Source organism: Clostridium acidisoli DSM 12555, from assembly GCF_900176305.1.
In the GTDB taxonomy this organism is placed as follows: domain Bacteria; phylum Bacillota; class Clostridia; order Clostridiales; family Clostridiaceae; genus Clostridium_I; species Clostridium_I acidisoli.
The window spans coordinates 57,672-173,014 of record NZ_FWXH01000003.1 but is presented as its reverse complement, the minus strand read 5'-3'; the positions used below and the strand labels follow the sequence as shown (position 1 = coordinate 173,014).

The 115,343-nt window shown below is 29.8% G+C and carries 106 protein-coding genes, 5 tRNA genes, 2 pseudogenes, 1 riboswitch and 3 other annotated features (2 of these 117 cut by a window edge); of the genes and pseudogenes, 13 read left to right on the top strand and 100 right to left on the bottom strand.

Going from position 1 to position 115,343, the window contains the following annotated elements; all coding sequences use genetic code 11:
- From B8978_RS05955 to B8978_RS05860, 20 genes are all read right to left on the bottom strand, one after another.
- Positions 1-504, bottom strand: the 5' portion of a protein-coding gene (locus B8978_RS05955) for an MBL fold metallo-hydrolase (RefSeq protein ID WP_084114721.1). It extends 99 nt beyond the left edge of the window; the window shows 504 of its 603 coding nt (coding positions 1-504); it begins with the start codon at positions 502-504; the stop codon falls past the left edge of the window.
- A 142-nt stretch (positions 505-646) separates the two neighbouring features.
- A complete protein-coding gene (dtd, locus tag B8978_RS05950) occupies positions 647-1,096 on the bottom strand; it encodes a D-aminoacyl-tRNA deacylase (RefSeq protein ID WP_084114719.1) in 450 nt (149 codons plus the stop codon).
- An 18-nt stretch (positions 1,097-1,114) separates the two neighbouring features.
- The gene (locus B8978_RS05945) at positions 1,115-3,337 is read right to left on the bottom strand and encodes a RelA/SpoT family protein (RefSeq protein WP_084114717.1); all 2,223 of its coding nucleotides are present in this window, start codon (positions 3,335-3,337) and stop codon (positions 1,115-1,117) included.
- A 127-nt stretch (positions 3,338-3,464) separates the two neighbouring features.
- Positions 3,465-3,983: an adenine phosphoribosyltransferase gene (locus B8978_RS05940; RefSeq protein ID WP_084114715.1), complete on the bottom strand. Its 519-nt coding sequence runs from the start codon at positions 3,981-3,983 to the stop codon at positions 3,465-3,467.
- Positions 3,984-4,120: 137 nt separating this feature from the next.
- Positions 4,121-4,975, bottom strand: a complete 855-nt coding sequence (locus B8978_RS05935; RefSeq protein WP_084114713.1) for a DHH family phosphoesterase — start codon at positions 4,973-4,975, stop codon at positions 4,121-4,123.
- A 157-nt stretch (positions 4,976-5,132) separates the two neighbouring features.
- A complete protein-coding gene (gene secF / locus B8978_RS05930) occupies positions 5,133-6,026 on the bottom strand; it encodes a protein translocase subunit SecF (RefSeq protein WP_084114711.1) in 894 nt (297 codons plus the stop codon).
- The gene (secD, locus tag B8978_RS05925; RefSeq protein ID WP_084114709.1) at positions 6,020-7,267 is read right to left on the bottom strand and encodes a protein translocase subunit SecD; all 1,248 of its coding nucleotides are present in this window, start codon (positions 7,265-7,267) and stop codon (positions 6,020-6,022) included. The genes secF and secD overlap by 7 nt, the downstream gene beginning before the upstream one ends.
- A gap of 116 nt (positions 7,268-7,383) precedes the next feature.
- On the bottom strand, positions 7,384-8,745 hold the full coding sequence (gene scfB / locus B8978_RS05920) for a thioether cross-link-forming SCIFF peptide maturase (RefSeq protein WP_084114707.1): 1,362 nt from the start codon (positions 8,743-8,745) through the stop codon (positions 7,384-7,386).
- Between the two features lie 61 nt (positions 8,746-8,806).
- On the bottom strand, positions 8,807-8,944 hold the full coding sequence (gene scfA, locus B8978_RS05915; protein WP_034869559.1) for a six-cysteine ranthipeptide SCIFF: 138 nt from the start codon (positions 8,942-8,944) through the stop codon (positions 8,807-8,809).
- Between the two features lie 105 nt (positions 8,945-9,049).
- Entirely contained in the window at positions 9,050-9,436 is a 387-nt protein-coding gene (locus B8978_RS05910; protein ID WP_084114705.1) for a TIGR04086 family membrane protein, read from the bottom strand.
- 54 nt (positions 9,437-9,490) lie between these two features.
- Complete coding sequence (gene yajC / locus B8978_RS05905; protein ID WP_084114703.1) at positions 9,491-9,766, bottom strand: preprotein translocase subunit YajC; 276 nt, start codon at positions 9,764-9,766, stop codon at positions 9,491-9,493.
- Between the two features lie 15 nt (positions 9,767-9,781).
- On the bottom strand, positions 9,782-10,912 hold the full coding sequence (gene tgt, locus B8978_RS05900; RefSeq protein ID WP_084114701.1) for a tRNA guanosine(34) transglycosylase Tgt: 1,131 nt from the start codon (positions 10,910-10,912) through the stop codon (positions 9,782-9,784).
- Positions 10,913-10,965: 53 nt separating this feature from the next.
- Positions 10,966-11,991: a tRNA preQ1(34) S-adenosylmethionine ribosyltransferase-isomerase QueA gene (queA, locus tag B8978_RS05895; protein WP_084114699.1), complete on the bottom strand. Its 1,026-nt coding sequence runs from the start codon at positions 11,989-11,991 to the stop codon at positions 10,966-10,968.
- Positions 11,992-12,078: 87 nt separating this feature from the next.
- On the bottom strand, positions 12,079-13,035 hold the full coding sequence (locus B8978_RS05890) for a glycosyltransferase family 2 protein (RefSeq protein WP_084114697.1): 957 nt from the start codon (positions 13,033-13,035) through the stop codon (positions 12,079-12,081).
- Positions 13,036-13,059: 24 nt separating this feature from the next.
- Entirely contained in the window at positions 13,060-14,100 is a 1,041-nt protein-coding gene (gene ruvB / locus B8978_RS05885; RefSeq protein ID WP_084114695.1) for a Holliday junction branch migration DNA helicase RuvB, read from the bottom strand.
- Between the two features lie 40 nt (positions 14,101-14,140).
- The gene (ruvA, locus tag B8978_RS05880; protein ID WP_084114693.1) at positions 14,141-14,746 is read right to left on the bottom strand and encodes a Holliday junction branch migration protein RuvA; all 606 of its coding nucleotides are present in this window, start codon (positions 14,744-14,746) and stop codon (positions 14,141-14,143) included.
- Between the two features lie 167 nt (positions 14,747-14,913).
- Positions 14,914-15,546, bottom strand: coding sequence for a hypothetical protein (locus tag B8978_RS05875; RefSeq protein ID WP_084114691.1), 633 nt, complete (start codon positions 15,544-15,546; stop codon positions 14,914-14,916).
- A 214-nt stretch (positions 15,547-15,760) separates the two neighbouring features.
- On the bottom strand, positions 15,761-16,210 hold the full coding sequence (locus B8978_RS05870) for a hypothetical protein (protein WP_084114689.1): 450 nt from the start codon (positions 16,208-16,210) through the stop codon (positions 15,761-15,763).
- Between the two features lie 315 nt (positions 16,211-16,525).
- Positions 16,526-16,954, bottom strand: coding sequence for a dUTP diphosphatase (gene dut, locus B8978_RS05865; protein WP_084114686.1), 429 nt, complete (start codon positions 16,952-16,954; stop codon positions 16,526-16,528).
- Between the two features lie 112 nt (positions 16,955-17,066).
- Positions 17,067-18,527 carry an MFS transporter gene (locus B8978_RS05860; protein WP_084114684.1) on the bottom strand — a complete coding sequence of 487 codons (1,461 nt, stop codon included), beginning with the start codon at positions 18,525-18,527 and terminating at the stop codon, positions 17,067-17,069.
- A gap of 293 nt (positions 18,528-18,820) precedes the next feature.
- Between B8978_RS05860 and B8978_RS05855 the strand changes: the two genes are divergently transcribed.
- The gene (locus tag B8978_RS05855) at positions 18,821-19,714 is read left to right on the top strand and encodes a LysR family transcriptional regulator (protein WP_084114682.1); all 894 of its coding nucleotides are present in this window, start codon (positions 18,821-18,823) and stop codon (positions 19,712-19,714) included.
- A gap of 104 nt (positions 19,715-19,818) precedes the next feature.
- Here the strand turns inward: B8978_RS05855 and B8978_RS05850 are convergent, their stop codons facing one another.
- Positions 19,819-20,172 carry a hypothetical protein gene (locus B8978_RS05850; protein ID WP_084114680.1) on the bottom strand — a complete coding sequence of 118 codons (354 nt, stop codon included), beginning with the start codon at positions 20,170-20,172 and terminating at the stop codon, positions 19,819-19,821.
- A 202-nt stretch (positions 20,173-20,374) separates the two neighbouring features.
- Here B8978_RS05850 and B8978_RS05845 point away from each other — a divergent pair, with 202 nt between their 5' ends.
- On the top strand, positions 20,375-20,839 hold the full coding sequence (locus B8978_RS05845; RefSeq protein WP_084114678.1) for a GtrA family protein: 465 nt from the start codon (positions 20,375-20,377) through the stop codon (positions 20,837-20,839).
- Here the strand turns inward: B8978_RS05845 and B8978_RS05840 are convergent.
- The 9 genes from B8978_RS05840 to hflX form a co-directional block, all read right to left on the bottom strand.
- A complete protein-coding gene (locus tag B8978_RS05840; protein ID WP_084114676.1) occupies positions 20,836-21,387 on the bottom strand; it encodes a GNAT family N-acetyltransferase in 552 nt (183 codons plus the stop codon). The two genes, B8978_RS05845 and B8978_RS05840, sit on opposite strands and share 4 nt — an antisense overlap.
- Before the next feature lie 224 nt (positions 21,388-21,611).
- Positions 21,612-22,070 (bottom strand): hypothetical protein, encoded by a 459-nt coding sequence (locus tag B8978_RS05835; RefSeq protein ID WP_084114674.1) that lies wholly within the window; start codon positions 22,068-22,070, stop codon positions 21,612-21,614.
- A gap of 71 nt (positions 22,071-22,141) precedes the next feature.
- The gene (locus B8978_RS05830; protein ID WP_084114672.1) at positions 22,142-22,606 is read right to left on the bottom strand and encodes an RrF2 family transcriptional regulator; all 465 of its coding nucleotides are present in this window, start codon (positions 22,604-22,606) and stop codon (positions 22,142-22,144) included.
- A gap of 241 nt (positions 22,607-22,847) precedes the next feature.
- The gene (locus tag B8978_RS05825; RefSeq protein WP_084114670.1) at positions 22,848-23,585 is read right to left on the bottom strand and encodes a YebC/PmpR family DNA-binding transcriptional regulator; all 738 of its coding nucleotides are present in this window, start codon (positions 23,583-23,585) and stop codon (positions 22,848-22,850) included.
- A 155-nt stretch (positions 23,586-23,740) separates the two neighbouring features.
- On the bottom strand, positions 23,741-24,379 hold the full coding sequence (locus tag B8978_RS05820; protein WP_084114668.1) for a YigZ family protein: 639 nt from the start codon (positions 24,377-24,379) through the stop codon (positions 23,741-23,743).
- Complete coding sequence (locus B8978_RS05815; protein WP_084114666.1) at positions 24,376-25,044, bottom strand: HEAT repeat domain-containing protein; 669 nt, start codon at positions 25,042-25,044, stop codon at positions 24,376-24,378. Before B8978_RS05815 ends, B8978_RS05820 begins: the two co-directional genes overlap by 4 nt.
- 11 nt (positions 25,045-25,055) lie before the next feature.
- Positions 25,056-26,459, bottom strand: coding sequence for a MocR-like pyridoxine biosynthesis transcription factor PdxR (gene pdxR, locus B8978_RS05810; RefSeq protein WP_084114664.1), 1,404 nt, complete (start codon positions 26,457-26,459; stop codon positions 25,056-25,058).
- A 16-nt stretch (positions 26,460-26,475) separates the two neighbouring features.
- Positions 26,476-27,369: a nucleotidyltransferase domain-containing protein gene (locus tag B8978_RS05805; protein WP_084114662.1), complete on the bottom strand. Its 894-nt coding sequence runs from the start codon at positions 27,367-27,369 to the stop codon at positions 26,476-26,478.
- Between the two features lie 73 nt (positions 27,370-27,442).
- On the bottom strand, positions 27,443-29,227 hold the full coding sequence (gene hflX, locus B8978_RS05800; RefSeq protein ID WP_084114660.1) for a GTPase HflX: 1,785 nt from the start codon (positions 29,225-29,227) through the stop codon (positions 27,443-27,445).
- A 265-nt stretch (positions 29,228-29,492) separates the two neighbouring features.
- Here hflX and hpt point away from each other — a divergent pair, with 265 nt between their 5' ends.
- Entirely contained in the window at positions 29,493-30,014 is a 522-nt protein-coding gene (gene hpt, locus B8978_RS05795; RefSeq protein WP_084114658.1) for a hypoxanthine phosphoribosyltransferase, read from the top strand.
- Between the two features lie 31 nt (positions 30,015-30,045).
- Here the strand turns inward: hpt and yunB are convergent, their stop codons facing one another.
- Positions 30,046-30,705, bottom strand: a complete 660-nt coding sequence (gene yunB / locus B8978_RS05790) for a sporulation protein YunB (RefSeq protein WP_084114656.1) — start codon at positions 30,703-30,705, stop codon at positions 30,046-30,048.
- 191 nt (positions 30,706-30,896) lie between these two features.
- Here yunB and B8978_RS05785 point away from each other — a divergent pair, with 191 nt between their 5' ends.
- Complete coding sequence (locus tag B8978_RS05785) at positions 30,897-33,308, top strand: transglycosylase domain-containing protein (protein WP_084114654.1); 2,412 nt, start codon at positions 30,897-30,899, stop codon at positions 33,306-33,308.
- A gap of 74 nt (positions 33,309-33,382) precedes the next feature.
- Here the strand turns inward: B8978_RS05785 and spoVAE are convergent, their stop codons facing one another.
- The 6 genes from spoVAE to spoIIAA all read right to left on the bottom strand — a co-directional run bounded on the left by spoVAE (position 33,383) and on the right by spoIIAA (position 36,892).
- A complete protein-coding gene (gene spoVAE, locus B8978_RS05780) occupies positions 33,383-33,739 on the bottom strand; it encodes a stage V sporulation protein AE (protein WP_084114652.1) in 357 nt (118 codons plus the stop codon).
- Between the two features lie 4 nt (positions 33,740-33,743).
- Entirely contained in the window at positions 33,744-34,754 is a 1,011-nt protein-coding gene (spoVAD, locus tag B8978_RS05775; RefSeq protein WP_084114650.1) for a stage V sporulation protein AD, read from the bottom strand.
- A 5-nt stretch (positions 34,755-34,759) separates the two neighbouring features.
- Positions 34,760-35,212: a stage V sporulation protein AC gene (spoVAC, locus tag B8978_RS05770; RefSeq protein ID WP_084114648.1), complete on the bottom strand. Its 453-nt coding sequence runs from the start codon at positions 35,210-35,212 to the stop codon at positions 34,760-34,762.
- 85 nt (positions 35,213-35,297) lie between these two features.
- The gene (gene sigF, locus B8978_RS05765) at positions 35,298-36,053 is read right to left on the bottom strand and encodes an RNA polymerase sporulation sigma factor SigF (protein WP_084114646.1); all 756 of its coding nucleotides are present in this window, start codon (positions 36,051-36,053) and stop codon (positions 35,298-35,300) included.
- 51 nt (positions 36,054-36,104) lie between these two features.
- Positions 36,105-36,533 (bottom strand): anti-sigma F factor, encoded by a 429-nt coding sequence (gene spoIIAB, locus B8978_RS05760; protein ID WP_084114644.1) that lies wholly within the window; start codon positions 36,531-36,533, stop codon positions 36,105-36,107.
- A 23-nt stretch (positions 36,534-36,556) separates the two neighbouring features.
- A complete protein-coding gene (spoIIAA, locus tag B8978_RS05755) occupies positions 36,557-36,892 on the bottom strand; it encodes an anti-sigma F factor antagonist (protein ID WP_084114642.1) in 336 nt (111 codons plus the stop codon).
- A 236-nt stretch (positions 36,893-37,128) separates the two neighbouring features.
- On the opposite strand from spoIIAA, the gene speE reads away from it, so the two are divergent.
- Positions 37,129-37,959: a polyamine aminopropyltransferase gene (speE, locus tag B8978_RS05750; RefSeq protein WP_084114640.1), complete on the top strand. Its 831-nt coding sequence runs from the start codon at positions 37,129-37,131 to the stop codon at positions 37,957-37,959.
- Positions 37,960-38,502: 543 nt separating this feature from the next.
- Here speE and B8978_RS05745 read toward each other — a convergent pair.
- Positions 38,503-40,263, bottom strand: coding sequence for an Eco57I restriction-modification methylase domain-containing protein (locus B8978_RS05745; protein ID WP_084114638.1), 1,761 nt, complete (start codon positions 40,261-40,263; stop codon positions 38,503-38,505).
- A gap of 111 nt (positions 40,264-40,374) precedes the next feature.
- Here B8978_RS05745 and pdaA point away from each other — a divergent pair, with 111 nt between their 5' ends.
- Both pdaA and B8978_RS05735 read left to right on the top strand, forming a co-directional pair.
- Entirely contained in the window at positions 40,375-41,196 is an 822-nt protein-coding gene (pdaA, locus tag B8978_RS05740; RefSeq protein WP_084114636.1) for a delta-lactam-biosynthetic de-N-acetylase, read from the top strand.
- 89 nt (positions 41,197-41,285) lie between these two features.
- Positions 41,286-41,798, top strand: coding sequence for a GNAT family N-acetyltransferase (locus B8978_RS05735; RefSeq protein ID WP_084114634.1), 513 nt, complete (start codon positions 41,286-41,288; stop codon positions 41,796-41,798).
- Between the two features lie 18 nt (positions 41,799-41,816).
- On the opposite strand, the gene B8978_RS05730 is transcribed toward B8978_RS05735, so the two are convergent.
- From B8978_RS05730 to B8978_RS05580, 31 genes are all read right to left on the bottom strand, one after another.
- Positions 41,817-42,443, bottom strand: coding sequence for a cyclodeaminase/cyclohydrolase family protein (locus tag B8978_RS05730; RefSeq protein ID WP_242950496.1), 627 nt, complete (start codon positions 42,441-42,443; stop codon positions 41,817-41,819).
- 60 nt (positions 42,444-42,503) lie between these two features.
- Positions 42,504-42,899 carry a bacteriohemerythrin gene (locus B8978_RS05725; RefSeq protein ID WP_084114630.1) on the bottom strand — a complete coding sequence of 132 codons (396 nt, stop codon included), beginning with the start codon at positions 42,897-42,899 and terminating at the stop codon, positions 42,504-42,506.
- 149 nt (positions 42,900-43,048) lie between these two features.
- Positions 43,049-43,612, bottom strand: a complete 564-nt coding sequence (locus B8978_RS05720) for a nitroreductase family protein (RefSeq protein WP_084114628.1) — start codon at positions 43,610-43,612, stop codon at positions 43,049-43,051.
- Positions 43,613-43,674: 62 nt separating this feature from the next.
- Positions 43,675-44,583, bottom strand: a complete 909-nt coding sequence (locus tag B8978_RS05715; protein WP_084114626.1) for a glycosyltransferase family 2 protein — start codon at positions 44,581-44,583, stop codon at positions 43,675-43,677.
- Positions 44,584-45,708, bottom strand: coding sequence for a glycosyltransferase family 4 protein (locus B8978_RS05710; RefSeq protein ID WP_084114624.1), 1,125 nt, complete (start codon positions 45,706-45,708; stop codon positions 44,584-44,586).
- A 5-nt stretch (positions 45,709-45,713) separates the two neighbouring features.
- Complete coding sequence (locus tag B8978_RS05705; RefSeq protein ID WP_084114622.1) at positions 45,714-47,135, bottom strand: flippase; 1,422 nt, start codon at positions 47,133-47,135, stop codon at positions 45,714-45,716.
- 73 nt (positions 47,136-47,208) lie between these two features.
- Complete coding sequence (rfbD, locus tag B8978_RS05700) at positions 47,209-48,051, bottom strand: dTDP-4-dehydrorhamnose reductase (RefSeq protein ID WP_084114620.1); 843 nt, start codon at positions 48,049-48,051, stop codon at positions 47,209-47,211.
- A gap of 25 nt (positions 48,052-48,076) precedes the next feature.
- The gene (locus B8978_RS05695; protein ID WP_084114618.1) at positions 48,077-48,796 is read right to left on the bottom strand and encodes a WecB/TagA/CpsF family glycosyltransferase; all 720 of its coding nucleotides are present in this window, start codon (positions 48,794-48,796) and stop codon (positions 48,077-48,079) included.
- A gap of 8 nt (positions 48,797-48,804) precedes the next feature.
- Positions 48,805-50,058, bottom strand: a complete 1,254-nt coding sequence (locus tag B8978_RS05690; RefSeq protein WP_084114616.1) for an O-antigen ligase family protein — start codon at positions 50,056-50,058, stop codon at positions 48,805-48,807.
- A gap of 25 nt (positions 50,059-50,083) precedes the next feature.
- Positions 50,084-51,076: a glycosyltransferase family 2 protein gene (locus B8978_RS05685; RefSeq protein WP_084114614.1), complete on the bottom strand. Its 993-nt coding sequence runs from the start codon at positions 51,074-51,076 to the stop codon at positions 50,084-50,086.
- Between the two features lie 61 nt (positions 51,077-51,137).
- Positions 51,138-52,040: a glycosyltransferase family 2 protein gene (locus B8978_RS05680; protein ID WP_084114612.1), complete on the bottom strand. Its 903-nt coding sequence runs from the start codon at positions 52,038-52,040 to the stop codon at positions 51,138-51,140.
- Positions 52,041-52,198: 158 nt separating this feature from the next.
- The gene (locus B8978_RS05675) at positions 52,199-52,537 is read right to left on the bottom strand and encodes an EamA family transporter (RefSeq protein ID WP_084114610.1); all 339 of its coding nucleotides are present in this window, start codon (positions 52,535-52,537) and stop codon (positions 52,199-52,201) included.
- Entirely contained in the window at positions 52,530-52,877 is a 348-nt protein-coding gene (locus tag B8978_RS05670; RefSeq protein ID WP_084114608.1) for an EamA family transporter, read from the bottom strand. The genes B8978_RS05675 and B8978_RS05670 overlap by 8 nt, the downstream gene beginning before the upstream one ends.
- Positions 52,878-52,885: 8 nt before the next feature.
- Positions 52,886-53,815, bottom strand: coding sequence for a glycosyltransferase family 2 protein (locus tag B8978_RS05665; protein ID WP_084114606.1), 930 nt, complete (start codon positions 53,813-53,815; stop codon positions 52,886-52,888).
- A 65-nt stretch (positions 53,816-53,880) separates the two neighbouring features.
- Positions 53,881-55,200 (bottom strand): glycosyltransferase family 4 protein, encoded by a 1,320-nt coding sequence (locus B8978_RS05660; RefSeq protein ID WP_084114605.1) that lies wholly within the window; start codon positions 55,198-55,200, stop codon positions 53,881-53,883.
- Positions 55,197-58,268: a glycosyltransferase gene (locus B8978_RS05655; RefSeq protein WP_084114604.1), complete on the bottom strand. Its 3,072-nt coding sequence runs from the start codon at positions 58,266-58,268 to the stop codon at positions 55,197-55,199. The genes B8978_RS05660 and B8978_RS05655 overlap by 4 nt, the downstream gene beginning before the upstream one ends.
- Before the next feature lie 248 nt (positions 58,269-58,516).
- The gene (locus tag B8978_RS05650; RefSeq protein ID WP_084114603.1) at positions 58,517-59,800 is read right to left on the bottom strand and encodes an ABC transporter ATP-binding protein; all 1,284 of its coding nucleotides are present in this window, start codon (positions 59,798-59,800) and stop codon (positions 58,517-58,519) included.
- 24 nt (positions 59,801-59,824) lie between these two features.
- Positions 59,825-60,634 (bottom strand): ABC transporter permease, encoded by an 810-nt coding sequence (locus B8978_RS05645; RefSeq protein ID WP_084114602.1) that lies wholly within the window; start codon positions 60,632-60,634, stop codon positions 59,825-59,827.
- Positions 60,635-60,706: 72 nt separating this feature from the next.
- The gene (locus B8978_RS05640) at positions 60,707-62,101 is read right to left on the bottom strand and encodes a sugar transferase (protein ID WP_084114601.1); all 1,395 of its coding nucleotides are present in this window, start codon (positions 62,099-62,101) and stop codon (positions 60,707-60,709) included.
- An 88-nt stretch (positions 62,102-62,189) separates the two neighbouring features.
- A complete protein-coding gene (gene rfbC / locus B8978_RS05635; RefSeq protein WP_084114600.1) occupies positions 62,190-62,747 on the bottom strand; it encodes a dTDP-4-dehydrorhamnose 3,5-epimerase in 558 nt (185 codons plus the stop codon).
- 12 nt (positions 62,748-62,759) lie between these two features.
- Complete coding sequence (gene rfbB, locus B8978_RS05630) at positions 62,760-63,815, bottom strand: dTDP-glucose 4,6-dehydratase (RefSeq protein ID WP_084114599.1); 1,056 nt, start codon at positions 63,813-63,815, stop codon at positions 62,760-62,762.
- Positions 63,816-63,834: 19 nt separating this feature from the next.
- A complete protein-coding gene (gene rfbA, locus B8978_RS05625; protein ID WP_084114598.1) occupies positions 63,835-64,704 on the bottom strand; it encodes a glucose-1-phosphate thymidylyltransferase RfbA in 870 nt (289 codons plus the stop codon).
- A gap of 205 nt (positions 64,705-64,909) precedes the next feature.
- A complete protein-coding gene (locus B8978_RS05620; RefSeq protein WP_084114597.1) occupies positions 64,910-66,802 on the bottom strand; it encodes a DUF2142 domain-containing protein in 1,893 nt (630 codons plus the stop codon).
- Positions 66,803-66,820: 18 nt separating this feature from the next.
- The gene (locus B8978_RS05615; RefSeq protein ID WP_084114596.1) at positions 66,821-68,707 is read right to left on the bottom strand and encodes a DUF2142 domain-containing protein; all 1,887 of its coding nucleotides are present in this window, start codon (positions 68,705-68,707) and stop codon (positions 66,821-66,823) included.
- A gap of 282 nt (positions 68,708-68,989) precedes the next feature.
- A complete protein-coding gene (locus B8978_RS19755; RefSeq protein WP_176212622.1) occupies positions 68,990-71,518 on the bottom strand; it encodes an Ig-like domain-containing protein in 2,529 nt (842 codons plus the stop codon).
- A gap of 93 nt (positions 71,519-71,611) precedes the next feature.
- Entirely contained in the window at positions 71,612-72,517 is a 906-nt protein-coding gene (gene galU / locus B8978_RS05605; RefSeq protein ID WP_084114595.1) for a UTP--glucose-1-phosphate uridylyltransferase GalU, read from the bottom strand.
- 82 nt (positions 72,518-72,599) lie between these two features.
- A complete protein-coding gene (locus B8978_RS05600; RefSeq protein WP_084114594.1) occupies positions 72,600-73,670 on the bottom strand; it encodes a tetratricopeptide repeat protein in 1,071 nt (356 codons plus the stop codon).
- Positions 73,671-73,774: 104 nt separating this feature from the next.
- Positions 73,775-75,505: a phospho-sugar mutase gene (locus B8978_RS05595; protein ID WP_084114593.1), complete on the bottom strand. Its 1,731-nt coding sequence runs from the start codon at positions 75,503-75,505 to the stop codon at positions 73,775-73,777.
- 110 nt (positions 75,506-75,615) lie between these two features.
- Positions 75,616-76,194, bottom strand: a complete 579-nt coding sequence (locus B8978_RS05590) for a 50S ribosomal protein L25 (protein ID WP_084114592.1) — start codon at positions 76,192-76,194, stop codon at positions 75,616-75,618.
- Positions 76,195-76,459: 265 nt separating this feature from the next.
- Complete coding sequence (locus tag B8978_RS05585; protein ID WP_242950495.1) at positions 76,460-77,875, bottom strand: DUF6056 family protein; 1,416 nt, start codon at positions 77,873-77,875, stop codon at positions 76,460-76,462.
- A gap of 24 nt (positions 77,876-77,899) precedes the next feature.
- Positions 77,900-78,451, bottom strand: coding sequence for a hypothetical protein (locus B8978_RS05580; RefSeq protein WP_084114590.1), 552 nt, complete (start codon positions 78,449-78,451; stop codon positions 77,900-77,902).
- 316 nt (positions 78,452-78,767) lie between these two features.
- Here B8978_RS05580 and B8978_RS05575 point away from each other — a divergent pair, with 316 nt between their 5' ends.
- The gene (locus tag B8978_RS05575) at positions 78,768-80,228 is read left to right on the top strand and encodes an aminotransferase class I/II-fold pyridoxal phosphate-dependent enzyme (RefSeq protein WP_084114589.1); all 1,461 of its coding nucleotides are present in this window, start codon (positions 78,768-78,770) and stop codon (positions 80,226-80,228) included.
- A 122-nt stretch (positions 80,229-80,350) separates the two neighbouring features.
- On the opposite strand, the gene B8978_RS05570 is transcribed toward B8978_RS05575, so the two are convergent.
- The 15 genes and pseudogenes from B8978_RS05570 to ytxC all read right to left on the bottom strand — a co-directional run bounded on the left by B8978_RS05570 (position 80,351) and on the right by ytxC (position 103,737).
- On the bottom strand, positions 80,351-82,954 hold the full coding sequence (locus B8978_RS05570; protein WP_084114587.1) for an Ig-like domain-containing protein: 2,604 nt from the start codon (positions 82,952-82,954) through the stop codon (positions 80,351-80,353).
- A gap of 164 nt (positions 82,955-83,118) precedes the next feature.
- Positions 83,119-87,426 carry a S8 family serine peptidase gene (locus B8978_RS05565; protein ID WP_084114585.1) on the bottom strand — a complete coding sequence of 1,436 codons (4,308 nt, stop codon included), beginning with the start codon at positions 87,424-87,426 and terminating at the stop codon, positions 83,119-83,121.
- Between the two features lie 150 nt (positions 87,427-87,576).
- A complete protein-coding gene (locus B8978_RS05560; RefSeq protein WP_084114583.1) occupies positions 87,577-89,940 on the bottom strand; it encodes an endonuclease MutS2 in 2,364 nt (787 codons plus the stop codon).
- A 2-nt stretch (positions 89,941-89,942) separates the two neighbouring features.
- Positions 89,943-92,279, bottom strand: coding sequence for a U32 family peptidase (locus tag B8978_RS05555; protein ID WP_084114581.1), 2,337 nt, complete (start codon positions 92,277-92,279; stop codon positions 89,943-89,945).
- A gap of 563 nt (positions 92,280-92,842) precedes the next feature.
- Positions 92,843-93,091 carry a putative Se/S carrier protein gene (locus B8978_RS05550; RefSeq protein ID WP_084114579.1) on the bottom strand — a complete coding sequence of 83 codons (249 nt, stop codon included), beginning with the start codon at positions 93,089-93,091 and terminating at the stop codon, positions 92,843-92,845.
- A 19-nt stretch (positions 93,092-93,110) separates the two neighbouring features.
- Positions 93,111-94,247 carry an aminotransferase class V-fold PLP-dependent enzyme gene (locus tag B8978_RS05545; protein ID WP_084114577.1) on the bottom strand — a complete coding sequence of 379 codons (1,137 nt, stop codon included), beginning with the start codon at positions 94,245-94,247 and terminating at the stop codon, positions 93,111-93,113.
- 93 nt (positions 94,248-94,340) lie between these two features.
- The gene (locus tag B8978_RS05540) at positions 94,341-94,904 is read right to left on the bottom strand and encodes a cell division protein ZapA (protein ID WP_084114575.1); all 564 of its coding nucleotides are present in this window, start codon (positions 94,902-94,904) and stop codon (positions 94,341-94,343) included.
- Between the two features lie 119 nt (positions 94,905-95,023).
- Positions 95,024-97,402 (bottom strand): phenylalanine--tRNA ligase subunit beta, encoded by a 2,379-nt coding sequence (pheT, locus tag B8978_RS05535; RefSeq protein ID WP_084114573.1) that lies wholly within the window; start codon positions 97,400-97,402, stop codon positions 95,024-95,026.
- A gap of 22 nt (positions 97,403-97,424) precedes the next feature.
- A complete protein-coding gene (pheS, locus tag B8978_RS05530; protein WP_084114571.1) occupies positions 97,425-98,444 on the bottom strand; it encodes a phenylalanine--tRNA ligase subunit alpha in 1,020 nt (339 codons plus the stop codon).
- Positions 98,445-98,501: 57 nt separating this feature from the next.
- Positions 98,502-98,706: a binding site (T-box leader), on the bottom strand.
- A gap of 41 nt (positions 98,707-98,747) precedes the next feature.
- Positions 98,748-99,542: a TrmH family RNA methyltransferase gene (locus B8978_RS05525; RefSeq protein ID WP_242950494.1), complete on the bottom strand. Its 795-nt coding sequence runs from the start codon at positions 99,540-99,542 to the stop codon at positions 98,748-98,750.
- A 36-nt stretch (positions 99,543-99,578) separates the two neighbouring features.
- Positions 99,579-99,938, bottom strand: coding sequence for a 50S ribosomal protein L20 (gene rplT / locus B8978_RS05520; protein WP_084114567.1), 360 nt, complete (start codon positions 99,936-99,938; stop codon positions 99,579-99,581).
- Positions 99,939-99,963: 25 nt separating this feature from the next.
- Entirely contained in the window at positions 99,964-100,161 is a 198-nt protein-coding gene (gene rpmI / locus B8978_RS05515; protein ID WP_084114565.1) for a 50S ribosomal protein L35, read from the bottom strand.
- A gap of 20 nt (positions 100,162-100,181) precedes the next feature.
- Positions 100,182-100,433, bottom strand: a pseudogene (infC, locus tag B8978_RS20495) (translation initiation factor IF-3); the annotation flags it as partial.
- 5 nt (positions 100,434-100,438) lie between these two features.
- Positions 100,439-100,548, bottom strand: a sequence feature (ribosomal protein L20 leader region).
- Positions 100,549-100,585: 37 nt separating this feature from the next.
- Positions 100,586-102,499, bottom strand: a complete 1,914-nt coding sequence (gene thrS, locus B8978_RS05505) for a threonine--tRNA ligase (protein WP_084114563.1) — start codon at positions 102,497-102,499, stop codon at positions 100,586-100,588.
- 44 nt (positions 102,500-102,543) lie between these two features.
- Positions 102,544-102,763: a binding site (T-box leader), on the bottom strand.
- A 53-nt stretch (positions 102,764-102,816) separates the two neighbouring features.
- Positions 102,817-103,737 carry a putative sporulation protein YtxC gene (gene ytxC / locus B8978_RS05500; protein ID WP_084114561.1) on the bottom strand — a complete coding sequence of 307 codons (921 nt, stop codon included), beginning with the start codon at positions 103,735-103,737 and terminating at the stop codon, positions 102,817-102,819.
- A 118-nt stretch (positions 103,738-103,855) separates the two neighbouring features.
- Here ytxC and B8978_RS05495 point away from each other — a divergent pair, with 118 nt between their 5' ends.
- Entirely contained in the window at positions 103,856-104,554 is a 699-nt protein-coding gene (locus B8978_RS05495) for a DUF6873 family GME fold protein (protein WP_084114559.1), read from the top strand.
- Positions 104,555-104,934: 380 nt separating this feature from the next.
- Here B8978_RS05495 and B8978_RS05490 read toward each other — a convergent pair whose 3' ends face one another.
- Positions 104,935-105,444, bottom strand: coding sequence for a folate family ECF transporter S component (locus tag B8978_RS05490; RefSeq protein ID WP_084114557.1), 510 nt, complete (start codon positions 105,442-105,444; stop codon positions 104,935-104,937).
- Positions 105,445-105,513: 69 nt separating this feature from the next.
- Positions 105,514-105,663, bottom strand: a riboswitch (THF riboswitch).
- Between the two features lie 141 nt (positions 105,664-105,804).
- On the opposite strand from B8978_RS05490, the gene B8978_RS05485 reads away from it, so the two are divergent.
- On the top strand, positions 105,805-106,692 hold the full coding sequence (locus B8978_RS05485) for a glycerophosphodiester phosphodiesterase family protein (RefSeq protein ID WP_084114555.1): 888 nt from the start codon (positions 105,805-105,807) through the stop codon (positions 106,690-106,692).
- A 148-nt stretch (positions 106,693-106,840) separates the two neighbouring features.
- The gene (locus B8978_RS05480) at positions 106,841-107,554 is read left to right on the top strand and encodes a polysaccharide deacetylase family protein (protein ID WP_084114554.1); all 714 of its coding nucleotides are present in this window, start codon (positions 106,841-106,843) and stop codon (positions 107,552-107,554) included.
- Between the two features lie 257 nt (positions 107,555-107,811).
- On the opposite strand, the gene B8978_RS05475 is transcribed toward B8978_RS05480, so the two are convergent.
- From B8978_RS05475 to B8978_RS20370, 6 genes are all read right to left on the bottom strand, one after another.
- Positions 107,812-108,600: a zinc ribbon domain-containing protein gene (locus B8978_RS05475; RefSeq protein WP_084114552.1), complete on the bottom strand. Its 789-nt coding sequence runs from the start codon at positions 108,598-108,600 to the stop codon at positions 107,812-107,814.
- A gap of 559 nt (positions 108,601-109,159) precedes the next feature.
- Complete coding sequence (locus B8978_RS05470; RefSeq protein WP_139795987.1) at positions 109,160-109,552, bottom strand: hypothetical protein; 393 nt, start codon at positions 109,550-109,552, stop codon at positions 109,160-109,162.
- 156 nt (positions 109,553-109,708) lie between these two features.
- Positions 109,709-109,936, bottom strand: coding sequence for a P-loop NTPase fold protein (locus tag B8978_RS05465; RefSeq protein ID WP_341435448.1), 228 nt, complete (start codon positions 109,934-109,936; stop codon positions 109,709-109,711).
- 32 nt (positions 109,937-109,968) lie between these two features.
- Entirely contained in the window at positions 109,969-110,139 is a 171-nt protein-coding gene (locus B8978_RS19750) for a hypothetical protein (RefSeq protein ID WP_176212620.1), read from the bottom strand.
- 13 nt (positions 110,140-110,152) lie between these two features.
- On the bottom strand, positions 110,153-110,596 hold the full coding sequence (locus tag B8978_RS05460; protein WP_084114546.1) for a P-loop NTPase fold protein: 444 nt from the start codon (positions 110,594-110,596) through the stop codon (positions 110,153-110,155).
- Complete coding sequence (locus tag B8978_RS20370; protein ID WP_278326780.1) at positions 110,593-110,718, bottom strand: hypothetical protein; 126 nt, start codon at positions 110,716-110,718, stop codon at positions 110,593-110,595. The genes B8978_RS05460 and B8978_RS20370 overlap by 4 nt, the downstream gene beginning before the upstream one ends.
- Positions 110,719-110,927: 209 nt before the next feature.
- Between B8978_RS20370 and B8978_RS05455 the strand changes: the two genes are divergently transcribed.
- Positions 110,928-111,275, top strand: a complete 348-nt coding sequence (locus tag B8978_RS05455) for a four-helix bundle copper-binding protein (protein WP_084114545.1) — start codon at positions 110,928-110,930, stop codon at positions 111,273-111,275.
- 162 nt (positions 111,276-111,437) lie between these two features.
- A pseudogene (locus tag B8978_RS05450) lies at positions 111,438-112,274 on the top strand (IS256 family transposase); the annotation flags it as partial.
- Between the two features lie 293 nt (positions 112,275-112,567).
- Here the strand turns inward: B8978_RS05450 and B8978_RS05445 are convergent.
- From B8978_RS05445 to B8978_RS05405, 9 genes are all read right to left on the bottom strand, one after another.
- Positions 112,568-112,641, bottom strand: a tRNA-Cys gene (locus B8978_RS05445).
- 7 nt (positions 112,642-112,648) lie between these two features.
- A tRNA-Gly gene (locus B8978_RS05440) sits at positions 112,649-112,723 on the bottom strand.
- 8 nt (positions 112,724-112,731) lie between these two features.
- Positions 112,732-112,807: transfer RNA gene (locus B8978_RS05435), tRNA-Phe, on the bottom strand.
- 20 nt (positions 112,808-112,827) lie between these two features.
- A tRNA-Asp gene (locus B8978_RS05430) sits at positions 112,828-112,904 on the bottom strand.
- 5 nt (positions 112,905-112,909) lie between these two features.
- Positions 112,910-112,985, bottom strand: a tRNA-Val gene (locus tag B8978_RS05425).
- Positions 112,986-113,069: 84 nt separating this feature from the next.
- Positions 113,070-113,954: an Hsp33 family molecular chaperone HslO gene (gene hslO / locus B8978_RS05420; RefSeq protein WP_084114544.1), complete on the bottom strand. Its 885-nt coding sequence runs from the start codon at positions 113,952-113,954 to the stop codon at positions 113,070-113,072.
- Between the two features lie 17 nt (positions 113,955-113,971).
- On the bottom strand, positions 113,972-114,709 hold the full coding sequence (locus tag B8978_RS05415) for a class I SAM-dependent DNA methyltransferase (protein WP_084114542.1): 738 nt from the start codon (positions 114,707-114,709) through the stop codon (positions 113,972-113,974).
- 127 nt (positions 114,710-114,836) lie between these two features.
- Positions 114,837-115,103, bottom strand: a complete 267-nt coding sequence (locus B8978_RS05410; protein WP_084114540.1) for an alpha/beta-type small acid-soluble spore protein — start codon at positions 115,101-115,103, stop codon at positions 114,837-114,839.
- Positions 115,104-115,297: 194 nt separating this feature from the next.
- Positions 115,298-115,343, bottom strand: the 3' portion of a protein-coding gene (locus tag B8978_RS05405; RefSeq protein WP_084114538.1) for an ABC transporter ATP-binding protein. The gene runs 923 nt beyond the window's last position; only the last 46 of its 969 coding nucleotides appear in the window; its start codon lies off the right edge, out of view — the gene reads right to left on this strand; its stop codon occupies positions 115,298-115,300.

Below are 115,343 nucleotides of genomic sequence, written 5' to 3'. Positions count from 1 at the left end.
TGTATTTATACTATTAATTAGTGTATCATAATCTCCACCCTCAAAATCAGTTCTTCCTACCGATCTATAAAATAGTGTATCACCTGTAAAAACAGCCTTATCTGTTAGAAAACACATTCCACCTGGAGTATGGCCTGGGGTTTCTAGACATTTTATTGTTATTTCTCCGAATTTTAAAATATCTCCATCTGATATATATTTATCTCCATTTTCATTTTCTTTTCCATAAATAGGAATGTTCTTATTTATCATCTCAGAGTCTTTTTCATTTATATATACACTGCATTTAAATTTATCTCTAAGTTCTACAACCCCACCTGTATGATCAGCATGTCCGTGAGTAAGCAAAATCATCTTTACATTTGCATCTAAAAGTTTTATTTCATCTAATATTAAATCAGTGTCACCACCTGGATCAATTACTGCGGCCTCCTTTGTTTTCTCATCAAATAAAATGTAACAATTAGCATCATAAATACCAGCTGGTATTATTTTTACTTCCATTATATTCCCTCCAATTAATTAAGCATAAAATGCATATATAATTGCATCTTATTTTGCTTTTGTAAAATTATTAATTCATACTAATGTTATCTTACTTAAGCAATATTTATTTTATAAATAACTTTTGTTATTTAAAACTGATTTAAAATGTTTTTTTACTATCTATTAATAAAGTTACTGGTCCATCATTTTCTATCTGTACATTCATATATGCACCAAATTCACCAGCTTCAACTACAGCAACTTCATCTCTACACATGGCTAAGAATTTGTCATATAAATTCTTAGCCTCATTACTAGAAAGTGCCTTCATAAAATTTGGTCTTCTACCTTTTCTACAATCACCATAAAGAGTAAATTGAGAAATAATTAATAATTGTCCATTTACGTCCAAAAGAGACTTGTTCATCTTTAAGTCTTCATCTTCAAATATTCTAAGGTTTATTATTTTATCTTTTATATATCTTAAATCTTCCTCTGTGTCTTCCTGTGTTATTCCTAAAAGTACATTAAGCCCAGCATCAATTTTACCAATTATATTGCCACTAACCTCAACAGAAGAACTTTTTACTCTTTGTATTACAGCTCTCAATTTAATCACCCACTATAACTAACTCTTTGTTCTAAATACTTCTTGTACGCCTTTTAATTTCTTTATATTTTTCATCAATGTATCTAAATGTCCAATATCAATAATCTTTATCTGAAAGGTTAGATAAGTTATATCTCCCTTTACAGTTTTTGCACTCATGGACTCCACATCTGTGTCAGTTAAATTTATAATTTCCATTATATCAGTGAGAAGCATCTTTCTATCATCTGCTTTTATTTTAATTTCAGCAATATAAGCTTCATTTTTAGCATCTCCCCAAGAAACCTCTACAATTCTACTTGCATCCTCTTCTTTTGAAAGATTGTTTACATTTTCACAGTCCATTCTATGCACTGAAACTCCTCTACCTTTTGTTACATATCCAATTATCTTATCTCCAGGTACAGGATTACAACATTTAGCAAATCTAACCAAAATATCTTTTTCACCTTTAACTGTAACTCCAGGCGTAACTTTTTTATTTTTCTTTTCTTTTCTTGCCTCTTTACTAATATGCTCTCTAATTTCTTTTAATGCATTTTCATCACTGTCAATTAGTCCTTTTCCCTTTTCAAAACTTTCTTTTAATTTTGAAACCACTATTGAAGCGGAATTAGTTCCGATAGCAACTGCAACATACAAATCTTCTATTGAATTCATATTATATTTTTTTAGTAATTGCTCAAAAGCCGGTCCTTTAGAAATCTCTCCAAAATTATATCCTTGCTTTTTAGCTTCTTTTTCCACTACATCTTTGCCTTTATTTATATTCTCTTCTCTTTTTACTTTTTTAAACCAAGATCTTATCTTACTTTTTGCTTGGTTGCTCTTAACTGTATTTAACCAATCAATATTAGGTCCCTTTGCAACTCCTGATGTAAGAATCTCAACTATTTCCCCAGTTTTAAGTTTATAATCTAAAGGCACTATTCTTCCATTAACCTTAGCTCCTATACATCTATTGCCGATATCTGTATGAATTTTATATGCAAAATCCACTGGTGTTGATGCATTTGGTAAATTTATAACTGTCCCCTTTGGGGTAAAAACAAATACCTCATCTGCAAATAGGTCTATTTTAAAATTTTCCATAAATTCTTCTGGATTATTTGTTTCTTTCTGCCAATCTAACATTTCTCTTACCCACGTAAGTTTCGTATCAAAATTAACATCTTTTGTTAGTCCTTCATCGTGATTCTGATCTTCCCCTGTAATTCCTTCTTTATATTTCCAATGTGCAGCAATTCCGTATTCTGCTGTTCTATGCATTTCAAAGGTTCTTATCTGTATCTCAAAAGATTTTCCTTGTGGTCCTATAACCGTTGAATGTAATGATTGATACATATTTGGTTTAGGCATTGCAATGTAATCTTTAAATCGTCCTGGAATTGGTTTATACATAGTATGAACAATTCCAAGTACTGTATAACACTCTCTAATATCATTTACCAAAATTCTTATAGCTGTTAAATCAAATATCTGATCTAAAGTCTTATTTTTGTTAACCATTTTTCTATATATACTGTAAAAATGTTTTGGCCTTCCATCTATATCGGCTAAAACACCAGATTCTTTTAAATTTTTATGGAGTTCATCAACTATATTTTTAATATATTCTTCACGTTCTACCCTTTTCTCAGCAATTTCGTCAACAAGTTTGTAATATTCATTTGAATTTAAATATCTAAATGCTAAATCCTCAAGTTCCCATTTAATCTTGGACATTCCGAGTCTATGGGCAAGTGGTGCAAATATATCTAATGTTTCCTTTGCTTTTTCCTTCTGCTTTTGAATTGTCATATATCTGAGAGTTCTCATATTATGCAATCTATCTGCTAATTTTATAAGAATAACTCTTATATCTTTCGCCATAGCAAGTAACATTTTTCTAACATTGTCTGCTTGTTGTTCTTCTTTAGTTAAAAAATTAATTTTACCAAGCTTTGTCACACCTTCAACTAAATTTGCAACTTCTGGGCTAAACATTTCTGCCACTTGTTCATGACTATATTCCGTATCCTCAATTACATCATGTAACAATCCAGCCACAATAGTTGCTGTATCCATACCCATTTCAGCAAGTATACAAGCGACTTCTACAGGATGAATTATATATGGTTCCCCTGATTCCCTTTTCTGAACTTTATGTGCTTCAGAAGCTAATTTATATGCCTTTACAATTAAATCTTTATCAACATTATTACAGTGTTCATCTATGTTATTCATCAATTTGCCAAGCATTAAGTTTTCTCTCCCTAAAATCAAAGGCTGGTTTAACAACCAGCCAACTTATTTTTACTATAATTATATATTATTCGATCCTGTTTTGCAATTTAATTTTATACATAGTAAAATTAATTCATAAAAATTAGAATTCATATTTTACAAGGGAGTTAATTTGATATTTTTTTAACTTTTCTCTTCCATTTAAGCCTGTAAGTTCAACAATAAATTCCATTGATACTACTTCGCCACCTAGTGATTCTACAAGTTTAGCAACGCTTTCAATAGTACCTCCAGTTGCAAGCAAATCATCTACTATTACAACTCTTTGTCCCTTTTTTATTGAATCTTTATGTATTTCCAAAATATCTGTTCCATATTCAAGCTGATATTCAAGGCTTACGGTTTCTGCAGGTAATTTACCTTTTTTTCTAACTGGTACAAATCCAGCTCCAAGTGCATAAGCAAGTGGCGTTCCAAAAATAAATCCCCTAGCTTCTGGTCCAACTACAACATCTATATTTTTATCTTCCAAAGCTTTTTTTAAAGTATCTATTGTATATTTAAAAGCCTCTTTATTTTGAATAAGTGTTGTAATATCCTTAAAACTTATTCCTTTTTTCGGAAAATCCTCAATAACTCTAATTTCATTTTTTATATCCATCTTTATTCCTCCTAGTAAGCACAAAAGCGAACATTTTTAATTCATATTTAAATTTTGTACACATTAATTATATATAATACATATCTTATTATCAATGCTCTTAAAATATTAATGAAAATAATTTAATACTGATTTTTTTATTTTAGACATTCTTTTTTTAAATATTTTGCTATTTGGATTGCTCTATAACTATCACGTGTAGTAAATAATTCAACAGCAATTCTAGCATTATCCTTATTTCGTGGAGAGTCCTTTAATGGGATTATTAAGTTCACAAGACTTATGGCAGTTTCCATATCCATGATAGAAATTTTATTTATTTTAAGTAATGCATTAATCCCATAATTATTAGTATTCATTATATCTTCTATTCCAATATCTATTAAAGCTTTATTTTCATTTTTAATAGGTTCCTTTGAAGCTATAGTTCCTATCATAACTAAATCTATATATTTATAGACTCTTTTCATTTTATAATACATCGAAATTGCTTCACATAACTTAAATACAGTTCCAGCAGAAGACAAATGTTTAAATGGATAATTACAAGCTTTATTTTTTGAATTGATAACTATAGCATCGATTTCTGAATTAACTTCTTCATGGTTATCAGTAACTATAACACTAATGCCCATTTGTTTTGCAAGTATTATCTCTTCTTTGGAATTGCCTCCACACCCTACAGTTATTAACAAATCCGCTCCTAAGTATTTAATATAATTATTAAGTGCCATTTTGCTTATGCCTATCTCATTATCATTATCATCTGGTATAAAATACTCCACATCCGCATTTAAATATTTTAAAAGCAGCAAAAGAATAGAAATGCCACATATACTATCAACATCTCCACATCCATAAACTACTATTTTTTCTCTATTGTTAACTGCATTAATTATTTTAAAGATTGCATCTTTCATACCATTCATTAAAAATGGATTATTCAATTTGTATTCTTTAAAATATTCTAAACTTCCTTGAATTATTTCCATATACGGTTCCTCCAAATTTGTAGAAAACACAATTTATTATATAGCATTATATTGAATAATTCAAATATTTTTTTACAGCATACTTAATTATTAGATATAATTCGCAATAATGAACGAAAAAAATACCGGAGGTTTAAAACCCCGGCATTTAATTTATCTAATTTGCTAAGGAAGCTCTTTTTTTATTACTTCTTTTCTTAAGTATTACCCATATAGGACTAGCAATAAAGATTGAAGAATAACATCCTGAAGCCACACCTACTAAAATTGGCAAAGTGAAATCCCTTATACTTGGTAAAGGTACAAATATATGTACACAAGCTATTGTAACTATTGTTGTAGTAACTGTACAAATAGACCTGCCTACTGTTTGAGATACACTTGTATCTGTCATATCAACTAATGTTTTATCACGCATTTTCTTTTGATTTTCTCTTATTCTATCAAATATAACTATTGTATCAGAAATAGAATATCCTATTATGGTTAAAATTGCTGCTATAAAGGAACTGTTAACTGGTAAATTTAATATTGAATACACACTTAAAGTTACAAGCACATCATGAATCAATGCTATAACTGCTGCTATACCAAATTTAAATTCAAATCTCCATGCTATAAATAAAAGCATTAATATAATGGATACAGTTAGTGACAATATAGCTTTTTGCAAGAGTTCACTTCCTATAGACGCACCAATTCTGTCTCTGCTTAAAAGATCTTTATCTTTTAGATTGTATTTTTTCTTTATGTCATTAAATAATTTTGTTGAATTTGCATCAGTAATTTTATCACTATCTACACTTATATCCAATTCCTTGGAACCAACTTTCGTAGTATCATAAGTGTTTACTTTAACATATTTTTGAATTGTTGAGTCTAAATCATTTTTATTGAAATTCTTTTGCATATCAATTTTTATAATTGTTCCACCTTTAAAATCCATGCCAAAATTAAGACCTTTGTGGTAAATCATAAAACTTATACCTGTGATTATGATAATTGCTGAAATGATGAACCAAATTCTAGTTTTTTCAACTACTCTTAGCATTTGTCTACCCCCTTCACACCAAAATGTTCAGGTTTATTTATAAGGCCCATGTTTATTGCCCAATTTAAAAGGTGTTTTGTTACAAATAAAGCTGTAAATAAACTTACAAGTACACCTATTACTAGCGTCAATGCAAAACCCTTAACTTCACCTGATCCTAAAAAGTAAAGTACCACACCTGCTATAATAGTGTTTATATTTGAATCTACAATTGAAGATAACGCATTTTTAAATCCCGAATTTGTTGCTGTCTTTATAGATTTTCCAGCTTTTAGTTCTTCTTTTATTCTTGCAAAAGCAAGCACATTAGCATCTACTGCCATACCAACAGTAAGTAAAAATCCTGCTATACTTGCAAGTGAAAGAGCAACTCCCAAACCTGAAAATACCATTAAAACTAATACTATGTATAATACAAGTGCAATATCCGCCATAAGTCCTGGTCTTCTAAACCAAATCAACATTAAAACTAATACTATAGATATACCTATAAGTCCTGCCTTAACTGATAATGGAAGTGCATCAGCTCCAAGTGTAGCACTTATCTGCTGAACTTCTACTGGTTTAAGGGTTACAGGCAGTGCCCCAGCATTGATAATATCTGCTTTTTGTTTTGCATCATCTATTGTTGTTTCACCAGATATTTGAGCATTACCGTCTGCTATAATAGTATCAACAGTAGGGTCTGTAATTGTTTCTCCATCCATGGCTATTGTTATTTTCTGTCCCATAAACTTTGCAGTTGCATCTGAAAATTTCTTTGTACCAGAAGCTGTTAATGCAAGATTTATAACGGGTTTATTTGTCTGATCATAACCTGGAGATGCACTTTTAACATCGTCACCTGTTAAGATAACTTTATTGTCAGGTCCAACAAAAGTTAATTTGCCAGTTTTACCAATAGTGCTTAAAACTTGATCTTCACTATAATTTCCTGGTACCTCAACTCTTATTTTATCCTTTCCATATTTAACTACATTTGTCTCACTTACACCCATTTTGTTAACTCTTAAATTCAACAGTTCAACAGTTCGGTTCATGGTTTCATTTGACACATTTTTATCTGTTACCTGTTCAACAACAGAAACACCGCCTTGAAGATCCAGTCCTTTGTTTATACTTTCCCCAAGTGATTTAATCTTGTAGTCAGTTCCAAGATTTAAACCAAAAGCTCCAATATAGGCTAGTGCCGCTATTACTATGACACTTAGTACAAAAAATGCTGTACTCTTTTTCTTCATTTTTATCCCCCTTTGTAGAAAATCCTTTTAGTCATATGGTGCAAAATAAACCAGCATACAACTTATATTATAATTTTGTTTTTATAATTAGTCAATATTAGGTAATTTCATTAATATTATTCCATAGTTTTAGCTTTTAATGCAATTGCACATTCAATTCTTTTTTTCTGCATCTTACATCCAAGCTCATAAGGGGTATTAAAATCCTTGTTAAAATTATAATTGTTAGCTTGACATCCTCCACTACAATAAAATCTAGCCCAACAATCCTTGCACTTTGGTTTATTATATATGTGTGCTTCTCTAAATCCTTTAGAAATGCTACTATCTAATTCACCACTAAATATATTACCCATTTTGAAATCTTTATTTCCTACAAATTGATGACATGGATACACATCTCCATCTGGAGTTATGGCTACATATTCATGTCCTGCTCCACAACCTGAAATTCTCTTATAGACACATGGTCCTCCTTGAAGATTTATATTAAAGTGATAAAAAGTGAACTCATTGCCTTCATTGTGTCTTTTTATCATCTCTTCGTACAATTTATCATATTGTTTAAATATTGTAGGTAAATCTTCTTCTCTTAAAGATAGTGGATCACTTTCCGGTAAAACAACAGGTTCTATTGATATTTCTTTAAACCCTTCGTTTGCCATATGCATTACATCTTCAAAAAAGTCTGTATTCTGTCTTGTGAAAGTTCCTCTAGCATAATATTGTTTTGATTTATCTCTCATGTCTACCATGTTTTTTATTTTAGGTAAAATGCTATCATAACATCCACTTCCGTCTGCCCTTACCCTTACCTTATCATTTACTTCTTTTCTACCATCTATACTTAAAATTATGTTTCCCATGTTTTCATCTATATACTTCATAATCTCATCATTTAGTAATGTTGCATTAGTAGTCATTGTAAATCTTATGTTTTTATTGTGAATTTTCTCTTGTTCTTTTCCATATTCAACTATTTCCTTAACGGTATCAAAAGCCAATAGAGGTTCTCCACCAAAAAGATCAACTTCAATGTTTTTTCTTGGTCCAGAGTGTTTTATGACAAAATCTATAGATTTTTTACCAACTTCAGCCGTCATAAGCATTCTTTTCCCTTTGTATTCTCCTTCTTCTGCAAAACAATATTTACATTTTAAATTACAGTCATGAGCTATGTTTAAACAAAGAGCTTTTATATATGATTCTCCTTTTGTTGAATTCATTGCTATTTCTTCATACAAGTCCTTTGAATATAATATACCCTCATCTATAAGTTCTTTAAGTTCATCATAAGCTTCTGATATATCATCTTTTGAATATTTTTCACTAAACTTATCTACTAATTTTTCTTTTGAATCTAATCCTTCTTCACCTAAAAGATCGTATACAAGTTCATCTATAGCATGTACATTTCCTGAATTTACATCTATAACATAATAATCATCAATTTGTTTAAATTTATGTATTAATGACAATTTTTTTTCCTCCCTAAATAAATTTAAAGCAGTAACATCTGTTACTGCCTAAATAAATTAATTAATTTTCACAAGCTAAATTAGCAACTGTGCATGAAGTTTTACATGCTGATTGGCATGAATTTGCACATTCTTTACATCCAGGCTTTTTTAAACTATCTTTTATATTTGATTTATTTATTGTTTTTATATGTTTCATGAAAATTCCTCCATTCAATATCCGTTTATGTTTAATTATAGCATAAAAAACTGTATTTACGCAAGAAGCTAAACCTTACTAAAAAATGATTAAAATTGAAATATGCTATTTATCTTTTAAGTTAATGCCAAGCATTCCTGCAAGCATTCCAACAAATACACAAATAAGTAATCTAGAAAAATCTTTTAAAGTCAAAGCAGCATCTCTGCTTTGGGCAACAAGCGCAACAATATATAATATTAGGAAATATATAATTGCAACTATAAGTCCATTAAGCCAACCTTTTCTTCCAGATTTCTGAGAAGCATAAATAGACCCATATACTACACTTAAAAGTGTTGCAATAATTATAAGAAGTGAAGTTATGCTCTCATCAATTTGCACAAAATGTGCAACTACCGCATATACTAATAATATAGCTAAGGTCATAAAAAATCCTCTAAGTACTCCTTCAATTATGCCAACATATAAATTTCTACCATTATTCTCCATAAAAAACACCTCCATCTACTACTATTTATGTATATGGAAGGTCTTTTATTACAATTATTCAGCTTTATTATTAGATATACTGTTTATTGCTTTTTTTAACACTTTAATTCTTGCTTTATCTGGACCTGATTGAATTATAACAAAATTATCTTGAATGTTTATAACTTTACCCATAATTCCCCCAGATGTAATAACATCATCATTAACTTTTAGTGTAGTCATCATTTCTGAAAATTTCTTTTTCCTTTTTCTTTCAGGAAAAATTATCATTATAAAAGTAAATCCGAAAATTATAGCTAAATATATGATCATAACAATTGTCTGATTCATTAAAATTCCTCCTTTCTATGCTCTCCCTGCCCAATCATTTAGTTTTTCACTTTTAAACTCTTCAAAATAGTCTCCATCGATAGCATCTCTAATATCCTTCATAAGTTTATTATAGAAATACAAATTGTGAAGTACACAAAGTCTCAAAGCTAAAAGTTCTTTTGCCTTAAATAAGTGTCTTATATAAGCCCTAGTATAGTTCTTGCATGCAGGGCACTTACAACCTTCATCTATAGGGGAAGCATCTAATTCATATTTTGCATTTAGCAAGTTTATTTTACCATGCTTTGTGAACACATGTCCATGCCTTCCATTTCTAGCCGGCAAAACACAATCAAAAAAATCTACACCCCTAGACACAGCTTCCAAAATATTGCTTGGAAGACCCACACCCATGAGATAAATTGGTTTATCTTGCGGTAAATGTGGCACTACGGCATCAATAACTCTATACATCTCTTCATGTGTTTCTCCAACCGCAAGCCCACCTATTGCATACCCATCTAAATTTAACTTTGATATTGTTTTAGCATGTTCTATTCTTATATCTTCATAAGTTCCACCTTGATTAATACCAAAAAGCATTTGATTCTTATTTACAGTATTGTCAAGTGAATTAAGTCTATCCATTTCATTTTTACATCTCTCTAGCCATCTTGTAGTCCTCGCAACAGAATCTTCAACATATTCCCTTGTTGCTGGATTTTCAACACATTCATCAAAAGCCATAGCAATAGTAGATCCTAAATTACTTTGAATTTGCATACTTTCTTCTGGTCCCATAAAGATTTTCCTGCCATCTATATGAGAGCTAAAGTATACACCTTCTTCTTTTATTTTTCTCATTTTAGCTAATGAAAAAACTTGAAACCCACCAGAATCGGTCAAAATAGGTCTATCCCAATTCATAAATTTATGTAATCCACCTAACTCTCTTACTATCTTATCACCAGGTCTTAAGCTTAAGTGATATGTATTTGAAAGTTCAACTTGACAACCTATTTCCTTTAAGTCCATAGATGACACTGCACCTTTTATTGCTGCAAGTGTTCCTACATTCATAAAAACCGGTGTCTGCACTACCCCATGAGGTGTTGTGAATTCTCCACGTCTTACCTTACCCGATTTTTTAAGAAGTTTATACATTAAAACTCACCCTTCTATATATGTTTTCTATTTTCAAGAACTTTTTTCTTGTATTATCTTATAAACATTGCATCACCAAAGCTAAAAAATCTATATCTTTCGTTAACTGCTACTTCATAAGCATTCATAATCTTTTCTCTATCAGATAATGCACTAACAAGCATTATAAGCGTTGATTCTGGAAGATGAAAATTTGTTATAAGTCCATCTACTACTTTGTATTTGTATCCAGGATATATAAATATATCTGTCCATCCTGAGGATTCCTTCACTAATCCATTTTCATCAGCTATTGTCTCAAGGGTTCTTGTAGATGTAGTTCCAACAGAAAATACTTTACCACCCTTTGCTTTTGTTTCATTTATTATATCTGCCGTATCTTTAGACATTATGTAAAATTCAGAATGCATATGATGTTCTTCTATTTTTTCTACCTTTACTGGTCTAAATGTACCAAGACCAACATGCAAAGTTAGAAATACAGTTTTTATTCCCTTTGCTCGAATCTTATCAAGAAGTTCATTTGTAAAATGTAATCCTGCTGTTGGTGCTGCAGCTGAACCTTCATTTTTAGAATACACTGTCTGATATTGCTCTTTATCTTCCAATTTTTCTGTAATGTATGGTGGAAGTGGCATTTCACCAAGTCTATCTAATATTTCCTCAAATATACCTTCATATTCAAATCTTACAATTCTATTTCCTTCTTCTTTAATTTCCGTAACTTCTGCCTTTAAATGTCCTTCACCAAATTCAAATCTAGCACCAATCTTTGCTTTTTTCCCAGGTTTAACAAGTGTTTCCCAATGGTCTTTATCAATTCTCTTTAAGAGAAGAAATTCCATCTTTCCTCCACTACCTTCTTTTGTTCCAATTAACCTAGCTGGTATTACTCTAGTGTCATTCATAACTAGGCAATCTCCTGGATTTAAATAGTTTATTACATCTTTAAAAACCTTATGTTCAATACTTCCACTTTCTTTATCTAAAATCATTAGCCTGCATTCATCTCTTTTTGCTGCAGGATGTTGTGCTATTAGTTCTTCAGGTAAATCAAAATCAAAATCCTTAAGCTGCAAAACTTCACCCTCTTTAGTTTTCTTTCAAATAATAAATATAATTCATATTATCTATATTGTCAATTGCTATTAATACAATTTTTAACCTTATTTTCTATCCTCATCCTCTAAGTTCTTTGTACTTTTTATTATGTATAATGGTCTATTTTTAGATTCTTCATAAATCCTTGCCACATATTCTCCTACAATACCTAGTGAAATTAATTGTAGTCCTCCAAAAAATGCAATTATGTCTACAATGGATGCCCACCCAGCAATTGTTTGATGTATAAATATTTTGGATATTATACTGTATAAAAATATAACTATTGAAAGAACTATACTCAATAAACCTAAAAAACTTACAATTTTAAGTGGTTTCGTTGAAAAGGATACGATACCATCAGTAGCAAATTTTATCATTTTCTTAAGTGGATATTTAGTTTCTCCTGCAAATCTTTCATCTCTTTCATATTCGATAAAAGTTTGGTTAAATCCAATCCAACTCATCATTCCTCTTACAAATCTATTTTTTTCAGGCATATTTTTAAATACCTGCGCTACTTTTTTATCAATTAACCTAAAGTCTCCAGTATCTTTTGGTATATCTATATCCGACATATAGTTTAGAAATTTATAAAAATATTTTGCTGTTAAAAGTTTAAAAAATGTCTCGCCATTTCTCTTTTTTCTTTTTCCATATACAACGTCATAACCCTTTTTCCACAAATTTATCATGTCTAATATAAGCTTAGGTGGATCTTGCAAATCTGCATCTATAATTACAACTGCATCTCCTTTAGCGTTAAATATGCCTGCTGTCACTGCTGTCTGATGTCCAAAGTTTCTAGAAAAATTTATAACTCTAACCCTTTTATCATATTTTGCAAGACCTAATAATATATCTTCTGTTTTATCCTTACTGCCATCATTTACAAAAATGAGTTCATAATCAAACTCTTTTCCTTCCAAAGTATCTGTTAGCTGCTTGTAACATTCCTTTGCTACCATTTCCTCATAATACATTGGAACCACAACGGAAATTATAATATCATTACCCTCCATACCATTTACTCCTTTTAACTAAACTTAATCCTTATCCTTAAGCATTGAAACTTGAAAATATGGACTACTTTTATCAATGTTTCTTTTAAGATGTTTATATGCCTTTTCTGTGGCAACTCTTCCTCTAGGTGTTCTAATTATAAACCCTTTTTGAAGTAGGTATGGTTCATACACATCATCTAATGTATCTAGTTCTTCACCTATAAAATAAGCAAGTGTTTCCAGTCCAACTGGACCACCTTTAAAATTGTCTACTATTGCCTCTAGAATTTTATTATCAATTCTGTCAAATCCTTCTTTATCAACCTCTAGAAGCTCAAGTGCATTTTGAGATGAATCTAGTTCAATTCTGCCATTTCCTCTTACCTCTGAGTAGTCTCTTACTCTTTTTAACAACCTATTTGCAATTCTAGGCGTACCCCTCGACCTTCTTGCTATTTCAAAAGCTGCTTTCTCATCAATCTCTATTTTTAAAATTGATGCTGATCTTATTAATATCTCTTTAAGCTCGGAATCATTATAAAATTCCATAGGGCACATAACCCCAAATCTATCCCTAAGTGGAGAAGTCAAAAGTCCAACTCTAGTTGTTGCTCCAATAAGCGTAAATTTAGGTAAATCTAATCTTATAGATTTTGCAGAAGCCCCTTTACCAATAATTATGTCAAGCGCATAGTCTTCCATTGCAGGATAAAGTATTTCTTCAACACTTCTATTAAGCCTGTGAATCTCATCAATAAAAAGCACGTCAAATTCTGATAATCCAGTAAGAATAGCAGCTAAATCACCTGCTCTTTCTATTGCTGGACCAGAAGTTATCTTAAGACTACCTCCCATTTCTTTAGCTATGATGTTAGCTAAGGTAGTTTTTCCAAGGCCCGGTGGTCCATAAAATAACACATGATCTAAAGCTTCTTTTCTGTTTTTTGCAGCCTCCACAAAAATAGCTAACTTTTCTTTAACATTTGTCTGTCCAATGTATTCACTCAATCTTTGTGGTCTTAAACTATACTCATTTTCTGAATCTTCATTTATACTTGTAGCACCTAATAACCTTTCTTCCATAATCATACCCCCTATCAATGTACATTAGAGTATCCATTTATTAATTCATTAAAAACTTCAAACAATCTTTAATTATGCTTTCTAAATTCTCTGATTTGTCAGTAGCCTTTATTGCTCTTTCTGCTTCTTTTTCAGAATATCCAAGTGAAATTAATGCTCCCATCACCTCTGCCACCTTTTTATCAGTGTCATGAATAATTCTTGCTTCTTCACTATCATCCGTTATATCTGATATAAACTGCTCTGCCTCAAATTTATCTTTTAATTCTAATATTATTCTCTGTGCTATCTTCTTACCAATTCCAGGTGCCTTAACTATTGTTTTCTCATCTCCAGTTAAAATTGCATACTTCAAGTTATTAATACTACAAATAGAAAGCAACGATAAGGAAGCTTTTGCACCAACTCCATTAATGGTTAACAACTTATTAAACATATTACGTTCTTCTTCAGTAAAAAAGCCATATAAGCCAATAAAATCCTCTCTTATAATCTGTACTAAATATAACATCACTTCTTCTCCAGTTTTAGGCATTACAGCCATAGTGCTTCCTGATGCATATATTTTATATCCCATGCCATTATTTTCTATAATAACATGATCGTTATTTATACCAATAAAAATACCCTTTATATATGTAAACAATTTTATTCTCCCCTTAACTAAAAACTAATATATACTTTACCATTTAAAATTAATTTATTCAAGTTTACAAATGTTAATAAGAATTTAATTTATATACATAACGGGTAACGTTTTAACCTATTTCATCATAGTTCCTTTAATTTTTTAAAAGAAAAAGAGCCTCAGACTTAAGATGTAAAGTCTGCAAGGCTCTCTCTTGCTTCTTCAACTGTATCGTATTCCTCAGTGTTTTGATTAAATAAAACTTCATCTTCACCTTTGTGATTTATATTTCCCCCAGTTTCAAATAACTTTAGTTCTCCATTACTTTCAGAATGAAATATTTCATATTTTTCTCCCTTAAGTTTTGCTACATATTTTCCCGGAGTATATTTTTTCACACATATTATTTGATTGTTTTTTATTTCTAAATTATATTTTTTTATCTTAAGCTCTTCATACAAATTTTTAATTTCTTTGTTTTTAAATCCTTCTATCTCACTAGTTGAATGTTTTACAATGTCATCCACAATTTTTTCTTTTCCATTTTGCATGTAATGTTTCCTGTCCACAAATAGTACCGGCATATCACTTTTAATTATAGTATTATCTTTAGAAACATCTTGCTGAACCTTTATTTTATTTGCATTTACTGCCTTTTCATTAGGAATCTCTTCATATTTGTTTGTAACTTTTAAATAATTTTTGTATATTGCAAACACATCTTTTTTTAAAACGCTTCTATATCCATAACAAAATGATACCGTAAAAATGAAAACTATGGCTAATATTCCCATTAAAATCTTTTTATACTTAAACATACACAATCCCTCCTATTGGGGAATTATTTACAAAAATCTATATTTTATTCACTATTTCAATAAATATTAAATAAAAAAAGAAAATGTATAAAAATGTTAGAAACATTTTATTACATTTTCTTTTTAAAGTTATTAAAAGGAAGTTAATTAGATAAATTAGAAGTAGGACTTTATCTAATATATTTATATCAACAAGTAGCGTTTTGATGATACCTTAATTGTTAAAAACATATTCAGACAATATAAGCTTTATTTTTTCAACTTTATCTCTTTGTTTGTTATAACACTCAAAAACTATTTCTGGTTCAGTGAACTCAAATAACTCCTTACCATTAGACGTAATTACAAATTCTCTTTTCCCTAAAACTTTTCTATATCTAACACCTATTTCTTCAATATCGAAACTATATACTAAATTGCTGCAATTTGGTGAAATACATTTTGAACTTATAAACATTATTCTTTTATCAGTTACAGCAAGGGTAGCATCTATAGCTTGATTGTACGTAGCATCAACGAAGAAATCTAAGCTTTCCATTGGCATATAATTAAACAGTATTTCTTTTCCAAATGAAAGTCTCAAAAGACCCCTTACACCATATATAAAATTTTCATCTTCTCTTTTGTATTGAAGTAGATTATTTTTTGTAATCATTTCTGCCATAGTATCATCTCCCCATTAGCAATTCTATAATTTTATTATACAACTCAATAAAAACGTTTTCAATAGTTTTTATAATTTATTTATATATAATATAGTTTCTTTATATAATGAAATTGGAAAGAAAGAGTTAAAGATTTTTATCATAGCCGAAGCTGTATAAAAAGATTAAATAAAGTCTTCGGCTAGATGAAAGATTTGACGATGCTAAAGCCGTCAAAAGTGAGAGAAGTTACTGGCGTAACAGGTAAATGAAACTTAAGTTAGTAGAGTAATAATCTTTAATTATTTTATAGTAAGCTAACTCTATTTCCTATCCTAAACCCCAGTTGACCCAAATCCGCCTTCTCCTCTATCTGTATTACTAAGTTCCTTAACCTCTTCAATCTCCACACTAATAGTTGGTTTTATTACCATCTGTGCTATCTTCATTTTTTCTTCAACTAAAAATGGCTTTTTACCATGATTTATTAATATTATCCCAATTTCACCTCTATAAGGTTCGTCTATAGTTCCAGGAGTATTTAAAACTGTAATTCCATTTTTTAATGCAAGTCCACTTCTCGGCCTTATTTGTGCTTCAGTATTCAATGGTAATTGTAGCTTTATCCCTGTATGAATTAATTTAATTTCACCTGGAGAAATTAAAACTTCCTCTATTGAAAACAAATCCATACCAGCATCACCTTTGTGTGCATAAAAAGGTATTATAGCTTTTTCATCTATTTTTTCGATCAATAATTTCATTTTCCACCTCATGTTCTTTCAAATTATTCAGACTATAATTTATCATAAAATCGATAAAAAAACAAATTAAAATGGTGCTACCAAACAAAATCTTCAGTAACACCATAATCTATTATATTGCTGCTTTTTTTTCTTTCACAATTTTATCTTCAGACCAATCAGGTTGTGATCCTCTCATATACGACATAACCGCAGCTGCTAAACTACAAATTAGAGAAATAGTAAATGCTATTCTTAGTCCATGTATAAACTGATTTATTGCAATACCTTGCGATCCAACTTGAGTTCCTACAAATAAAGCCTGCATAGCCTTAGGCGATATACTAGATGCAATTATTGCCATTGAAATTGCAATACTTAATACATTACCGCCATTATTCATCATGGTCCTAACACCAGCTGCAATACCTCTTTTATCTGCTGGTACATTGTTCATAACTGAACTTGTATTGGGAGTAAAGAAAAGTCCGGATCCAGCACCCATTATAAGCATTAACACTACAAGTTCAAAAATTGATGTATTTGATGATATAGTCATCATGCCAAGCAATCCAACAGATGATATAACAAGTCCTAATGTACTTAAAACTCTAGCACCATGTTTATCTGATAAATATCCACTTATTGGTGACATTATCATCATAGACACAGCAAAAGGGGCCAATAAAAATCCTGCCCTAAGAGGATCTATTCCTTTAATTCCTTGGAAAAAGAATGTAAGTAGTAGTGTTACAGCTCCTCTAGCTATACCATTAAGTAAAGTACTAGCATATGCAAATGCGATTATTTTCACTTTAAACAATCTTAAATCCATCATTGGCTGCTCAGTCTTATTTTCAATGTATACAAATAATGTTATTAATATTACTGCAACAACGAAAAGAACTATTACCATTGGATCCGTCCAACTTTTAAATGCTCCTATAGTAAGTCCAACAAGAAGTGACAACATTCCAATTGAAAATACTATTGTTCCAATAAAGTCAAACCTCTGTTTTTCCGTTATTTTCATTGTTTCTTTAAGTTGTGTTGCTGCCCATATAGTTCCTATAACCCCTATAGGTATATTTATATAAAAAATGCTTCTCCAACCACCAAAAGTAACTAGAAATCCACCAAGTATAGGTCCTATAACAGCAGCAACACTTATTACCATTCCATTTATTCCAAGTGCCTTTCCAAGTTCTCTTTTATGGAAAGCATCTGTTACAATTGCGGTACTGTTTGCTACTAAAAGAGATCCTCCAATGGATTGTAAAATTCTAAATATTAAAAGTTGCACTCCATTTTGAGAAATCGAACACAATATAGATGCTAATGTAAATATAGCAAATCCACTTACATATAATTTTTTTCGTCCAAACATGTCAGCAACCCTTCCTATTGAGGGTACTAGAATTGTCATAGCTAGCATATATCCCATCAATACCCATGTTATTATACTAAGACTAGCATTAAGTCCTTTCATAACATCTGGAAGAGCAATAGTTAACGATGTTCCGTTTAATACAGCCATTAATGCACCAAGAGAAGTGCAAGAAAGAGCCATCCACTTATAATTGTCACTTTTCAATATAATACTTCCTTTCTTTACTTAACAATTTTTATTTAGATAACATTTTGTAAAAATCAATAATTAAAAGCAATAAAAAAACACCCCTTAAAATAATTGAATAAATAATTGCAACACTTTTATTAAAGGAATATTTTCTCATAGCTCTTTATGAAATAATACGGACTTAATTATTGCTAATTGATTATCTATTTATAATATGTTAGTATATCAAAAGATGACTTATAAGAGAAATACTTATAATGTATACTATCTATATAAAATTTATATAAATAAAAGAAAGGATGATTTTGTTGGACTTAAGACAACTTAAATACTTTTTAGCTATAGGAAAAGAAGGCAATTTAACCAAAGCTTCAAAAAAGCTTCACATAGCACAACCCCCACTTAGCTATCAATTAAAACTTTTAGAAGAAGAACTTGGTGTTAAACTAGTTGAAAGAACTACAAGAAAAGTTAAGTTAACTGATGCTGGCAACTTTTTATTTAACAGGGGTGAGCAGATAATTGAATTCGTTGAAACAACAGAAAAAGAACTAAAAGATTTTAATGAAGGCATTGAGGGTACTTTATCTATAGGTACTACTGCTTCTGCGTCCTCTATATTATATGAAAAAACCACTAATTTTCACAAAATCTATCCTAAAATAAATTTTCAAATAAGAGAAAGAAATAATTCTGCAATACTTGAGCTTCTTAGTAATGGCATTATCCAAATTGGAATAATAAATGCATACTATGATTCAAATAACCTTCTTCATAAATTCTTTGATTTAAAAAACTTTGAGTTTAAGCACTTATATGATGAGCCTATGGTAGCAGCTTATGCTGATAATTTTACTTCTTCCTTCTTAGAAGAAACAATTCCTCTAAGTAGCCTTAATAATTTACCATTAGTACTTCATCTAAAATTAAAAAATATAATAACCGATGCCTGTAGTGCACTTGATTTTACTCCTACGGTATTTTGTGAAAGTGATGATGTGCGTTCAATGCTTACCTGGGCCGATACTGGAATGGGAGTAGCTATTGTTCCAAAATCAGCTATTATTCTTGCATCCAATAAAAACTTGCTGTATAAGGAAATCACAAATCCAAATCTGATTACAAAAACTTTTATTGTTTGGATGAATAATCATTATATAACCAGTGCTGTGAAACACTTTTTAGAAATGTTTGAAGAATAAATTCATATCTTAAGTAAAAGAGAGCATCTCAAAAGCATAACTTTTGAAATCTTTCTTTTGGCTTAAATATATATGATAATTAATTCACTTCACTGTGCAGCTTATTAAAACTTGCATAACTTGTCATTCCATTCGGATATAGATACATAATCAATTGGATTATAATAAAAGAACCACTTGAAAGTTCCACCCTTTGAACCAACAGTTTTATTATATCCTTCTAGCATATTATTAAATTTGTCATCCGCACGTAGATACGGATCATTTTTATCAAGCCTTACAACATATCTGTACTTGAAAAAATTTCCGCCATTGTCATTATCAAAAAACATGCTAGGATTAGTAGTCAAAAGTGTTATTTTTTTACCTTTGTTTTCACCTTCACCTTCATGTCTTTTGGAGGATATTTTTGGAATTAGCTTACTACATTTTTCATCTGAGAAATGATAAAATATCATTTTTTACACCTCGTTTCACTTATAATCTTATCACTAATTAGCATAAAAGTATAATTTAGCTCAAGTTCAATAAAAAATCGCTACCATTTTATATCTTAAAATTAAATAAAATCACATGAATTTAACATAATTATTCCACATTTTATTGTTATTATTTGAATATAGAATGGATAAATAAATTATAATCAGAGGTGGGTAATATATGCTTACAATTAAAAATATTTATAATGGTTTTATCGATAATGAAAAATTCAAACATATTATAAGATTTGGATGCGTAGGATGTTTAAACACTATGTTTGACTTTGGTGTATTTTCATTACTAAACAGTTTATTTGGTATTAACTATGTTATAAGTCAAATAGTATCCTATTCTAGTGGTACTTTAAATAGTTATCTTTGTAACAGATTTTGGACTTTTAATGACACTAGGACTAATAAGAAAACAACAAATGAGCTTTTTCAATTTGTTGCCGTTAATGCAGCTTCTCTTGGAGTAAGCTTAATAGGCTTAAGTATTTTAATGAAAGATAATTCTATGAATTCTTTTCTTGCTAAAATAATTTCAATGGTACTTGCTCAAATTGTTAATTTTTTAGGATATAGATTCTGGGTTTTTGGTAAAATAAAAAATTCAAACCATATCAATAATAAGGACATAGCTTAGATTTTAATTATTTCTCCATATTCACTTCGCAAAATACCCATATTTATCGTATCGGTATACTTCCCATTTATATAAAAATTTTGCCTTAATCTCCCCTCTTCTTTAAATCCACATTTCACATAACAATTATACGCCCTTACATTATAATCATGTAAATCTAATTCAAGTTTATTTAAATTCAAAGTATTAAATACAAAGTCTTGTAACATCTTTATAGCCCTAAATCCATACCCTTTTCCTTGCTTTTCTTCTCTAATTACTATTCCCATCCTTGCTACTCGGTTTTTCCAATCTATTTTAATTAAATCTACTTGCCCAATATATTCTTCTGTATTAATATCAGCGATCACAAAGCCTTTATAATTTTCTTTTTCCCCATCTAACATTAAATTTAAGAATTTTTCTGTTTGTATTAATGAGTGCGTAAATAAAAAAATATCCGACAAGTTTCTAGTAACATTAGGATTATTGCACCATTCCCTTATTGCATCCAAATCTTCTCTTTTATATTCCCTTAACATAATTTCTTCACCATATAATCTAGCCATTTTTTCATCTCCTATATAGAATTTTTTATTTTTAATATAAAAAAACAACACCTCCATATAAAGATTTTTACATCTATATGCGAGAGTGTTATATTTAATAGCAAACCGCGGTTAAGACATGGATATTGTCCCCAAATTAACTATGAAAAATAATTTAACTATATTTATATATGTAATCATAACATTTTTCATAATTAAAATACAAAATAATTATCAGACTTTAATTATTTTATATTTTCTCTATTTATTATAAGGTTGCTTAATACTTCTGGATATCTTAATACCATGGTAATACTTCTCGTTGTATAATATACTAAAAAATATGCCCATGAAATCCAATTGAAATTTTCAATACTTGATTTAAAAACAAATTTCGATACCAAAATTCTTATTAGTATTATCACTATCCAACTAACTATATATTTGTAAGTATGTCTTATGTAATATTTACCTTTATCAACTTCTATCAACTTCATATTTCCTAGTATTATTCCAGCTATTACTGCTATTACTGCAAGAACAATTAATTCAGAAATTTCGGTTGCTTGAATTGTACCAACTTTAAAATTATCATAGAATTCATAAAGCATAATTATAGGTAAGGCTATAAATGTTTTTATACCAACTTCCTTTGATTTTAAACCTTTAAACATTATTAATAAAATTATTAATATTTCCCACACATGGATTTCCTCCAATACAATTATCTAAAATTTCTAATTGCTAAAATACTTTAATTCACAGTTTTTATATATTATATCATTAGGTTCCAATCAATAGATGGTAGATTTTCAAGCTCATAGGCAAGTAAATCAGCAATTGTAAATGTACTTAGCACTTTTTTATATTGATTTTCTGCTTCCTTAAAAACACAAACTACTTTATCTGAATCATTGTTAAAATATTCCAAGTTCTTTATTATTACTTTATCTCCAAGACTATTGAGTTTTAAAAAGGATGAATTTCCTCCAATAGCTTCAAAAATATCCAAGAATGTAATTTCATTTATACTCATATTTAAGGATATTCCACCTGTTTTGCTTGCACTAGATTTTAAAATTTTTGCAATGACCAATTTTCGAATGATTTTTCTTAAATATGAATCAGAGACATCTAAAATTTTACTTAACACATGACTTTTCAATGGCTCATTATCAGTTTGTCTAGCTAATACAGCAATCACATATATTGCTTGTTCTACACCATTTGTAACCTGCATTTTTATTTCTCCTTTCTATTGTATATCTCTTGACATTATATATCTATGGATAATAAATAGCAATAGATACATTCTTTTATTGCATCATTTAATTGCAAAACAAAACACCGCACCTTTGTAAAGATTAATAATATACCTTACAAAAATGAGGTGTTTAGTATTCCTTAATAATTGACTATGATTTTTATTGAGTTTTCTATAGTCTTTGGTATTTCAACTATTCAAAAGTGCCTCAAACACCCTAGCCTTCCCATTCTTCTGGGAATTCAGCATTGTGGTAAACGTCTTGAACATCTTCATCGTCTTCAAGTTTGTCTATAAGTTTTTGAACTTTTTCAGCATCTTCCATGTTTAAAGTAGTTAATGTGTCTGGAATCATTGTAAGTTCTGCAGATATAAATTCATAACCAGACTTTTCAAGAGCTTCTCTTACAGTTCCAAACTCTTCAACTGATGTTATTATTTCAAATACTTCTTCTTCAGCATTAAAGTCTTCTGCACCAGCATCTAATGCTGCCATCATAACTTCGTCTTCATCAATGCCATCTTTTTTCTCAATTACAATTTGGCCTTTTCTTTGGAACATAAAAGAAACACATCCATTTGCTCCTAGGTTTCCACCATTTCTATCAAATATGTACCTAACATTTGCTGCACTTCTGTTCTTATTGTCTGTTAATGTATTTACTATCACAGCCACCCCTGCTGGGCCATAACCTTCATAAACTAGTTCTTCAAAGTTTACTCCCTCAAGCTCTCCTGCACCTTTTTTTATTGCTCTTGTTATTGTATCTTGAGGCATATTACTTGCTTTAGCTTTCGCAATTACATCCCTAAGTTTAGCATTAGATTCTGGACTTGATCCATTTTTTGCTGCAACAGCTATTTCTTTACCTATTTTAGTAAATATCTTTCCTCTTTTTGCATCTGCTTTACCTTTTTTTGCTTGAATATTATGCCATTTTGAATGTCCTGACATAAAAACTCCTCCTAACATTATGTTTTATATAAATAAAAACTCAATTTTTTTATTTAAAATTTCTTTATAAAGTGCCTAAAACATTATATCACATATAATATTTTACATTCAAATTTTTTTGTTATCTTTATTACCCTTATATTAATGTATATGCATTAGAACAGCTTATTTTCCATCTTAAAATAATATCTTTCATCTTCTTCTGAAAAAGAACAATTTCCTGAAGTTAATTCCATTATATCGTTTTTAACTTCTTCAAGATTTTCGGTTTCAAATTTTGCAATAATAATAACCTTATCCGTGTATTCTATATTATCAATATACAACTTTTTTTGCTCAAAAGCATATTGAAGTTTTCCTAAAAAATCATAACTAATATTTATAGAAAGCTGCTTACCGAGTACCTTGAGTACAATATTGCCTTTGTTTATAACCTCAGATGCCGCTTTTGAATATGCTCTTGCAAGTCCACCTGTTCCTAATAATATGCCCCCAAAATATCTTGTAACTACTACTGCAACGTCTGTTATCTTTTTATTTTTAATAACATCTAAAGTTGGAATACCTGCTGTTCCTTGAGGTTCACCATCATCACTATATCTTTGAATATTCATATTTTTTCCTATAACATATGCAAAAACATTGTGTCGAGCATCCTTATACTTATTTTTAATTTTAGAAACAAACTCTTTTGCTTCTTCTTCGCTAGTAACTCTTTTTACATTGCTTATAAAAATAGATTTTTTTTCTTCAAATTCAAAACTAACCTCATCTTTTACTGTATAATAACTCATATTTTTTCTCCGGTTTCAGCCATATTTAAATATTCTTCACATAGTTTTTTTATATACTCTTTATTAGAAATAGCTAATAACTTTTTAACCTTATCCCTTGCAACTGAATTCTCCATTTTTATTAGTGACTTTAAAGCATATGCTATAACCTGCGGATTTTCATCCTCTAAAGCTCTCTTAAGTGCATTTTCAAAAATTTTGTCATTTATTTTACCCATGGCAGACACTGCCATTCTTCTAACATTGACAAGTTTATGCACGGAAGCTCTTATTAATATGTCTTTGCAAGTAATGTCCTTAAGTTCCCCTACTAGCCAAATAGCAGTTTCCTTATCTTTTGCATGCATCTCTACATAATTATTTTTTATATATTGAATTAAGGCTTCCAGGTTTTTTTCATCTAAATTGTTCAATAAAAGTTGCTTATCACTTTTTCCTGCTTTTGATATGCTTATTAAAAGTTCTTCAGAATTTTTACTCTTAGCTAGAAATCTGTATTTTATCTTTCCATCAATAATATGTTTTTGAACTGCTTCTCTTGAAATGTTTCTAATTTTACTTATTACATCTATGGATTTACCCTCTAAAAATAGAAAATACGATATTTGACTATCATCATAATTCTCTATGTCATCCCAATTATAATCCACTAATCCGTTTATCATTTACACCACTTCTACTCCAAAATTTTATTTATTTTTTCAATTCCATTTTTTATCTTAAAGTCATCAGTCTGTGAATATCCTATTCTAAAATATCTTAAGCCATCATCATTGTTTCTATAAAATAACACCCCTGGTGAAATTAATATTTTTTCATTTTTGCATTTATAAAACAATTCATCAGAGTTTATCTTCACATAGTCTGAAATTTTCAAATAAAAGTTAAACCCACCACCAGGGCTCTTAAAGCTCACTTTGTCTTTTAATATGTCTTTTATATAATTTTCCATAATCATGTATCTATCCTTATATATGGATTTTAATTTTTTAATATATTCTCTAAAATATCCTTTAATTATATATAGATCTAAAGCTCTTTGCATAAGACTTGAAGTTGATATATCTGTATTAACTTTAGAACTTTCAATGGATTCTTTCAACTTTTTAGGAACTATCATGTAACCAAGCCTTATGCCTGGTAAAAATATTTTTGAAAAACTTTTTATATAAATTACCCTGTCATTTTTGTCCAAACTTTTAAAACTCTCATAGCTCACATTTTCATCAAATATTAATTCTGAAAGATAGTCATCTTCAATTATGTAAAAATCATATTTTTCTGCAAATCTCAATATCTCCAGCTTTTTTTCTCTACTGTAGGACATTCCTGTTGGATTCTGAAAATAACTCATTGTATAAAAACATCTTATATAATTTTTTTTAAGTATTTTCTCAAAAGCTTCTAAGTTTACCCCATCATCTTCTATTGGAACTTCAAATACATTAGCACCTCTCCACTTAAAAACAAAAAGTGCTCCATTATAAGTTGGTTTTTCAACAATTACATTATCATTTACATTAATTATTGCCTTAGATGCTATATCTATACCTTGCTGAGCACCTGTAACAATTAAAATATCTTTTGGTGCTACTTTCCCTTGCCAAAAATATTTACTTATACTTCTTCTAAGTCCTTCAAATCCTAAAGTTTCCTGGTAGACTAAGGCATTAACTCCATCTCTATCAATTACTTCGTTTATAACTTCCTTAAAATTATACATAGGAAAAAATATGTCACATGATGTTTCTCCTGCAAAATCGATGTACTCATTTGAATCTTTGTCCATTATTTTTTTAAAAGTTTCTGTATATTCCCTTTTAATCCTTCTGTTAGCATCTTTCTTTTTTGCATATGTTCCACTTCCTATTTTTTGAACTGCATACCCCTCTTGTTCAAGCTTCTTATATGCACTTACTATTGTATCGTTGTTTACATGAAGAAAATCAGCTAGTTTTCTTATTGGTGGTAGCTTTTCTCCATCCTTAACCTTACCCACATCTATTAACTTTTTCATATGTTTTGCAATCTGAACATATTTTGGAACTTCCTCCAAAAATTCAATAGAATAAGTTTTCACTCAATCACTTCCACTGCTATATATAGTACACATTTTCTCTAATAAGATTTGTGCCATCCTTGGTTTTATAATCTCTTTTTTCCTTTTTGATTAGATTAAGCTTAGTTAGTTTTATTAATATATCTTCAAAATTAATTTTAAAATTTTTAAACATATTGTCATTTTTAATGTCTTCAGCACTTAAGAAGCAATCTTTTTCTCTCATAAATTGTAGCAAAAATGAAGTTAAATTTTTTATATTTCCATCTACATTTCTTTCCATATAATCTATTATGTTTTTTATGGCTTTATCTAAATTTTCCTTTTCAAAAATAATCTTATCAAAATATACTCTAAAATCATCACTCATATTTGTAGCCATACTTATCACGTTATTATTTATCATATATCCTGATGAATTAACGAGAAGTTTTGAATATTCCTCAGCACACTTTAACATAAAACTATATGAAGTATATATAGGATCTTTATTTATATGTTTTTTACATACACTTAATAATTTTATATAGTTGCCAAGATAAACCAAGTTCCACCTATTTCTATCTATGTCAGAATAGTATCTCCCATTATCATATCTTAAAGTTATTTCAGCATCCTTAGAGAAAACTAATCTTGAACCTGCAAAAACCCTATGCAAGAAACCATCTTGGCTATTATGGTTATGAAAAAACAATTTTTCCTTGCTTAATAATTTAATGTGAACAGGGATGCTGTTCTCTGTTACATATATATTTCTTATATCATCTAATTCATCGTTTATGATGACGAATAGATCTATATCTGATTCTTCCCAAAGATCTCCTGAAACCATGCTTCCAAAAACCATGACTGCTAAGACATTTTTATTTGCTTTGAACCTATCTGTAAATTTTTTGTAAATTTTTTGATATTGTAAAATTGTTTTTCCCACAAACTTCTTTTGGTTAAGAAAACTTGGATAAACTCAACCTCTCCCCTCTCCATATTATTTTAATCCTCCAAATTTAAATCATGTATTTTTTATATTGGTTATATATTTTTTCATCAACAAAAGCAGTTATCCTTGTTCCTTCTTCTAGATATTCTTCCGTCTCAATCTTTGAATTTTTGTGCAAATTTGAAACTAAATTTTGCTCTGTATAAGGAATAACATAACTCATTTTTTTTAATTTACTTGGTACTCCTAATGTTATTTCATCTAGTAAATCTTCTAAGTTTATATTTTCTTTAGCAGAGATTTTAATTATTTGTAAGTTCTTATATTTTTCTTCTATATTTCTAATTTGCTCATGTTTTGCTTTATCTATTTTGTTTAAAACAAGAATTATTTTTTTATTATTTACATCTAATTCAGTTAATACACCATTAACTGCTTCTATTTGTTCAAACACAGTTTCACTAGAACTATCCACTACATGTAAAAGCAAATCTGAAAAAACCACTTCTTCAAGAGTTGACTTAAATGCCTCAACCAAATCATGTGGAAGTTTTCTTACAAAACCTACAGTATCAGTAATCGTAGCTACTCTATTGTCCTTTAATATGATAGCTCTTGTAGTTACATCCAATGTAGCAAATAACATGTCTGCTTCAAAAACATTCTCTTTTTTATTAGTATCTCTTGGAGCTGCAATTCTGCAAAGTGCATTTCTAAGTGTTGATTTTCCAGCGTTTGTATATCCAACTAAAGAAATTTTAGGTATGTTTTCATTTGTTCTTTTTTCTCTTTGAACTTCCCTAGTTTTCCTTACTTTTTCAAGTTCTTTTGTAAGGTCATATACTCTTTCCCTAATGTGTCTTTTATCTACTTCTAATTTCTTTTCTCCAGGTCCTCTTGTTCCTATTCCTCCTCCAGTTCTTGATAACATAGTTCCAAGCCCCATGAGCCTTGGAAGTCTATATTTGAGTTGCGCAAGTTCTACTTGGATTCTAGCCTCTTTACTTCTAGCTCTTCTTGCAAAAATTTCAAGTATCAATGTTGTTCTATCAATTACCTTAACTCCAAGAATATCTTCTAAGTTCCTAACCTGAGAACCTGCTAATTCATCGTCAAATATTATTACATTGGCATATAAACTCTGTTTAATCAAATTTATTTCCTCTATTTTACCGATTCCAATATAATGAGCAGTGTCTATTTTGTCTCTTTTTTGAAGTACTGAATGAACACATTTAACGTCACATGCCCTTGCAAGTTCTGCAAGTTCCTCAAGACTTTCCTCACTATCTATACCTACAATAATTGCTCTCTCAGAGTCATCTTCTACCACATCTTCTTTGCTTATTATATCTTGAATATATTTAATTTTATCTGACAAATCAATGTTTAATAATTCCTTCATGCTAATTTTTTCTAAAGTTTCTGGAACCAAAATATTGTTATATATACTGCAAAAACCAACGGATACATCTGTTAATTTTCCATCTAAAACTCCAATGGCTACAATTGAATCTAATTTTAGTTTTATTAGTGCAGAAATATCTACAACTGAAAGTTTTGAATTGCCACTTGGATGAGTGTGAATTATCCTAATGCCTGACAACTTTTTTTCTTTTATATCAATGAGGGGTAGTTCAACTGCTCTGCTGTCTCCAATTGTTACACTTATAATTTTACCTTTTCTGTCTATAGCTACACTTATTTCTCTATTTATTATCCCAGTTACATAACATATAATTTCGCTTAAAGTCTCGTCAGTTATATTGTATTTTGGCACTTTCATTTCATATATTGTTTCTAATTTTTCCAAAACTGATTTTTTGATACCATCTATATTTCCATATATCATAAATTTTTATCCTCTTTTTCTATATTTATTTCTATACACTTTGAATAAGTACAATTTTCCTTATATTATTTGCTATTAGTTAACAATTTATTTATATAATATTATACTATAAAAACATTGGTGTAAATAGTAATAAACGATACTTTAATACATCTTAACTCTATAAAATCGTGTATTTTATTTAAGTAATTATTCTAAAAGAATTGAAAAATAACGAAATACTTGCTAATATTGATATTATAAAAGTTATCATATGGAGGATACAATGGACGATAAAAAGAGAAATATACTAATTACTGAAGATGAAATAAGTAAACGAATTAAAGAATTAGGTGTGGAAATATCAAAAGATTACAGTGGGAAAAAACTTTATGTACTTTCTCTATTAAGAGGAAGTTTTATATTTGCAGCTGATTTAGTAAGAGCTATAGATGCTCCAGCTAAAATAGGTTTTATGACAACCTCAAGTTATGGTGATGCTGAAGAAAGTTCTGGAGTTGTTAAAGTTGTTAATGACATTCCTGACAACATTGAAGGCTACGATGTCCTTATAGTTGATGATATAGTTGATTCTGGCATAACAATGAATTTTGTTGTTAATCATGTTAAAGCCTTAAAAGCTAATAGTGTAAAATGTTGTGTACTTTTAAACAAACCTGAAAGAAGAAAAGTTGACATTAAACCCGACTTTTGTTGTTTTGATATAGATGACATTTTTGTAGTTGGTTACGGTTTAAATTATGGTGACTATTATCGAAATGTACCTTATGTGTTTAATTGGGAATAATATATAGAAATAACCAGCATAAGTTTGCTGGTTATTTTTTGTTTGCCGGAAGTTTAAATCCAGCACCTTTAATCTGTAGATCTAGAGCAGTACTTGGAACCTTTCCAATTATTATTGTCTCCGCAACAGGTATCTGACTATTGACATTTATTGTATCATTGCTTAATGGTAATATTATTCTAACTTCGGTATTAATGTTAATATAAATTTTATGTCGTGTTTGATTTATACCAGCGCTTTCAAATTGTGAAGAGTATTTTGCTTCGATACTACCTATTGGTTCAGCTTTTATTGATACTGATGGCCCTATATTAGAAAAAACATTATTTTTAAAAGCATAAACTAAAGGTATTTCTATATCTATATTGCCTTCTTTTTCCAATTCATTTTGTGCTTGTACGGCCACTTCACAAGCTATTTTATTCATTTCCAAGGTGTTAGCTTTAAGCATTATTATGTTTCCCTCAGAGTCCTTCTCTACCTTTACTACACTATCATAGTTAAATCCATTATTATATTCATTAAGAACTGATTTGTTAATTATGTATACAGTCTTTTTTTTCACTTCCGCTTCTGCTATTGTTATTATTGTTGAGTTTACACTCTTGTCAAATTCGTATAATAAAATATTAAAGATAATTAATATGATACTTAGGACAAGTATTATTCTTACTCTAGTGCTTGTATGCAATTTAACATCTCCATATATTGCTTTATACTATAGGTATGTTTTAAAATCATAATAATTACAAATGATTAATATTATGAAATGGTGTAATTATTAATATTTTATTAATACATTGGGTCTTCTCTTCTAATTTATTAATTTATTATATTATGCTATAATTAATAGGCGTAAGCATAATTAAGGAGGATTATTCTATGGCAAATACTACTAATAGTAGCAAAAATATCAAAAAGAAAGTTCCTAAAAAAAATATAAAAAAGAAGAAAAAAAAGAATCCCGTACTTAGATTCTTTAAAATATTTTTTATAACATTATTATGTTTAATAATAATAGGCTCTGTAGCTACCGTAGGTGTTGTTCTAGCAATGATAAAAACAGCCCCAACTTTAGATATAAATGGAACAATATTAAATCTAGCTCAGACTTCTACATTGTATGATGATAATAATCAAGTAATGGATAATGTACTAACAACTCAAAAAAGAACTGTTGTAAGTATCAATTCTGTTCCTCAAAATTTATCTCATGCCTTTGTAAGCATAGAAGATGAAAGATTTTACAGTCATTCTGGAATTGACCCCAAAAGAATTGCAGGTGCTTTTGTGTATGATATTTTAAATAAAATTCATAGACAAAACAATGTTCAAGGTGCATCTACAATTACACAAGAACTTATTAAACAAAGAATGTTTTTGACCGACTCACTTCAAAACAGACTTTCCATAAGAAGAAAAGTTCAAGAAGCTTATCTTGCAGTACAACTAGAGAAATCTCTTACTAAGAATCAAATACTAGAAGCTTATATGAATACTATATATTTAGGTGGTCAGGCTAACGGAGTAGAAGCAGCTTCTCAGCAGTATTTTAACACGGATGTAAATAATTTAAACCTCATTCAATGTGCTTTTTTAGCTGGACTTGTTCAAAGCCCATCTAAGTATTATCCGCTTTCAGATGCGGCTAAAAAAAATCCATCATTATACATTAATAGAACTAAAACAGTACTTGATAAAATGAAAGAAAATAACTATATAAGTGATACTGATTATAACAATGCAATTAATGATATAAATTCAGGTAAACTTACCTTTGCTCAAAATAGTAATTCTAGTAATACATATTACAGTTATCCATGGTTTTCATCTGCTGCAGTAGCTGCTGTTAAAACAGATTTAAAAACTCAATATAACTACACTGATGAACAGGTAGATAACCTTTTGACAAATGGTGGTTTAAAAATATACACAACCATGAATAGAGGCATGGAGGAATCAGTTCAAAATATTATGAATGATAGTAAATCTTACGGATGGGCAAGTGGTTATTTTTCCTCTAGTAGCAATGGACTTCGTGAACCTCAAGCTTCCGCTACTGTAACTGATTATCGTACTGGGCAAGTAAAAGTTCTTATTGGTGGTACTGGTACTCAGCCCCCAGCATCATACAACAGAGCTACTAATTTTAATTTCCCAGTAGGTTCAAGTATCAAACCTCTTTCCGTATATGCCGCTGCAATTGACACTAAAGAAATAACTGCTGGAACCGTTATTGATGACTCACCACTACCACCTGATATTGCTAGTAAGTATATTGGTGATGATGGTAAGCCATATCAACCAAGTAATGATACAGGCAAAGGCACTTATAGTGGGCCACAAACAGTTTATACAGCAATAAAAGATTCTATAAACGTTATCGCTGTAAAAGTTGAAGATCAGATTGGAGTTACAACTGGAGCTACTTATGCTCAAAAATTTGGGTTAACTTTGGATAGTCAGGATAAAAATCCTACAAGTATCGCTGCCATGGCACTTGGTCAGCTACATCATGGTAGTAATACTTTAACTATGTCTTCCGCTTACGGAACTTTTGGAAACGGCGGTGTTCTTGTAACTCCTAAAGTTTATACAAAAGTAGTTGACAGCAAAGGAACCGTTTTATTAGATAATACTCAGCCTACCTCAAAGCGAGTAATATCTGCTGACACTGCATATATTATGTATAATTTGCTTAAAGGACCAGTTAGTAGCAGTGGTACTGGTTCAAATGCAACAAAATCTAGTATGCCTGTAGCTGGTAAAACAGGTACTACTTCAAATAGTAAAAATCTTTGGTTTTGTGGACTTTCTCCATACTATTCCGCTGCAGTATGGATTGGAAATGACAAACAAACTGTAATGAGCCCAAGTTTTGGTAGTAATATTTCTGCAAATGTTTGGGGTTTAATAATGGCAGATGTTACAAAAAACTTGCCTGTCAAAGATTTAACTGCACCAGATGATTTAACAAACATCAATGGTCAGTATTATATAGAAGGAACTGAACCATCAGTTCAAGCACCGGCTCCAACTACTACTACACCAGCTAATAACACACAAACTAATAATACTCAAACAAACACTGTGGATCCAAACACCCTAAAAACAAACACCGTAGATCCAAACGCAGGTAAAGCAAATACTGTGGATCCAAACGCAGGTAAAGCAGATACTGTGGATCCAAACGCAGGTAAAGCAGATACTGTGGATCCAAACGCAGGCAAAACAAACACTGGAAATACAAATACCAACGTACCAACAAACCCTACTAATCCCGAGAAGAAATAATTATCCAAGTTTATAAAAAATAAAGGAGTATGTTCTAAACAAAAAACATACTCCTTTATTTTTTTACTTCCTATCTATCCTTTTGTTTTTGGATTAAATATAAGTGCCATAATGTATCCAAATAATATAGCTGCTCCAATTCCACCAGCTGTACCTTTAATTCCACCTGTAAAAGCTCCAAGTATGCCACCTGAATTTACTTCTTTCATGGTGGATTTAGCAAGACTATATCCAAAACCCGTTATTGGAACTGTAGCCCCTGCTCCACCAATTTTAACCAAAAAACCATAAATATTAAATGCACCTAAAATAACCCCAATAGTAACAAAAGAAACCACTACTCTAGCTGGAGTAAGCGAAGTTTTATCCATAAGTATTTGACCAATAACACAAATTACACCACCAATGATAAAAGCCATTAAATAGTCCATATAATCACTCTCCAAACTCTATTGAAACTGCATGAGCTATACCTGGAATTGTTTCTCCTTGAAGTGTTGATGTAGTGCTGAGAAGTGCTCCTGTAGAAAGTATTAAAACTTTTTTTAATTTACCACTCATAATATTTTTATATATATATCCACAATCTACTACGGCTGAGCAACCACATCCACTACCACCTGCATTTACTTCTTGGTTTGTTCCATAAATCTCATCCCCACAATCAATGTAAGTTTTCTCTATATCATACCCGTACTCTTTTAGTAATTTTAATGTAATGTCTTTGCCATACTTTCCCAAATCCCCAGTGGCAATAAGATCATAATCTTCTGGAGTTCTACCCGTATCTAGAAAATGCTGTTTTATTGTATCAATAGCTGCTGGTGCCATTGAAGCTCCCATATTATTTGCATCCGTAATTCCGTAATCCTTGACTTTCCCGGTTGTTACATATGTTATGCATGGAAAATTCCCTTCTTTACCTAGAAGCATTGCACCTGCACCTGTTACTGTCCAATGAGCCGTTGGATGTCTTTGGCTGCCATATTCTAGTGGAAATCTAAACTGCCTCTCAGCAGATGAAAAATGTGATGATGTAGCTGCAATAATATAGTTAGCAAAACCACCTTCCATTAAAAGTGCTCCAAGTCCTAGTGATTCTGTCATAGTTGAACATGCACCATATAATCCAATAAAAGGTATATCAAGATCTCTTGCTGCAAAATTGGAAGAGCTAATTTGATTTAATAAATCTCCAGCTAAAAGATAGTTTACATCACTTTCTTTTAGGTTAGCCAATTTTAAACATGAAGTTATTGCATTATATAATATACTACTTTCTGCCTTCTCATAACTTTTTTGACCATTTAAATCATCTTTCAATACTAAATCAAAATATTTGCCTAAAGGCCCATCTCCTTCCTTAGGTCCAACCACCGAATAAGTTGAAATAATTTTAGGTTTACTATCCAATTTTATTGACTGCTTTCCTACTCTCTTACCCAAATTTATCACCTACTTATAAAATAGTATATTACACCAACTATTATTGATGAGCCTATTCCATATACCAATACAGGCCCTGCAATTGTAAACATTTTTGCTCCAACCCCAAGGATATATCCCTCTTTTTTAAATTCTATTGCTGGAGAAACAATAGAATTGGCAAATCCAGTAATTGGCACTACCGTTCCAGCTCCTGCAAAGTTTGCAATTTTATCATATACTCCTATTCCTGTTAAAAGAGCGCCTATAAATATCATAATTATTGTTACCCAAGAACTTGTATTTTCAGGAGACATCCCCCACCCTAATAAATAATTATTAAAAAATTGGCCTACGTCACAGATTATACCACCAACTATAAAAGCACAAATACAATTTTTAAATAGCTTTGATTTAGGAGAACTTTCATCAGTTACCTTATGAAATTTATCTTTAATTTTTTTCTCTCTAGATTCCATATTCATTAACTCCCTTCATAAATATTGTTTGCATTTAATTTAATTTTAAACATTCAAAAAAAAATTAAGTGCATAGAATTTTAATCTATCCACTTAATTTTTCTTTCATAACCTTTAGCACCTTTTTTTCTATTCTAGACACTTGTACTTGACTTATGCCAAGTAATTTTGCAACTTGTATTTGTGTTTTATCTTTAAAATATCTAAGAACTATTACCTGCCTAGATTTTTTATCTAAATCTTTTAATACGTCTTTAAGTGCTATATTATCTAACACTTCATCATCTCCACCAGAAGTTTGGCTAAGTTTATCAATTAACATTACTGGCGAACCATCATCTTGATGTATTACATCGTATAAGTATTGAAGATTATTAGATGATTCGGTTGCTATTAAAATATCTTCTACGTTTATACCAGAATACTCAGACAATTCGTTAAGTGTAGGATTCCTGTTTAATTTCTTTATCAATGCCTCTTTATCATAATGAATTTTTTTAGCAGTATTTTTTATACTTCTACTAACTTTAATTATTCCGTCATCTCTCAAAAATCTCTTTATTTCTCCTATTATCATTGGCACAGCATATGTAGAAAATTTAACTTGATATTTTGTATCAAAATTATTTACTGCTTTAACAAGTCCTAAACAACCTATTTGAAAAATATCATCATACTCATAACCTCTATTCAAAAACTTTCTGCTTATTGAGGATACAAGCGGCAAATTATTTTCTACTAACTCATCTAACGCTTTTTTATTCCCAATTTGTGACATTTGTATTAATTCTAAATTTCTCTCATAATCATGGCCATCTTTTTTAATAGCTTCATTACCCATAGTTTCCAAGTATAAACTCGTATTTCACTCCTTTCACTAGAACATCATATATTAAAGCGAAGAAAATGTTTTTTTCATCTGAATCCTTGTACCAACATTTTGTTCTGACTCTATTTCTACGCTATCCATAAATGTCTCCATTACTGTAAACCCCATACCAGACCTTTCCAAATCAGGTCTTGAAGTATATAGTGGTTCTCTTGCTTTGTTAATATCATCAATTCCGTAACCTTTATCTATAACTGTAATTTTTATTTCATTTTTATTAAGTTCCGCCTCAATTGCTACTATTCCATCTTCCTTTTCTCCATAACCATGTATTATTGCATTTGTAACTGCTTCTGACACAGCAGTTTTTACGTCAGAAATTTCTTCGATTGTTGGATCCAGTTGTGATGCAAAAGCAGCCACTGCAACTCTTGCGAAACTTTCATTTTGAGATTTACTTAAGAACTCAATTTTCATCATATTGTCGTACATTTTTATCCCCCCAAAACCAATGGTTAAATTATATTAATTGCTTCTTCTAAAGTTTTATAAACTTTTATAATTTTGAAAAGTCCAGACAGCTCAAATACTCTTTCAACAGATCCCTTAACCCCTGTTATACATATATTTCCATTCTTTGCCACTATTTTTTTATATCTACCAATTATTACTCCAATTCCAGAGCTATCCATAAAAGTTACATTATTAAAGTCCATAATAACATTGTTTGTACCAATCCTGTTTATTATATCATCAATTTTATTTCTTACCTCCTCTGCACTATGATGATCTAATTCACCATTAAGCACTAATATAAGTTTATCACCACTAGTTTCAAATTCTAAATACAAATTTATCTCCCCCCAGATACAAAAGTTAAACGAATTTCAGTTCATCTTATATATTCTATATTATAACTATTTTTCCTTTATTTAGTTTTATATTTATATAGTTATTTTTATTATTTACCATTAAATCAATTTTTATACTACCTTTAAATAAATTTATTTTTAATAAAACATTCCCTATATTACTCTTATTTGTTATAATGTTATTGCTATTTTATAGTTATAAGGAGGTAATATTTATGGAAATGTGGTTAAAAGAGGCTCAAATTGAAGATGCTGTTATGACATATAAAGTTAAAGAAACTTTGGTTAGAAAAAAAACTGAATATCAAGATTTAGCAATATTAGATACTAATTTTTTTGGAAGAATGTTAGTTCTTGATGGTATAGTTCAAACTACAATAAAAGATGAATTTGTATATCATGAAATGATTACACATATTCCCCTTTTCACTCATCCAAATCCAAAAAAAGTATTAGTTGTAGGTGGCGGAGATGGTGGTGCAATAAGAGAAATTTTAAAGCACCCTTCTGTTGAAAAAGCTGTTTTATGTGAAATCGATGAAGCTGTTGTTATTGAATGTAAAAAATATTTACCTGAAATAAGTTGTGCTCTTGATGATCCAAGATGTGAAGTCTTTATAGGTGATGGAATAAAATATGTCCATGAACATAAAAATGAATTTGATGTTATAATTGTTGACTCTACAGACCCATTTGGTGCAGCTGAAGGTCTATTTGGTGGAAGTTTTTATAAGGAGATATCAGAATGTCTAACTGATGACGGAATTTTTGTTGCTCAAACGGAAACTCCATTTTATCTTCCTGATGTAGTGAAAAAGGTATTTAATGATGCAAAAGAAACTTTTGCCATTACAAAACTTTTTATGGCCGCAATTCCAACTTATCCTGGTGGATATTGGAGTTTTACAATTGGTTCTAAAAAATATGACCCTGAAAATGCAAACTTAGATACTACTGTAGAGTTTGATACAAAATATTACACAAAGAAAATACACAAGTCATCATTTGCTTTACCTAAATATGTTGAAGATTTAATCACTAAATAATATTTTTCATAATATAAAGAGATTGCGAAGCAAAGACTAAAGAATTTTATCATAGCTAAAGCTAGATAAAAAGATTAAAGAAAGCCTTCGGCTAGATGGAAGAATTGACGGGGCTAAAGCCGTCAAAGGTGAGAGAAGTTACTTACGTAACAGACAAAAGATGAATTTCATAGTTTAAAGTAATTGGACTTATATGTTTTAAACCGTAGGTTTTGTTTTTAGGCGTAGCCTTATGGAAACAGCTATCTACTTAAGTTTTTAGTGCTATCAAAGTTTAAGCTCAAGATATACGACCTTCGGTCAAAAAAACGAATGACAATATACTTTAGATTATATATTTTAAGTTTAAAGACTTTTCGAAGCATAGCGGAGAAAAATCATCCTTAACACCTTTTGCTGAAAGCAAATTCTCTCACCATTAACGGTATCATCGTTAATTCTTTAATCTTGCCACCCTGGCAATCTTTAACCTTTTTACTCACGCAGTAGAGGAAAAATCTTTAACCAGCTTGTTTCGCAATTTCTAACTATTAAGATTAAATTTTATTTATCGTTAATATAATTACTTTTAATTATTTCTATCTCATCATCTGTAAATTTAAAAAGTTCGTATAAATAAGTATCGCCTTTAATTTCTCTCATCGTTGGAATGCATAACTTCATCAAATTGTTGGGATAATATTCATAAAGATTCTCGCCCAATTTTTTACCAAAGGTTTTAAAGTAAAATTCATATATATCACTATTAAGTATGTAGAGAAGATATTCATATGTAAAAGGTACATTATCTTTAAGTATAAGTGCATATACATCTGCACTAAAATAGCTGCCTTTGTCTAAAGCAAAACGATTATTTTCTGCTTTGTATGGAAGTACAATTTTAGTTCCTTCAAATATACTTTCATTTCTTCCCCATTGCAATTCATACCATTTTCTTATTCCATTCCTACATTCTCTTCTATTAAGAAGTTTTTCTTTATATTTACTTATATGTTTAAGAGAAACCTGGTAATTTTGTTCTATTTTAATTGAATCTGAATAAATTATGTATTTATCATTTTCTTTTACTTCGCCTTTTTTTATATAGCTACTTTTTATCCACGGTTTTAATATATCGCGTTCTAAGTCCTTACACTTTATTGTATCTTTATCAACTATAAAAGCCTTATCACATCCAGTGATTATTCCTTGAAAGCTATTACATATGTTTCCTAAACTTGTAAAACTGTTTTTTTCAATTTTATTTATTATATTTCTCTCTTTTTCGTTTCTTAATATCCATCCGCTACTGTTAAGTAAATTTTTCTTTATGTAAAATGTATTATAGGTCTCTCCAATTCCACTAAACAAGGATTTGCAAAACTCATTTTTACTCTTTCCTTTAGTTATTTTAGGCTTTATTACCTCTATATATCTGTCAATATTTTGTTCATTTTTCAAAAAAATAATTACAGGATCAATGCCTGCATTTTTAAAAGGTCTTATACCATAAAAATCAACTATTTTTTCAATAGAACATAATTCTTTTAGAACTTTTCTCAGCGTTTCTCCACTTGGAGACTCAAGGAAATATCTGGAAGTTATAAAGGACAGTTTCCCACCTTTTTTTAAATATAAAATGGATTTTTGGAAAAAGCAATATGAAATGTCACCTTTGTCTTTATACATTTCTCTGTATGTATTCTTTAATTTAATGCTATATTCTCTATCCACTGATTTTTGACCTACATACGGTGGATTACTTATAAATACATCAAATTTATTTTCTAGTTTTTCTATTAAAAAATCTTTTTTATTAAAATTCCCTATGTGTACATATCCGCTTATACTATACAAATCAACTTGTAATACCTTTAATGCATGCTGATCTATATCAAACCCAAATAAATTGTATTTTATAATATGAACAGGAATATCTTTTTCTTCCATGTTAATATTATTTTTTTTATTTATTTCCTCTAAATTTTCACAATATAAATTTAACATATATAAAAAACATGGAATGATTATATTACCCGATCCGCAAGCCGGATCAACTATTTTTATAAATGGATTATTTATTATGTCCTCTGCTTTTATAGTGTTTTTTATAATATACTCCGCTATTTCAAAGGAAGTATAAACTACTCCCTTTTCTTTATTTAACTGTATAAATTTATAATACTTAATGGAGAATAATTCTTTCTCTTGTATTCCCATTTCTCTTTTATAATTTTTTATCGCTATGTTTTTGTAAATGTTGTCTATTGGTTCCGATATTATATTGTATACCTCATCAATTTTTTTTATAAAACTGTCTATCATTTCAAAAAACTCCATTGCATATTTATGATAACTATGTACAAACTACTAAAGACATTAAATAATTTTTTTCTACAATTATAAAGTATATCATAACCAAGGAGAATATAAAATATGAAAAAATTATTAATACCTTTAATTATAATTTTTAATGTATCCTTAGGTGGATACGCTAATGCTAAAGTTATGCCGCCTACATGTTTATCTAAAAGTTCTTATTCCTTTTCCAATAAAACTGATATAAGCACGAAAGAGTATAATTGGTACTTTTTGCCTGAAAAGGATGGTAAACCTTCTAGGGCAGAGGGAAGCAGTTTAGAATTACTAAAAAAATATAATGGTTATTACTTAGGTGATACAAAACACAAATATATATATCTTACCTTTGACGAGGGCTATGAAAATGGCTACTCTGAAAAAATACTTGATATATTAAAAGCAAATAATGTAAAAGCAGCTTTTTTTGTTACTGTTCCATATATAAAAGCAAATACAGCTTTAGTTAAACGTATGGCTGATGATGGAAATTTGGTTTGTAATCATTCAAATACCCATCCTTCCATGGCTAAAGTTACAGATGAAAAAAAATTTGCCTTTGAATTAAATTCCACAGAACAGGTTTACAAAGATGCTACTGGATACAAAATGAGTAAGTTTTTTAGACCACCCATGGGCAAATATAGTGAGCTTTCTCTTAACTATACAAAAAAACTTGGTTATAAAACAATATTCTGGAGTCTAGCTTATAGAGACTGGATAAAAGATGATCAACCAAACCCTGAGAGTTCAAAAAAATTGCTAATAAAAAGGACTCATCCAGGAGGTATATATCTTTTACATGCGGTATCTAAAACAAATACAGATATATTAGATTCATTAATTAAGCAGTGGAAATCTATGGGTTATGAATTTAAAACTCTTAATGATTTACCATAATCTCACTTGCCTTAATTCTAAAAAAATTATATAATTTTTTTAGAATTAAGGCATTAAAAAAATATGCCTAATAATAGAAAGGCGAATAAATGATAAGAAATGCTACAAAACAAGACTTAAGTAGAATTCTAGAAATATACAATGACGCAATATTAAATACTACTGCAATATACTCTTACAAGCCACATACCCTTGAAGATAGAATAGCATGGTATGAAGACAAGCTAGCTAGCGGATGCCCTCTGATAGTTTTTGAGGATAACAACGTAGTTGCTGGATTTGCTACCTTTGGCTCATTTAGGCCTTGGCCTGCCTTTAAATACTCAATAGAACATTCTCTATATGTACATAAAGATTATAGAAACAAAGGTATTGCTACCACCCTTATGAAGGAATTAATAGCAATTTCCAATAAAATGGAATATGCCACAATGGTTGCTGGAATTGATTCAGAAAACATTACAAGTATATCACTACATAAAAAATTGGGTTTCACATATTCTGGTACAATAAAAAAAGCTGGATATAAATTTGGTAGATGGCTTGATCTTATGTTTTATCAATTAGATTTAACTGGGCCAAAAAAACCTGTAGAAGAATAACTTCTACAGGTTTTTTCATTAATATATTTGTTTATACACATTTTTTAAAATACTATCTTTCTTTTCTTGGCTATAATTTAACATATCCTGGGAAAGCTTCTTCAAGATACCTTTTAATCCTTCATCTTTAATTCCGGATAAATTTATAGCTATATTTAATACCGCTATTTCTATTACAGAATGATTAAAGATGGCTGCCGCACCTGCATCTGATATTACATTTTTGTTGCCATATTTTATAGCAACATCAATTATTTCATATATACTATTTGATTTTTTCCCAAGCTCCATAGGGACTTCAGCTGCAAATTTATAACCTTCTTGTATTTTTCTACTTCTAATCATTTTTTCTTCATCTGTATTTTTAGGAAGTTTAAACGAATCAATAATTTTTGAGAAGGCTTCTGCATCCTTATCAATAAATGTAAGAAATTCATTTTTTGAATCCTTTATCTCCTGAAGATTTTTCAATACATATTTTTTAGTCTGTTCATCATATTCTTCAAATGCTTTTTTCCCAACTGTAAGGTTAAAAACCATTGCTGTTAACGATGCTGCTAAGGCTGCCCCTAAGGCTGCTGCTCCACCTCCACCAGGTACTGGTGACTCACTTGACAGTTTGTCCGTAAAATCATTTATTTTCATGTCTTGAAACATTTTTTATGCACTCACTTTCGTAAAATATAAAACTCAATTTATTGATAATTATATTCCTTCATTAATTTTAAGATCCTCTTTTAAAATATGTTCTACTAACCATTTTGATATGTAATCTAGCACCTTCATCAATGACTCGTCTTGATTACTATCAATACTTTTAAGATCCATATTATCAAATACTTTGATAAACTCTGCATGTTGGACTTTTTGTGTAAAAAGGCCTGTATAATTTATACTAGCCATATATTCCTCTTCATCTTTAAAATGAAACTCAGTGTAATTTTTAAGTTCTTCTAATATCAACACAATCTTATCGTACTTATCGGTAGTAAATGGATTTTTTAATAATTGATATACTCTTTCTGCTATTTCAAATAACTTTTCATGTTCCTCATCAATAATCTTTATTCCTGTCCTAAATTCATCTTTCATTTCAAACATTTTCTACACCGCCTAAATTATTCTTATATTTTGGGCAACAATTTTATAGTTAGATTTATTTTATCATATTCAAAAAATTTTTCTATACATTTAAGTAAAAAAGATATTATAAAAGCAATTTTTTTGCCTTTATAATATCTTTTTAGCATTTAGCTTAACACTTTTTCTTTTCTTTTACTAAATGGACTATTCCAATCATTTATAAATACATGCTCATTGACGTTTTTCATTGGATTGTGTGGCTTTTCTTCTTCTATCTCTCCTAAAGGCGAAAGTGCTATGACTTTAAAGTTAAATGGTATTGAAAGTTCACGTCTTATTATATCCTCGTCAAAAGAAGCTATCCAGCATGTTCCATAACCCTCATTTGATGCTGCCAATACAAAATGTTCTAGTGCAATAGCGCCATCTACCAAATAAAAAGGTTTCCCATCTATATTTCCAGAATCCTCTGGCTCTCCTACTACAATTGAAACTATAGGTGCATCTTTTATTGCATTTTTTGCCTCATCAGAACTATTTCTTATAGCTTCTGCAATTGCATCTTTTTTATGTTTATCATCAACAATTACAAATTTATAAGATGTTTTGTTTTTCCAAGAAGGTGCACTCATTGCAGCATTAATTATTCTTCCTAGTTTTTCATCACTTATTTCAGTATTTTTAAACTTCTTAATTCCTTTTCTTTTATTTATAACATCATAAAAATCCATATAATCACACTCCAATACAAATATAGTATGTTAGTATTATGTGTAGTTATATTGTCATTATTCTATTTTATAAATGAATTTATAATATTTATATCTATTTTATTTGTATCTGCTTTAAAACCATTGATTATATTTTTTATTAGAGATATTGGCTCACGTCTTAATATTATACGACCAACTGCTTCAACAAAAATATAAATAGAAAATATTAATTTTTGAAAAATATTGGCATTTCTTCTTATAAAAATCACTCTATTCCTATTTAAAAAGTAATAACTTAATCCATTATACTTTGAAATTGTAGAAGACCCTTTATGATAAATTTTACTCTCATATATACACAAAAGCTTAAAACCTTCCCTAGACGCCTTTAAACAAAATTCTGTTTCTTCAAAAAAAAGAAAATAGTTTTCAGGAATTAATCCAATCTTATTAAAAACTTCTTTTCTAGCTATAAAACATGCTCCTCCAAGATAGTCCACAAATATATTTTCTTTTTTTACTTTTTCATATTTTTGCCCTTTAAACTTTCCTTGTGTTAGTCCTGTGTATAAGTTTATATTTGCTCCCATAGCTTGTATAATGTTTTTTTTATCATATTTGCATATGCAAGGTCCTGCAATACCAACATTTTTATCATTTTCCATAACACGGATAACCTTAGTTAAGAAATCTTTTTCTACTGCCACATCATTATTTAAAACACATATGTATTCTGCACCCTTATCAAGGGCATATTTTATTCCTAAATTATTTCCCTCGGCATATCCATTATTTTTTTCTGCCCTTAACATAATATTTTCAGGAAACTCTTCTTTTAGATTAATATAAGACTGATCTTTCGAGCAATTATCTATAACTATAATTTCATAATTATTATAGTCTATATTTTTTAAGCTATTTAAACATTCTTTAGTATCATTAAAAGCATTAAAATTAAGTATTACAATAAAAACTTTTGGACTTTTCATTTAATTATTTCCTCTTAATTTCTTTATTTTATTATTTAAATTTTCTACTATTAAATCTAGATTGTACTCTTCTCTACACAAATTTTCAGTAGCCTTTGAAAACCTTTCAAGTTCTTTGCTAGTCAATAAATTTGTAAGCGCCTTAGTTAGTGCACCTTCATCTCCTATATTTACAGTTGTACCATTTCCCTTCGACACAAGTTCATCCGCTATTCCAACTCTTGTGGACACTATTACATCACCAAAGGCTGCTGCCTCTATAAGTGAAATACCAACACTTTCAAAATTAGAAGTTAAGCAAAAAATTTTAGCCTCTCTATATTCATTATACAACTCAGCTCTATCGTAAATGGGGCCCTTAAACAAGATTACATCTTTAAGTTTTTCATTTTTATTAAAGAAATCCCCTATAACACTCTTAAATTCATTTTCTATAGGTCCTACAAAGATAAGCTTCCAATCCTTCCTTATGTTTTCATCTACTCTAGCAAACGCCCTCATTAACAAATCTGATGCCTTTTCAGGGCTTCCAATCCTACCTACAGTTAAAATTATATTTTCTTTCTCCTGAAAATCAACTCTTTCTTTTAAAACATCAGTTGTAAAATCCATTCCATTTGGTACATTTAAAAGCTTATTTGTATGTTTCTTTAACAATACTTTAAGCTCTTTATATATCTTTTTTTGTTCTACTCCTATAATATTTACTCTATTTAAGAAGAAGTTAAAAAACAATTTTTCAGCAAAACCCATAGCTTTTATTTTAACCAGAAGTTCTTCTGTACAATCTAATTTTAAAAATACAATTCCCTTTTTATTAAACAATTTATATAAAACTGCATATATCACTGATTTTGATGTCATATGAAATATTTGCAAAACATCAATCTTACTTGAATTTTTCTTAAGATATAAAAATATATTAAAAAGATGTCCATGCTTTTTATCGATAAACTCTTGCTTTAAACCTTTTACCTCATTGTTTAAATAGTCATATTCTCCATTATTATAAGAAGCAACAAAAGCCTCATGACCATAAAGAGTATTCATCTTGTAAGCAATCATTCCTACGTCTTTTATAAGATGAACATTTTCTGCTTGTGGATATAATACGCAATATCGCATTTACATCACCCTTTTCTAATTATTGATTTAATTTCAGAAATTGTTATATACTTTGTAATAAATATAAAACTACTATAAGCAGCTGCACTGATGATAATATTTATAACAATATTTACATTAAAATATTTAAGGAATATTGTTACCGCAGCCATCAATAAACTTGGAAATAATACTTTCACAATATTTTTTGTGTTTGATACAATTATTACTTCTTTTGCATAATACTTCATCATTACAAAATTAATGACTTCAGATAGTAATGTTATTATAGCCGCAATATTCATTCCGTATCTCGGTGTTAGAATTAAGTTTAAACCAAGGTTAATAATAGATGAAACTGCAACTGCCTTTACATATTTTTTTTCTAAATTACAAGCATTTAACCCATATCCATATAATTCTCTAAAGAAAAGAATTATAACATAAATTAATAGTATTGAAAAAGACATGTACGCTCCAACATACGGTTTCCCAAATAACAATATTATTATTTCCCTGGAAAGAATTATTCCGCCAAATGCCACTGGTACTACAAATGCTGCTAAAATTTTTGAAGTTTTATTCATAAGTTCACTAAGTTTTTCCTTGGCATTTTCATTAAAATACGTTATTATTACAGGAAAAATAGGAATAAATATCATACCAACTATATTTATAAGAAAACTTATAATAGTATATCCAGCTCCATAAATTCCTGCCTCTGTTCTACCTCTAAAAAATGATATAACCAATCTATCAACATTTCCATTTATCATTGCTAATATTCCAGAAATTAAAAATGGTGATCCAAAACTTATATAACCTAACACTGTTTTTTTATCTAAATTTATGGATATTTTTAGTTTTTCCTTAAAAAAATATCCATAAAATTGATAAACAGAGCCAATTACTAATGCTATAATTGTAAATATTGGGACATAATATAACTGATTCTTTGTTTTTAAAAAAATATATACTAGAATAAATGGTACTCCACTCTTAAATATATTGTATACTGAATTATACTCCATTTTTTGTATTCCACTGTACACCCAATCAATACTTATAGCAGATGGTAACAAAGTTAATCCATATAATATTAGAAGTGTTGCTAACACCTTGTCATGATTAAATTTCCATATACATAAAGCCACTACAACTATTACAACAAAGCTAACAATAAATATAACTATTCTAAAGGCTAGAATTTCTCCAACAACCCTATTTATCCTCTTTTTATCCTTAGCAATTTCACGAGTTCCATAGGTTTGCAATCCAAAACCTACAAGCAAAGTAAAATATGTCATCATAGCCTGAACTGTTGTTAATTCTCCAAATGCAGCCGCATCTAGTCTTTTTCCAACAATACTTGCTATAAAAAATACTAATAACTGGGATAACACACTTGATAAAATTACCACCAAGGCATTTTTAGCTACTTTATTCATTTAGATACCATCCTTAAATCCTTTTTAAAAGACTCGTACTTTTAAAAGTACGAGTCTTAATATATTATAGCAATTATATCTCAAGTTCTGCAAGATACTCTCTTAATGATTCTTTCCAATCTCTTGTAATATCACCAGTAGTTAATTCTAACATGTAATTTCTAAGTACAGAATATTTTGGTCTTTTTGCTGCTGTAGGAAATTCATCAGATGTACATGGATTAACCTTAATATTGATATTTTTAATTTTAAATATCTCTACTGCAAAGTCATACCAAGAGCAAACACCCTTGCACGTGCAATGGAATAACCCATAATTTTTTTCGTCTACAAGCTTAATTATTACATTTGCTAAATCAACAGTACTTGTTGGAGTACCGATTTGATCATTTACAACTTTAAGCTCATCTCTATCTTTACTTAACTTAAGCATTGTTTTGATAAAATTACCACCATCACCATAAAGCCATGCAGTTCTAACTATGTAATGCTTTGGATTTAAAGCTTTAACTAACTTTTCTCCCTCAAGCTTAGTTGCTCCATAAACTGATTGTGGATTTGTAGCATCAAACTCTGTTAGTTCTTTATTGCCTTCTCCATCAAAAACATAATCTGTAGAAACTTGAACTATTTCTGCTCCAATGTTAAAAGCTGCTGCTGCCAAATTTTTAGGACCTACAGTATTTATTTTAGTTGCAAGTTCTATTTGTTCTTCACATTTATCAACTTGAGTATGTGCTGCACAGTTTATTATAACATCTGGTTTGTTTTCATTTACAAATTTATTAACCGCAATTACATCTGTTATATCAAGATCCTTTACATCTGTTAGTATCAGTTCATCATCTCTTTTTCCATATTGCCTTTGAAGTTCTCTTCCAAGCTGTCCATTTGCTCCAGTAATTAAAATTTTCATTTATATCAACTCCTATTAATATTATCTAAGCTTTATAATTTTTATTTAAGGCTACCTTAAGCAAAAACTTTGGTATAACTCCTAGCCTCTTTATTCTAAATGGCTCTTTAGCAACTCTATAAAGCCATTCAAGTCCAAACCTAATCATCCATTTTGGCGCTCTTTTAAGTTTTCCTGAAATAACATCAAAACTCCCACCAAGTCCCATATATATATTTGCGGGCAAACTATTCATATATTTATTTATAAACTTTTCTTGCCTTGGACATCCCATTGCTACAAAAACCACGTGGGGCCCAGTTTTTCTTATATCATCTAATATATCCTCACAGTTTTCAGTATCAAAATAGCCATTGTGGCTTCCAGAAATAATTAGTCCTTTATATTTATTTTTAAGATTTTCAATACATTTATCAAGCATCTCTTGTTTTGCACCTAAAAAATATATCCCTTTTTTATCCTCTACGCAAAATTTTACTATTTCCTCCATAACCTCAATTCCAGCTATCTTCTCCTTTACAGGGGATTTTGCAATTTTAGAGGCTATAACAACCCCAATACCATCCGGTACTATAACAGAGTTTTTTATAGTGCATCCTTCAAAAACAGAATTATCATAAAGACCATTATATAAAACTTCCGGATTTCCTGAAATTATATGAATTTTATCAAATCCTCTTATATAATTAATAAATTCAGTTTTACTCTTATTGTATATATCGTATTTTAATATCTTTGAAAACATATGTCCTCCTAATAAATATAATCACTTTTTCTATGTAGAAGTCCATCAGCTGCAGCTAAAAATAGCCAAAAATACGTAACTACTGCTGGCACTGTAAAAAGACTTTCAAAAAGATTCATAACGAAAAAACCTATCATAGCTGCAAAGAAACCAATATAAAATATTTTTAAATCTTTATCATCTACATTTTTAATAACATTTTTTATTTTTATTATAGCACCTACAATTATGCCAATAAAAGAAATTCCTCCAACTATTCCAAGCTCTGATTCTATCTTTAAATATGCATTATGAGTAGGATAATGTGAATAATTTAAATAACGAAGTTCTTTGTATTTTGCCACATATGTATCATATAGTTCTATAAAATTTCCATTTCCAACTCCAAGTATAGGATGGTTTTCTATCATTTTTAAAGCTGTTTTCCATAAATGTATTCTACCATCATCTATGGATTTTCCTCCAATTTGGAACAATCTTAACCTTACCATTGGAATAATAAACCCAATTCCAACAAGTCCGCCTAGACCTATTAAAAAATACCAACTGTATATTATGGATAATACTACAGCTCCTACCCCTAACGCTAAAAATGAATTTCTAGACCCTGTAAAACTTATATTACATAAAGTCATTAAAAATATTATAGCAAATATTAGTTTTGAAAATATAGTCTTACTTTTAATTATCATCATAAGAATAGGAAAAGCTCCTAAAAGCAAAAATGCAGCAAAAGTATTTGGATTATCAAAAGTAGCATTAGTTCTTAAAATTTTTGTTCCTGGAACAGCATATGCTGTTAAAAGACCATATCCAGTAATTTTTTGAAAAATTCCATAAACATTCATAACTGCAAAGGTAAATATGTAACAATTGATAAGACCTTTAACTTGGCTTTTGTCTATGCTGTATTTCGTAATAAAATACAACAATACATAAGATAAAAATCTAGCACTTTCTGTCATTGCAATTTTTCTATAAGAAGCATATGAAATTGATATTACCATAATTGCTAAAAGTGCAATCATAAAAATACCCATGTAGTCAGTTAAAAAATCTTTAGCATCCTTAATAAAACTATTCCAATTTCTTATTACCTCAATTATAAACACTAATATTAATACAGCTAATAATACATCCCCTATTGCTCCAATCTCATGAATTTTAGGAATTATATTAACTTTTATTGGATTAGGTATAATTGGTATAAGTATAACGTATGCACATAATATGTAATAAATTAATTTATTTCTAGCTTTCATAATAACACCTCTTATTAATACCTTTTTAGTATCTATTCATATTGATAGCACTTTTGTTTACAGCCATTTTTATTGTATCCCCGTAAACTTTTTTATTATTTTTTATTATTTGAGATTTATTAAAAATTTGCAGGATGCTGAGTCCTATTACCCTAAAACTAAGCGCAATTACTAAGTTTATCCTAACCTGTATTTCTTTTAAGTTACCAAAGTTTTTTCTAAAATATAATATCATACTTCTGTATCTCTCATAAAAAGTTATAGCACCTATCTTTTCACTACTCTTACCAATAAGATGAATTATCTTTGCATATGGATAATACACCCTGCTCCAGCCAGCTTTACTAGCTTGAAGGCAAAAATCTATTTCTTCATAATACATAAAATAACGTTCATCTAACATTCCAATGTCATCAATTACTGATCTTCGCACTAAAAGTGCTGCCCCAACCAATACCTGCACTTCTTCAGGTTCCTCTATTCTTTGAAAATTTTTCATGTATTGTTGTACATCTTTTGAGCCCAATTTTCCTCCAAATTTAACGAAGAAACTCTTTACAAAAGGAATCTTGAGTACGTTCTTTAATTTGTACATGTGATAAACTTCTCTTTTAAATGAAGGAAATCCAGAAATTGATGTTTGGTGAGTCAAATCCTTGTTTAAAAGCTTCGGTCCAAGCATTCCAATACTTTTATTTTCATCCATATATTCTACCATCTTTTGAATGGCATCCTTAACTATAACTGTATCACTATTAAGTAAAAAAACATATCTTCCATTACTATTTTTTATACCAATATTATTGGCATAAGCAAATCCTCCATTTACACCACTTTCAATAAGTTTAACTTCCATGAAGTCTGTCTTTAACATAGATATGCTATCATCGCTTGACGCATTATCTACAACAATTATCTCGTAGGAAATTCCACTTACATTTTCATATATTGATTGAATACATGCTTTTATAAGTTCTTTTGTATTATAATTTACAATTATTATTGATACATCAACCATTTTGTCCTCCACTAACTTATAATGTTAGACACATGAAAAAAGCTTGTTCTTTCAGTGTGCTCTATCCTTTTGTTCCAACTCTGCCGTTTGGAACTAACATGTTCTTTATTATGGCTACCGTACCTAAAAGTACTATTCCAATATAAACTACCCAATCAAATAAGAATATGCTTTCTCCCTTATTATATTTGTTATAAAATATAATCATTGCTCTATAGAATTCATATGTTGCTTTTACTCCAAGCTTCTTACTGCTTTCTCCCTTGTAGTGTATTATTGTTCCAACTGGACAATATCTTACAATATATCCTGCCTTCTTAGCTCTCATACACCAATCCATCTCTTCTCCATACATAAAAAACGTCTCATCAAGTAAACCAATCTTATCAATGACTTCCCTTTTTATCATTAGGAAGCAACCTGATACAGAATCCACATCTAAAAATTCATCTTCGGACACGTGTGTTAAATTGTACCTTGTTAAATTTTTATTATTTTTAAATAATTTACTAATTCCAAAGATTTTAAAAAAGGCATCTTTAGGTCTCGGTGCCATCCTTCTACAAGCAAGCTGAAGCGTGCCATCTGTATTTAGCACCTTACAGCCAGCAACCCCTAACTTTTCATCATTAACGAGACATTCATATGTCTTATTAATTGCTTCTTCATTTACTAATGTATCTGGATTAAGAAGTAAAATAGCTCTCCCTTTAGCTACTCTTATAGCCTGATTATTTCCCCAGGCAAAACCTTTGTTGTCTTTATTTTCAATAAGTGAACAATTTTCTCTATGTAAAAAATTCTCCTTAACCATTGCACAGCTTCTATCAGAAGAATTATTGTCGACAATTATGATTTCATAACTTAAATCTTTTGTATTTTTATATATTGAATTTAAGCAATCTTTTAAAAGATCCTTAGCGTTCCAATTTAATATTATTATACTTAAGTTTATTTCTAACATTCCTTACTCCTATTTGATTCATTTTAATTACATTTTTTATATTAACATTTACACTGTCATTAGTCAATTTTATGATTATTTCATAAAATCAACAATATATTAATTTTATAACAAAAAAGTTTCTTTCAAGTATTAGTTACCTGAAAAAAACTTTTACATTAAGATAATCCTATAAATACTACTCCTATGATTATGAAAAACATTCCAAATAACTTGTATTTAGTTATTTTTTCTTTTAACATTACTTTTGAAGATATCATTGACCAAATATAAGTTATAGCCGTCATAGGTAACACAACTGATAGAGGCATATATTTAAGCACTACAATATTTAATAATGCGCTTAAAATATACAATACCCCCCCCATATACAAAAATTTACTTTTTATAATTGCTAATACTCCATCTCCTGCTGTAGATTTTTTAAAAAAGAATCCACCAAAAGACCCTAAAAGCGTCATAATAATTATTATTAAAATTAATATTAGTTTATTCATCTCCAACACCTACACAAGTTATGCCTATCATTATAAATAAAAGCCCTATTATTTTATAAAGATTAATAGATTCACCTAATGTAAAATATGCTAATAGTATTGTAAAAATATAATTTATACTCATCATTGGATGCAATACAGAAAAGCTTCCAAACTTAAATGCTATTATCATACCAACGGCACCTATTCCATAAAACAGGAATCCAATTATTACAAGTTCAATATTGTTTGCATGAGATAATTTCCAAAAGTACTGCCCTAATACTGTAAACAAGGCTGCAATAATTATTAATACAATTCCTTTTTTATTTTTTTCAAATGAAATCATCAAGCTTTCCATTTACAAAATCAATCCTTCTTATTCATTTTATACTGATTTAAAAACAATTCATAGTTTTGTCTATTTTGTTTAACTAATGTATCCAAAATAAGCCCGTTGGTTATTAACAATATAGAAATTAATATAAATCCTAAAGCAAGTATGGCCGAAGGTATCTTATCTATAAAATGTGTGCTAAAAAATTCAACTATAACTGGTATTCCTATTAATAAACCAATGATAAATGATACTATTGAGATTGTCAAAAAGAATGGCAATGGTTTATAGTCCTTAAATAGAGATACTATAGTTTTCAACACCTTTATTCCATCTTTATATGTGTTAAGCTTTGAATTGCTTCCCTCAGGTCTATCTCTATAATCAATAGGTATTTCTCTTAACAAAAATTTTTTATCCAACGCATGTATACTCATTTCCGTTTCAATTTCAAATCCACCACTTAAGACAGGCATTGTCTTAACAAAGTACCTATTAAAAGCTCTATATCCTGTCATAATATCATTAATATCATTTTTAAACAGCTGACCTATAAGACCTTTAACTAGGTTATTCCCAAAATTGTGAAAAGCCCTTTTATTTTCTGACCTATATGTTCCATTTGACAATCTATCACCAATAGTCATATCTGCTGTTCCATTCATCACAGGTTTTAGAAGTTCCTTTGCAAACTCTGCTGGATATGTATCATCACCATCAACCATTATATAATAGTCTGCATCAATATCTCTAAACATACTTCTTACAACGTTACCTTTTCCTTGTCTTGTTTCTCTCACAACTATTGCCCCGTTTTCAGCAGCAATTTTTGAAGTATCATCTTTTGAGTTATTGTCATATACATAAATATCTGCTTCAGGTAAAACCATTTTAAAATCGTCTATTACTTTCTTAACTGTCAGCGCTTCATTGTAGCACGGAACTAAAACTGCTATCTTCATTTAATAGTAATCCTCCTAAAATTTATCTATTTTTTTAGCATCGTATATTCTTTTGGCAAGTCACTTTATTTTTTAAAGATACTAATTACTCTCTTTAAAATTCTTTTAATCTTTGATATTATTCTTATATAATAATACTTTTTTACGCCCTCATTTTTATAAAACACTTTAACTTTTTCTATTTTATCCGATGAAGTATATGGATTTTCACAAAAATCAACTAAAGGCTTAACAACATTTTCCCATCTATATTCTTCTTTTATATTATGAATATTATTCTTAGCTTTTTCATAATCTTCTTTATTTTCAATTAGCTGTATTATTTTTCTTGCCAAATCCTCTGGATTTGATGCAATATGGCAATATCCCAATTCGTTACCTTCTACTAAATCAGCCATGTAATCACCCTTAGTAAGTATCATTGGAAGTTCACACCACAAATAGTCTAATATTCTTGTTCTAAAAGAGTATCTTGTCTCAAGATTATTTAAATATGTACTAATACCTATATCAGCTTCCAACAGGTAGTTTTGTCTTTCATTATAATCAACCCAGTCATTAAAAAAAACATTTTCATCATATAGACCATAATCTTTACTTAGTCTAATGCATTCATCAGCTACATTGGTATCTACATTTAAACTTGGATGTCCAATTCCCATAAAAAACAACTTTATGTCTTTTCTCTTTTCACATACTTGTTTCATTGCTTCAATTAATGTAAGAGGATCAAACCAGTTCCAAATCCCACCACCCCATATTAAAACCTTATCATCTTCTTTAATATTGGTCCATACACCTTTTAATACTTTTTTTGTTTTATTAGGCTCTTCATTGTTAAATCCGAAAGAGACAACATCAATTAACTTTTTCATTTCAACATTTTCATTATATGTAACCGGATTTACTCGATTGACAGCTGATAACATTCCCATCCAATAATCCTTCTGCTTTTCACTTGCGCAAATAAAAAAGTCGCCCAATGAAAGTTGTTCCAATATTAAGTCGATGTCTGTTTCATGATAAATTACTCTGTCCTTCATATTCATAAATTTACGTAGTTCTAAGTTTTCAAGCGTAATTGGATCATAAATATCTACAACAACTGGAGTTTTTATTTTCTTTAAAAAAGGATATAACCTAAAAGCTATGCCTTGTACTACAATAGAGTTAACATTATATACCTCTTGTTCAAGATCTTTTTTATCACCCACAATAACCTTAAATTTTTCGTTAGAGAAATTAAAATCCGTCTGCTTATTAGGAATAAATAATGTAACATCTAAAGTTTTTGACAACTCTCTTGCAAAATTGTAATATCTTATTCCAGGTCCAGACATCTTTTTATTTACATTGTCTGGACTGATTAATAATACTTTCTTCATTCTTTGACTACCTCATTAGATTTATTTTTAAAAGCCCTTTTTATCAATGCTACAAAATTCAGTTTCTTTAGTCTATCAAATCTACTATCAATAACTCTTTGCCATTTGTCAAATTTTCTGAGTTCTTCACTTATTTTAGTAATTGACTTAGTTAATTCTTCTGTTGACTGCTTTTGCATATTATCTTTATTTTCTTGTGTTACTTCAATGTATTTTAGCAGTCTATTCCTATCTAACTCTGTTATGCCATTCATATTATTCAATATAGAACCAATGCATTTTTCATCATACAGCATAATGCCGTCTTTATCATCTAAAGTTTTATTTGTCAACATACATGAAGTTTTAAACGCTAAGTTTCCATCAACTTTTCCTTCATCATAATATAAATTTCCGTATCTATTGTATGCTTTTTTATAAAATAATGCAACTGAATTGCTAATCTGTACATCCTCAAAGGTACTTATTTCAAAATAGAACTCTCTTCCCTCTGAATTTATAATAGGGCTGAATTCTATTAGATGCCATTTACAGTCTTCTAAACTTGCAATACTTACCTTTTGTTCAAAAATCACTACACCCGTTAGCTTATCATGAAGCTGAAACAATAATGTCCCATAATTTATCCTATTATAAGTACCAAATTTAACCTCAACTCTATTCAAATTAGGATATCTACATTTAAATTCTTGCTTAACTGACTTATCAAAGCATATTGGTTCTATTACACCATCGGATTCAAGCTGACATATATCTAAAATAGAGGAATACATTCTTCTGCTTTCTATTGTTTTCTTAATAGGTTCCAAACAAAATGCCTTTAAGTCCTTGGTTACATTTTTCCATTTTAACTGCTCTCGATATAATTTAATGTTATTTTTGCACTCTTCATAGTATTGTTTATCATCACATATCCTTATTAATGCTTGTTCCATTCCATCAACATCTTCATATTTTACTATTAATCCAAGTTTTTTATCAATAACTTCATTGGCAAAATAGTCTCCTTCTGTTGCTATTATTGGCAGTTCAGCCCAAAAATAATCAAGTATTCTAGTTCTAAAAGAAAATCTAGTTTCTAAATTGTCAAAGTGAGAACTAACACCTGCATAAGCTTCCATCAAAAAGTTTTGTCTGTCATTATAGTCAACCCAATCCATATTGAAAAATACATTTTTATCTCTAATTCCTAATTCTTCTGCTAAATTTACAGCTGCATTTAACATTTCCATTTCTGGTACATCTGGATTAGGATGTTTTACTCCCATGAAAAATAACTTTATATCATCTCTATATCTTGATATTTTCCCTATAGCTCTTATTAAAGTTAGAGGATCGAACCAATTCCATACTCCTCCACCCCAAATAAATACTTTATCATTTTCTTTAAAATTACTTATTTTATCTTTCAATACTTCTCTATTATGAACAGGATCCTCATTTGAAATTCCAAATGGCAAAAGTCCTATAAGTTTTTTTAGGGTATTTGACAAGTCATATTCTCTTGGGTTTATCTTATTTGCTGAAACAAGCATTCCACTCCAAAAATCTTTTTGTTTTTCGGAAGCACATACAAAATAATCACCTATCTTTATTTGATCTTTAAGTAAATTAAGTGAACTATTGTGAATAACTTCTCTAGTCTTAATATCTTTTTTCTTATTTATTTCTAAATCTTCTATTACAATTGGATCATATAAATCAACTATAACAATTCTGTCATCACAAAGTGACTTTAAAATAGGTAATAGTTCAAATATTATTCCTTGTACAATTACAATATCACTTGTTAAAAATTCATCTTTGATTTTATCATAATTGCTACCACTATAGTGGAAATATTCGATATTATAATCTTCAAGATTCAAGTTGCAATCATCATTTGGTACAGCTAATGAAACATTGCAAATTTTGCTCAATTCTTTTGATATTTCAAGATAACGTATACCTGGTCCAGCCATTTTCTCACCAATACTACCACTAGATATAACTAAAACTTTACTTTTTTTCTTACCAAATATATTGTCTAGTTCCGTACTACTAATTAATTGCTCTATTATATTGTTGTAAAGGTTATTTTTAAAGTTATATTTTAACATTTGATTATCATATGGCTTTTTAAAAAATTTATCCACTATAACCTTGTCATCAACTTTTCTTTGCTTTTGAACCCAATCTCTTTTTGCCTTCATTTTGTGTAAATTATCAATAAAATCTTTTACAGAATCAAGTTGAACAGTATCATCGTCATTTGTTCTATACATTTTAATACTTAATGCCGAAAATAACACTTTATATATTTTTTCATCATCATAATTTTTGTATATTGTATATAATGAATTTCGACTATTTAACTCATCCTTAATATTTTTATTCATTTTATTTGAAGTTACACTGTGTTTATGATAGCATACAGCTTTTGAGCAAAATCTAACTTTATGTCCTAGTATCCATAATCTCCAACCTAAATCTACATCCTCGTTATATGCAAAGTAATCCTCGTCAAATCCACCAACTTCCAAAAAAGTATTTTTGTCAATTAGCATAGCTCCACCACATGGAAATAATATATCTTGGTCTTTGTTATATTTTTTATTTCCTTCTTCTGCATTCAGACCATAATCAAACTGAAATCCATGTCCATAGAAGCTAATACTTCCACCAACATAATCTAATTTACTTCCATCCCAGTTAAGTATTTTACTTCCAACGCATACATAATTTTCGTCCTCAACTTTTGTAAGTGATTCAATCATATCCATAAGCCAATTTTTTTCAAGTTTCATATCATTATTTATAAGAGCTAAATATTCACCCGAAGCTATTTTAGCACCGTCATTATTAGGTTTTGCAAATCCTTCATTAGAATCATTTTTTATTACTCTAACATTTCTATACTCTTTATTTATAAATTGTATTGAACCATCTACTGAGCCATTATCTACAAGAATGCATTCAATTTTTTCTTGTGGGTAATTTAAGTTCATTATAGAGTCAAAGCAATCCTTTAAGCATACTATTCCATTATAATTTACAATTATAAAACTTACTTTAGGACAATCGTTCAAAACATTCACCACTTTCTATTTCTTAAAATACCAATGAATTTATTTAATATGCTCTTATTAATTTCTTTACCTAATTTTTTATTTCATATTTTTTGTTAAGAAATGATTCTACTTCGTTTTCAAAAAATAATTGTAAAGTCAATTGTTTTATTATATGTAGCTACAAGAATACCTATATGTTTAATTTAAAGGACTATTAATATATGCATTTCCTAAATCCATTTTATTATCCCACCTTTATACTTAAGCTACACCATCCATTCACACTTCAATCTTATTTTTCCTTCTTCTTTTATATCACCTTTTTCTATAACAAAGTAGTAATGTTTATTTCTATAATCATATATTTCAGTTCCATCACTGTTTTTTAATCCTACTGAAAAATAATATTTAGAATGTAAAAAAAGATTATCTTTAATTTCAAAAGTAATAATATTAGTGTTCTTAATATTCGTTAACAATATACCATCTTGCCCACAATCATGATACGAAAGCTTCAAACCTTCTTCGGTAACCAATTCAAAGTATAATATAGCATCTTGTACAAATTCATTTTTTATATATTCAAGATTTACCTTTATATTTTCACCTGTTCTAAATGTATTTCTTGCTAAACCACTCTTTTCTGAAAAATACACTTTAGTAATTTCAAGTTTTCGGTTTCCCTCTCTATTACCATTTGAAAATTCTTTTGCTTCATGCAAATCAAAATTTTCACCTTCACCTAATTTTACTACCTCATCTATTTCATTGTTTTCTATTTTTTTGTTAATTTCTTCTTTTGCTTCTCCTGCTGCAGACAACAGTTTCATATATAATCCTATCATTCTTTCAGGAGTATCTTCAATTACAAATCCGCCTTTTTTTATAAATATAACTCTATCACATATTTTATTTACTATACTCATATCATGAGATACAAATACAATTGTTTTTCCTTGTTCTTTAAACGATTGAATCCTATCAAGACATTTTTTCTGAAAGTTAGCATCTCCAACAGCCAAAACTTCGTCCACCAGTAAAATGTCTGGATCAACACTAACTGCTACAGAAAATGCCAGTCTCATATACATACCAGATGAATAATTTTTTACAGGAGTGTCCATAAAATTTGATAATTCTGCAAATTCAACAATTTCATCATATCTATTATCTATTTCAGACTTACTAAGCCCTAATATTGACCCATACATGTATACATTTTCTCTACCTGACAAGTCTGGTTGAAAGCCTACTCCAATTTCAAGTAGTGATGAAATTTTACCATTTACAATTATTTCTCCAGCATTTGGCTTTAAAATATTTGAAATCAATTTAAGGCTAGTGCTTTTTCCTGTACCATTTTCTCCAATTATACCAACCGTTTCACCTTTTTCAATCTTAAATGATGCATCTTTAAGTACATCTATAATTGTAACCTGCAACTTATCTCTTTTTAAAACTGTAGTTAAAAATTTTTCCTTTAACGAGTAATTTTTATTTTTATATATTTTAAAATGTTTTGTTACATTTTTAAATTCAATAACCGACATATTAATCCAACCCTTCCGATATTGTTATATTTCTTCTGCAAATACCACTTCTATTTTTCTAAATAAGAAAAGCCCACCTACTATTAATATTAAATCAAGAATAGCTATAACCAATAGTTTCTTAGGGTCAGCAAAAGAATTTGAATACAGATTATCTTTTACACAATCTGTGATTAATTTCATAGGATTAAAATTTAAAAGGAATTTATATTTTGCCAGTTTTCCAGTATTCATTGTATTTAAATTATACACTATTGGTGTAAGATAAAACCAAAGCATAAATATTACCTCAACAAAATGTTGGATATCTCTATATAAAACATTTAAACTGGATAATATTAATGAAAGTCCTATAGTTAATAATAAAAGTAATATTAATACTAAAGGTAATTCAATTAAAGGTATGCCTATTGGTGTATGTGTTATAATTACAGCAAAAAAAAGTATAATCAACGTGATTATAAAATTCACAAAATTCGAAAATATCAACGATAACGGCAGTATTTCCCTTGGAAAATAAGCCTTTTTTATCAAATTAGCATTGGAGATTATTGATCCTGTACTAGCTTGCACTGATGTTTGAAAAAATTGCCAAGGTAATAATCCACATAATAGATATACTGTAAAATTATGAATTGAGTTTTTCATAAAATACTTAAATACTAAAGTGTAAACTAGTAGTTGTAGTATCGGATTTAAGAAGGACCAAAAAAACCCTAATACAGAATTTCTATATTTTAATTTCAATTCTTTTGATGTTAAATTAAAAAGTAATTCTTTCGATGCAAGTATTTCCTTGATATATTTAGTTACTTCTTTTATAGTATTTATCATTAAATCACCCTCAAAATTTCTTATACTAATTAGTTTGAAACAAATTAATGTTAACTTATTGAATAAATTAATTCAACTATTTTTATATATCTTAATATTTAAATTTCTTTTTCTAATCAAAGTATCTAATTCATCTACTGATTTTACTCCCTCAGTACTTTCCTTCATAAAAATAATCTTCACAGTTTGCAGTATAAGTTTTATGTCTAAAAGTATAGAATAATTCTTAATGTATATTATATCGTATCTCACTTTATCCTCTGCAGTAGTATTGTATTTACCAAGAACCTGTGCAAGACCTGTAAGTCCTGCTTTTACTGTTGTTCTATATTTATAATCAGGTATTTCTTTTTCAAACTTATCAACATAAAATGGTCTTTCAGGTCTTGGCCCTACTATACTCATATCACCCTTCAATATATTGAGTAGTTGAGGAAGCTCATCTAACCTAGTTGCCCTAATGAGTCTACCTATATTTGTTATTCTAGGGTCTTTATCTGTTGCAAGCACAGGACCCGATAATTTTTCAGCATTCATCTTCATAGATCTAAATTTTATTAAATTAAAGGTTTTTCCTGCTTCTGTAACTCTCTCTTGTGTATAAAAAACATTTCCTCTATCTGATATTTTAATAGCAAAAGCAACTATTATCATAAACGGAGAACTGATAATAACTCCTATAAGTGCCAATATAACATCTAATATTCTTTTTATAGCTTTTTCCTCTGCTGTAAGACATAGTGGTTTCGCCTTAAGAAGTGGCAAATCATCAATGGTATTTAGCTTAGATCCAAAAAGTGCAAGATCACTCATTGTTGGAACAATTAGAACACTTTTTTGTTCAACTAAACACTTATCAAGTATATAATCTTTAAATTCACTGCTAATATCATCACATAATATTACAATTTCAACTTCATTTATTAGTTTAGTTACATTATCATAAGAAGCGTCACAAATATATTTGATTCTATAAAGATCACTTTGCTTCATAATAACCTTTTTAGCAACATGTTCTACATTTGTTCCTCCTATTATAATAACATCTTTTTGTCCATATAAAATCCTTTTAACTTTCCATATGATTGATTTCCATAAACTGAGTAATATTATTTGAATAACGGAACTATAAGCAACTACCCCTCTTGGATATCCAAAACCTCTGAAAAAGAATGTTGCTGCCATTGTAAATATTGAAAGTAAGATTATGGTCAAGAAAACAGAGTAGACAATTTCTCCTACTGATTGTTTAATTAAATCAGATAGTCCATATATATACATAAGTAGCAAATAAATAATTATTATAAATGGAACAGTTATTATAAATGGATTAAAATTATGTTTTGGTGGATATAACCTATGAAATTCTATTATATACGATAAATATATTGATGCTACTATAATTATCACATCTACTAATGTAAGCAGTAATTCATACATAGTATTTAGAGATTGGCTTTTTTTCATTGTACTACCTCTCTTGTAAAAAATAATGTTTACCAATAAAAATTAAAGGCATACCGTAAGTTTAGTTATGGTATAGCCTAAAATTCAACTAGAATTCTATTTTACTTTCTTTCAAACCTTTCCATTTCTTATCTTTCTCTGATAAAATTAATTCATCTATTCCATCTGTTGGCCATTTTATTCCTATTTCAGGATCATTATAAGCAATTCCACCTTCAACTTCAGGATGATATAAATCTGTGCACTTATATACAAATTCTGCTTCATCAGAAAGTACTAAAAATCCGTGTGCAAACCCTTCTGGTATATAAAATTGTTTTTTATTCTCATCGCTTAATTTTACACCTACCCATTTACCATAAGTAGTTGAATTTTTTCTAAGATCAACTGCAACATCAAAAACTTCACCTTTGATTACTCTTACAAGTTTTCCTTGTGAGTGCTCAGACTGAAAATGCAAACCTCTTAGAACACCTTTTTTAGATTTTGATTGATTATCTTGAACAAATTCCTTGTCAATTCCAGCTTCTTTGAATTCATCTAAATTATATGTTTCCATGAAATAGCCTCTATTATCGCCAAAAACCTGTGGTTCAATTATAAAGACACCTTCAATTTCAGTTTTATGAAAAGTAAATTTTCCCACCTAAATCACTCCTTAGTTTCTTCCATACATTTTTTCGTAATAATTTTGATATTGTCCTGAAGTAATGTTATTCATCCATTCCTTATTGTCTAAATACCACTGTATAGTTTTCTTAATGCCAACTTCAAAAGTTGTTTCAGGTTCCCATCCAAGTTCTTCTTTAATTTTTGTAGGATCAATTCCGTATCTTCTGTCATGACCTTTTCTATCTTCTACGTATTTTATTAGGTTTTCTGTAACCGCACTATCTATATTATTTCCAACATATTCAATTATAGTCTTGACTATGTAAATATTTGTTCTTTCATTATGTCCACCTACATTATAAACTTCACCTAGTCTGCCATCATTAATTACCATGTCAATAGCTTTGCAATGATCTTCAACATAAAGCCAATCTCTTATATTAAGTCCATCACCATAAACAGGTAAGTCTTTTTTAGCTAAACAATTATTTATTATAAGTGGAATTAATTTTTCAGGAAATTGATATGGTCCATAGTTATTAGAACATCTTGTTATATTAACTGGCATTTTAAATGTATCAAAATATGCCTTTACCATAAGGTCTGCCCCAGCTTTACTTGAAGAATATGGGCTATGTGAATCCAGTGGGGTTGTTTCCATAAAGTAACCAGTTTCTCCAAGTGAACCATAAACCTCATCTGTTGATACTTGAAGATACTTTTTACCAGCCTTAAATCCATCTTCTGTTTCCCAATATTTTTTTGCTGCATTAAGTAATGTGACTGTACCTAAAACATTTGTTTTTGCAAAAACTTCTGGTTCTCTAATACTTCTATCAACATGTGATTCAGCTGCAAAATTAACAAGATAATCAATTTCATTTTCTTCAAATATTTTCTCGATAGTTTCTTTGTCACATATATCACCTTGTACAAAAGAATAATTTGGATTCTTTTCTATCTCTTTAAGGTTTTCTAAATTTCCTGCATATGTTAATTTATCAATATTTATTATTTTTATATCATTGTATTTTTTTAGCATATAATGTACAAAATTTGAGCCTATGAAGCCAGCTCCACCTGTAACTAAATATGTTTTCATAATATTAATACCTCCAAAATTATTTCTTTTCAGTTAAACTCATTAAGTATTTGCCATATTCTGTCTTCATCAAAGGCTTAGCCAGAGTTTTAACTTGCTCTCCATCAATCCACTTGTTCCTATAAGCAATTTCTTCTATACAAGCTATATATAAACCTTGTCTTGTTTGAATTGCTTCTACAAAATTAGCAGCATCCAAAAGGTTTCTATGAGTTCCTGTATCAAACCAAGCCATACCTCTTCCAAAAAGTTCTACCTTTAAATTTCCACTATTCAAGTATTCATTATTTACCGCTGTTATTTCCACTTCGCCTCTTGCTGATGGTTTAACATTTTTTGCAATTTCTACAACGTCATTATCATAGAAATACAATCCAGGCACAGCATAATTAGATTTTGGATTTTCTGGTTTTTCTTCAATTGAAATTACATTATTATCTTCATCAAATTCAACTACTCCATAAGCTCTAGGATTACTTACATGATATCCAAAAATGGTAGCTCCTTTTTCTCTTAAAGCAGCATTTTTCAATCTTTCTGTAAATCCATAGCCATAGAAAATATTATCTCCTAGAACCAATGCTACTTTATCATTTCCTATAAACTTTTCTCCGATAATAAATGCATCAGCTAGTCCTCTTGGCTCATCTTGGACAGCATAACTTAAGTCTAATCCAAATTGACTTCCATCACCTAGTAGTTCTTTAAATACTTCTAAATCTCTTGGTGTTGATATTATTAAAATTTCTCTTATATCTGCTAACATCAAAACAGATAGTGGATAATATATCATAGGTTTATCATAAATAGGAAGTATTTGTTTCGATACTGCTTTTGTTAATGGATATAATCTAGTACCTGATCCTCCTGCTAAAATAATTCCTTTCATTATGTATTGCCTCCTTAAAATCATATGTAAAATATTAAAAACAAACAAATTAATTATACAATAAACCATTTTATTTGTCTATTTATTCATAGAATGTTTTTTTAGATAACATTTTTCGTCTTAACATAGAAAATATAGATAGAGGCCATACTTTAAATATATTCTACGACATATTTTGAAGTGGCCTCTTAATTTTATAAACTATTTAGTTACTAAATTGAAGATAGATGTATATTGCGGATACACTAAGTATAATTGTCGTCATCACTATAATAGCGTAATTTAGTTTTTCTTTATTAAATTTACTTGATATTTTATTGTTTTTAAATAACAACAACAATGGTAACAATAAAGGTGTTATATACCTACCTTGAACTCCATCAATTGTATTTTTCGCAACAGGTGTAAATGTAAGATAAAGGGCTGTCAATACTAATACCCATGATAATATAATTGAAATCCCCATAATCTTCTTTTCTGCTTTCCCTAAAATCAGTACATCGTCTTCAGCATCTACAATTGCAACAACAAATAACGTAATCAATATTATCATAAACCATACTGAATCAATTCCTCCACAGTACGCTAATGATGAAATTGCACCTTGGAATAATCCAAGCGTTGATGAAGAAATAAATTTGACTATGATATATGCGTATTGTGGTAGGTTCCTAATAATAAAAGAAACTTGTCCTTTAACATTTACACCAGGTACGCCCCATTGGTTAATATTTTTTGACTCTCCATATAAAAATGTTGCTATCGCCACCACTCCAATTATGACAAAAGGAATAAGTTTAACTAAATACTTGTCCATTTTTTTGTTATTACGGAATTTATTGGTTGGGACTGCTAAAATCAGAAGTATCAAGGGTGCATATGGTACCTTACACATAGTTGTTACCGCCACGCAAGCAACAAATTGGGCAATTTGTCTATACCCTATACTATTTTCTTTTTCACACAGCATATTTACAAAGATAGCAACAGCTGCTATTGCAAATATTTGTGACATTGGATCAACTGAATATGCTCCCGCTGTTAAAATTACACATGGAAAAAGCAAAATTATAAATACCAACCGCTTAGCAATTTTAATACGCTTTATTATTACCCCCCCTAATAATGAAAATACTAAAAGAGAAAAAAATCTTCCTAAGTAGAATGTTAATATAAATGGTAACCTCAACGTCTTTCCAACAAATATTCCTATGGACTGTGGTATATATGGCACAAACAGATATGTATCTTCAGGAGAATTAATATGTTTTTCATTCGTATAGTCATTGTTAAAGAATGTTATAACACTGTCTATTCTATCCACATATGAATTATATAAACCACCATGTCCACTATAGCCAGTAAAAGCATCTATGTTTGAAATCCATTTTGATTGTTTTGTTTTTGAAAAATTAAAATCAAAAGAAGCTGTTTCATATGACCTCAAAAAATGTGCACTTTCATCATAAGAATAATATTGAGGAACACAAATTATAAACATTGTACCCAAAGCTAGTGAAATAGCTATAAATGAAACATGTAAATTCTTTTGAAGATATTTTTTAAAAATCACTATTGCCAATAGAATATATATTATCACTATCGTCAATAAAAACCTTATAATATTGAAATAGAATTTGTTATTAATATCAACACTTTGAAGTCCTATGCTTTGTTTACTGCTGTCAGCCTCCACATAAAACTTTATATTTTTTATATTTTCATTTATATCTATGTTTAAAAAACCTTTTATATCAGAATTACTAGTATAGGTCATAGAGATATTTCCATTTATATCTTTAGTATAAACTTTAAAACTTTGACTTCCTTGTTTAAAATTTAATCTAACCTTTGCTGCATATCTATTAACTGGAACTTCAAAATATGCCTCTTTTCCGGTTACATATAACCCATTACTATCCCTTTTTAATCCATTAAGTGAAATATTATCTACACTTACGTTATACAAACCTCTCTCACTTCTAGCAATTTTAAAGTGATTAAAATTAAACACAACTACTTCAAGAAAAATGCCTATAACAAGCACTACTACTGCTAAAATTGCTATGCGCATCCTCCTACTGTCCTTTCTATTCATGAAAACACCCCTTATTTATTAGTTACTATATTGAAAGAAAACTTTTATTATGGAAACAATAAGAACTATTGAACATTCTAGCATTAAAAAACAGTTTAATTTCTCCTTATTCAAGTTGATTTTTATTTTTCCATTTTTCACCAGTAAAAGAAGTGGAACTATCAGAGGTGTAATATATCTTCCTTGAACCCCATCAACTGTGCTTTTACCTACTGGAGTAAATGTAATATAAAGTGCAGTTAGAGCTAATATCCAAGACATTGTTGAGGATAATAATAGCATGATTTTTTCATTTGCTCTAAGCTTCAAAACATCTGACTCATCATCTACTGCAGCAACAATTATCATAGTTACCACTATAATTACAACCCAAATCGTGTTTATTTTTCCACAATATGCGAGTAGCCCAATAGCCCCCTGAAAATACATATCCACTGAAGTTGTAACCGATGTATATATAACATGTGCATACCTTGGAAGATCACTTATAATATATTTTACTTGTGCACTTACGTTTACTCCAGGTACTTTCCATTGATTGATATTTTTTGTCTCTCCATAGAAAAAATTTCCTGCAGCAGCTATGCCGACTATAAATAGAGGCATAACTTTTAAGAGAATAAATTTTTGCTTTGATATAGTTTTAAATTTATAACGCGGAACCACAAGTATAAGGAGACTCAGTGGTGCATATGGAACTTTGCATATGCTTGTTATTGCTGCGCAGCCTGCAAACTCCAAAACTTGTATGTAACTTATGCTATTATCTTCTGCACAAAGCATATTTATAAATATCGCCACACTAGCTAATGCAAATATTTGTGTCATAGGATCCACTGAATAGGAACCAGCCGTCATAACAGCACATGGAAAAAGTAACGTGATAAACACAAGCCTTTTAGCAATTTTAATGTGTTTAATTATTAAAGCCCCTAATATAGAGAATATTAACAGCGCAAACATCCTACCTAGATAGTATGTAATTATGAAAGGTAACCTTAAAGTTTTACCTACTAGTATTCCAGCTGCCGCTGGTATGTATGGCACAAACAGATATGTATCCTCTCCTGAAGTCACATGCCCATTTTTTGAATAGTCATTGTTAAAAAATATCTTTGCGTTATCTAATCTATCCCTATAAGAATTATAAAGATTATATCGCCCATTTGATATAAAGCATTCATCTATGTTTGAAATCCAATTTGAAGTTTTAGTTTTTGAAAAATTAAAATCAAATGAGGCAGTTTCATATGCCCTAATAAAATGAGCGCATTCATCATAAGAATAATTAGGTGGTACACATATTGTTAGTACAGAACCTAAGATCATTGAAATAGCAAAGAATGCAACATGTAGTCGACTTTGTAATTTAATTCTAAAATATAGTAATACTAAAACCATATAACCTATACCTATCATCACTAAAAATCTTACTATGTCAAACTCAAATCTATTGTCCATCTCGATAGATTGGATTCCTACTTTTCCTACATCTGTTTTTATATAAAATTTCAAATTTTTAATATTATTATTAATAATAATATTTAAACGGTTTTTCACATCGGAGTTACTAGTGTATACTATTGACATATTTCCCTTTTCATCCTTAGTATACAATTGAAAATTATTATTTTTCTTTTCTAAATTTAACATTATCGAAATGTCATAATTATTCATAGGGATTTGAAAATATGGATTTTTCCCAATTACGTAGAGTTCGTTATTTTCTATCTTTAAATCATTAAGTACTAACTTATTAACATCTATTTCATGTAATCCACGTTGATTTTTAGGAATTTTAAAATATGAAGAATTAAATACGAATGTTTCCGTCAAGATACCAGCCAAAACTACAAACAAAGCCAGAACTAGTATTATTTTATTGTTATTCATTATTTTCTTCATTTTTCACCTCATAAGTTATATTAATTATTTCAATTATACGTATCAAAGTTTTATCACCAATATATAATATCATATGTATAACATATTATCAAAATCTTTTAGCTTAAATTGACAATTTATTAGTTATATTAAACATAAAATATTTCTATATTCATTTGATTATAGTACTATCAAATAAATATAGGAAGCCAAAAGGCCTCCTAATTAATTTAAAATCAAAACTGTTACTATTAATATAATTAAACATTTTTATGCATCACACTAGCAACAATTTATTCATATTTAATTGTATTGTGGTATATCAAATTGCAATACAGGCTTTTGGACTTGATCTATAAGCGATTTAATATTATAAATTTGATTATATGCCCATCTTACATCTGTAGCATACTGATGATTTGTAGGCGAAGCTGGATTCCATCTCATCTTGTATAAAGTATTTTGTTTGTAGAAGCTATTATTTATATAGCTTCCAGATATCCATTGTGCGCCACCATATATAGCTTGATCAACACTAAACCAACCTTGATTATATGCATATTGTGCACCCATCTGATTTGGATTACTGTCATAAGCTCCTATTCCAAACAAGTTATATGTTTTTTTACCATTTACAACTATTCCTGTTGCTAAGGCTGATTGTCCATTACCTGTTTCAAGTAAAGCATGAGAAACTAAGTAAACAGGATTAATATTGCTTTGCTGAGCTGCATCTAAAAATTGAGCACCCTTACCAGCAAGCACACCTTTACCCGCAAGTATATTATTTAAATCATCTACAGTCACGCCTTGCATATAATCTAGTCTTAAGAACTGATATACACCATAACTATCCATAAAATTTGTAGGATCCATATATTTTTGAACAGTATTTTTATCTGCCGCTATCCAGTTACCATTTGATTCCATTACTGGATCTCCATATGTCATCTGTTTAGTTACTGCATTTTGTAGCGAAGTGTTATATATCGTACTTTGTCCGTTTCCAGAAAACTTGTATATTTTAATATCAACAGATGCACTATCATTGTTAGTTCCAAGATTCTTAACCGTTATTGTATGGACTCCATCTGAAATATTAGATAGATTTAAATTAAATGAATATCCACTATTTGCTCCACCAACATAACCAGGATAAAAACTATTTACATCCGGCCTTGCTAGCCCAATACTAGCATCACCGATATAATAGGTATCATAAAATACTTCTACTCTTTGAACTCCAAATGGACTGAGAGACCATCCTGAAAGTATAACTTGTCCAGGCGAAGTTTTGTAAAAAGTCCCATTTGAAGGTGTATCTATCCAAACTCTTGATGACATATTGCTTACTCCACTTGGTAATACATATACTTGGGAATTTAGTGGTGTTACACTCCCATCATTTCCAATACTCTTCACTGTTACTGTATGAGCTCCTGCAGACAATCCATTTAAGCTTAAATTGTAGGTGTATCCACTAGTGCTTGCTCCCGTGTATCCTGTATAGAAATTATTCACATCTGGTCTTGATATACCTATGTTTGCATCACCCTTATAATTGTTGTCCACATAAACCTGTACTTTCTGTACTCCATACAAGTTTAAGGACCATCCCGAAACAGTTACATTTCCACCACTTACTTGAGCGTAACTTGGAGTATCAATAAATATTCTTGGTACCATAGAATTACTAGATACTTTTGTAACACTAACACTCTCTGAAGAATTTGCTCCATCATTTCCAGTTCCTCTAACCGTTATAGTATGCGTTCCATCGGGAATTGATGAGATATCTAAGTCATAGTTAAAACCACTAGTTGACGCTTGATAATAACTTGGATAAACCTTTGCAACGTCTGGCCTTGAGATCCCTATATTTGCATCACCTTTATATGAATTATCTACATATACTTGCACTTTCTGCATTCCTGATCCATCTATTGACCATCCTGATACACTAACTTTGTTGTTCACGCTGAATACATTTGACTTTGAAGTAGGTGTATCAATAAATGTAGATGCTGGTAAACTACTAGTAGCTGCATTAATTTTATAAATTGAAGTGTCTAGTGTTCTAGTACTTCCATCATTTCCAATACTAGTTACTGTTACTGTATGTATACCATATGACAAACTTGATATATCTATATTTGTACTATAACCGCTATTGGCACCTCCAGTATATCCTTGATAAAAGTTTGCAACATCTGGCCTTGCACCGCCTAATGTAGCATTTTGTGCACCTTTACCATCAACAGCTACTTGTACACTTTTCACTCCATTTTGACTTAATGCCCATCCGGAAACATTTAATTGGTTTGATGACTGCTTAGAATTACTTTGAGGTGAATCAATCCATAGTCTTGCTGGCAAATTGTTTGAATTTAAATTGGCCTTATAGATTGCCACATCAAGTGTTCTAGTACTTCCATCATTTCCAGTACTGGTTACCGTCACTGTATGAGTACCATATGATAGAGTTGATATATCTAGATTTGCACTGTATCCACTATTTGCACCTCCGGTATATCCTTGATAAAAGTTTGCAACATCTGGCCTTGCACCGCCTAATGTAGCATTTTGCACATTGCCACCATCTAAAGCTACCTGTACGCTTTTTACTCCATTTTCACTCAATGCCCACCCTGACACATTTAATTGGTTTGATGACTGCTTGGAATTATTTTGAGGAGTATCAATCCATAGTCTTGCTGGTAAAGCATTATTTGTACTAGCAAAAGTTTTCACCGGAACATTAATACTAACTGTAGCCATTGCAATTACACATAAGAATGTTACAATTTTCTTTTTAATAAGAGGCTTTATCACTTTTTCACCTCCTTTCAATATTAGTTTCAATTAAACTCACATTTTAATTATACAATATAAATTATAAATTATAAATATAACATTTTTACATTTCTACTTCTTTGTAGCCTTTTCATATACAGTTTTAAATTTAGGATTACTTTTTATTGTTAACAAATACTCCATAAATTGTGATTGAAGGTCTGGTCTTTTAAGTGCAAATTCAACAGTAGCTTCTAAAAATCCTAGTTTATCACCAACATCATATCTTCTTCCCTCAAAAGTGTAGGCATACATAGCTTCTTGTTGCATCAATGTCTTTAATGCATCTGTAAGTTGTATTTCTCCGCCCTTACCTGGCTTTGTATTTTCTAATATATTAAAAATTTGAGGTGTGATAATGTATCTTCCAAGTATTGCTATATCAGAAGGTGCCTCTTCTACTTTAGGTTTTTCTACTAAATCTTTAACTTTATATACAGAATTTTCAATGTGCATTCCATTTACAACTCCATACTTTGAAACTTCCTCATGAGGTACCTCTTGTACTCCTAATATTGTTGTCTTATACTCATCATAACAATCCATTAATTGCTTCAAACATGGTTTTTTACTGTCAACCACATCATCTCCAAGCATAACTGCAAATGGTTCATTTCCTACAAAAGTTTTAGCACAACTTATTGCATGTCCTAAGCCTTTAGGTTCCTTTTGTCTTATGTAATATATGTTAACCATATTAGAAATTTCTTTAACTATCTTTAGAAGTTCATCTTTTCCATGGCTTTCTAATTCATTTTCAAGTTCAACTGATTTGTCAAAATGGTCCTCAATAGCCCTTTTATTTCTGCCTGTAATTACAAGTATTTCTTCTATTCCAGAAGCTACGGCTTCTTCGATTATGTATTGTATAGTTGGCTTATCTACTATTGGCAGCATTTCCTTAGGTTGAGCTTTAGTTGCAGGCAAAAATCTTGTTCCAAGTCCTGCTGCTGGTATTATAGCTTTTCTTACTTTCATAATATCTCTCCTTCTTTGTTTTATACAAATATTATTATACATTCTTTTACTTATGTTTACAATTAATCATTTTACCATTTTATTATTTTATTATTTCCCCTAATTCCAACACAATCTCATCTTTAGGATTAATTTTCTTTGCGATTTCAAAATGCAACTTAGCTTGCTTCATATCACCTTTATTTAAATAGCACATAACAAGATTTGTACATATTTCAATGGATTTTGTAACCTCAAATGCTTTTCTTAAATATTTTATGGCTATATCATAATTATTAATGGCTGCGTAATTTATACCCAATTCATTTATTATGTCAACAATACTACTATCGATTGCCATAGCATCATTTAAATAATATATAGCTTTTTCATAGTTTCCTAGTACCCTATAGGCTACCGCAATATTAAAATTTAATATTGCATCATCTTCAAACTCATCTAAAAGTGGTATAAGGTGTTTAAGTGCTTCATTTGGATTCGTAAATATAAGTTCTTTACCCTTATCAAAATTTCTTATGTTTTCCAATATATGTTTTAATTCAATGACCTCTTTACTTTTGCTTTGAGTTTTCTCTAAATATGTATTTAAATTAAACCAAGCATCTTCATACTTCTTCTGCTTATAATATATAATGGCTTTTTTATAATATGGCTCAAAATATCCTTTTATACTTTCCGAGTTATTTAACATTTCTATATACTCTTCTTCATAAGAACTATCTAATTCTATCAAATTTTCTAAAAGCATAAATAGTTTATCATAGTTATCCTTATTAGTCTCAATATTTATAAGTCCTTTTATAATAATATATGCATCCTCATAAGACCCTTTTTTTACTTCATCAAAAATTATTCCTTTTATATAACCTAAAGCTTCATTACAGTTTTTATTTAATATATTAAGATATATTTTATTAAATTTAAAATCTTTATCTCCACCAAGTACATAAAACATTCCTTCTATAAAAAATGATACAGGTATTTTTTCAAATTTTTCCCCAGCTTTAACTTTATCAGCTACCCTTAAAGGCCTTACTGGAAGATACACGCTTTCTTTTGAATTTACACCAAATATTTGTAGTATACTCTCACCTTTAAATTCTAAAAATATTAATTTTGATACTTTCTGTACAAATTCTGCTTTTATGTCCATTTCTTTCACCATCCCAACTAATTCTCTAACCATAACATTATATTAGATTACATAAAAAATTTAAAGTGGAAGATTTTTTATCCCCCACTTTTAATTAATAAGTCTTATTTGCAAGCTTCATTTATTATTTCCATAACACTTTTATTAAATTTATCAGACTTATCATCTGCATCTACTTGACTTTTACCTATAACAGACATATAAACCTTCATTTTAGGTTCTGTTCCAGACGGTCTAACTACAAACCAAGAACCATCCTCCAGAATAAATTTTAATACATTAGATTTAGGGAGTTCTATTTTGTTTGAACTACCTTCAAGAATATTTTTCTCAACACTTAATTTGTAATCAAATGCCTTAGATATTTTAACTCCTCCAACTTCCTTTTTCATAGAAGTTCTTAACCGTTCTAATGCTTTTTGAATTTTCTCTTGTCCTTCTTTTCCTTGTAATTCTAATGAAACTAATGTTTCTTTATAATAACCATATTTATTATAAAGTTCAGTTAACGCATCAAATAAACTTAATCCTTTATTTTTATAATATAAAACCATTTCACAAACAAGCATTGCACCAATTACAGCATCTTTATCTCTTACAAACGTCCCAGCTAAGCATCCGTAACTTTCTTCAAATCCAAATAAATACGTATTTGATTTAGTGTTCTCAAATTCCTTAATTTTTTCTCCTATGTACTTAAATCCAGTAAGTACATCCAAAGTTTCAATATTATAATCATCAGCTATTTTTCTTGCCATTTCTGATGTTACTATTGTTTTTATTACTACCCCATTTTTAGGAAGCTCTTTAAGTTCTTTTAATGAAGATATTATATAATTTGTTAAAAGCACACCCGTCTGATTACCTGTTAAAACCTTATACTCACCTTCACTATCTTTTACAACTATACCAATCCTATCACAATCAGGATCAGTTCCAAATATTACATCAGGTTTAACTTCTTTAGCCATTTCTAGTGCTAATTTAAATACTGATGGCTGCTCTGGATTTGGATACGGAGCTGTTGGAAAGTTTCCATCCGGTTTCTCCTGTTCTTTTACTACGTTCACATTTTCATATCCTAATTCCTTTAATACACGTCTAACCGGTATGTTTCCAGAACCATGTATCGGTGTATATATTATCTTTAAGTCTTTTGCATATTTTTCAACTAGTTCTTTTCTTATTGTTAAATCTTTTACCTTTTCTATGTAAACTTTATCTACGTTTTCACCAATAATATTTAGAAGTTTAGACTTTTTGGCTTCTTCTAGATCCATAGATTTTACGCAACTAAAATCTTCCAATGCTGTAATACAATCTAATATCTCTTTTGCAGCCTTATCTGTTACTTGACCAGCGTCTTCATTGTAAACTTTATATCCATTATATTGTTTTGGATTATGTGAAGCTGTTATAACTATTCCCGCCTTGGATTTTAAATGTTTTACTGTAAATGAAAGTACTGGAGTTGGTCTTAAGGATTCAAATAAATTTACCGAAATTCCATTAGCACATAAAACACTTGCTGCTCTGTCTGCAAATTCTTTTGACTTATTTCTTGAATCATATGCTATACTTACAGATTTTTCTCCACTGTAATTTTTATTTATATAATCAGCTAGACCTTGAGTTGCTTTTCCCACTGTATAATTATTAAGTCTATTACTCCCTGCTCCAATTACTCCTCTAAGTCCCCCTGTTCCAAATTCTAATTCTTGATAAAATCTATCTTCTATTTCTTTTTCATCTTGTATCTTTCTTAATTCCTCTTTAGTTTCCTCATCAACATATTGAGAATTCAGCCATTTTTTATAAGTTTCTTTGTAAGTCATAATATAATAATACCTCCTCAAATATTCAATATTATAATTATACTATAAAACCAAAAATTAGCATACTTTTTTACATATAATCTTTTGTAAATAATTAAGAAGGTTTATTTCTATTCTTCATCAATTTCGTCAGGTATATTTGCTGCTGTTGGAACTGTTAATGATGCTACTACTGCATTTAAATCATCAATTATCGATATTTCAGAACTAACCTCTACATCTCTAATTCTTATACATTCTCCAAGCTTAAGTTTTGAAACATCCAAATTTACATTGCTAGGTATATTTTCAGCCTCACACCTTATTTTAATTTTACTTTTTGTTTTTTGTAATATTTCATTGTTCTTAGAAATGTTTTCGGTACCACTGAAATTGATTGGAACTTCAATATCTATCTTTGTATTCTGGGACAATTCCTGTAAATCAATATGTAGTATTTTATGGCTTACAAAATCTTTCTGTATTTCTTTTATCACAGTTTTATGTTTTTCACCGTTTAAATTTACTTCTATAATTCCATGCTCACCGTTTCTGGCAATATCTTTTGTTAGCTCCATGCTTCCTATTTCAAATAAAATGTTTTTTATATTCCTTCCATAAAGTACACCAGGAACAAATCCTTTTCTTCTTTCTCGTCTAACATCATGATTGGACTTTCGTTCTCTAATATTTGCATTTATTTCTTCCATTTATATACCACCTCTCTATATTTTTATTTTTTACCAAATTACAAAAATTATACACATCTAAACTTTGAATAAATAAACTTTATTGAGCATACTCTTTTTAGGATAGCTTTATAAAAAATTGTAAATTCCGATTTCTACTGGGGATTATACAGAAAAAATTTGTATAATAAAAACATCCTTTTATTATGTATTTTTAAAAAAACATAATAAAAGGATACTTGAAGATATATATTAACTTTCACTAATGCAACCATATATTAACTTTCTAATATGCAAACATGTAAATACATTTTAATATAGAAATTATAAGTAATATAAAAACGAATTTTTTTCTAAGAAAAAATTCCAAGTCCTTAATCAAGTATATGAATAGTATCAAAAACAAAATTGTTGATACATAAAATGTTCTTGTCCCAGATGCATAAATTGTTGCTGACTTAAACATAATAGCAGCAGAACATATTGATGCTATATAGATCAAGGATAGGTATACTCCTTTTATACTAAATTTATATGTTCTAAAAACAAAATATGGTACTGTGCCAATCACTATTGGCCATATTAAAAACTTTATAATAGTTATTTTTTTAAGTGCAAATGGATTTGGCGTATTGAAATCAAAAAGTAATTTATTTAATATCTCCCATGCCTTTTCATATACCGGTGGAAATTTTATACCAAAAAGCATTTGTGGTGGTATAACCTTGTCAATAGACAATATGTTTGCTGCAATAATTAACAAGCTTCCTACTAAAGGTATAATCACATATATTTTATTGTTTTGTGTATATTTACTTTTATAAAAACATATGCTTAAAGCTAAAATAATCATCAAAAAAATAACATTGCTATCATTTAGTAAAGTACTCAAAAGCCATTGGATACCATTAAATGCGATTTCCCATTTATTGTACAAATTATAATTAGGTAACCAATTTATAGTTTCTTTTGCATTTCTAATATAATTTCCCGGTGCTCTAAAAAGAATAATAGTTCCTATCAATGTAACTATATTTTGTATTAATAAATATTTATATACTTTTTTGTTTATTACATATATATGTATATTTATTATGGTTATAAATGCCAAAAGTACAAGTGAAACTTGTTCCTCTCCCAAAGATGCCAGAAATGCACAAATAATGTATAAATATTTATATAAGTTTTCATTGTATTCCCATAGTAATGCATCTCTAAAAGGTATAATTGCAATTAAAGCAAAAGTCATACTCCAAAGATAAACTATGGAACCAGACATCCACATTATAGAATTTAAAATTACAGATTTACTAATGAAAGCCCAGCATATGCATATATAACAATTTATAACAAATTTGTTTTTATTATTCTTACTTCTTCCATTAACAATCCTGCTAATTGCAAATACAGTGACTACAATAAACAATGGATTTATGATTTTCCAAACTCTGCCTCCATCTCTAAATATAAAATAATAAAATGTTTCTGAAGCCATTCTGCCTGTCCATCCAAAGTACCTTAATTTTAAATAATTCACAAGAGAATATTCGCTTGTGACTTTTTGAAACCAAGAATCATCATATGCATCCATAACATGAGATCTGTGAATGTAAACCAGAACAAAATACATTATAATAAAAGGTATTTTATCAATTATACCCTTGCCAAGTTTTCTTTCTATTTTAAACTTAATGTTGTTCACTTTTATTCCTCCTGGTCAAAATTTCTATATTTGAACTTTACTTTTTGTCCAACCAAAATATACTACGCTATTGTCATCCAATTGTATACCAATATCGTAACTTTCATTTTTCTTTAGTTCTTCAAAATTAAACTTAGCAATCAATCCAGAATTATCATATACATTTTTATATTTTGTTACACCTGCATTCCCTATTGTTTCACATGTAAGGTGCGTATTAGTATCAGCTAAACTTCCATTATAAAATTTAGTTATATCACTTCTTGTTACAATTCTCGTATTAAGCTTGTACATATCCCCATTTTTCCCCTTCAATATAACGGTTGGTATAATATTATAACAGTTGGTCCCTTTTAAAATAGCCCATCCTTCTATGGTACAAGTTTTACTAGCCTCATCTAAATTTATCGAATCAATATTATATACTAATTTATTACTTTTCACCCCTACTATTTTATTCATATTATATATCTTCAATTGATTTTTCAAATCAAGATCATAACCTATCAAAACTGTAGAAATACTTAACAAAATCACAACAAGTAAAATAATTAGTTTTTTGTCGACAATTTTCATTCCATCACATCCATTTTTTAGTTTTTTGAAAAATAAGTTTCTAATATGTTATTATTTTATCATATTATTTTAAATTCTTCTTAATTTTTTTACATATAATTAAAATCATTCATAAATTTTATTTAATCTACTTTCCTCAACAAATGGATAGTATAAAAACTACTTAACACTTCCAATCTAAATTTAACTATGTTACAAACTAATATTATATTGCATTTGAATATTGTATAAACTATAATAAGTATTGTTTTAAAGCATGTTATGCCTAGCTTTTCTCAGGCAATGCATATATTTTGAAAGAAGGTGCTATGCAAAGGTGTATAAACTTAATCAGAATGAAACTCCTCTTTTTGATGCTCTTCTTGAGTATGTAAATAGAGACACTATTCCATTCCATGTTCCCGGTCATAAAAAAGGTCAAGGTATGGATACAGAATTTAAAAATTTTATGGGTTTAAATCCATTTAAAATCGATGTTACAGTATTTAAGTTAGTTGATAGTCTTCATCATCCTACGGGTCCAATAAAAAAATCTCAACAATTAGCAGCTGATGCATATGGAGCAAAAGCTTCATTTTTTTCAGTTCATGGAACTTCCGGTGCAATAGAAGCTATGATTATGTCTGTTGTAAGTGACAAAGACAAAATCATAATACCAAGAAACGTTCATAAATCTGTCACCGGTGGTATTATATTGAGTGGTGCAATACCTGTTTATATGCAGCCTAAGCTCGATAAGAAAATAGGCATTGCTCATGGCGTTACTCCTGAAACTGTTGCAGAAACTTTAAAGAAAAACCCTGATGCAAAAGCTGTTTTAATAATTAACCCAACTTATTATGGTGTAGCAACTGATATAAAGAAAATTGCCGAAATTGTACATAGCTACAATATACCTTTGATTGTTGATGAAGCCCATGGACCACATCTTGGATTTAATGATAAATTACCGGTTTCAGCTATTGAAGCTGGGGCTGACATGTGCGCTCAAAGTACTCATAAAATAATTGGAGCACTCACTCAATGTTCTTTACTTCATGTTTGCTCAGATAGAGTAGATATAAATAAAGTTCAACAAATTTTAAACATTATGCAAACTACTTCACCTTCTTACATTCTAATGGCATCACTTGACTGTGCAAGAAGACAAATAGCAACGCAAGGAAAAGAGCTTTTAGATTATGCTATTAATTTATGTAATTATGCAAGAATAGAAATAAACAAAATACCTGGTTTTTATTGTTTTGGAGAAGAAGTTTTAAATAACCCTGGTGCATTTTCATTCGATCCAACAAAGGTTACTATAACTTGTAGAGACCTTGGAATAACAGGTTATGACTTGGATATGATTTTATCCAATGAATATCACATTCAAATGGAATTATCTGATTTATACAATGTTTTGATAGTTGGTTCTTTTGGAGATACAAAAGAAAATATAGATTACCTTTTAAAAGTGTTAAAAGAAATAAGTGATAAATATTATGGAAAAGGTCACAAAAAATCTGACTTTATTGATATTCCACCTATTCCTAATCAATTACTTATTCCTAGAGAAGCTTTTTATGGAAGTAAATATTCTGTTCCAATAAATGAAAGTGTTGGACTTATTAGTGGAGAATTCTTAATGGCTTACCCACCAGGTATTCCAGTACTCTGTCCTGGTGAGATAATAACTTCTGAAATTGTTAAATACGTAAAACAGTTAAAAGATGCAGGACTTTACGTACAAGGAACTGAAGATTATAAAGTTGAAAATATAAAGGTAGTTAAATAAATATCATTTAAATTTGTAGTTTGTTTATCAATCTAATAACTTAAAAAGGTATCTAAAATTATTAACAATTTTAGATACCTTTTTATTAATTAAAATTTGTACATCTCTTCATAAAACTATTACTAATTATGAAATTCAAAACTTGTTGCGTCAATGCCTGGTGCATCAATCATGCTTCTGACATGAATTTTATTATCTTGATTATCCGCAACATATGCAAGTGTATGATCAAAAGGATTTACCCACCCCATAAATATAAATGTATGCGTAGGATAACCTGTTCCATCTGAAACTGTAAAACATATGTTCCCAGGATACAGATTATTTATATCATAGTCTTTTGTCCATCCTAGAGATGTTATAAACGGAACATAATGTTCTGTATTTGCCATACTAATTGGAACATTTATACCAATATCCCTTAGAACAGAGCTAGAAAAATACACACAATTATTATGGAAATCTCCATTATGAAGCTGTACAGCTTGTCCTTCTGCCATGTTTAAATTATCTTGAAAGCTTAAGAATGATACTAATTTAGAAGCAATATTAGTATCGTTATATACTTTATAAATTACTATATCCTGATTTGTAACTTTACCATCATTGCCTAAACTCCTAACACTTATCTGATGCGCTCCATATGAGAAGGATGATATGTTAATTGTATAATTGTATCCACTGTTTACTCCACCTACATATCCTGGATATACCTTATCTACATCAGTTCTGGTTATTCCTGTAGTTGCATCTCCATTATATATATTATCCACATATACCTGTACTTTTTGTACTCCAAAGGCATTAAGTGACCAGCCTATTACATTAACTAGATTGTCTTGTGCCTTTATAAAAGCATCATTGCCTGGAGTGTCAATACATACCATACTAGATAAATCTGATGCTGTTTGTGGAAGTACATATATTTGTGTAGTATTTTTTGCTGTTGTTCCATCTTTACCAGTACTTACAACAGTTATTGTATGAACTCCAATAGATAATTTTGAAATGTCAACTTTTGTGCTGTATCCACTATTTGCTTCATTATTATATCCTTGATAAACTTTAGGTATATCCGGTCTTGACTGTCCTATTGTTGCATCTTGCATTGCTCCATTATCTATAGATACTTGTACACGAGTCACTCCATTTATGTCTAGTGCCCAGCCTCTTACATCAATTTGCTTGTCTTTTGTTTGTGAATAACTTGGAGAATCAATACATACAATTCCTGGCATATTTGCCTCAGAAACTTTCTTAATATTAACTGTAGCAACTGCCTGCGAGCCATCATTTCCAATGCTTACAACCTTTATAGTATGTATCCCATCGGAAAGTGTTGGAAGTGTTACACTTGCTGTATAGCCACTGCTTTTACCAGTATCATAACCTGGAAAAACCTTGTCTACATCTGGTCTTGACAACCCTATTGTTGCATCTGTTTCATTACCATTATCCACATATACCTGTACTTTTTGTACTCCATATCCATTAAGTGACCAGCCTGTTACATCTAATGTGCCAGTAGTTGCTAGATTAAAACCATTTGATGGTGTATCTATGTCTACATGTTGAGGCATATTTTTACTACCAGATGGCACCTTATATATTACTACATTTTGTGATGTTACGACTCCATCATTTCCAGTACTTGTTACTTTTACTGTATGTGCTCCTGTAGATAATGAACTTACATCCAAATTAGCACTATACCCACTGTTTTTACCACCTGTATATCCTTGATAAAATCTATCAACATCAGCCCTTGATTGTCCTATTGTTGCATTCTGGGCAGTTCCATTATCTACAGATATCTGTACACCTTTCACTCCAGTAACATTCAATGACCAGCCTGCTACATTAACTTCGTTGCTACTTACCTTTGAATTATTTTGTAGTGTATCTATACAAACTCTTCCAGGCATACTTTGCTCGGAAACTTTCTTAATATTAACTGTACCTACTGCCTGCGAACCATCATTTCCAATACTCACAACCTTTATAGTATGTATCCCATCCGAAAGTGTTGGAAGTGTTACACTTGCTGTATAGCCACTGCTTTTACCAGTAGCATAACCTGGAAAAACTTTGTCTACATCTGCTCTTGACAACCCTATTGTTGCATCTGTTTCATTACCGTTATCGACATATACCTGTACTTTTTGTACTCCATATCCATTAAGTGACCAACCGGCAACATTTAATGTTCCTGTAGTTGCTAGATTAAAACCATTTGATGGTGTATCTATGTCTACATATTGAGGCATGTTTTTACTACCAACTGGTACCTTATATATTACTACATTTTGTGATGTTACAGTACCATCATTTCCAGCACTTTTTACAGTTACTGTATGCGCTCCTGTAGATAATGAACTTACATCTAAACTAGCACTATACCCACTGTTTTTACCACCTGTATATCCTGGATAAAATTTATCAACATCAGTCCTTAATTGTCCTATTGTTGCATTTTGTGCTGCTCCACTATCTACAGATACTTGTACTCCTTTCACCCCACTTTTGTCTAGTGACCACCCTGAAACATTAAGTTTATTATCGCTTAATTTATAATTGCTTATAGGTGTATCTATACATACAATACTTGGTGAATTACCATTTGTATCAGCCATAACAATTGTTGTTGATGCAAATCCAGATATTAATATTAAAAACGAACAAAAAAATGCAATAGCTTTTGTTTTTATTGGGTTTATTTTCACCATTTTCACCTCCTTTTTACTTTTCACCTTTATATACTCGTGTATTTTGCATCAATATTTAGCTTATATTGAAATTTTATCTATATTTTTTAACAACAAAAACTGTCTCAATTTTTAGCTTTGCTACTTTGAGACAGCCACATAATTATAATAGGGTTATTTAAGCATCAAAACTTCTCGTTTACTTTAGGGGCCTTTTTTCCAATAACTACAGGCATTTTTTGAACTAATGAATTCCCAAACCTATCTTTTACTTCAATAGTCACAATATCATTATTTTTTACTTTTAACCTATAATTAAAGTACTGCAAATTGCTTGTACCAAGATTTGAATCGTAACTCGAACTTAATATTTCATTTCCATCTATATATAGAAAATATCCCTCTGTATTATCATAAACTGAGCCAATTAAATCAACATAGTTTTTATTCGTATATATTTTTCCATCTTCCCCCAGCAGCGGTTTTGTTAATGTTAGTTTAGGAGCATAGGAATCGTATAGCACATCATAGGCATAATTACTCACTACAGTTCCATCTACATCTTCAGCATATACCAAAAATTTATTTGTTCCTTGCTTTAATTTAAATGCCTTAGAGAATGTCAAGTTGTCTTCTACTCTAATATTAACCCCATTGATTTGAAAAACTTTAGGTTTATGATTTACAGTTCCACTAATCATTAGGTTATCATTTTTAATTTCTTCTGGCGCTATAACGTCATACCCATGTAGATCATTAAAGCTAATATTCAATGGTTCATCTTTTAAATTTGCAATTATATGATACAATCTACTTGAACTATTATTTACACCATCCACTGCCTCTATTGTTAGATCAGTATTACCTGAAACCGGAATCACATAATTAAACTCTCCAGTATTTTTATTAAATTCATCATCACTTAGTGTCGTACCATTTATAATAACTTGATTTTTATCTGAAAAGCCTTCAAACTTAGCTTCACCTGTTACAGTCACATTGTTTTTATTAGTTTTAAAAGTATTATTCAAGTCAAAACTTGGACTTGTTATACTTATCTCCGGATCTTTTGTTTGAAGTATAACTTTATAACTAATGGTTTCTCCTAATAAATTTCCCTTTTTATCATATGCATTTACATCTATTTGATTGTTTCCTTCATGTAATTTAATAGCTGCTGTAAAATTCTTTTTATCTATCTGTTCATTAGCACCATTTATCTTTAAACTTTTAACCTTACCACTAACTATTCCTTCCACATTAAACTTTCCATTTTCATTCAATGAAGTTTTTCCAATAACCTCCCCATTATATATGTTTTGAACTATTACTGGTGTATCTATAGCCATACTTGCAGTTCCAACATTTCCTGCATAATCTGCCACACCTACTTCAACTTCATTTGTTTCACCTTTTTGCAGATTTATTGTACAACTATATGTGTCTAATTGGCTATCATATTGTATTGGAGATCTGCTTTCATCAACTTGTACACCATTTACCATTACAACATTTGAAGCCACATTTACCCCAACGCCCTTGTCTTTTTCCTTCCAAATTAATTTGTAAGGTGAGTTTATATCCGTGGTTGGCTTAGATTTTATTTTTATCTCAGGTGCAACTGTATCAACTTTTATAGGCATATAAGTCACTTGCTTTTCTGCATCTTTTAAATCTATAGCTGTTATAAATTTATAATAATAATCTCCATCCAAAGCTGTCTCCATTGAACCTGTCTTGGCATTGTACAACTTTCCATCCCATTGTCCTATGTTGTAAATGTTAGCTCCACCATCACCGTCTTGATTATCTATTAAATCTTTTGTTAATTTATTGTCTGTAGACAATTGTCTTAAGACCTTTTCATTTCCATTATTCTTATTAACTATATCTACTTCCATTGTTCTCGCATTTCTAAGAAAACTTAATTCAGGTGTTACTGTATCCTCATTTCCATCACCATTTGGTGAAAATGCAATTTTATTTGTATCTACTGTTCCATCTGCTGTTACTCCTAAATAATTTTGTTGACCAAATACATTGCTTATAAGTCCTTCTTCCCCTAAAATTGTTTTATCATTCCAAAGTGGCTTATCAAGTATATCAGGTTTAGAGTAATCTCCATAGAAACCTAAATATGGTACATTTAGCGATGGTATATTGCTATTGCTACTATTAAACTTAACATATCCTTCAACAAACTGTTCTTCTTTAAAACTCTGTGGAAGCTTAATTGTAACTGTTACCTTTGCCTGACCATTTGCTGGTATTAGAACGGTATTAGAACTAAAGTTCATTGAAGAGCCGTCAATACTATAGTCTGAAAAATGTCCCGCTGCATCAGTTATCTTTTCGGATAGAACCCCTCCATTTTCCAACGTGTATGTAACGTCAGTATTTCCATAGTTCTTTAAGTTTAGATTAAAAGTAGTACTATTTCCTATTTCCTTTAAGGCAACATCTGCTTCCCCATTATCATCAGTTGCAATTACATTATTATTTATTGCATCTTGAACCTGAATAATACCGGCTCCCTGCCTTCTTGGTGAATACGGAACAATTGAATTATTTTTATCCATTAATACTTTTGAAGTATTAATGGCTGTGTCCTTCACTAACTTGATTAAATCCCTTCCAGAAACATCTATTTTTTTTGCCTTTTCTGCTTCTAAAATTAATGCCTCTGAACCAGAAACATTAGGTGCTGCCATAGATGTTCCACTCATACTAGTGTATTTATTGTCATTTTGTGTAGAATAAATATTACCACCTGGTGCAGAAATATCTGGTTTAAAGCCTAAACTTGGCGTTGGCCCCCAAGAAGTAAAAGGTGACATGTCATTTGCTAGACTATTAGTAGTTGCAACCTTAGTTCCATCAATACTTATATTTAGATTATTAGATATTAAACTCTTTAATTTGAGTCCATCATCATGTCCAATTCCAATTGATGGTATAGTAATAGATGCATCTACACTCATTGTTAAGGGATCATCACTACCACCACTGGAAATATCTTTATCATAAATTATTGCCCCTGCTGCTTTAGCATCTTCAGCATCAAGAATTTTTTGTGAAAAAGTTAAGTTACCGCCCCTTTCAATCAAGGCTATTTTTCCTGCAACATCTTTCCCTGTAAAATCTGCCTCTGCACCTAAATTACAATCAACAATACTGTGATTTTCTTTAAGTGTTACTTCTGGTACACCACTACCGTCCGAATAATTTAAAGTTCCACTGGTGCTGCTAGAAGAATATTTAAGTTGCCTCGCTACCTTATTTGTATTTTCATAAGATGCAACTGTAAGTGCATCATCTGCAACTCCAGGATCTCCTACAGTTCCTGTGTCCACTTCATTTAGAAGATTTGTCTGTGGTGAATTCCAACTTGAATTTGTAGATGATATAGCTGAATTTCCTGCTGAAATTACAACTAATGTACCTTTATCCGTAGCATTTTTTACGGCTTTTTGTTCAGGATCATTTGGATCTTCAAACCCAGAATCTGAACCTAAGCTCATATTTATTATGTCTGCATGATGCAGCACAGAATCTTCAATTGCAGAAATCAGATCATCATCATATGCTGACTGTTGATTTTCAGGATTGTTGGAAAAAACCTTCATAGCTAAAAGTTGTGCCTCTGGGGCTATACCTTGAACAGCCTTAAACGAAGCACTATCTTCATCATTTCCGTTTGCTGCTACTATTCCTGCAACATGCATTCCATGTTGTTCTGTTTTATTATAATCTATTATATTTTGATTTTCATCAGCAAAATTGTATCCATATGGTACCTTGTCCGTAAAGAACTTACCTTTACCCCCCATTTTTGAAACATCTGAAGAATGAAGTTTTTCCTTTGTAGTATCAGTTATTTTCATATCCTTATGGGTATAATCTATACCAGTATCTATTATGGACACCACCATACCTTCTCCTTTATACCCAAGATTTTTCCATGCACTATAAACTTGTGTAAGATTCTTAGCAAAATACATATCTGGATGATATACCTTTGCTTCAGTAACATTTTGAACTCCTGACATCCCCTTAATTTTGTTAATATCACTTCTCTTTACATCAGCACTAAACCCATTTATAAGATATCCAAAAGATTTTTTAATTTTTGCTCCAGGCAATGCTTGTACACTTTGAAGTACATTTTGCTGCGATGCTTTTACTTCAGCTATACTTTTCGAAGCATTTTCGGCTGCTGGGCTCTCTTGAAGTTGTACAATAACTCTTACAGTTCCATTGGAGCTATTGTTATTTAATGGTGCATTTTCATTAAAGGTATCGTAACCTTTCTTATTACTTTTTATAGACTCCCCCTTAATTTTATTTGATATTGCACTAACCATTACTGCTTTTAAATCATTATTGTTTACATCCTCTGCCTTTACACTTTTTTTTAAGTCTGTAAAATTTAAAACTGAAGCAAATATTAATACTAAACTCATGACAAATATACTCTGTCCTCTTTTTTTCATGAAACCTCCCCCTAAATTGTAAAATTATTATATTTTTCTTAACATTTTACTCTTTATTTTTCCAATAAGCAACTCTAATACTGTTATTAGGTTGCCTATATTACTAAAAAAATCACCCTCTTATACAAAGTATAAAAGGGTGATTCACTTCTATTTTAATTCAACTACTGTAACTCCACTTCCGCCTTCTCCATAATTACCTAATCTATATGTCTTAACATGCTGATGCTTTTTAAGCATATCATTGATAGCATTTCTAAGTACACCAGTACCTTTACCGTGTATAATAATTACGCTACCAAGCCCGCCAACACAGGCATCATCCAAATATTTATCAACTGAATATATTGCCTCCTCAGCATCCATACCTCTTAAATCAATAGAAGAGTCTACTTGCTTTAGGTTAAGCTTAACCTCTCTTTTCTTTATTTTCTTTATCTTAGCATCCTCTTTAAAATTTTTATTTGATCTTAAATCTTTAAGTTTAACATTTATTTTCATTATACCTGCCTGAATTTGAACTTCTCCTCTATTGTCAGGTTTTGATAGGATTATGCCCTTCATATTTAAGGAAGGTATGTAAACTTCCTGACCTTCTTCTACCTTTGTTAATGAACTACCTTCAGCTTCATTCTCAAATTCATTTTCATATGCTTTGTCTAGCTTTTCTTTAAGTTTTTTTCTCTCATTTTCAAGTTTTGCTCTAGCATCTGAAGAATAACCTAACCTCTCCATCTCTCTAATATTTTTTAGGATTGTATCTGCTTCTTCTTTAGCTTCTACGATAATCTTTTTAGCTTCTCTTTTTCCTTCAACAAGAGCTCTTTCCCTTGTGTTATTTAAGCCATTTAGTTTTTTTTCATATTTTTCTTTATATCTTTCTGCTTCAGCTTTTAATATTTCTGACTTTCTGGAATTTTCTTCTGCTCTTATACTTTTCTCCTGAAGTTTTTGAATCAAGTCCTCAAATCTAAGATTTTCACTGGCAATTCCACTTCTTGCATCGTCAATAACATAATCCGGTAATCCTAATCTTTTAGATATTTCAAAAGCATTTGACTTTCCTGGAACTCCAATTAGTAGTCTATAAGTTGGTCTTAATGTTTCCACGTCAAATTCAACTGAAGCATTTTCAACACCTTCTGTTCTTAATGCATAGGCTTTAAGTTCACTATAATGAGTAGTAGCTAATATCTTTGTATCTCTTTTTCTCAAATTTTCAAGTATTGATACTGCAAGTGCTGCACCTTCTGTTGGATCTGTTCCAGCTCCAAGTTCATCAAAAAGCACTAAAGAATCTATATCTGCTTTTTCCATTATTTTAACTATATTTGTCATATGTGAAGAAAAAGTAGATAAACTTTGTTCTATACTCTGCTCATCACCAATATCTGCAAAAACTTCTTTAAAAAAACTTACAGTAGAATTTTCACGGGCTGGTATTAAAATTCCACTCATAGCCATAAGTTCTAAAAGTCCTATAGTCTTAAGTGTTACTGTTTTACCTCCTGTATTTGGACCTGTAACAACTAAAGAAGTAAATTCGCGGCCAAGATATACGTCCATAGAAACAACTTTTAAAGGATCTATAAGAGGGTGTCTACCTTGTACTATATCAATTATTCCATCTTCATTTACAAGTGGACATATTGCTCCGATTTCACTTGCATATTTAGCCTTTGCAAATATAAAATCAAGTTCATAAACAATATTTGCATTGTTTTTCACGAAATCAATATTGTCATATACTCTTTCCGAAAGCTCCCCTAGTATTCTGTTTATTTCAGCCTTTTCCTTAAGCATCAATTCCTTTATTTCATTATTCAAGTTTACAAGTCCCATTGGTTCAATAAAAAGTGTGGCTCCTGAAGAGCTCTGATCATGTACAAGTCCAGGAACTTGTCCTTTGTATTCTGACTTCACTGGAATTACATACCTGTCGCCTCTTATAGTATATATGTTTTCCTGTAGATAATTTGAATAACTCCTTACCATGGAATTTACTTTATCTTTCACTGAAGTTGTTTTATCTTTAAGTGTTTTTCTTATATTAAATAAAGTTATACTCGCTCTATCTGCTATTTCTTCTTCACTTACTATAGCTTTTAAAATGGCCTCCTCCAATTGCTTAACTGGCGTTATTCCAACACATACATCCTCTAAGACTCTAAGATTATCCTCATCTTCTCTATTATGAATATAATCCTTAAATCTTCTAGCACACCTTTCTATGTTAGCTATTCTTAAAAGCTGAAGCGGCATAAGTGTAAAACCTTTTTCAGCCATAGAAATCCCTTCTCTAACATCATAAGCTCCTTCAAAAGGTGGTGAACCCTTTTTCATTAAAAGACTCAAAGCCTCATTTGTTTCTTCCAAATGTTCTTTAACTTCATAAAGACTGTTATACGGTTCAAGTTCATCTATTAGTTCTTTAGCTGCACTTGTTGCAGTAAATTTTTTTATTATATCCTTTATTTTATAAAATTCTAAAACTTTTAATGCCTTTTTGTTCAAACCTATTCAACTCCTCGTCTATAATGGCCACGTGTATATTTCTTATGGGAAAGATTTCTTCCATTTTTATACGAATTAAGTATAACTTTAACTTCTTCCTTGTCTTCATCTATAAAATCAATTCTAAACCCAATATTTCCAATATTATTTATATCCTTAATATTATCCAAAAGATTTATGGGCATAGAATTATATATATGGCTTCTACAATAGTTATCTGTTCTAATTAGAAATTCTTCATTTTTTCTATCCTTAAGTTTGTATTCTCCATTTATGCATTCATTTTTGCAATTGTGTTCAGAATTTTTTCCACCTAAAACACTTCCAATAGGGCAATGTTCGCTTACCATTGTTTCAAGTTTCCCATATATAATAATACTGCAAGGAATTGGTGAATTCTTTATTATTTCATTAATCTCTCCTCTGTTCAACTCAACACTTAAAAATGTTCCCTTTAAAATATTACTATAAAAGTCTAAAGAATATTTATTAAATATATTAAGCTTATAGTCTCCTATTATATCTGTTTTGTCTTTAAATTCATTTATTATTCCTGCATTAGCTGTAATGATTCCCCTAACATTCAAAATATTTTTATCAATAAAACTGCATATGGATTTAAATTCGTCTTTTATTATATTGGGAACTTTAAGATATAAGTCTATATCTTTCATACTATCTATTGAAATATCACATTTTTTATTAAAAAAATCAATAATAAATGTTTTTATCCCGAATTCTTTACAAGCCTCTAGTTGTTCCTTGTTATAAACAGCTACCATCAATTTTTCCATGGTATTATCTTGTTTTTTATTTCTATTAAAATCTAAATTTTTCTTAGCTACACGCTTATTATTTTCATATATTCCTTGCAATATACTATTTATAAGTTCCCGTCTTGTATTGTTTATTGATGAAACTGGCAAAAATCCTTGTTCAAAACATGTAAACTCAATACCATCAATATTAAATGGAGTATTCCCTGTCTTAATAAGATTCTCTTTTACCTTTTCCAATTCTAATGGTTTTTTAATGGCTTTTTGAACTATTTCCCCTTTAACATTAAACTGTTTATCATTATAAACACAACTTAGCTCAAAAGATTCACCTATTTTAAAATAGCATTTTATATTTAAATCTATTTTTCTTTCATATATACTTTTATAACTATCTGATAAATTCTGTAGAAGTAAAAAATCAGCTGTTTTATACAATTTATCATTGAATTTATATTCAATAGGCATAAGTTTTACAGTATCTCCTACCTTTGCCTCAGTAACTTCTATGGAATTTTTTATTATCTTTGAAACAGTGAAGCCTCCTTCATCTACTCTAACGCCATCTTTAATCCTTATGTCTTCTTTAAGTTCAATAGACAAATCCTTAGCTACGTCGCCTAAATAAACCCCCATATTTTTAGGAAATTTATATGCCATCATATCCTTTCCTACATTGCCATACATATATGCCTTTGAAAAACCTTCTCTATTGAAAAGCTGCAAAAGTTTCTTTGTTTCCTTTTCATAATCAAATTCTTTTTTTTCATAAGCATAATCAATTGCTTTTCTATATATGCTCACTACACCAGCTACATACTCTGGTCTCTTCATACGTCCTTCTATTTTAAGTGAAGAAGTCTTGGATTTTATTATACTTGGAACATCTTGAAGTGTGCATATATCCTTAGGGCTTAGAACATATCCCTTAAATTTTGTATCCCCGTTGTCATCAATTAAATCGTAAGGCATTCTGCATGTTTGAGCACACCTTCCTCTATTTCCACTTCGTCCTCCTATTAAACTGCTCATAAGACATTGACCTGAATAGCATATACAAAGAGCACCATGAACAAAAATCTCGGTTTCAATATTTAAATCCTTTGAGATGTATTCAATTTCTTCTAAAGAAAGTTCCCTTGAAAGTACTATTCTACTAAAACCTAAATTTCTAAAAAACTTTGCTCCTTCTCCATTATGTATAGTCATTTGAGTTGATGCATGAAGTTCAAAATCAGGGAAATTTTGTCTTATTAAGTATGTGAGTCCTAAATCTTGAACTATAAGTGCATCTATACCTATTTCATATAAAAACTTTACGTAATTTAGTACATCCTTCATCTCACCATCTTTTATCAATGTATTGACTGTTATATAAACTTTAACACCATATGCGTGGCAATAATTTACTGCATCTATCATGTTTTCGTCATCAAAATTAGAAGCATAAGCTCTAGCTGAAAACCTGCTTCCACCTAAATAAACCGCGTCTGCTCCATTTTGCACCGCTGCATGTAAACTATCAAGACTACCACATGGTGCAAGTAATTCTATCTTTTTCATATTTTCATCTCTCCTAAGCTATAATCCTTATTATACAATAAGTTATCCTAAATTTAAAATAATATTAAGAAAGTAAAATGAATGGTTTTACCGATTGCTTCGCACGTTAAAAGGTGAAGGGTTTACTGATAAATCAGTAAAGGCTAAGGAAATTTTTCCTCCTACGTCAGAAAAATAATGAATTTAAATATATATCTTAGTATATAAAGATAACTCTACTATGTAGTTTAACCGTAGGTTTTTGTTTTAGGCGTAGCCTTTAGTGTTTGTATAATAGTTTAATTTGCTAATAAATACTTATCATTGAAAACTGGCGACCTTCGGTCAAAAATGAATGGCAATATAATTTAGATTATACATTTTAATTTCAAAGATTTTTCGAAGCATAGCGTAGAAAAATCATCTATAGCTCTTTCCAACGGAAAACCCATCACCTTTGACCAGCAAAGCGCCTGTTAAACCCTTCACCTCGCTTTAGCGACCCTTAACCTTTTCACCGCGAAGCATTGGTGAAAACCTTTCACCCGTACTTCGCAATTTTTTTATATTATGATAAACAAACTTTATGCTTTAACATATTTATTTTGATTATTAATAGTGTATATTCCCTTTATTATAGCTCCTATCTTTTTTACTTCGTTAATCACAACATCATTATCTTTACTATCATATATAATTGATTTTGTACATCCCTTTAATATTTCTGCTGGTGTGGATACAAGTTCTATATTTATACCTATTTTATCAAGTTCATTATATATAAAAGCAGCTTGACTATTAGATGCAAAAACCATTATATATTTTTTTGCCATAATACCAACTCCTATAGTTCTAGTTATTTCCTATATATATTAATGCATTAATTAGCTTCTCAATGTCATCAACTGTATTAAAATAACCTAAACTTATCCTAACAGTTCCATACTCTTCAGTTCCTATTACCTTATGAATAAGCGGTGCACAATGATATCCAGTTCTAACAGCAATATTTTCTTTATTAAGCAAATACCCAACCTTTGAACTATCAATATTAGAAACGTTAATTGACACTACAGCAGCCCTATTTTTTGCAGATTTAAGTCCATACACTTTAATAAAAGAGAGTTTTGTTAACTCCTCTAAAAGATATTCTGTTAGTTTTTCTTCATACTCTCTTATATTTTTTGTTCCAATTTTTTTTATGAACTTTATTCCTTCACCAAGTCCTACTATTCCAGGAGTATTTAGTGTTCCACTTTCAAATTTGTCCGGTAAAAATTCCGGTTGAATCATCTCACTTGAATTACTACCTGTTCCTCCTGAAATAAACTCTTTTAATTTAATGCCTTCCTTTACATAAAGTGCCCCTGTTCCTTGAGGCCCAAGTAACCCTTTATGCCCTGGAAAGGCAAGCAAATCAATATTAGATCTTTTAACATCAATATTAAAAACTCCTGCTGTTTGTGATGCATCAACCATAAAAGTAATACCCTTGTTTTTCGCAATAGCACCTATCGTATCTATATCTTGAACAGTTCCTAGTACATTTGAACCATGATTTATTACTATTAATTTTGTATTAACTTTTATACTATTCTCTAGCATTTTTAAATTTAAAAGTCCAAACTCGTCCACATCTAATAAAGTTGTTTCTATACCTTCATCCTTAAGATAATTTAAAGGTCTTAAAACTGAATTATGCTCTATAACTGTAGTTATTACATGATCCCCTTTTTTTAAAAATCCCTTTAAAGCTATATTTATTCCTTCTGTTGCATTAACAGTAAACACTACATTAAATGGATTATCTATATTAAAAAGTGAGCTTATCTCACTTCTAGTTTCAGCAATTTTTGTTGACGCCCTTAATGACATATCGTGTGAACTACGCCCAGGGTTTGCAGCATAATTTTTCATACAATTTATTACTTCATCATAAACTTCATTTGGTTTAGGAAAAGTTGTGGCAGCATTGTCTAAGTAAATCATAAGTCATCACCCCTAAGATTTATTTGTTCTTATTTAGTATATTCAAAATTAGAAATAATGTTAAAAAAATAAAGGTTAAATTAAACTCAACCTTTATTTTTTCTCATTCATATACTTAATATATTCTTTTTTTGTTTTTGCAAGAAGTATTTGATTCTCTAAGTACTTATTTTCCAAATCAATTAATTTGTATTTAGCAGATTGTAAATTAAATTTAAGTTTTTTATTGTCATCTTTAAGCTTGTCTATTTTTTCTATATCTTTTTCAATAGATACAATGTGATGATTTAATCTTTCAATTTCTTTTTCTTTTTCATCGTCGTGACTTTCAACAACAACTTTATTTATTTGACTTTTAAGTTTTTCTTTTTCCTCATTTAGATTACTTATTTCCTTGTTTAAACTATTGGCTTTATTTTTGAGCTCCTCCACTTCATCGGAAAGCTTTTCATTATATTCATTGCTTTTATATAACTCATCAGCTAAATTCATGGCAGTCAAAATCGCAGCTTCTGATGTGCTAAGTTTTGGATTATTCTCCATAATGTTTTTTATCTTTTTATCTACATAATTACCAACTGTATGTAGATACTCTTCTTTTTCATCGCCAACTAATTGATATTCTTTATTATTCACTCTTACAGTAACTGAACTCATGAAAACACCCTCTTAGTTTTATCTTAATTAATTTTACCATATTATTAGCAACTATACAATTAGGGACATAAAAGAAAATAACAAGTCAGTATACTAACTTGTTATTTTCAATGTATCTTTTATCTAATCTTTGCTCCTAATGTGTATTCAAGAGTACTTAATATTTTCTTGTGAACTTTTTCTACGTCTTTATCTGTAAGTGTTTTATTTTCACTTCTATAAGTTATAGAATAAGCAACGCTCTTCTTACCATCTGGTATCTGTTTTCCTTTATATACGTCAAACAACTTATAGTTTTCAACTATGTTTCCACCATGTCTTTTAATTACATCTTCAATTTGCTGAACTAAAATCTCATCATCTAGTAATAAGGCCATATCACGTGTAACTGCTGGGAATTTTGGCAAAACCTTGTATCTTCTGTCAATTATAGCCTTTTCAATAATAAAATCCAAATCAATTTCTGCAATATAACATTCCACATCGATTCCATAGTTTGAAGTCACATCTGGATGGATTTCACCAAGTGTAGCAACAACATTGTTCTTTACTTTAGCTACGGCAGTTTTTCCTGGATGGTAACTAACATTAGAAGTTTCTCTCTCATAAGACACGTTATTAATTCCAATCACTTCAAATATATTTTCTACTATTCCTTTTAAATCAAGATAATCTGCCTTACCGTATATACCTACAGTAATCATATTCTTTTCTTTTGGTATTTCACCTTTAATTTCACTTGGAATATAATTTTTACCAATTTCAAATAATCTAACTATATCATTATTTCTAGAATAATTTCTAGCAAGTGCCTCCATCATAGATGGGATTGTAGTGGTTCTCATTATGCTATAATCTTCACCTAATGGATTTCTTATTTCTACTGCGTTTCTCAAGCTACTATCTTTAGGCAGTTGTATTTTATCAAAAACCTTTGGGCTTACAAAAGAGTAACATATAGCCTCACTAAGTCCACATGCTATTAAGCCATCTACAACCATGTTTTTGATTATTTGATTTTTGTACCTGCCTGTTCTTATACTTGATACTCTAAGGTCTGTTGATTTTACTTTGTTGTATCCATAAATTCTTACGATTTCTTCTGCAACATCTTCTCTAATATTAATATCTCCTCTAAAAGTAGGAACATTAACTATTAACTTATCTCCTGATATTTCAGTTTTAAGTTCTAATCTATCAAGATAACTTTTCATTTCTTCCTTAGAAAGTTTTAAACCAAGGAATGTATTCACCCAATTTGAATCAACTTCCACAGAATGTTCCTTTACCTTGTTTTCATATATATCGATAGTTCCCTCTATTATTTCTCCAGCACCAATTTGGACAATTAAATTGCAAGCTCTATTCATTGCTATTTCTGCAAGATTTGGATCTAAATCTTTTTCAAATCTTCCTGAAGCCTCGGTTCTTATATTTAAATTCTGAGATGATACTCTTATGTTAGTACCATCAAAATTAGCACTCTCAAAAATTATTTCAGTTGTATCTTCTTTTACCTCTGAATTAAGTCCCCCCATAATTCCAGCAATGCCTATAGTTTCGTTACCATCTCTTATAGTCAAAACATTTGAATTAAGTACTCTTTCTGTTTCATCTAAAGTTGTAAATTTCTCACCTTCACTTGCTCTTTCAACCACAATTGTATTTGCTTTTATCGTTCTTCTGTCATAAGCATGCAATGGCTGACCAAGTTCAAGCATTACAAAATTAGTTATATCCACAATATTATTAATTGGTCTAACACCAGCTTGTAAAAGCCTTTCAGCCATCCATGCTGGAGAATCTTGTATTTTAATATTTTTTACACCTCTTGCCATATATCTTTTGCAAAGAGGGTCTTTAACTTCTACTTTCACCTCGTCATTAATATTATCGCTACAAGCAGTTTTGTAATCTAATGGCGGCAGTTTATAACTTGTGTTCAAAGTAGCAGCAGTTTCTCTTGCCATTCCAACAATACTTAGACAATCTGGTCTATTTGAAGTTATCTCAAAATCTATAATTGCATTATCTAAGTCCAAAACCTCTTTTATGTTTTTCCCTACTTCTGTATCTTTATCTAATATCATAAGTCCGTGGACAGTTCCTTCTTCTGCAAGTCCTAGTTCTTCCTCAGAACACATCATACCATTTGAAGGAACACCTCTTAATTTACCTTTTTTTATCTTTACTCCTCCAGGCAAACTAGAACCATGAAGTGCTACTGGGACAATATCATTTTCTTTCATGTTTTTTGCGCCTGTTACTATTTGAATTGGTTCATCTTTTCCAACCTCAATTTGACATATAACTAATTTTTCAGCATCTGGATGAGGTTCTATTTTTAGTATCTTTCCTGTTACAACGTTTTGTATCTCATCTCCGCTAGTAATTACTTCCTCTACCTTTGAACCGGATAGAGTAAGAAGATCTCCTAATTTTTTTGCGTCTATATTTATATCAACATAGTCTTTTAAAAAACTTACTGGTACTTTCATTTAAATTCCTCCATATTCATTATTAAAATTGCTTTAAAAATCTCATGTCACTTTCATAAAGTTGTCTTATATCATCTATTCCAAGCGTCTGCATAACTATTCTATCAAGTCCAACACCAAAAGCAAAACCACTATAGACTTCTGGATCTATTCCACAATTTCTTAAAACCTGTGGATGAACCATTCCGCATCCATACATTTCTATAAAACCTTCACCTTTGCACACTTTACATCCTTCTCCACCACATGCAAAACATGATATATCAAGTTCTGCTGATGGTTCTGTAAATGGGAAGTGATGTGGTCTAAATTTAGTCTTAACATTATCACCAAACATCTTTTTAATGTACATTTCAAGAGTTCCCTTCATATCTGCAAAAGTAATTCCCTTGTCTATAACTAAACCTTCTACCTGGTAAAATATTGGTGAATGAGTTGCATCTGCGGCATCAGCTCTATATACCTTTCCAGGGGAAATCATCTTAATTGGAGGTTTTTGATTAAGCATTGTTCTTATTTGAACCGGAGATGTTTGGGTTCTAAGAACTATATTATCATCAATATAAAAAGTATCTTGTTCGCCTCTTGCTGGATGATTTTTAGGAATGTTAAGCATTTCGAAATTATAGTTGTCATATTCTACTTCAGGACCATCTTCAACTGTAAATCCCATAGAAATGAATATTTCTTCTGTTTTCTTTAAAGTTATATCTAGAGGGTTTCTGTGTCCAATAGTCTGTTTTCTTCCTGGCATAGAAATATCTATAATCTCATTTTTAAGCTTTTGCTCTTTTTCTTTTTGCTTTATTGTATTTATGCCTTCATTAATTATATTTTCTATTTTTTCTCTTACTTCATTTGCAATTTTACCAACTTCAGGTCTTTCCTCCTTAGAAAGACTTCCCATTCCTCTTAATATCTGAGTAAGTTCACCTTTCTTCCCAAGAAATTTTACCTTTAAACTTTCAAGTTCTTCTTTACTTGTAGCTTCTTTAAGCTGCTTAGCTGCAGCATTTTTGATTTCTTCTAACTTTTCTTTCATAATAATTTCTCCTTAACCTAAATTTTATCAGCAAAAAATAAAAAGGACACTCATCCCACAAGGGACGGAGTATCCGCGGTACCACCCTAATTGACAATTGTCCTCTTAAGAATATAACGGTTTTAACCGCTGAAAGCTACTTCATTTCACTAACAGAACTCTGGAGTGAACTTCAACATTTTTAACCTAAAAAGACTTTCAGTCACTGATCTTTTCTTCCTAAAGGTTTTAATATGCCTACTTTCTCCTTCAATGTTTTAATATTAAACTTATATATTATTATATACACTTAATATAAATATTTCAACTGTTTTTCTGCCTCACAACTTCAAACATCATAATTCCTGCTGCTATTCCAACATTTAATGACTCAGCATTACCCGGCATTGGGATTTTTACTTTTTCATCAGAAAGTCTATAGATTTCATCACTTACTCCATTTCCTTCATTACCTACTGCTATAATTACCTTAGTATTTAAGTCTATATCATAAAAATTTTTATCTGTGTCTAATGAACTAGTTACAAGTTTAAATGAATTTTCTTTTAGTTTATTTAAAAACCTCAAGTCTTCATCAATAATTACCGGTATTTTAAATATAGATCCCATAGTTGCTCTTAATGTTTTTTCATTATATATATCAACCGTTCCCTTTGTTAAAATAACACCATTAGCCCCAGCAGCATTAGCAGTTCTTATTATCGTTCCCATATTACCTGGATCTTGAACTTTATCCGCCAAAACATAAAATCCATTTTGTACATTTGCATTTACTTCTTTATTATTAACAACGGCCAAAATTCCCTGCGGTCCTTCAGTGCTGCATAAATTTTTAAATACACTTTCTGACACTATTATTTCATTTATGTTTTTGTCTATTTTTAAATCAATAAATCTCTCACGAACATTCTCATTAATTATCACATATTGAACTTCAAAATCAGATTCCAAAGCTTCCTTAACAAATCTAAGGCCTTCTACAATGAATTTATTATTTATGTTTCTATGCCTTTTTTCGTGCAGTTTTTTTATTTCTTTTATTGTCTTATTATCTTTACTTCTTATAACTTCATCAGGCATTTTAATCAATCCTCGCATGTATAAAAAAACAGCCCTCAGGCTGTTTTTTATGTATTAAGCGTTTATTTGTTTCTTAGCCGCTTCTACTAATTCTGCGAAAGCTTTTGGATCATTAATAGCTATTTCAGAAAGCATCTTTCTATTCATATCAATTCCTGCTAATTTCATTCCGTTCATGAATCTTGAATAAGAAAGTCCATTTATTCTTGTAGCTGCATTTATTCTAGCTATCCAAAGTTTTCTGAAATCTCTCTTTTTTAATCTTCTTCCAACATAAGCATTTCTTAAAGCTCTTACAACACTTTCGTTAGCTGTTTTAAATAACTTACTTTTTCCACCGTAGTAGCCTTTTGCAAGTTTTAATACTTTTTTATGATTTTTACGAGCGTTAACAGCTCTTTTTACTCTTGCCATTTATACAACCTCCTCTTTACCACCATTAAAGGTATGGTAATAATTTTTTCATTGTCTTTTCTTGTGTTACAGAAACATAACCAGTTTTTCTTAAGTTTCTCTTAGTTTTTGTACTTTTCTTTGTTAGTATGTGACTTCTAAAAGCTTTTGCTCTTTTTAACTTTCCAGTTCCTGTTAATTTAAATCTTTTAGCTGCAGCTCTTTTTGTCTTCATTTTTGGCATAATAAATTTCCTCCCCTCAACTATGCTCTTTTAGGAGCTAAAAACATTATCATATTTCTTCCTTCTAACTTTGCATGTTCTTCAATAATGCAGACTTCTTCTATTTAGACACAAAATTATCTAACATAATTTTACCTTTTAACTGAGTAATAGGATTCTCTTCCTCTTAATCTCAAAGTAACTTTAACTTTGTCTCCATCTATTAAAAACTTTTTAGCATTATTAGCTTTTATCATTATATAGTGTTTTTCAATTATTGCACTTAACTTTATTTAATTGCACAATAAAAGAGCGACAAATGCCGCTCTTAATAATAAACAAAATTAAAATCTAACCCAACTAGCAAAAGGCTGAAAGGTGAGAAACGGCATGTTTCTTCTTGACGTAACTATAATACTACTTATTTTACACATTGTCAATAGTATTATAAACTATTTATTTTTTCTTTTATCTCTATTTTTATTCTGCTAACAAAATCATCTACATTTAAGCTTCCAAGATCTCCATCTTTTCTACTTCTTACAGATATCTTATCTTCCTTAACCTCATTGTCACCAATTACAAGCATATAAGGTATTTTCTGAAGTTGAGCTTCTCTTATCTTGTATCCGATTTTTTCATTTCTTACATCTGTCTCAACTCTTAAACCTTCTTCTTTTAATATATCAACCACTTTATTTAAATATTCAACTTGATGTTCTGATATATTCATAATTCTAACTTGAACTGGAGCAAGCCAAGTTGGGAAGGCACCTGCATAATGTTCTGTTAATATTCCCATAAATCTTTCTATACTTCCAAAAACAACTCTATGAATCATAACAGGTCTATGCTTTTCACCATCTGCTGCTATAAAACTAAGATCAAATCTTTCTGGCATTTGGAAATCAAGTTGAATTGTTCCGCACTGCCATGTTCTTCCAATGCAATCTTTAAGATGGAAATCTATCTTAGGGCCATAAAAAGCTCCATCCCCTTCATTTATCTTATATGGAAGTCCAACTGCATTTAATGCACCAATTAATCCATTAGTAGCTGCTTCCCAATCCTCATCACTTCCCATAGAATCTTCTGGTCTAGTGGAAAGTTCAACAAAATATTCAAAACCAAATACTTTATAAAATGAATCAATAAGTTTTATTACTTTAAGAACTTCTTCTTCTATTTGGTCTTTTGCTAAAAATAAGTGTCCATCATCTTGAGTGAAACATCTAACTCTCATTAAACCTTGAAGTGCTCCTGATTTTTCATGTCTATGAACAATTCCAAGTTCTGCAAGTCTTATTGGAAGTTCTCTATAAGAATGAATGCCACTCTTATAAACAAGTATAGATCCTGGACAATTCATTGGTTTAATAGCATAATCTTTTTCATCAATTTTTGTGAAATACATATTTTCTTTATAATGATCCCAATGACCTGATTGATGCCAAAGTTCCTCGTTTAATATTATTGGAGTTTTTATTTCATCATATCCAGCTTTTGCATGCACTTCTCTCCAGTAATTTTCAAGTATATTTCTAATAACCATTCCCTTTGGATGGAAAAACGGAAATCCTGGTCCTTCTTCATGTATGCTGAAAAGATCAAGTTCTTTACCTATTTTTCTATGATCTCTTTTTTTAGCTTCTTCAAGCATATTTAAATATGCATCTAAGTCAGCTTTTTTAATATATGCTGTTCCATAGATTCTCTGAAGCATCTTGTTCTTCTCATTTCCTCTCCAATATGCTCCTGCAACTGAAAGAAGTTTAATTGCTTTTACTTTTCCAGTTGATGGTACATGAGGTCCTGCACAAAGGTCAGTGAAATCCCCTTGTTTGTAAAAAGATATAACTTCATCTTCTGGCAAATCTTCAATAAGTTCAACCTTGTAGTCTTCATTTTTATCTTGCATAAACTTAATGGCTTCGTCCCTTGGAAGTTCAAACCTTTCTAAAGGCAAATTTTCTTTCACAATTTTAGCCATTTCTTTTTCTATTTTTTCAAGCATTTCTGCTGTTATTGAAAACTCAGCATCAAAATCATAATAAAATCCATTATCTATTGCTGGTCCAATTGCAAGTTTAACATCAGGATAAAGTCTTTTTACCGCCTGTGCTAGTATATGTGATGCAGTATGCCTTAATATCCATTTTCCATCTTCATCTTCAAAGGTCAATATTTCAAGTTTACAATCCTCATTTATTTCCTGCATTAACTCTGCTCTCTTGCCATTAACTTTTGCACCTAAACTCTTTTTATATAAGCCAGTGCTTATGGTTTTAGCAACTTCTCCAATTTTTGAACCTTTTGGTACTTCTAAGACACTACCGTCTTTTAATGTAACTTTAACCATAATAATTTCCTCCTAATTTAAAATATAAAAAAACCCGTCCCAAATAATGGGACGAGTAACTTCGCGATTCCACCCAAATTAATATCACACAAAAGTATAATATTCACTTAGTATCATTAACGCCTAATAGCGGATTAGACCTACTAATATTCAGTCTTCAACTCAGAGGTGGTTTTCAGCAAATCTTATTCAAAAAATCTCTCAGCAAATGATTTTTCTCTCTTAGAACAGTGTCTCCTTACTCTTCCTCTTCACAGTATTTGTAATATTCTTTTATTTAATTGTATTCTAGGATTTTATACATGTCAATACAAAAATTAGTTTCTAATAAAGTTTTTCTTTAAAATATTACATGTTTTACATTCATCACAGAAATAAATCTTTTGTTCAAATACTTTTTTTATTGTCTCTAAAAGTTCTTTATTAAAGAAATACTCTGCACAATGTATTACTATTCTCTTAGGTGCCAGCGTTATAAGTCCACTAATAATTAAATCCTCCTTATTTACAGGAGCCTTATATCCAGAAATATTAACTTCTTCGCTCATTTTGTTTAATATGCTATTTCCATTTGAATCAAATATTTTGTAATTACCATCTTTATCTGCATATATATTGACTTCATCAATTTTGCATTCCTGTATATCTACAAAATATTTTAATAATTTTATGAATTCATCATACTCTTTTTCAACCATATATTTTTCTATAATTTTATCCACAATACTTTGAAAATCTTCTTCTGCTTCCTTAATTCTAAATGTTATATATCCTTCAATATTTACTTCTTCTGTCTCACTAATAAATTTTTTTATTTTATTTATTATAGAGTTTTTTCTATTTATACAATAAACTTCCGTTTCATCTTTTATTTTTCCTTCACAAAAAAATTCATCCATGCATAATCGTTTTACTTCATCTATTTCACTATCCATAAGGAAAAAATATGTTTCACTAATAAACTCATCAAGTTTTTTATCGTAAAACTCTCTTGCTAGCATCTTATAAATAAGCATACTAAAATATAAATTAAAATTTCCTATTGTTCTTTTATTAGATTCCTCATCACTACAAAATATCTTTATAAAATGAGTTTCTGCTTCCATTTCTTCAGAAATCCCTAAATTCACACCTTTTATTGCTAGATTATTTTTAATATCATCTATACCAGATATTATTTCCTCATTACTATCGTTATAAACAATGCCTTTAAGAAGCATCTTAATCACTCCTTCCATGAAATTAGCATAAAATTAGTATGTGTCTAATAAATCTGTATATTCACTATATTTAAAATAAATATCGACAAATTATAAAAAACGACTATACTATATACTAGTTAAAGGGGTGTTTATATTGAAAAAAATATTATTAGATTATAGAACAAGTAATTTAGAAAAAGAGACTTTACTAAAAAATGGATATGAACCATTATTAGTACCTAAAAATAACCTCCTATACTACTCGGTTTGTGGACATCCTGATATGCTTATTCACATTTTAGATAAAGTAAACATTCTAGTTCATAAAGATATGGATTCTTTCTTTATTTACACTCTAAAGTCACTTGGATACAATGTATTTTTAAGTGAAAACAGCATAAAATCAAAATATCCTTATGATATATTATTAAATGGTGTGCAAATTGGAAATAACTTTTTGCATAATTTAAAATATACAGATCCAAAATTGTTGACTTTTTTAGAACAGAAAAAATTTTTAGATGTTAAACAAGGTTATAGTAAATGTTCAACCGCTATAATAAGTGACACCGCTGCTATAACAAGTGATATAAAAATCTATGAGCGTTTAAAATCTGTTAACATAGATGTACTTTTAATTCCACCAAAACACATTGAACTTCCTGGATTAGATTATGGTTTTATAGGTGGTACCTGTGGCCTACTTGATAGTGCCACTATTGCTTTCTTTGGAAGCTTGAAAAAATATAAATACGGAAAAGAAGTTTTATCATTTTTAATAAAACATGATGTAAAACCAATTTTTTTAAGTGATGATCATTTAATAGATAGAGGTTCACTTTTTTGTATATAAAACAGATTTAAAAATCATTAGGTCATAATAGTGAGAAATTGCAAAGCATGGGCGAAGGGTCGCTAAAGCGAGGTGAAGGGTTTGACAGGCGCTTTGCTGGTCAAAGGTGATGGGTTTTCCGTGGGAAAAACCTACTGTTAAAATACATAGTAGAGTTGTCTCTAAATATTAAGACATACAAATTAATTATTTTTCTGACGTAGAAGGAAAAATTTCCTTAGCCTTTATGGATTTATCCATAAACACTTCACCTTTTATCCGAGCATAGCAAGGATAAAACCCATCACCTCGCCATTTGGCGACCCTTCGACTTTTAACGTGCGCAGCAATCGTTAAAACTCTTCACCAATACTTCGCACTTTCTTTATATCATGACTTTGTTAACTATTTAACAATCTCATTCTAACAAAACTTCCAACTCTGTCGATACATACATAAATTAAAAATGTTTGAATTGGTATCATTATTAAATCCTTCAAAACTCTTATACCAATTATAGTCATAAATGCTTTACCATATAAAACAGATAACCAAAATGTATCCATTCCCATATTAACAATAAAGTTGATTAATATAACTGTTACAAGTATTCTTTTTACATTTAATTGTTTCTTATAAAGCGCAAAACCATAAATTAGTCCAGTTATAAATGCACTTATTGTAAATCCAAAGAAATATGCACCTTGTGGAAATACAAGTGTACCAATTATATCAGAGATTGCTCCCACTATACCAGCTGCCATTGGTCCAAACATAACTCCAGCAAGAACTACTGTTATAAATCCAAACCCAACTTCTATGAAAGTAGTTTTTATTGATATAAATCTTCCAAGTATTATATTAAGCGCAACTAATAATGCTATATAAATATAACGTTTTGTCCTGTTCATCTAAAATCCCTCCTCTCTTTATATAAACAAAAATAATTTATCCACATAAAGAGGAGAGCCCCTCGACGTGGCAGCGGAATGCAATAATTGTATCGTAACTAAAATATAAAATTTACTAATTTTATATTTATTAAAGTTTTCGTCTAGTGGCAACTTCCCGTCCAAAACTAGCACTTAAGATATAATAATTAAATCTAACGCACAATTATCTACTCTGCCATATTTTATTATACAAATATATTTTAATACTATTTTAATAAATGTAAAGTATATTCTTATAAAACAAATAGTTGTTGCCATACTATTTATTTGAATGTATTATTTATTTAGGTATTATTTTAATACTTGGAGGTGAAACACATGTATATATCTAATGCTAAGTTTAAGTTTATATCTATATCAATCATTATTTTAATATTGTCTTTAGTTTTTTCATTTTCCAATAAAGCAAACTCTGCCCCCAAAAATGTATCAGAGAAAAAAAATGTGATTTATTTAAATAAGCTTTATAACTTAAGTGGTATAAAAATCATTGCACATAGAGCAACTTACTATAATGAACCTGAAAATTCATTAAGTGGTATAAGAAGTTGTATAAATTATAAAGTAGATTATGCAGAGATTGATGTTCAGGAAACAAAAGATGGTACTGTTATACTAATGCACGATTATAATCTAAAAAGATTAACTGGATTAAACAGAAAAGTTAGCGATTTAGACTATAATCAAATAAAAAAATTAAATATACACTCTCATGTTTTTCAGAGTTTAGGGTACGAAAAAATACCAACTCTAAACCAAGTAGTTACTTCCTCAAAGGGTAAACTAAATCTTATAATAGAAATAAAACCTTATGGAAATACAAATGATTTAACTAAAAAAGTCGTTGCCATTATGGAAAAAAATGACATAGTCAAAACCTCAATGGTTCATTCATTGAGTTATGGCATATTGTTAAATGTAAAAAGGTTAGATCGTAATATAACAACAGGCTACATTGTAACTAATCCAATAAAGAACTTGGATTTAATGAATGTAGATTTTTTTAGTATAAAACAAAATATACTAAATCCAAATCTAATTAAAACCATACACCAATCACACAAAAGAGTATTTGTTTGGACAGTAGATAGTTCATCTAATATAAAAGATGCAATTAATCTTAATGTTGATGGTGTAATAACAGATAAACCCGAAACATTAAAAAATTTACTTAATGAGAAATATAAAAAGATTAATAAAATTTAATGTATATCAAAGCAACTATTCTATTGAGTAGTTGTTTTTTATTTCACTTAAATTTTTACCATAATTACTCCAGTATAAATGTTTGCAATGTGATAAAAATAACTTCGTAGATTAGTATTATAGACGAAAAGATTGGAGGACACTTATAATGACAAAGAGATTAATTATTTTTATTCTTATTTTCTGCCTAATGCTTGAAATGTCCCTATTTCCAAAAAATATTTCAGCATTGAATTTAAATAGCGAAGAAAAGATTATATATCTAACCTTTGATGACGGACCAAGTGATCCAATCACTAATAAAGTTCTTGATATATTAAAAGAAAACGATGTTAAAGCTACATTTTTCCTTATAGGGAACCAGATAAAAGGCTTAGAAGATGTAGTAACTAGAATCAACAATGATGGTCACAGTATAGGACTTCACACATACACTCATAAATTTAATAAAATTTACTCAAATAATGCCAATTTTATTATGGAAATGAAGAAATGTCAAAATGAAATAAAAAAAGTTACTAATACTACTCCAACAATTCTTAGATTTCCAGGCGGTAGTAGAAAACATTTAAGTATTAACCTACTGCAAACCCTGCATGATAAAAATCTTAAGATATATGATTGGAATATGGAAACTCTAGATGGAATAAACCCTAAACTTTCACCATATAAAATACTTAAAGCTGCCACTAATAACAAAGAAAATTTATCTACTGTTATACTACTTTTACATTGTGATTATATGCATAAAAATACATGTGTTGCTCTCCCTAACATTATAAAATATTACAAAGACCATGGCTACGTATTTAAACCTATTACCAATGATACTCCTGAATTATATTTTCCCATAAAAAAATAGAACCCAAAAATGAGTTCTATTTTGGAGGCGCCACCCAGATTTGAACTAGGGGTAAAGGTTTTGCAGGTCTTTACAACCCTAAATTACAAACTATTTTATAATACTATTGTCTTTATATCCCCCATTATTGCATCATTATTTAAAATATTTATTTTAGAATTACACTATAAACCATTAGTTTTTACTTATTTGGGACAGTTAAAAGGACAGACACTATAGAAAAAATGAGTAACTTTTAAGCTACTCATTTTTTCTATTTATTTTGTTGGTGTAAGAGTTACTTGGTTTAAACTTGCCACTGTAACTATGTCTCCATCATTTAGATCTACAGTAACCTGTTTTACGCCACCATCACCTAAAATTTCATTTGTTTTAGGCAAACCATTTGAATCATATACAACAAAATTACCACCACCATTAGCAGTTGAAGCATTATATCTACCTTTAACTATATCCTCGCCAACTGTCCAGCTTCCACTATAAATATTTACTGTTTGTGAAGATGTTGCGAAAGGTGCTGTAACTGGTTCAAAATGAGTTTTATTTATACCTTGAAGTTGTATTTGATCTCCATTTTCTATTTTAACTCTTACTTTTGCAACTCCCTGTCCATCTTGAACTCCTAAAATTTCATTAACCTTTAAATCTACACTACTAGCATTAACAGTGAAGTTTCCACTTCCGTCTAATGATGTTGCATCATATAATCCAACTGGAATATCTTTACCGCCAGTAAATGTTCCAGCTCCTAAATCTGTAGCTTTCCCTGTCACTTGTCTTTGTTTTACTGCCTGTGTAGTGCTATTATCAGCTTTAGTTGTATTAGAAGATGATGCTGCTTTAGTTGAACTTGTTGCAGTAGTACTAGTTTTATTTCCACCATTAACAGCAGATACTATTATTATTAAAACAATAATCACTGCTATACCTGTTATAATTTTGTGTTTCCCGAAGAAACTCCTTTGATCTTTTCCACAGCTCGGACATAACTTTGCTCCCTTTGCAATTTCTTTACCACACGCTTTGCAATTTGTCATTTTTGCCACTTTAAACCACCCCTAAAATTAGAATTTTCTATTATATTGTAACAAATTGTTTACAAAATGGCAATATATGAATATATTTATTGATTTTTGTAAATAATTATAAATGTAGTTTTCCAAGAGATAATTTTCCTGTGACGGGCGTGCCGAAAGGTGCGTTCTTTTTATATTAAAATAGAGTTAAAGGAGTAGCTATTAAGCTACCCCTTTTAATTATTTGTTTTCAGTTTTATTAATTATTTTTAAAAATTTAAATCCACTATAGATATACTTTTTAAAAATAAAAAACGCTAAGTTATAAACCTAGTGTTTTCCATGGCGCGAGCACGCCTGTAAGCCGAGTTCTGTATTTGAGAATACACGTATTTTTCCTTATCTATATTTATCCTAACATATCTTTAACATATTGAATTTACTGGGCTTAAGTACATTTTTACATTTTAATTTATCATATTTTTATTTGTTTTGTAGATGGTAGGAAGAATATCGGAAGCTTTATGATAATCCTTAGTTTTTTCATATTTATATCCAATAGCTGTCTATATTAGGCTTTAAATTTAAATTATTCCGCATATTCATAACTAAACAATTCTAACTTTCTTTCTATATAATTACTTACTTTTTGGTTAAGCAACTCTTTATTTTCCTTTATGCCCTCTAAATCATTTATATCTATAAATAAGTTAAAGTTATTATCCCTAACACTATCTATGATAAAGTCCTCGTTACAATTTTCAAATGTAACTCCAGTACTTCCATTTATAGCTGAATTTAAAACTTCACAAATTTTAAGATTGTTCCTGCTGCAAACCATATCCATAAATTCTTTTATATTATCCGTTATTAACCATATTTTATCTTCAATTGTTGTAATTCCATCATTACTCGTGTTTGTTTCATGTTTGAATTTTTCATATAATATAATTTTGTAATTTTCAATATACTTATATTTCATAACAAGAAGAAAAACATACACTTCTTTTAATCTGTCGTCTTCACAAAATTTTAATGAGGTGTTAAACAAGAGCAGTATATTTAAAAAAATAGAATTCATATCTCTAAGCGTTAATTTCAACTTATCAAACAACTCAATTATTTGATTTTTTAATCCTTAACTAATAGTTAATTTGTCCGTAATTAAATAATTAATATATTCATCTGTTGAAGGAAGTGGCATTTTGAAATTCAAATCAAAAAATCTTCTTAAATATCCTGTCGAATCCATATTTTGCCCATATATAGTTGCTATTGAATGACTTAAGTGTTCCATATCAATAGCTAGTACAAATGTTATGTTCTCTAAATTAAAAAGATGCTTAATTATCTCCAACGTTTCTATAGCAAAAGTAGGTCTACATCTATCTAGTTCATCTACAAAAAATATAACTTTATTTTTTTACTAATCTTGCTTATTATTTCTTTAAAGTTGTCTTTTAATTTCTTGTATTCCTTAAATTCATTATATATACCATTGTTCTTATTTATTTTTATGTATTTTTCTAATTCGTCTTTGTTATTAATATCTACAATTCCTTTTGACACGTCTTGTATGATTTCAATAATGTCGTCCGTATCTATTCCTAATTTTTTTTTTGATCAAATTTTGTGTCACATTCTTCCCCATGTATTTAAGCAATCGAATAGATGTCTTTTTTAAATCAGATATTATTTCTTCTTTTTTAGCGATATATTTAAGGTGAGTTTCTAACTCATTTAGAAGGCTAACTAATGGTTCATTCCAATCATCATTATCCCATGCATTATAATGAATTATTTCCATTTTTTCATTTCCTATTTTATCTTCTCTTATAGCTGAAATCCATTTATTTATAAATGTAGTCTTTCCTGTACACCATGGTGAATCAAGTGCTATTACTAAAGAATTGTTAAATGTATATTTATTTCCTTCTTTTATTATTTGAGTGAGATTATTTGCAAAATTTCTCCTATTCAATACATCATCATGGTCGAACGTACAATCTTTATTAAATTCATTCATATATTTGATTCATCTTCCATTATAATTGTTTCAAGTTTATTCTTTTTAAATATACAATAAGACTTACCCATATATTTAATTTTGATACTTCCACAACTTTTACAGTTCCTACTAATTTTCATAAAGTTTCACCTCATGAAACATATTCTATATATGATACAAAATTTCCTTCTTTAGCATATATTATATTTCGATTGTGTCACAATATGAGAATATTACTATTTAAAATAGTGTCTTAAAATTTAGATTTGTCATTTAATTTTAGTATAAAAATATTTAATTTTACACATAATATACTTCATATGAAAAATTAGATAAAGGAGTTTTTAAAATGAGTGTAGCAACTATGACAACAAATAAATTTCAAACATGTATTGATGAATGTAATAGGTGTTCACAAGCATGTTATGAATGTTTTAAAGCATGTCTAAATGAATCTGATGTTAATGCAAGAAAGAACTGTATAAGCATTCTTGTTGAATGTGCACAAATGTGTCAAATGTCGTCATCACTTATGTCAATGAATGGCCAATTTATAAAAGACCATTGTCAACTTTGTGCTACTACTTGTGATAAATGTGCACAAGAATGTTCAATGTTTAAAGATGAACATTGCCAAAAATGTGCACAAGAATGCCGTACATGTGCTAATGAATGTAGAAAAATGGCTGGTATTTAATACTCCACAATAAGCGGTTAGGAATATAATAAAGTACCTAACTGAGCCTGTGAAAAAAAGTCTGTAAATTAGAATTATCATTAAGGTTTTCTATGATAAAATAAAAATCATAGGAGGCTATTTATTATGGTAAGAAAAAAAGAAGTTTACAAAGTAAAACCAATGACTGAAGGAAAGAAAAATATTATTGCAATTCTTATGGATGAATACAATATTCAGTCAGCAGAAGATATTCAGGATGCTTTAAAGGATCTGCTTGGCTGTACTATACAAGAAATGATGGAAGCAGAAATGGATGATCATTGGGGCTATGAAAAATATGACCGTTCTAATGAACCAAACTATAGAAATGGAAGAAAATCCAAGAAAATTCGTAGTAAGTATGGTGAAATGGACATAGATGTTCCTCAGGATCGTCAGAGTACTTTTGAACCTCAGATAGTAAAAAAACGTCAGAAAGATATTTTAGCAATTGATGATAAGATTATTTCCATGTATGCCAAAGGCATGACAACTAGGCAGATATCAGAAACCATTGAAGATATTTATGGCTTTGAGGTAAGTGAAGGAATCATTTCTGACATTACCGACCGATTATTGCCACAAATTGAAGAATGGCAGCAACGTCCGTTAGCAGCTGTATATCCAATCGTTTTTATAGATGCTGTACATTTTTCCGTCAGGGATAATAATATCATCCGAAAACTTGCTGCATATGTTATTTTGGGTATCAATGACGCAGGAAGAAAAGAAGTATTATCCATTCAAATTGGAGAAAATGAAAGTAGTAAATACCGGCTCAGTGTTCTAAACGAACTAAAAAATCGAGGAGTAAAGGATATACTGATTCTTTGTGCTGACGGCCTTACCGGCATTAAAGAATCCATATCAGTTGCATTTCCCCATACAGAGTACCAGAGATGTATTGTTCATCATGTACGTAATACTTTAAAATATGTACCTGATAAAGACAAGAAAGTTTTTGCAAAAGACTTAAAGACAAGGCAGGAAGTCATTTTTGTGCCTATCCTACCTTCAAATTATTATCATAGAAAGTCAATTTACAGAGAAAATTTCACACCCTCTCAAAGAGACTTGGACATAGTAGAACTTCCATAACAGATGATATTTATATTCACGTCAAACCTCATATGCAAAAAGAAGCTGCCGAAATTTTTGGTAAAGCCATCAAAAAAGCAAAATGATTTCCTTAGGACAGTCCGTAAGAAAATCATCATCTAGTAATAAAAATATAAAACCCTTGGAAAGTGCGATTTCCAAGGGTTTTGTTTTGGAGGCGCCACCCAGATTTGAACTGGGGGTAAAGGTTTTGCAGACCTCTGCCTTACCACTTGGCTATAGCGCCATATGTTTGGAGCGGAAGACGAGATTCGAACTCGCGACGTTCACCTTGGCAAGGTGACGCTCTACCACTGAGCCACTCCCGCAACATAAATGGTGGCCAATCCAGGAATCGAACCAGGGACACGAGGATTTTCAGTCCTCTGCTCTACCGACTGAGCTAACTGGCCACATATGTATCAAAGAATATTGGCGACCTGGAAGGGGATCGAACCCTCGACCTCCGGCGTGACAGGCCGGCACTCTAACCATCTGAGCCACCAGGCCAATATTGGTGGGCACTACAGGGCTCGAACCTGTGACCCTCTGCTTGTAAGGCAGATGCTCTCCCAGCTGAGCTAAGCGCCCAATACCACTTTGAACACATACTATTTTATTATACAAATGATCATTTGTCAATATTTTTTATTCATATTATGCTTGATTTATTTTTTACTTTACACTATTTTCTAATAATTTTCCAATGTCTTCATGAGTAAATTCATATGATTTATTACAAAAATTACATTTCAATTCTTCATTTTTGCCTTCATTATATATTTCAGTTAAATCCTTTTTACCTATGCTTATTAAAGCTTTTTCAACTCTTTCCCTTGAACAATCACATTTATATTCAGGTGTCATTTCTCCTATTATCTTAAGATCCATATCTTCAAATATGTAATTCAAAATCTCCTCTATACTCATACCATCACTTATAAGCTTAGTTATCTGAGGTATTTCTTCTAATCTATACGTTATAAGATCTGCAGTTAATTCATTATGCCCTGGAAGCATTTGAATTATAAATCCACCTGACGCTTTAATACTTAAATCTTTATCAACAAGTACTCCAACCCCAACTGCAGATGGTACTTGCTCTGAAGCTGTAAAATAATACGCTAAATCGTCTCCAATCTCACCTGTATATATTGGAACTTGACCTACATATGGCTCTTTAAGCCCCATGTCTCTTATTACTGTAACTGAACCTTCTTTACCTATTATGCCTGATACATCTAATTTGCCTACGCTATTTAATGGCAAATCTGCAACTGGATTTCCAATATAACCTTTTACACTTGCGTCACTATGTGCTGTTACTACTACTCCCTTTGCTATTCCACCTCCATCTATTTTTAGTGTAAGTGAATCCTTTTCACTTTTAAGCATAGCTCCCATAAGTGTTCCTGCTGTAAGCATTCTTCCTAGAGCTGCTGAAGCAGTTGGAGCACACTCATGCCTTTTTACTCCATCATTTACTAGTTCAGTTGTAATAGCTGCAATTATTCTTACTTCACTATCTTTAGCTGTTGCTATAACTAATTTATCTTTCATTTATTAACCCTCCCATATCACTTGACAATATAAACTATTCTTTCAGACTTTTCATTTAATTTTTCATTAATATCGTAATTGCTTAACTTGTTTAATATTGTAAATCCACATTTAGAAAGTAATTCTTCTATTTTTAACTCTTTATATGCTCTTTCTAAGTGTTCTTCGTCAAATCTAATGTATTTTTCATCATCTTTAACAAAAAAAGTTAGATACATGTCCACAATTTCATCTTCAAAAGTGTTTTCCCATATATAAACAACGTCACCATCATCATAAGTAAATATGTTATTGCCCATAATCTGACTTAACTTATAATAAGAATTTATGTCAAATATGAATATACCATTTTCATTTAAATGCTTTTTTACAGACCTTAAATACTCCTCTACTTTCTGTTCTTCCAATATATAATTTGTAGAATCTAAGCAGCAAGTTATAAGATCAAACTTTCTATTTAAATCTAGGCAGCAAATATCTTGGTTTATCAAAGTTCCCTTAATGTTTTCTGCCCTAAGTTTTTTATCAGCTTCCATAAGCATATCATCGGATATATCTACTCCCCATACATGCTTAAATGATTTGGCGATTTCTTTCGTAAGGTTTCCCGTACCACAAGCTAAGTCTAAATAATAATTGAAATTTACATTATTATTTTTACATATATCTACGATAACCTTCGACCAAGCTTTGTAATCAAAGTCTCCCTGTATAAGTTCATCATAAATATGAGCAAAATCTTTGTAACACTCCATACTATCCCCTTAAATAAAACTTCTAAACCACAAATAACTTTAGCAGTTATATTTAGTTCCCTTTCTAATAATCTCTATTGAAAATTACAATTAAAATATTATCTATTTTTAACACTTAAGTCAACCTTCATTTAATATTATCATCTGTTTTTTGTTGAATTTCTGAATTTTTAGGTATATTAAGCTCTTTTTTTCTTCTTGTCATTATTCCACCAATTCTTCCTGTTTCCTCAGCTGTTAGTGAAGCCCAACCTAATGCATCAATCTTTTCACTAAGACCTAATTCATCTGCTATTTCATATTTTATTTTTTCTCTTACCTTTTCTAACGGACTTAATTCTTTATTTGACTTTAGCTTGGCTTTTATAACTTTTTTAAGTGGTGTTTTTCCCATGTTTGCCCCTCCAATATATATATTATTATTTATTGTTAGCATATTAAATAATAATATACATTCTTATTGGATATATATTTTTTTAGAATCAAAAAAAATGGGATATAACACCCATATATCTATATTTAAAGAAAATAACAAGTCAATATGCTGGTCTATCCTGCATCTTTGACTTGTTATTTTCCCAATGTGTCTTAGAAAAGATGGCAACTAACAAAGTGATCTTTTTCTACTTCTTTA

Excerpts from the sequence above, each read along its gene's own strand:
- B8978_RS05715 (WP_084114626.1), bottom strand. The coding sequence starts at position 44,583 with ATGAAAAGTCCAAAAGTTTTTATTGTAATACTTAATTTTAATGCTTTT.
- ytxC (WP_084114561.1), bottom strand. The coding sequence starts at position 103,737 with ATGGAAGGAGTGATTAAGATGCTTCTTAAAGGCATTGTTTATAACGAT.
- rfbD (WP_084114620.1), bottom strand. The coding sequence starts at position 48,051 with ATGAAAATTTTAATTACTGGAGCAAATGGACAGCTTGGAAGAGAACTT.
- pheT (WP_084114573.1), bottom strand. The coding sequence starts at position 97,402 with ATGAAAGTACCAGTAAGTTTTTTAAAAGACTATGTTGATATAAATATA.
- B8978_RS05595 (WP_084114593.1), bottom strand. The coding sequence starts at position 75,505 with ATGACTTACAAAGAAACTTATAAAAAATGGCTGAATTCTCAATATGTT.
- B8978_RS05650 (WP_084114603.1), bottom strand. The coding sequence starts at position 59,800 with ATGTCGGTTATTGAATTTAAAAATGTAACAAAACATTTTAAAATATAT.
- B8978_RS05600 (WP_084114594.1), bottom strand. The coding sequence starts at position 73,670 with ATGGACATAAAAGCAGAATTTGTACAGAAAGTATCAAAATTAATATTT.
- B8978_RS05695 (WP_084114618.1), bottom strand. The coding sequence starts at position 48,796 with ATGTTTTCAAAGATATTAAAATACGATATATACAATAAGAGTAAAACT.
- B8978_RS05890 (WP_084114697.1), bottom strand. The coding sequence starts at position 13,035 with ATGGAGGGTAATGATATTATAATTTCCGTTGTGGTTCCAATGTATTAT.
- ruvB (WP_084114695.1), bottom strand. The coding sequence starts at position 14,100 with ATGGAAGAAAGGTTATTAGGTGCTACAAGTATAAATGAAGATTCAGAA.
- B8978_RS20370 (WP_278326780.1), bottom strand. The coding sequence starts at position 110,718 with ATGAAAATTAGTAGGAACTGTAAAAGTTGTGGAAGTATCAAAATTAAA.
- rfbA (WP_084114598.1), bottom strand. The coding sequence starts at position 64,704 with ATGAAAGGAATTATTTTAGCAGGAGGATCAGGTACTAGATTATATCCA.
- B8978_RS05460 (WP_084114546.1), bottom strand. The coding sequence starts at position 110,596 with ATGAATGAATTTAATAAAGATTGTACGTTCGACCATGATGATGTATTG.
- sigF (WP_084114646.1), bottom strand. The coding sequence starts at position 36,053 with ATGGGTAATGAAGCTATTAAAAAAGATGGCCATGATTATGAGAGAAAT.
- B8978_RS05410 (WP_084114540.1), bottom strand. The coding sequence starts at position 115,103 with ATGGGAAAAACACCACTTAAAAAAGTTATAAAAGCCAAGCTAAAGTCA.
- rpmI (WP_084114565.1), bottom strand. The coding sequence starts at position 100,161 with ATGCCAAAAATGAAGACAAAAAGAGCTGCAGCTAAAAGATTTAAATTA.
- B8978_RS05875 (WP_084114691.1), bottom strand. The coding sequence starts at position 15,546 with ATGTTTAAGTATAAAAAGATTTTAATGGGAATATTAGCCATAGTTTTC.
- B8978_RS05690 (WP_084114616.1), bottom strand. The coding sequence starts at position 50,058 with ATGAAAGCTAGAAATAAATTAATTTATTACATATTATGTGCATACGTT.
- hslO (WP_084114544.1), bottom strand. The coding sequence starts at position 113,954 with ATGAAAGATAAATTAGTTATAGCAACAGCTAAAGATAGTGAAGTAAGA.
- B8978_RS05415 (WP_084114542.1), bottom strand. The coding sequence starts at position 114,709 with ATGGAGTGTTACAAAGATTTTGCTCATATTTATGATGAACTTATACAG.
- B8978_RS05455 (WP_084114545.1), top strand. The coding sequence starts at position 110,928 with ATGAGTGTAGCAACTATGACAACAAATAAATTTCAAACATGTATTGAT.
- spoVAC (WP_084114648.1), bottom strand. The coding sequence starts at position 35,212 with ATGGAATCTAGAGAGAAAAAAATTAAAGATAAATTTCATAAGGTAACT.
- scfA (WP_034869559.1), bottom strand. The coding sequence starts at position 8,944 with ATGAAACATATAAAAACAATAAATAAATCAAATATAAAAGATAGTTTA.
- B8978_RS05480 (WP_084114554.1), top strand. The coding sequence starts at position 106,841 with ATGACAAAGAGATTAATTATTTTTATTCTTATTTTCTGCCTAATGCTT.
- B8978_RS05720 (WP_084114628.1), bottom strand. The coding sequence starts at position 43,612 with ATGGATTTTTATGATGTTATAAATAAAAGAAAAGGAATTAAGAAGTTT.
- pheS (WP_084114571.1), bottom strand. The coding sequence starts at position 98,444 with ATGAAAGAAAAGTTAGAAGAAATCAAAAATGCTGCAGCTAAGCAGCTT.
- B8978_RS05570 (WP_084114587.1), bottom strand. The coding sequence starts at position 82,954 with ATGGTGAAAATAAACCCAATAAAAACAAAAGCTATTGCATTTTTTTGT.
- B8978_RS05845 (WP_084114678.1), top strand. The coding sequence starts at position 20,375 with ATGCTTACAATTAAAAATATTTATAATGGTTTTATCGATAATGAAAAA.
- B8978_RS05735 (WP_084114634.1), top strand. The coding sequence starts at position 41,286 with ATGATAAGAAATGCTACAAAACAAGACTTAAGTAGAATTCTAGAAATA.
- B8978_RS05555 (WP_084114581.1), bottom strand. The coding sequence starts at position 92,279 with ATGAAAAAGATAGAATTACTTGCACCATGTGGTAGTCTTGATAGTTTA.
- pdaA (WP_084114636.1), top strand. The coding sequence starts at position 40,375 with ATGAAAAAATTATTAATACCTTTAATTATAATTTTTAATGTATCCTTA.
- B8978_RS05825 (WP_084114670.1), bottom strand. The coding sequence starts at position 23,585 with ATGTCAGGACATTCAAAATGGCATAATATTCAAGCAAAAAAAGGTAAA.
- B8978_RS05670 (WP_084114608.1), bottom strand. The coding sequence starts at position 52,877 with ATGGAAAGCTTGATGATTTCATTTGAAAAAAATAAAAAAGGAATTGTA.
- B8978_RS05945 (WP_084114717.1), bottom strand. The coding sequence starts at position 3,337 with ATGCTTGGCAAATTGATGAATAACATAGATGAACACTGTAATAATGTT.
- B8978_RS05705 (WP_084114622.1), bottom strand. The coding sequence starts at position 47,135 with ATGAATAAAGTAGCTAAAAATGCCTTGGTGGTAATTTTATCAAGTGTG.
- B8978_RS05550 (WP_084114579.1), bottom strand. The coding sequence starts at position 93,091 with ATGGCAAAAAAATATATAATGGTTTTTGCATCTAATAGTCAAGCTGCT.
- B8978_RS05830 (WP_084114672.1), bottom strand. The coding sequence starts at position 22,606 with ATGCAGGTTACAAATGGTGTAGAACAAGCAATATATGTGATTGCTGTA.
- secF (WP_084114711.1), bottom strand. The coding sequence starts at position 6,026 with ATGCTAAGAGTAGTTGAAAAAACTAGAATTTGGTTCATCATTTCAGCA.
- spoVAE (WP_084114652.1), bottom strand. The coding sequence starts at position 33,739 with ATGGACTATTTAATGGCTTTTATCATTGGTGGTGTAATTTGTGTTATT.
- spoIIAB (WP_084114644.1), bottom strand. The coding sequence starts at position 36,533 with ATGTACGACAATATGATGAAAATTGAGTTCTTAAGTAAATCTCAAAAT.
- tgt (WP_084114701.1), bottom strand. The coding sequence starts at position 10,912 with ATGTATAAACTTCTTAAAAAATCGGGTAAGGTAAGACGTGGAGAATTC.
- B8978_RS05840 (WP_084114676.1), bottom strand. The coding sequence starts at position 21,387 with ATGGCTAGATTATATGGTGAAGAAATTATGTTAAGGGAATATAAAAGA.
- thrS (WP_084114563.1), bottom strand. The coding sequence starts at position 102,499 with ATGGTTAAAGTTACATTAAAAGACGGTAGTGTCTTAGAAGTACCAAAA.
- B8978_RS05675 (WP_084114610.1), bottom strand. The coding sequence starts at position 52,537 with ATGAATAAACTAATATTAATTTTAATAATAATTATTATGACGCTTTTA.
- B8978_RS05470 (WP_139795987.1), bottom strand. The coding sequence starts at position 109,552 with ATGAAATATAAGTATATTGAAAATTACAAAATTATATTATATGAAAAA.
- B8978_RS05490 (WP_084114557.1), bottom strand. The coding sequence starts at position 105,444 with ATGAACAGGACAAAACGTTATATTTATATAGCATTATTAGTTGCGCTT.
- speE (WP_084114640.1), top strand. The coding sequence starts at position 37,129 with ATGGAAATGTGGTTAAAAGAGGCTCAAATTGAAGATGCTGTTATGACA.
- B8978_RS05785 (WP_084114654.1), top strand. The coding sequence starts at position 30,897 with ATGGCAAATACTACTAATAGTAGCAAAAATATCAAAAAGAAAGTTCCT.
- B8978_RS05910 (WP_084114705.1), bottom strand. The coding sequence starts at position 9,436 with ATGGAGAATAATGGTAGAAATTTATATGTTGGCATAATTGAAGGAGTA.
- B8978_RS05640 (WP_084114601.1), bottom strand. The coding sequence starts at position 62,101 with ATGAAAAAAAGCCAATCTCTAAATACTATGTATGAATTACTGCTTACA.
- B8978_RS05850 (WP_084114680.1), bottom strand. The coding sequence starts at position 20,172 with ATGATATTTTATCATTTCTCAGATGAAAAATGTAGTAAGCTAATTCCA.
- B8978_RS05525 (WP_242950494.1), bottom strand. The coding sequence starts at position 99,542 with ATGCGAGGATTGATTAAAATGCCTGATGAAGTTATAAGAAGTAAAGAT.
- B8978_RS05940 (WP_084114715.1), bottom strand. The coding sequence starts at position 3,983 with ATGGATATAAAAAATGAAATTAGAGTTATTGAGGATTTTCCGAAAAAA.
- hflX (WP_084114660.1), bottom strand. The coding sequence starts at position 29,227 with ATGATATATGGAAATATAGATGGTATCAAAAAATCAGTTTTGGAAAAA.
- B8978_RS05725 (WP_084114630.1), bottom strand. The coding sequence starts at position 42,899 with ATGTTTGAAATGAAAGATGAATTTAGGACAGGAATAAAGATTATTGAT.
- B8978_RS05710 (WP_084114624.1), bottom strand. The coding sequence starts at position 45,708 with ATGCGATATTGCGTATTATATCCACAAGCAGAAAATGTTCATCTTATA.
- B8978_RS05870 (WP_084114689.1), bottom strand. The coding sequence starts at position 16,210 with ATGGCAGAAATGATTACAAAAAATAATCTACTTCAATACAAAAGAGAA.
- B8978_RS05935 (WP_084114713.1), bottom strand. The coding sequence starts at position 4,975 with ATGGAAATAATTCAAGGAAGTTTAGAATATTTTAAAGAATACAAATTG.
- yajC (WP_084114703.1), bottom strand. The coding sequence starts at position 9,766 with ATGAATCAGACAATTGTTATGATCATATATTTAGCTATAATTTTCGGA.
- rplT (WP_084114567.1), bottom strand. The coding sequence starts at position 99,938 with ATGGCAAGAGTAAAAAGAGCTGTTAACGCTCGTAAAAATCATAAAAAA.
- dut (WP_084114686.1), bottom strand. The coding sequence starts at position 16,954 with ATGAAATTATTGATCGAAAAAATAGATGAAAAAGCTATAATACCTTTT.
- B8978_RS05615 (WP_084114596.1), bottom strand. The coding sequence starts at position 68,707 with ATGAAGAAAATAATGAATAACAATAAAATAATACTAGTTCTGGCTTTG.
- B8978_RS05545 (WP_084114577.1), bottom strand. The coding sequence starts at position 94,247 with ATGATTTACTTAGACAATGCTGCCACAACTTTTCCTAAACCAAATGAA.
- hpt (WP_084114658.1), top strand. The coding sequence starts at position 29,493 with ATGGACGATAAAAAGAGAAATATACTAATTACTGAAGATGAAATAAGT.
- B8978_RS05820 (WP_084114668.1), bottom strand. The coding sequence starts at position 24,379 with ATGAGTTATTATACAGTAAAAGATGAGGTTAGTTTTGAATTTGAAGAA.
- rfbB (WP_084114599.1), bottom strand. The coding sequence starts at position 63,815 with ATGAAAACATATTTAGTTACAGGTGGAGCTGGCTTCATAGGCTCAAAT.
- B8978_RS05485 (WP_084114555.1), top strand. The coding sequence starts at position 105,805 with ATGTATATATCTAATGCTAAGTTTAAGTTTATATCTATATCAATCATT.
- B8978_RS05540 (WP_084114575.1), bottom strand. The coding sequence starts at position 94,904 with ATGAGTTCAGTTACTGTAAGAGTGAATAATAAAGAATATCAATTAGTT.
- B8978_RS05680 (WP_084114612.1), bottom strand. The coding sequence starts at position 52,040 with ATGTTAGAAATAAACTTAAGTATAATAATATTAAATTGGAACGCTAAG.
- B8978_RS05645 (WP_084114602.1), bottom strand. The coding sequence starts at position 60,634 with ATGATAAATACTATAAAAGAAGTAACTAAATATATCAAGGAAATACTT.
- B8978_RS05620 (WP_084114597.1), bottom strand. The coding sequence starts at position 66,802 with ATGAATAGAAAGGACAGTAGGAGGATGCGCATAGCAATTTTAGCAGTA.
- secD (WP_084114709.1), bottom strand. The coding sequence starts at position 7,267 with ATGAAGAAAAAGAGTACAGCATTTTTTGTACTAAGTGTCATAGTAATA.
- B8978_RS05665 (WP_084114606.1), bottom strand. The coding sequence starts at position 53,815 with ATGAAGATAGCAGTTTTAGTTCCGTGCTACAATGAAGCGCTGACAGTT.
- B8978_RS05660 (WP_084114605.1), bottom strand. The coding sequence starts at position 55,200 with ATGAAGAAAGTATTATTAATCAGTCCAGACAATGTAAATAAAAAGATG.
- B8978_RS05590 (WP_084114592.1), bottom strand. The coding sequence starts at position 76,194 with ATGGAAGAAATAAATGCAAATATTAGAGAACGAAAGTCCAATCATGAT.
- B8978_RS05580 (WP_084114590.1), bottom strand. The coding sequence starts at position 78,451 with ATGAAAATTGTCGACAAAAAACTAATTATTTTACTTGTTGTGATTTTG.
- B8978_RS05730 (WP_242950496.1), bottom strand. The coding sequence starts at position 42,443 with ATGAAAATAAATGATTTTACGGACAAACTGTCAAGTGAGTCACCAGTA.
- B8978_RS05815 (WP_084114666.1), bottom strand. The coding sequence starts at position 25,044 with ATGATAAACGGATTAGTGGATTATAATTGGGATGACATAGAGAATTAT.
- B8978_RS05565 (WP_084114585.1), bottom strand. The coding sequence starts at position 87,426 with ATGAAAAAAAGAGGACAGAGTATATTTGTCATGAGTTTAGTATTAATA.
- galU (WP_084114595.1), bottom strand. The coding sequence starts at position 72,517 with ATGAAAGTAAGAAAAGCTATAATACCAGCAGCAGGACTTGGAACAAGA.
- B8978_RS05685 (WP_084114614.1), bottom strand. The coding sequence starts at position 51,076 with ATGGTTGATGTATCAATAATAATTGTAAATTATAATACAAAAGAACTT.
- B8978_RS05745 (WP_084114638.1), bottom strand. The coding sequence starts at position 40,263 with ATGATAGACAGTTTTATAAAAAAAATTGATGAGGTATACAATATAATA.